Annotated in this window: 102 protein-coding genes and 1 tRNA gene (1 of these 103 running past the window's edge); 35 read left to right on the top strand and 68 right to left on the bottom strand. The window is 53.9% G+C overall.

What is annotated here, in order from left to right; genetic code table 11:
- The 6 genes from HW273_RS01650 to HW273_RS11755 all read left to right on the top strand — a co-directional run.
- On the top strand, positions 1 to 527 hold the 3' portion of the coding sequence (locus tag HW273_RS01650) for a DDE-type integrase/transposase/recombinase (RefSeq protein ID WP_179010109.1). 418 nt of this gene lie to the left of the window's left edge; only the last 527 of its 945 coding nucleotides appear in the window; its start codon lies off the left edge, out of view; the stop codon is at positions 525 to 527.
- A gap of 33 nt (positions 528 to 560) precedes the next feature.
- The gene (locus tag HW273_RS01645) at positions 561 to 1,088 is read left to right on the top strand and encodes a restriction endonuclease subunit S (RefSeq protein ID WP_207718919.1); all 528 of its coding nucleotides are present in this window, start codon (positions 561 to 563) and stop codon (positions 1,086 to 1,088) included.
- 20 nt (positions 1,089 to 1,108) lie between these two features.
- Positions 1,109 to 1,717: a type I restriction endonuclease gene (locus HW273_RS01640; RefSeq protein ID WP_330603875.1), complete on the top strand. Its 609-nt coding sequence runs from the start codon at positions 1,109 to 1,111 to the stop codon at positions 1,715 to 1,717.
- Positions 1,718 to 1,794: 77 nt separating this feature from the next.
- Positions 1,795 to 2,088 carry a transposase gene (locus HW273_RS01635; protein ID WP_021667285.1) on the top strand — a complete coding sequence of 98 codons (294 nt, stop codon included), beginning with the start codon at positions 1,795 to 1,797 and terminating at the stop codon, positions 2,086 to 2,088.
- 32 nt (positions 2,089 to 2,120) lie between these two features.
- Positions 2,121 to 2,849 (top strand): IS3 family transposase, encoded by a 729-nt coding sequence (locus tag HW273_RS01630; RefSeq protein ID WP_330603874.1) that lies wholly within the window; start codon positions 2,121 to 2,123, stop codon positions 2,847 to 2,849.
- Positions 2,846 to 3,007: an IS3 family transposase gene (locus HW273_RS11755; RefSeq protein WP_334298199.1), complete on the top strand. Its 162-nt coding sequence runs from the start codon at positions 2,846 to 2,848 to the stop codon at positions 3,005 to 3,007. Before HW273_RS01630 ends, HW273_RS11755 begins: the two co-directional genes overlap by 4 nt.
- 319 nt (positions 3,008 to 3,326) lie before the next feature.
- Here HW273_RS11755 and HW273_RS01625 read toward each other — a convergent pair whose 3' ends face one another.
- The 6 genes from HW273_RS01625 to HW273_RS01600 all read right to left on the bottom strand — a co-directional run bounded on the left by HW273_RS01625 (position 3,327) and on the right by HW273_RS01600 (position 10,205).
- Entirely contained in the window at positions 3,327 to 3,905 is a 579-nt protein-coding gene (locus tag HW273_RS01625; protein WP_179010107.1) for a helix-turn-helix domain-containing protein, read from the bottom strand.
- 90 nt (positions 3,906 to 3,995) lie between these two features.
- A complete protein-coding gene (locus HW273_RS01620) occupies positions 3,996 to 4,958 on the bottom strand; it encodes a carbohydrate kinase family protein (protein WP_179010105.1) in 963 nt (320 codons plus the stop codon).
- A gap of 98 nt (positions 4,959 to 5,056) precedes the next feature.
- Positions 5,057 to 6,532, bottom strand: coding sequence for a glycoside hydrolase family 32 protein (locus tag HW273_RS01615; protein WP_179010103.1), 1,476 nt, complete (start codon positions 6,530 to 6,532; stop codon positions 5,057 to 5,059).
- 26 nt (positions 6,533 to 6,558) lie between these two features.
- Complete coding sequence (locus HW273_RS01610; protein ID WP_179010101.1) at positions 6,559 to 7,548, bottom strand: ABC transporter permease; 990 nt, start codon at positions 7,546 to 7,548, stop codon at positions 6,559 to 6,561.
- The gene (locus HW273_RS01605) at positions 7,545 to 9,053 is read right to left on the bottom strand and encodes a sugar ABC transporter ATP-binding protein (protein WP_179010099.1); all 1,509 of its coding nucleotides are present in this window, start codon (positions 9,051 to 9,053) and stop codon (positions 7,545 to 7,547) included. Before HW273_RS01605 ends, HW273_RS01610 begins: the two co-directional genes overlap by 4 nt.
- A 126-nt stretch (positions 9,054 to 9,179) precedes the next feature.
- Positions 9,180 to 10,205 carry a sugar ABC transporter substrate-binding protein gene (locus HW273_RS01600; RefSeq protein WP_179010097.1) on the bottom strand — a complete coding sequence of 342 codons (1,026 nt, stop codon included), beginning with the start codon at positions 10,203 to 10,205 and terminating at the stop codon, positions 9,180 to 9,182.
- A 350-nt stretch (positions 10,206 to 10,555) separates the two neighbouring features.
- On the opposite strand from HW273_RS01600, the gene HW273_RS01595 reads away from it, so the two are divergent.
- Positions 10,556 to 12,538 (top strand): LacI family DNA-binding transcriptional regulator, encoded by a 1,983-nt coding sequence (locus tag HW273_RS01595; RefSeq protein WP_179010095.1) that lies wholly within the window; start codon positions 10,556 to 10,558, stop codon positions 12,536 to 12,538.
- A gap of 51 nt (positions 12,539 to 12,589) precedes the next feature.
- Here HW273_RS01595 and HW273_RS01590 read toward each other — a convergent pair.
- The 12 genes from HW273_RS01590 to HW273_RS01535 all read right to left on the bottom strand — a co-directional run bounded on the left by HW273_RS01590 (position 12,590) and on the right by HW273_RS01535 (position 27,492).
- Positions 12,590 to 14,010 (bottom strand): IS3 family transposase gene (locus HW273_RS01590; RefSeq protein ID WP_179010093.1). Its coding sequence is split into 2 segments (ribosomal slippage): positions 12,590 to 13,443 and positions 13,443 to 14,010, totalling 1,422 coding nucleotides; the frame shifts between segments, so codons are not numbered across the junction.
- A 116-nt stretch (positions 14,011 to 14,126) separates the two neighbouring features.
- Entirely contained in the window at positions 14,127 to 14,564 is a 438-nt protein-coding gene (locus HW273_RS01585; protein WP_179012372.1) for an Hsp20/alpha crystallin family protein, read from the bottom strand.
- Positions 14,565 to 14,782: 218 nt separating this feature from the next.
- On the bottom strand, positions 14,783 to 16,270 hold the full coding sequence (locus HW273_RS01580; RefSeq protein ID WP_179010091.1) for a C69 family dipeptidase: 1,488 nt from the start codon (positions 16,268 to 16,270) through the stop codon (positions 14,783 to 14,785).
- A gap of 55 nt (positions 16,271 to 16,325) precedes the next feature.
- Positions 16,326 to 18,869 (bottom strand): transglutaminase domain-containing protein, encoded by a 2,544-nt coding sequence (locus HW273_RS01575; protein ID WP_179010089.1) that lies wholly within the window; start codon positions 18,867 to 18,869, stop codon positions 16,326 to 16,328.
- Positions 18,866 to 19,684: a copper homeostasis protein CutC gene (locus HW273_RS01570; protein ID WP_330603871.1), complete on the bottom strand. Its 819-nt coding sequence runs from the start codon at positions 19,682 to 19,684 to the stop codon at positions 18,866 to 18,868. The genes HW273_RS01575 and HW273_RS01570 overlap by 4 nt, the downstream gene beginning before the upstream one ends.
- Before the next feature lie 18 nt (positions 19,685 to 19,702).
- Positions 19,703 to 20,476, bottom strand: a complete 774-nt coding sequence (locus HW273_RS01565) for a DeoR/GlpR family DNA-binding transcription regulator (RefSeq protein ID WP_179010087.1) — start codon at positions 20,474 to 20,476, stop codon at positions 19,703 to 19,705.
- Positions 20,463 to 21,830 carry an alpha-L-fucosidase gene (locus HW273_RS01560; RefSeq protein ID WP_179010085.1) on the bottom strand — a complete coding sequence of 456 codons (1,368 nt, stop codon included), beginning with the start codon at positions 21,828 to 21,830 and terminating at the stop codon, positions 20,463 to 20,465. The genes HW273_RS01565 and HW273_RS01560 overlap by 14 nt, the downstream gene beginning before the upstream one ends.
- Positions 21,817 to 22,821, bottom strand: coding sequence for an ABC transporter ATP-binding protein (locus HW273_RS01555; protein ID WP_179010083.1), 1,005 nt, complete (start codon positions 22,819 to 22,821; stop codon positions 21,817 to 21,819). The genes HW273_RS01560 and HW273_RS01555 overlap by 14 nt, the downstream gene beginning before the upstream one ends.
- Positions 22,818 to 23,840 carry an ABC transporter ATP-binding protein gene (locus HW273_RS01550; protein ID WP_179010081.1) on the bottom strand — a complete coding sequence of 341 codons (1,023 nt, stop codon included), beginning with the start codon at positions 23,838 to 23,840 and terminating at the stop codon, positions 22,818 to 22,820. Before HW273_RS01550 ends, HW273_RS01555 begins: the two co-directional genes overlap by 4 nt.
- Positions 23,841 to 23,849: 9 nt before the next feature.
- Complete coding sequence (locus HW273_RS01545; RefSeq protein ID WP_179010079.1) at positions 23,850 to 24,773, bottom strand: ABC transporter permease; 924 nt, start codon at positions 24,771 to 24,773, stop codon at positions 23,850 to 23,852.
- Positions 24,774 to 24,776: 3 nt separating this feature from the next.
- Positions 24,777 to 25,715, bottom strand: a complete 939-nt coding sequence (locus HW273_RS01540; protein WP_179010077.1) for an ABC transporter permease — start codon at positions 25,713 to 25,715, stop codon at positions 24,777 to 24,779.
- Between the two features lie 88 nt (positions 25,716 to 25,803).
- The gene (locus HW273_RS01535) at positions 25,804 to 27,492 is read right to left on the bottom strand and encodes a peptide ABC transporter substrate-binding protein (protein ID WP_179010075.1); all 1,689 of its coding nucleotides are present in this window, start codon (positions 27,490 to 27,492) and stop codon (positions 25,804 to 25,806) included.
- Positions 27,493 to 27,891: 399 nt separating this feature from the next.
- Here HW273_RS01535 and HW273_RS01530 point away from each other — a divergent pair, with 399 nt between their 5' ends.
- The 4 genes from HW273_RS01530 to yaaA all read left to right on the top strand — a co-directional run bounded on the left by HW273_RS01530 (position 27,892) and on the right by yaaA (position 30,030).
- Entirely contained in the window at positions 27,892 to 28,605 is a 714-nt protein-coding gene (locus tag HW273_RS01530) for a DUF134 domain-containing protein (protein WP_179010073.1), read from the top strand.
- 85 nt (positions 28,606 to 28,690) lie between these two features.
- A complete protein-coding gene (locus tag HW273_RS01525) occupies positions 28,691 to 29,293 on the top strand; it encodes a class I SAM-dependent methyltransferase (protein WP_179010071.1) in 603 nt (200 codons plus the stop codon).
- Positions 29,294 to 29,637: 344 nt separating this feature from the next.
- Positions 29,638 to 29,709, top strand: a tRNA-Arg gene (locus HW273_RS01520).
- A 120-nt stretch (positions 29,710 to 29,829) separates the two neighbouring features.
- Positions 29,830 to 30,030 (top strand): peroxide stress protein YaaA, encoded by a 201-nt coding sequence (gene yaaA / locus HW273_RS11750; protein ID WP_179012368.1) that lies wholly within the window; start codon positions 29,830 to 29,832, stop codon positions 30,028 to 30,030.
- On the opposite strand, the gene HW273_RS01510 is transcribed toward yaaA, so the two are convergent.
- From HW273_RS01510 to recD2, 3 genes are all read right to left on the bottom strand, one after another.
- Positions 30,005 to 31,936: a hypothetical protein gene (locus HW273_RS01510; RefSeq protein WP_179010069.1), complete on the bottom strand. Its 1,932-nt coding sequence runs from the start codon at positions 31,934 to 31,936 to the stop codon at positions 30,005 to 30,007. The genes yaaA and HW273_RS01510 overlap by 26 nt on opposite strands.
- Entirely contained in the window at positions 31,933 to 32,415 is a 483-nt protein-coding gene (locus HW273_RS01505) for a zinc ribbon domain-containing protein (RefSeq protein WP_179010067.1), read from the bottom strand. The genes HW273_RS01510 and HW273_RS01505 overlap by 4 nt, the downstream gene beginning before the upstream one ends.
- Before the next feature lie 208 nt (positions 32,416 to 32,623).
- A complete protein-coding gene (recD2, locus tag HW273_RS01500) occupies positions 32,624 to 34,840 on the bottom strand; it encodes an SF1B family DNA helicase RecD2 (RefSeq protein WP_179010065.1) in 2,217 nt (738 codons plus the stop codon).
- Positions 34,841 to 35,132: 292 nt separating this feature from the next.
- On the opposite strand from recD2, the gene HW273_RS01495 reads away from it, so the two are divergent.
- Together HW273_RS01495 and HW273_RS01490 are read left to right on the top strand one after the other, a co-directional pair.
- Positions 35,133 to 37,898, top strand: a complete 2,766-nt coding sequence (locus tag HW273_RS01495; protein WP_179010063.1) for a SpaA isopeptide-forming pilin-related protein — start codon at positions 35,133 to 35,135, stop codon at positions 37,896 to 37,898.
- 320 nt (positions 37,899 to 38,218) lie between these two features.
- Entirely contained in the window at positions 38,219 to 38,818 is a 600-nt protein-coding gene (locus HW273_RS01490; protein ID WP_179010061.1) for a hypothetical protein, read from the top strand.
- Positions 38,819 to 39,091: 273 nt separating this feature from the next.
- On the opposite strand, the gene HW273_RS01485 is transcribed toward HW273_RS01490, so the two are convergent.
- From HW273_RS01485 to HW273_RS01475, 3 genes are all read right to left on the bottom strand, one after another.
- Positions 39,092 to 39,373 (bottom strand): glutaredoxin family protein, encoded by a 282-nt coding sequence (locus tag HW273_RS01485; protein WP_179010059.1) that lies wholly within the window; start codon positions 39,371 to 39,373, stop codon positions 39,092 to 39,094.
- Between the two features lie 101 nt (positions 39,374 to 39,474).
- A complete protein-coding gene (gene hflX, locus HW273_RS01480; RefSeq protein WP_179010057.1) occupies positions 39,475 to 40,782 on the bottom strand; it encodes a GTPase HflX in 1,308 nt (435 codons plus the stop codon).
- Positions 40,779 to 41,480 carry a TIGR01906 family membrane protein gene (locus HW273_RS01475; RefSeq protein WP_179010055.1) on the bottom strand — a complete coding sequence of 234 codons (702 nt, stop codon included), beginning with the start codon at positions 41,478 to 41,480 and terminating at the stop codon, positions 40,779 to 40,781. The genes hflX and HW273_RS01475 overlap by 4 nt, the downstream gene beginning before the upstream one ends.
- Before the next feature lie 163 nt (positions 41,481 to 41,643).
- Between HW273_RS01475 and ybaK the strand changes: the two genes are divergently transcribed.
- Positions 41,644 to 42,189, top strand: coding sequence for a Cys-tRNA(Pro) deacylase (gene ybaK, locus HW273_RS01470; protein WP_179010053.1), 546 nt, complete (start codon positions 41,644 to 41,646; stop codon positions 42,187 to 42,189).
- On the top strand, positions 42,171 to 43,055 hold the full coding sequence (locus tag HW273_RS01465; RefSeq protein WP_179010051.1) for a LysR family transcriptional regulator: 885 nt from the start codon (positions 42,171 to 42,173) through the stop codon (positions 43,053 to 43,055). Before ybaK ends, HW273_RS01465 begins: the two co-directional genes overlap by 19 nt.
- 151 nt (positions 43,056 to 43,206) lie before the next feature.
- On the opposite strand, the gene HW273_RS01460 is transcribed toward HW273_RS01465, so the two are convergent.
- The 7 genes from HW273_RS01460 to HW273_RS01430 form a co-directional block, all read right to left on the bottom strand.
- Complete coding sequence (locus HW273_RS01460) at positions 43,207 to 44,844, bottom strand: ABC-F family ATP-binding cassette domain-containing protein (protein WP_179010049.1); 1,638 nt, start codon at positions 44,842 to 44,844, stop codon at positions 43,207 to 43,209.
- Between the two features lie 189 nt (positions 44,845 to 45,033).
- Positions 45,034 to 45,960 (bottom strand): ABC transporter permease, encoded by a 927-nt coding sequence (locus HW273_RS01455; protein ID WP_179010047.1) that lies wholly within the window; start codon positions 45,958 to 45,960, stop codon positions 45,034 to 45,036.
- Positions 45,957 to 47,024 (bottom strand): ABC transporter permease, encoded by a 1,068-nt coding sequence (locus HW273_RS01450; protein WP_179010045.1) that lies wholly within the window; start codon positions 47,022 to 47,024, stop codon positions 45,957 to 45,959. Before HW273_RS01450 ends, HW273_RS01455 begins: the two co-directional genes overlap by 4 nt.
- Positions 47,021 to 48,580 carry an ABC transporter ATP-binding protein gene (locus tag HW273_RS01445; protein WP_330603868.1) on the bottom strand — a complete coding sequence of 520 codons (1,560 nt, stop codon included), beginning with the start codon at positions 48,578 to 48,580 and terminating at the stop codon, positions 47,021 to 47,023. The genes HW273_RS01450 and HW273_RS01445 overlap by 4 nt, the downstream gene beginning before the upstream one ends.
- 109 nt (positions 48,581 to 48,689) lie before the next feature.
- Positions 48,690 to 49,559, bottom strand: coding sequence for a YjjW family glycine radical enzyme activase (locus tag HW273_RS01440; RefSeq protein ID WP_179010043.1), 870 nt, complete (start codon positions 49,557 to 49,559; stop codon positions 48,690 to 48,692).
- Positions 49,560 to 51,104, bottom strand: coding sequence for a YjjI family glycine radical enzyme (locus HW273_RS01435; RefSeq protein WP_179010041.1), 1,545 nt, complete (start codon positions 51,102 to 51,104; stop codon positions 49,560 to 49,562).
- Positions 51,105 to 51,378: 274 nt separating this feature from the next.
- Positions 51,379 to 52,494 carry a BMP family lipoprotein gene (locus HW273_RS01430; RefSeq protein WP_179010039.1) on the bottom strand — a complete coding sequence of 372 codons (1,116 nt, stop codon included), beginning with the start codon at positions 52,492 to 52,494 and terminating at the stop codon, positions 51,379 to 51,381.
- 426 nt (positions 52,495 to 52,920) lie between these two features.
- Between HW273_RS01430 and HW273_RS01425 the strand changes: the two genes are divergently transcribed.
- The 10 genes from HW273_RS01425 (at position 52,921) to HW273_RS01380 (ending at position 60,856) form a co-directional block, all read left to right on the top strand.
- Positions 52,921 to 53,988, top strand: a complete 1,068-nt coding sequence (locus tag HW273_RS01425; protein ID WP_179010036.1) for a pyridoxal phosphate-dependent aminotransferase — start codon at positions 52,921 to 52,923, stop codon at positions 53,986 to 53,988.
- 103 nt (positions 53,989 to 54,091) lie between these two features.
- A complete protein-coding gene (gene hisB, locus HW273_RS01420; RefSeq protein WP_179010034.1) occupies positions 54,092 to 54,691 on the top strand; it encodes an imidazoleglycerol-phosphate dehydratase HisB in 600 nt (199 codons plus the stop codon).
- A gap of 56 nt (positions 54,692 to 54,747) precedes the next feature.
- Positions 54,748 to 55,809, top strand: a complete 1,062-nt coding sequence (locus tag HW273_RS01415; protein ID WP_179010032.1) for an ATP phosphoribosyltransferase regulatory subunit — start codon at positions 54,748 to 54,750, stop codon at positions 55,807 to 55,809.
- Positions 55,806 to 56,438, top strand: a complete 633-nt coding sequence (gene hisG, locus HW273_RS01410) for an ATP phosphoribosyltransferase (protein ID WP_179010030.1) — start codon at positions 55,806 to 55,808, stop codon at positions 56,436 to 56,438. The genes HW273_RS01415 and hisG overlap by 4 nt, the downstream gene beginning before the upstream one ends.
- A 116-nt stretch (positions 56,439 to 56,554) precedes the next feature.
- Positions 56,555 to 57,832, top strand: a complete 1,278-nt coding sequence (hisD, locus tag HW273_RS01405; RefSeq protein WP_179010028.1) for a histidinol dehydrogenase — start codon at positions 56,555 to 56,557, stop codon at positions 57,830 to 57,832.
- Complete coding sequence (gene hisH / locus HW273_RS01400) at positions 57,829 to 58,458, top strand: imidazole glycerol phosphate synthase subunit HisH (protein WP_179010026.1); 630 nt, start codon at positions 57,829 to 57,831, stop codon at positions 58,456 to 58,458. The genes hisD and hisH overlap by 4 nt, the downstream gene beginning before the upstream one ends.
- Positions 58,455 to 59,204, top strand: coding sequence for a 1-(5-phosphoribosyl)-5-[(5-phosphoribosylamino)methylideneamino]imidazole-4-carboxamide isomerase (gene hisA, locus HW273_RS01395; protein ID WP_179010024.1), 750 nt, complete (start codon positions 58,455 to 58,457; stop codon positions 59,202 to 59,204). Before hisH ends, hisA begins: the two co-directional genes overlap by 4 nt.
- Positions 59,201 to 59,959, top strand: a complete 759-nt coding sequence (hisF, locus tag HW273_RS01390) for an imidazole glycerol phosphate synthase subunit HisF (RefSeq protein ID WP_179010022.1) — start codon at positions 59,201 to 59,203, stop codon at positions 59,957 to 59,959. The genes hisA and hisF overlap by 4 nt, the downstream gene beginning before the upstream one ends.
- On the top strand, positions 59,956 to 60,309 hold the full coding sequence (gene hisI / locus HW273_RS01385) for a phosphoribosyl-AMP cyclohydrolase (RefSeq protein ID WP_179010020.1): 354 nt from the start codon (positions 59,956 to 59,958) through the stop codon (positions 60,307 to 60,309). Before hisF ends, hisI begins: the two co-directional genes overlap by 4 nt.
- Before the next feature lie 4 nt (positions 60,310 to 60,313).
- Positions 60,314 to 60,856 (top strand): NUDIX domain-containing protein, encoded by a 543-nt coding sequence (locus HW273_RS01380; protein WP_179010018.1) that lies wholly within the window; start codon positions 60,314 to 60,316, stop codon positions 60,854 to 60,856.
- A 76-nt stretch (positions 60,857 to 60,932) separates the two neighbouring features.
- Here the strand turns inward: HW273_RS01380 and HW273_RS01375 are convergent, their stop codons facing one another.
- From HW273_RS01375 to HW273_RS01340, 8 genes are all read right to left on the bottom strand, one after another.
- On the bottom strand, positions 60,933 to 61,697 hold the full coding sequence (locus tag HW273_RS01375; RefSeq protein ID WP_179010016.1) for an amino acid ABC transporter ATP-binding protein: 765 nt from the start codon (positions 61,695 to 61,697) through the stop codon (positions 60,933 to 60,935).
- A 15-nt stretch (positions 61,698 to 61,712) separates the two neighbouring features.
- Complete coding sequence (locus HW273_RS01370; RefSeq protein WP_179010014.1) at positions 61,713 to 62,363, bottom strand: amino acid ABC transporter permease; 651 nt, start codon at positions 62,361 to 62,363, stop codon at positions 61,713 to 61,715.
- Positions 62,364 to 62,372: 9 nt separating this feature from the next.
- Positions 62,373 to 63,251 carry an amino acid ABC transporter substrate-binding protein gene (locus tag HW273_RS01365; protein ID WP_179010012.1) on the bottom strand — a complete coding sequence of 293 codons (879 nt, stop codon included), beginning with the start codon at positions 63,249 to 63,251 and terminating at the stop codon, positions 62,373 to 62,375.
- Between the two features lie 190 nt (positions 63,252 to 63,441).
- A complete protein-coding gene (locus HW273_RS01360) occupies positions 63,442 to 64,422 on the bottom strand; it encodes a hypothetical protein (RefSeq protein ID WP_179010010.1) in 981 nt (326 codons plus the stop codon).
- A 150-nt stretch (positions 64,423 to 64,572) separates the two neighbouring features.
- Entirely contained in the window at positions 64,573 to 65,766 is a 1,194-nt protein-coding gene (tig, locus tag HW273_RS01355; RefSeq protein ID WP_179010008.1) for a trigger factor, read from the bottom strand.
- A gap of 120 nt (positions 65,767 to 65,886) precedes the next feature.
- Positions 65,887 to 67,278, bottom strand: a complete 1,392-nt coding sequence (locus HW273_RS01350; protein WP_179010006.1) for an aminopeptidase — start codon at positions 67,276 to 67,278, stop codon at positions 65,887 to 65,889.
- 138 nt (positions 67,279 to 67,416) lie between these two features.
- Positions 67,417 to 68,157: a signal peptidase I gene (lepB, locus tag HW273_RS01345; protein ID WP_179010004.1), complete on the bottom strand. Its 741-nt coding sequence runs from the start codon at positions 68,155 to 68,157 to the stop codon at positions 67,417 to 67,419.
- Positions 68,154 to 68,489, bottom strand: a complete 336-nt coding sequence (locus HW273_RS01340; RefSeq protein WP_179010002.1) for a DUF3783 domain-containing protein — start codon at positions 68,487 to 68,489, stop codon at positions 68,154 to 68,156. Before HW273_RS01340 ends, lepB begins: the two co-directional genes overlap by 4 nt.
- 122 nt (positions 68,490 to 68,611) lie before the next feature.
- Here HW273_RS01340 and HW273_RS01335 point away from each other — a divergent pair, with 122 nt between their 5' ends.
- From HW273_RS01335 to HW273_RS01325, 3 genes are all read left to right on the top strand, one after another.
- On the top strand, positions 68,612 to 69,532 hold the full coding sequence (locus HW273_RS01335) for an HAD hydrolase family protein (RefSeq protein WP_179010000.1): 921 nt from the start codon (positions 68,612 to 68,614) through the stop codon (positions 69,530 to 69,532).
- Positions 69,533 to 69,621: 89 nt separating this feature from the next.
- Positions 69,622 to 70,179, top strand: a complete 558-nt coding sequence (locus HW273_RS01330; protein ID WP_179009998.1) for an HD domain-containing protein — start codon at positions 69,622 to 69,624, stop codon at positions 70,177 to 70,179.
- 71 nt (positions 70,180 to 70,250) lie between these two features.
- Positions 70,251 to 70,445 (top strand): hypothetical protein, encoded by a 195-nt coding sequence (locus HW273_RS01325; RefSeq protein ID WP_179009996.1) that lies wholly within the window; start codon positions 70,251 to 70,253, stop codon positions 70,443 to 70,445.
- 87 nt (positions 70,446 to 70,532) lie between these two features.
- Here HW273_RS01325 and HW273_RS01320 read toward each other — a convergent pair whose 3' ends face one another.
- The 16 genes from HW273_RS01320 to rsmA all read right to left on the bottom strand — a co-directional run bounded on the left by HW273_RS01320 (position 70,533) and on the right by rsmA (position 90,080).
- Positions 70,533 to 71,525, bottom strand: a complete 993-nt coding sequence (locus HW273_RS01320; RefSeq protein WP_179009994.1) for an MBL fold metallo-hydrolase — start codon at positions 71,523 to 71,525, stop codon at positions 70,533 to 70,535.
- 132 nt (positions 71,526 to 71,657) lie between these two features.
- Entirely contained in the window at positions 71,658 to 72,854 is a 1,197-nt protein-coding gene (locus HW273_RS01315) for an electron transfer flavoprotein subunit alpha (protein WP_179009992.1), read from the bottom strand.
- Positions 72,855 to 72,875: 21 nt separating this feature from the next.
- On the bottom strand, positions 72,876 to 73,661 hold the full coding sequence (etfB, locus tag HW273_RS01310; protein ID WP_179009990.1) for an electron transfer flavoprotein subunit beta: 786 nt from the start codon (positions 73,659 to 73,661) through the stop codon (positions 72,876 to 72,878).
- Between the two features lie 25 nt (positions 73,662 to 73,686).
- Positions 73,687 to 74,832, bottom strand: coding sequence for an acyl-CoA dehydrogenase family protein (locus tag HW273_RS01305; RefSeq protein WP_179009988.1), 1,146 nt, complete (start codon positions 74,830 to 74,832; stop codon positions 73,687 to 73,689).
- 102 nt (positions 74,833 to 74,934) lie between these two features.
- The gene (locus HW273_RS01300) at positions 74,935 to 76,539 is read right to left on the bottom strand and encodes a class I adenylate-forming enzyme family protein (RefSeq protein WP_179009986.1); all 1,605 of its coding nucleotides are present in this window, start codon (positions 76,537 to 76,539) and stop codon (positions 74,935 to 74,937) included.
- A 219-nt stretch (positions 76,540 to 76,758) separates the two neighbouring features.
- Positions 76,759 to 77,991, bottom strand: a complete 1,233-nt coding sequence (locus HW273_RS01295) for a CaiB/BaiF CoA transferase family protein (protein ID WP_179009984.1) — start codon at positions 77,989 to 77,991, stop codon at positions 76,759 to 76,761.
- A gap of 88 nt (positions 77,992 to 78,079) precedes the next feature.
- Positions 78,080 to 79,249 carry a YkvI family membrane protein gene (locus tag HW273_RS01290; RefSeq protein WP_179009982.1) on the bottom strand — a complete coding sequence of 390 codons (1,170 nt, stop codon included), beginning with the start codon at positions 79,247 to 79,249 and terminating at the stop codon, positions 78,080 to 78,082.
- 25 nt (positions 79,250 to 79,274) lie between these two features.
- The gene (locus HW273_RS01285) at positions 79,275 to 80,384 is read right to left on the bottom strand and encodes a 2-hydroxyacyl-CoA dehydratase subunit D (RefSeq protein WP_179009980.1); all 1,110 of its coding nucleotides are present in this window, start codon (positions 80,382 to 80,384) and stop codon (positions 79,275 to 79,277) included.
- Positions 80,381 to 81,622, bottom strand: coding sequence for a 2-hydroxyacyl-CoA dehydratase subunit D (locus tag HW273_RS01280; RefSeq protein WP_179009978.1), 1,242 nt, complete (start codon positions 81,620 to 81,622; stop codon positions 80,381 to 80,383). The genes HW273_RS01285 and HW273_RS01280 overlap by 4 nt, the downstream gene beginning before the upstream one ends.
- A 100-nt stretch (positions 81,623 to 81,722) precedes the next feature.
- Positions 81,723 to 82,505 (bottom strand): acyl-CoA dehydratase activase, encoded by a 783-nt coding sequence (locus tag HW273_RS01275; protein WP_179009976.1) that lies wholly within the window; start codon positions 82,503 to 82,505, stop codon positions 81,723 to 81,725.
- A 397-nt stretch (positions 82,506 to 82,902) separates the two neighbouring features.
- Positions 82,903 to 83,679, bottom strand: coding sequence for a GntR family transcriptional regulator (locus tag HW273_RS01270; RefSeq protein WP_179009974.1), 777 nt, complete (start codon positions 83,677 to 83,679; stop codon positions 82,903 to 82,905).
- A 278-nt stretch (positions 83,680 to 83,957) separates the two neighbouring features.
- A complete protein-coding gene (locus tag HW273_RS01265) occupies positions 83,958 to 85,568 on the bottom strand; it encodes a mannitol dehydrogenase family protein (RefSeq protein WP_179009972.1) in 1,611 nt (536 codons plus the stop codon).
- A gap of 19 nt (positions 85,569 to 85,587) precedes the next feature.
- Positions 85,588 to 86,661: a mannonate dehydratase gene (gene uxuA / locus HW273_RS01260; protein WP_179009970.1), complete on the bottom strand. Its 1,074-nt coding sequence runs from the start codon at positions 86,659 to 86,661 to the stop codon at positions 85,588 to 85,590.
- Between the two features lie 167 nt (positions 86,662 to 86,828).
- Positions 86,829 to 88,076: an L-cysteine desulfidase family protein gene (locus tag HW273_RS01255; protein ID WP_243206715.1), complete on the bottom strand. Its 1,248-nt coding sequence runs from the start codon at positions 88,074 to 88,076 to the stop codon at positions 86,829 to 86,831.
- A 224-nt stretch (positions 88,077 to 88,300) separates the two neighbouring features.
- Positions 88,301 to 88,948 carry a GntR family transcriptional regulator gene (locus HW273_RS01250; RefSeq protein WP_179009967.1) on the bottom strand — a complete coding sequence of 216 codons (648 nt, stop codon included), beginning with the start codon at positions 88,946 to 88,948 and terminating at the stop codon, positions 88,301 to 88,303.
- 274 nt (positions 88,949 to 89,222) lie between these two features.
- Complete coding sequence (rsmA, locus tag HW273_RS01245) at positions 89,223 to 90,080, bottom strand: 16S rRNA (adenine(1518)-N(6)/adenine(1519)-N(6))-dimethyltransferase RsmA (RefSeq protein WP_179009965.1); 858 nt, start codon at positions 90,078 to 90,080, stop codon at positions 89,223 to 89,225.
- Between the two features lie 49 nt (positions 90,081 to 90,129).
- On the opposite strand from rsmA, the gene HW273_RS01240 reads away from it, so the two are divergent.
- The gene (locus tag HW273_RS01240) at positions 90,130 to 90,786 is read left to right on the top strand and encodes a GntR family transcriptional regulator (protein ID WP_179009963.1); all 657 of its coding nucleotides are present in this window, start codon (positions 90,130 to 90,132) and stop codon (positions 90,784 to 90,786) included.
- A gap of 263 nt (positions 90,787 to 91,049) precedes the next feature.
- Here the strand turns inward: HW273_RS01240 and HW273_RS01235 are convergent, their stop codons facing one another.
- Genes HW273_RS01235 through HW273_RS01220 form a run of 4 tightly spaced genes read right to left on the bottom strand, consistent with a single transcriptional unit; the run spans position 91,050 to position 95,811 of the window.
- Positions 91,050 to 93,530 carry a hypothetical protein gene (locus HW273_RS01235; RefSeq protein ID WP_179009961.1) on the bottom strand — a complete coding sequence of 827 codons (2,481 nt, stop codon included), beginning with the start codon at positions 93,528 to 93,530 and terminating at the stop codon, positions 91,050 to 91,052.
- 15 nt (positions 93,531 to 93,545) lie between these two features.
- Complete coding sequence (locus tag HW273_RS01230) at positions 93,546 to 94,040, bottom strand: DUF4446 family protein (protein WP_179009959.1); 495 nt, start codon at positions 94,038 to 94,040, stop codon at positions 93,546 to 93,548.
- On the bottom strand, positions 94,037 to 95,044 hold the full coding sequence (locus HW273_RS01225) for a ParB/RepB/Spo0J family partition protein (RefSeq protein WP_179009957.1): 1,008 nt from the start codon (positions 95,042 to 95,044) through the stop codon (positions 94,037 to 94,039). Before HW273_RS01225 ends, HW273_RS01230 begins: the two co-directional genes overlap by 4 nt.
- Positions 95,044 to 95,811 carry a ParA family protein gene (locus tag HW273_RS01220; RefSeq protein ID WP_179009955.1) on the bottom strand — a complete coding sequence of 256 codons (768 nt, stop codon included), beginning with the start codon at positions 95,809 to 95,811 and terminating at the stop codon, positions 95,044 to 95,046. Before HW273_RS01220 ends, HW273_RS01225 begins: the two co-directional genes overlap by 1 nt.
- A gap of 613 nt (positions 95,812 to 96,424) precedes the next feature.
- Here HW273_RS01220 and HW273_RS01215 point away from each other — a divergent pair.
- A complete protein-coding gene (locus HW273_RS01215; protein ID WP_179009953.1) occupies positions 96,425 to 97,588 on the top strand; it encodes a GGDEF domain-containing protein in 1,164 nt (387 codons plus the stop codon).
- A 30-nt stretch (positions 97,589 to 97,618) separates the two neighbouring features.
- Here HW273_RS01215 and HW273_RS01210 read toward each other — a convergent pair whose 3' ends face one another.
- From HW273_RS01210 to rpmH, 9 genes are all read right to left on the bottom strand, one after another.
- On the bottom strand, positions 97,619 to 98,545 hold the full coding sequence (locus HW273_RS01210; protein WP_179009951.1) for a DMT family transporter: 927 nt from the start codon (positions 98,543 to 98,545) through the stop codon (positions 97,619 to 97,621).
- The gene (rsmG, locus tag HW273_RS01205) at positions 98,542 to 99,288 is read right to left on the bottom strand and encodes a 16S rRNA (guanine(527)-N(7))-methyltransferase RsmG (RefSeq protein WP_179009949.1); all 747 of its coding nucleotides are present in this window, start codon (positions 99,286 to 99,288) and stop codon (positions 98,542 to 98,544) included. Before rsmG ends, HW273_RS01210 begins: the two co-directional genes overlap by 4 nt.
- Complete coding sequence (gene mnmG / locus HW273_RS01200) at positions 99,285 to 101,210, bottom strand: tRNA uridine-5-carboxymethylaminomethyl(34) synthesis enzyme MnmG (RefSeq protein ID WP_179009947.1); 1,926 nt, start codon at positions 101,208 to 101,210, stop codon at positions 99,285 to 99,287. Before mnmG ends, rsmG begins: the two co-directional genes overlap by 4 nt.
- A 12-nt stretch (positions 101,211 to 101,222) precedes the next feature.
- The gene (gene mnmE / locus HW273_RS01195; protein ID WP_179012364.1) at positions 101,223 to 102,596 is read right to left on the bottom strand and encodes a tRNA uridine-5-carboxymethylaminomethyl(34) synthesis GTPase MnmE; all 1,374 of its coding nucleotides are present in this window, start codon (positions 102,594 to 102,596) and stop codon (positions 101,223 to 101,225) included.
- A 150-nt stretch (positions 102,597 to 102,746) separates the two neighbouring features.
- The gene (gene jag / locus HW273_RS01190) at positions 102,747 to 103,880 is read right to left on the bottom strand and encodes an RNA-binding cell elongation regulator Jag/EloR (protein WP_179009945.1); all 1,134 of its coding nucleotides are present in this window, start codon (positions 103,878 to 103,880) and stop codon (positions 102,747 to 102,749) included.
- A 34-nt stretch (positions 103,881 to 103,914) separates the two neighbouring features.
- Entirely contained in the window at positions 103,915 to 105,231 is a 1,317-nt protein-coding gene (locus tag HW273_RS01185; RefSeq protein WP_243206714.1) for a YidC/Oxa1 family membrane protein insertase, read from the bottom strand.
- Positions 105,232 to 105,247: 16 nt separating this feature from the next.
- Positions 105,248 to 105,463 (bottom strand): membrane protein insertion efficiency factor YidD, encoded by a 216-nt coding sequence (gene yidD, locus HW273_RS01180; protein ID WP_179009941.1) that lies wholly within the window; start codon positions 105,461 to 105,463, stop codon positions 105,248 to 105,250.
- Between the two features lie 345 nt (positions 105,464 to 105,808).
- Positions 105,809 to 106,150 carry a ribonuclease P protein component gene (gene rnpA / locus HW273_RS01175; RefSeq protein WP_179009939.1) on the bottom strand — a complete coding sequence of 114 codons (342 nt, stop codon included), beginning with the start codon at positions 106,148 to 106,150 and terminating at the stop codon, positions 105,809 to 105,811.
- A gap of 135 nt (positions 106,151 to 106,285) precedes the next feature.
- A complete protein-coding gene (gene rpmH, locus HW273_RS01170) occupies positions 106,286 to 106,429 on the bottom strand; it encodes a 50S ribosomal protein L34 (RefSeq protein ID WP_179009937.1) in 144 nt (47 codons plus the stop codon).
- A gap of 419 nt (positions 106,430 to 106,848) precedes the next feature.
- Here rpmH and dnaA point away from each other — a divergent pair, with 419 nt between their 5' ends.
- The 5 genes from dnaA to gyrA all read left to right on the top strand — a co-directional run bounded on the left by dnaA (position 106,849) and on the right by gyrA (position 115,307).
- The gene (dnaA, locus tag HW273_RS01165; protein ID WP_179009935.1) at positions 106,849 to 108,213 is read left to right on the top strand and encodes a chromosomal replication initiator protein DnaA; all 1,365 of its coding nucleotides are present in this window, start codon (positions 106,849 to 106,851) and stop codon (positions 108,211 to 108,213) included.
- Between the two features lie 152 nt (positions 108,214 to 108,365).
- Positions 108,366 to 109,487, top strand: coding sequence for a DNA polymerase III subunit beta (gene dnaN, locus HW273_RS01160; RefSeq protein ID WP_179009933.1), 1,122 nt, complete (start codon positions 108,366 to 108,368; stop codon positions 109,485 to 109,487).
- Positions 109,488 to 109,490: 3 nt separating this feature from the next.
- Positions 109,491 to 110,615 (top strand): DNA replication/repair protein RecF, encoded by a 1,125-nt coding sequence (gene recF / locus HW273_RS01155; RefSeq protein ID WP_179009931.1) that lies wholly within the window; start codon positions 109,491 to 109,493, stop codon positions 110,613 to 110,615.
- A gap of 135 nt (positions 110,616 to 110,750) precedes the next feature.
- The gene (gene gyrB, locus HW273_RS01150) at positions 110,751 to 112,670 is read left to right on the top strand and encodes a DNA topoisomerase (ATP-hydrolyzing) subunit B (protein WP_179012363.1); all 1,920 of its coding nucleotides are present in this window, start codon (positions 110,751 to 110,753) and stop codon (positions 112,668 to 112,670) included.
- A 123-nt stretch (positions 112,671 to 112,793) separates the two neighbouring features.
- A complete protein-coding gene (gene gyrA / locus HW273_RS01145) occupies positions 112,794 to 115,307 on the top strand; it encodes a DNA gyrase subunit A (RefSeq protein ID WP_179009929.1) in 2,514 nt (837 codons plus the stop codon).
- Positions 115,308 to 115,343 lie beyond the last annotated feature (36 nt).

Genomic DNA, 115,343 nt, shown 5'->3' with positions numbered 1-115,343 from the left:
TTGATGTAAAATACGTTCCGGCAGTCTGTCTGGTTAACAAAGCCAAAGGGCAGAAATTCTACCAGTACACGGCGATCGATGAATACTCCCGCTGGCGTTTTGTGGAGTCCTTTGATGAGCATAATACCTACACATCCGCTGCTTTTCTGGAGCATCTGCTGAAGGCCTTTCCGCTGCCGATTGAATGCGTCCAGACGGACAACGGACCGGAATTCACAAAGCGCTTCATAGCCAATTCCTCTTCAAACCTGACTCTATTCCCAAAACGTCTGGCCGAGCATGGGATCCGGCACAAGCAGATCCGACCGTTTACCCCAAGGCATAACGGAAAGGTCGAGAGAAGTCACCGAAAAGACAACGAGCGTTTCTATGCCACGCACACCTTCTACTCCTTTGAGGACTTCTCCAGGCAGCTCAAACTGTATAACCGGAGGGATTACAACAACTTTCCGATGCGTCCCCTTGGCTGGAAATCCCCCGCCGTCGTCCTAAGAGAGTTTATTCAGTGGGGTGTAACATATGTTTGACAAACCTACATTTTTGGTTATGTCACTGTTACTTTGAATGCAATTTCGGAAAACCATGACAGCAGGAGAAAGCCTGTTACAAGCGGAAACCGTGAAGCTGGTGAATACCCTTATTATGGCGCTTCCGGCATTGTGGACTATGTGAGCAGTTATATCTTCGATGGAGACTACTTGCTTATATCAGAGGATGGCAACAACCTTGTAGCGAGAAGCACACCGATTGCGTTCTCTATTTCGGGGAAAAACTGGGTAAACAACCATGCCCATGTGTTGAAGTTTGACTGTTACGCAACAAGAAGGTATGTCGAGTTCTATCTGAACTCTATCGACCTTTCTCCATATATTTCGGGTGGAGCGCAGCCAAAGCTGAATCAGAAGAATCTGAACAGTATTCCCATTCCTCTCCCGTCTATCAGCGAACAAGAAAGGATTGTGGGATTTCTTGACCGCTTTGACGCTCTTTGCAACGATCTGACTTCTGGCTTGCCCGCCGAGATTGAAGCACGAACAAAGCAATACGAATTTTACCGAGATAAACTGCTGACCTTTCAGCAAAAATAAAGAAACGAGGAGGATGCTGCATGAGCGCTTATAACATCATTGCCGCAAGCAATGAGAGCACCGTAGTTGCTGAATATACGCCGGAAAACTCACGCTCTGACAGCTTTCAGAGTGAAGCGGCTCTTGAAAAAGAGTTCATCCGGCTGCTGACTACGCAAGGGTACGAGTACCTTACCATCCATGATGAGAACAGTCTGATTGCTAACCTCAGGCGGCAGTTGGAGCGTTTAAACGATTACACCTTTACTGACAGCGAGTGGAAGCGTTTCCTTACGGAGACCCTTGCCAATGCCAACGAGGGAATCATTGAGAAAAGCCGTACCATCCAGACCGACCATGTAAAGGTACTCCGCAGGGATGATGGAACTTCTAAGAACATTCAGCTTATAGATAAAAAGAATATTCACAACAACCGCTTGCAGGTTATCAACCAGTATGAAGAATCTGAGGGGAAGCACGATACTCGCTACGATATGACAATTTTAGTCAACGGTCTGCCCCTCGTCCATGTGGAGCTGAAACGCCGGGGCGTTGCCATCCGGGAAGCCTTTAACCAGATCAAACGCTATCAGCGAGACAGCTTCTGGGCGGCGAGCGGTTTGTACGAGTATGTGCAGATTTGGAGCTAGCATATAAATAGTACAAAATAAGAATGACCTTTTCCTGATAAATCATGTACCATGAAAGAACAGGAGGGAAAAGAGTCATGGCAAAAGGAACGGTATATACCCAACAATTCAAGGAGGATGCAGTTCGCTACAAAAAGGAGCATCCGGAACTATCTTACCAGGCAGCAGCCAGTAATCTCAATGTCAGTATTTCTGCGTTAAAGTCCTGGATCAAGAAGGCAAAGGAGAACGATGGTGAGGTCCCAACCCGCGGAGCCGGCAATTATTCCAGCGACGAGGCAAAGGAAATCGCCAGGCTTCAGCGAGAATTACGAGATACAAAGGACGCACTTGAAGTATTAAAAAAAGCCATCGGTATCCTGGGAAACTGACACTGGCCATATATACAGCAACTGCTGAATACGTGGAGGAAGTTCATCAATTTCCGGTGAAACACCGGGTCTCTGTCAGCGGGATACTGAAATATCTGGGTGTTTCACGATCCGGTTATGCTTCCTGGAAGAAGCGTGTCCCTTCCGACACAGAGAAGCGTCGAGAAGCGATGAAACAAAAAATCCAGAGAATATATGATAAATCCCATCAAAACTACGGGGCACCCAAAATCACGGTGCAGCTTCATAAAGATGGTGAATCCATTTCCGAGCGGACTGTGGGCACCTACATGCATCAGATGGGTATCAAGGCTCAATGGATAAAACCATATACCCGGACAACCATAGATTCTGACTTCAGTACAAAATTAAAAAATATACTGCAGCAGCAATTTAATCCGGCAGAGCCAAATGCTGTATGGGTTTCCGATATCACTTATATTGTTACTGTGATTGGTTTTGTGTACCTGACTAGTATTATGGATCTGTTTTCACGGAAAATCATCGCCTGGGTCCTCAGCACGACCCTGGAAGCGCAGCATGTTGTCGACTGTGTCAATCTGGCAAAGCAAAAGCGTCATGTTGACAAACCGCTTGTATTTCACAATGATCGCGGATCACAGTATGTTTCGGATGCTTTCAAAGATGCAACTGCAAGCTTTATTAATAGTTATTCCCCAAAGGGATATCCTTGGGATAACGCATGCATCGAATCGTTCCATGCACTCATTAAGAGAGAGAATGGATCAATCGATTTGTGATACTTGATTATCAACATGCTTATCGTCTTGTATTTGAGTATATTGAAACTTTCTATAATACAGTGAGGCTCCATAGTCATTGTGATTACTGCTCACCGGGTCAGTATGAGGAGCAATACCTGGAGAAACTGGAGGAGTCTCTCAAGCTCGTAAGCTGAGAGATAATCCGGTGTGTAAGTCACTGATACAGAGCATTTGAAACTGTTAATGCTGTTTAGCGGGAATTATTGTACTCATACACCAACCGGAATGACAGTCTGATCTGTGACTGTCATGAAGGGCGGTAGGATAAACAGCGGAGTATCAGCGAAAAAGGTTATTTTTAACTTGTACTTTTTCTTGACATAGGACCATTATTCTGCTCACGAATCTCCAGTATCTTATTTTCAAGCTCCTGATCTGGATTTTCACGATCAAATCGTTTCTGCCAATACATGTAGGTTGCCTTTGGCATCTCGGTGTATGAGAGAAGGTCTTTCAGTTTGAACTGTCTTCGGAGACTGAAGATGATCCGTGCGCATCTCTCATTTTTGCTTTGTCCACTAAACGCAGCCTCCTCAGTTCTTTTAAAAAAGCATTCTCAATACGGAGCTTAAGAAGTTCATCCTCTAGTTCCCGGACGTGCTCTGCACTGGTATCAACCTTAGCTTCCTGGATTTCCTGAGCTCGCTTACTGTCTTTTGATTTACTCAATGTTTTCTTTCGGCCTTTCTTGTGCGTTCTCAAAGCATCAGGCCCGGCAGCTTTAAACTCATTGACCCATCGATTAACCAACGCAGGATTATTAATCCCAACTTGTAGAGCCAGCTCCTGATATGAGAGTTCACTTGTTAAATAAGACTCTACTATAGAAAACTTCTCTTCGAAAGAGTAAATCTTTTGATTGCGTGATCTTTTTAAACCATCATCACCAAACTTTTTATAGGCAGCTACCCATTTTTGTAATTGAGCCTGGTTGGATATACCGTGCTTATTCGATAGACAGAGATATGAACCATCGCCTTTCAAGTATTCTAGAACAATCTGTTTCTTAAATTCATAGCTATATTTAGCCATAAAAATACCGACCTCCAATCGTTAGATTATCGTCTAACAATTGGGGGTCGGTACATTCATTTAGTGCGACAGCCCCTTCTTAATTTTATTCTATTTTCCCAGCCTCTCTTTAATCTCCTCCATCTCCGGAATAGCCGAGATTCCGCTGCGGTGTTCCACGCACAAGCTTGCCACCGCATTTCCCACACGGCCAAATTCTATCATCTGTCCGCGGGTCAGGTGTTCCGGTTCTGTTTCTGCCTGAAGGAAAGATGCAGTGAAACCGCCCCAGAAGGAATCTCCGGCACCGGTTGTATCCACCACCTGAGATGAAAAACCTTCTGCTTTTACAATTCCATTTGCATTTCCAATCAATGCACCATCCCGGCCAAGGGTAACTGCTGCCAATCGAACCCCCTGACGAATCAGGTATCGAAGTGCTTCTTCCGGATCCTCATAAGGAGTCAGAAGCGCCGTCTCTTCATCTGATATCTTCATGATATCCACATAGGAGATCACCGACTGCATCCGAAGCTGGGCTGTCTCTGCATCGCTCCACAACGCTGCCCGGTAATTTGGATCATAGGAGATAAGGGCACCGCTGCTCTTGGCCAGATTGAGTGCTTCATAGGTTGCCGTCCGGGATGGATCATCGGTCAGAGACAGGGAACCAACATGAAAAACTCTTGTATTTTCCAAAATACTCTTATCAACTTCTTTCATGCAAAGCTGTGTATCTGCTCCCGGTTTACGGGAAAATGAAAACTCCCGCTCTCCGTTTTCTTTCAGACTGACAAAGGCCAATGTAGTAAAATACCTGTCATCCTGTATGAGATTTTCTGTATTGATCCCGGCTTTCACAAGGGTTTCCCTCAGAAAATCACCATGCATATCCCGGCCCACTTTTCCGATAAACGCTGTTTTTAATCCAAACTTAGCAGCGGCTGCCAGCATGTTGGCCGGTGCACCTCCCGGATTCTGCTCAAACAGACGCATTCCCTGTTGTGAAACGCCTGCTGGAGTAAAATCAATCAGAAGCTCTCCCAGCGCTGTGATATCCGCTTTTATTCTCATACGAATCATTCTCCGTATTACAAGTTATATGTACAATGGATGTGCCAGCCAGCCCTCTTCCAGGCAGCCAGCCACATCCATTTGTCTCTCACAAAATTCTACTTCCGAATCGCTATATTTGCAAATTCTACTTTCGCATCCTGTGCCAGCAGACCGATTTCATACTCCGGTTTCCGGAAAATACGATAGGTAAATGCCACCTGCTCGTCCACGAACACTTCTACCATGTCATGGTCCACCGAAATCTTAACGTCAATCGCCGCACCATTTTCGATGGCAAAGGTTTTCTCTGCCACGCGCACGCCATCCGGTCCCGGTTCGGTTGCCTTCGGAACTGCCTGACAGGACTGCTCCCAGAACGGATCCACTCCCATCGGCAGGGACAGAAGCGATACACGCTGCATGGCCACATCAAACTCCAGGAACAGGCATCCGCTTGCCTCCCGATCTGATTTTAACAAAATGCCAAAGGAATCATTTGCCTCTTTGGGAATAACCGTACCTGTAAACAGAAACTTTTCTTCCGGCTGTTCCAGAAAACCATATGAAGTTGTTCCACAGCCATCCAGTTCAACGGTTGTATCTCCATAGAGCTTATATTCTCCCATAACCGGAAGATATTTCCAATCAACCTTTTCCCTAAAGCAGGCTACATATTCTTCCGGAAGCTTCACATCCAGCTGACCATCTTCCGTTGCAACTACCTCATGAGGAATACAGAAGGTTCCGCCCCAGTACCACTCACCGCGGTCACTGTTTTCCGCCCGATCGTGTGCCCAGGCGAAATAGAAACGGCGTCCATTATCATCCTGCATGGATTTTGCTGCATAGAAACGGCGTCCTCCGATGCCATCCTTCTTTGTCTTTTTCCACGGTCCAAATGGAGACTTGGATGTACGATAGATGGTATTCACGAATTCGGAAAAACGGGAGTAGGAAAGATACCAGGTATCACCTATTTTATACATCTCACTGCACTCCGGACAATTGGTGTTGCCTGCCGAATATAACGAACCATAGTACTCCCAATTTACCAGATCCTTCGAACGATACAGCACGATACAGCCTCTTCTTGTAACCGGCATATCCAGTCTTCTGGCTGAAATCAGGATCCAGTAACATTTATCTTCCTCGTTATAAAATACATAGGGGTCGCGCCAGTCAAGCTTTTCATATAACTCTATCATCGGCGTGATAACCGGGTTTGCCGCATCCTTCGTCCAGGTAATACCGTCCTCGCTCGTCGCATGGCAAATCGTCTGCTGATACTCAGCGGTCAGGCAATATCCAGTATAAAATGCATGATACTTTCCTTCGCCGTAGATAACAGAACCCGTCCATACACCGGAAGCATCCGGCTCATCGCCCTCACCCGGATACAGTGCCGTCGGCAGCTCCTCCCAGTGCACCAGATCCTCTGAAACGGAGTGGCTCCAGGTAGTACGCAATCTCGCCGGATATACCGTGGTTCCTGGCGGGGATGTCAGTGAAAAAATATGATATTTGCCTTCATGATAAAACGGAATCGCATCACCGGTGGAATCCGCAAATGACATTTTTCTGAAAAAGTCCATATCTGCTCTCCTTCTCTATCAAAAAACTATTTCTTCTTTCTTAAAAGTGCCAGATTTCCTTTCTGGGAATCCAGAACAACTGCGCAGGCAATAATCAGGCCTTTTACAATGAGCTGCCAATAGGAGCTGACACCAATCAGGTTCAGACCATTGGAAATAATACCAATTACCATTGCTCCAAAAACAGTGCCGCTGATGCGTCCGCGGCCGCCTGCCATGGATGTTCCACCCAGTACGCAGGCTGCAATCGCATCCATCTCATAGCCGCTTCCGACTGAAGGCTGTCCGGAATACATTCTGGACGCTAACACCAGACCGGCAAAGGCAGCCAATGCTCCTGAAAGTGTAAATACGATAATCTCTACTTTTTTAATCGGAACACCCGAAAGACGTGCTGCCTCTCTATTTCCACCAATCGCATATACGTAAGTACCAAATTTTGTCTTTGAAAGCAGAAAGCTGAAGACTGCAATTAAAATAATCATATATACTACCGGAAGAGGAATGATGTTAAACAGATATCCTGTACCGATTGCAATAAAGAATTTATCTGTAATACGGGTAGACTGTCCGCCTGAATAGACATAGGCAATACCATTGCAGACATTCATCATTGCCATGGTAATAATGAATGCCGGAACCCGGAATTTCGATACAACTACACCATCAATCAGACCAGCCAGGATTCCGATTGCAATTCCGGCTGCAATTGCCACGCCAATCGGCATTCCCTGGTTTACAACGAAACCAACGGTTAAGGTACCGCTCATCGCCACGATCGCTCCTACTGCCAGATCGATATGTCCAAGAATAATAATTAATGTCATTCCCAATGCAATGTATGTGTTGATTGAAATCTGTCTGAGTACGGAAATAATATTGCCAGGTGTCAGGAATTTATCCGTTGCCAGAGCAACAATCACACACAAAATCACAAGTACTCCAATAATTCCCGTATTTCCTGTAAACACAGACAATATAGAATTGCCTGCTGTCGATTTCTTTTCGTTCATCATTCTTCGCCTCCCGCTGCAAACTGCATAATTCTTTCCTGATCCAGCTCATCTTTTCCAAGCATTCCTGGCATCTTACCGGCCTTAATAATACATACGTTGTCGCACATATTGATGATTTCCGGTAATTCACTGGATACCATAATGATTGCTATTCCTTCTTTTGCCAGTTCATTGATAACCGAATATATCTCAAATTTAGCATTTACATCTACGCCTCTGGTCGGTTCATCCAGAATAAGCACATCCGGTTTAATTGCCAGCCATTTTCCGAGAACAATCTTCTGCTGATTTCCACCGGAAAGGCTTCCTGCTTCCACCAGTTCCACCCGGTTTGCCACTGCCCTGATACGAAGTTTCTCTTTATAATAATCAATCACTTCCTGACATTTCCGATCGCTGATCGCCACTCCATTGATATAGGAATCAATAGAAGCTAATGTCAGGTTGAATCCAACCGTATTTCCCAGTACCAGACCCTGTTTTTTCCGGTCCTCCGGTACCAGACCGACTCCTGCTTTGATTGCCTGAATCGGAGTTGAAAAATGAACTTCTTTCCCCTTTAAAAGGACGCTGCCACTCTGATATTTTCTGGCTCCAAAGATACATTCCATGATCTCGCTTCGTCCGGCTCCCACCAGACCTGCAAATCCAAGGATTTCTCCTTTTCTAACCCGGAAACTAATATCCGAAAATACACCTTCACAGGTCAGATTCTTTACCTCCAGTGCAGTTTCTGCCTGTTCCAAATCATTGTAATCTCTTGCATAAAAACTTTGAAGCTCGCGTCCTACCATCATCGCAACCAATTCATTGGCATTGGTTTCCGATGTTTTCTTTGTTCCCACATAAGCGCCATCCCGGATGATGGTAACCCGATCCGAAATCCGGAATAATTCCTCCATACGATGGGAAATATATATAATACTTACCTGTTTCTCTTTTAATCTCTCAATAATGCCAAATAACTGCTCCACCTCATCGTTGGAAAGTGACGAAGTCGGTTCATCCATTACGATAATTCTTCCATCAAAGGAAACTGCTTTTACAATTTCCACCATCTGCTGCTGGGCAATGGTCAATGTCTCTACCAGTGTATCCGGCTGAATATTCACACCCAGATTCGCCAGCATCTCTCCGGCTCTGCGGTTTGTTTCTTTCATATCCACAGTGCCAAACTTTGTCTTTATTTCTCTTCCCAGAAAAATATTCTGTGCAACTGTCAGATACGGCACCAACACAATCTCCTGATGAATGATTCCGATTCCTTTTTCCTGTGCATCGGAAACACCATTTATCTCCACATCCTGACCATTGATTCTGATTTTTCCACTGTCCGGCTTATAAATTCCTCCAAGGACCTTGATAAGCGTCGATTTTCCCGCTCCGTTCTCTCCTAAAAGCGCATGAACCTCGCCCATTTCCAGGGAAAAATTGATCCCTGATAATGCATAGATCCCGGAAAAACTTTTCTTTATGTCTATCATTTCCAGAATTGTTTTTCCCACAAAACCCTCCGTATTTCTTTATAGAAATGCGGCAATGAAACCATCGCCGCATTTGTCTGTTTTATCGTTTTTTTACGATCCGTTTCTGCCGTTCCCGGCCAGAACGCCTGCAGAAACATCCGGATATTACTGCCAATCGCTCAGAGTCTTCTCAGCCTCTTCCTTCTCTACCAGATGAGAATCCAGATATACTTTCTTTTCACCCAGCTCAGTATCGCCGCCTACATATTTCTCAGCTGCATCAAATGCATATTCTGCAATCTGAAGCGGAACCTGGCATGCAACTGCTGTAAATTCGCCATCCAGAAGTGCCTGTTTTCCATCCGGAGATGCATCGATGCTATATACACCAATTTCTCCTGTTTTGTTTGCTGCTTTAATGGCTGCTGCTGCACCCAGTGCAGACGGGTCATTGATACAGAAGAATGCTTCCAGATCCGGATTTGCTGTGATAATATCCTCAGCCAGTCCCATGGACTGATCCAGTGCAGCACCGCCATCCTGCTGTGCTACGATGTCAAATTTGTCTTTCTGATCACCTAAGCCCTCAAGGAAGCCATTTACACGGTCTACGCAGCTTTCATTGGACGGGAAATCCAGAACTGCAATTTTAGCTCCATCCGGATAATCCTTCGTCATCTGCTCGCCAACCAGCTGACCTGCCATATATGCATTGGTTCCAGCAAACTGTGTTACAAACTGGTCAATATCATCATCAATAACAGCTGTATCTACATTGAAAATTGGAATGCCTGCTTCTGAAATCTCTGCTAATCCGGAAGTAATACCTGCAGAATCAACCGGGATAACAAATACTGCATCATATCCGCTGTTTGCACAGTCAGATAACTGGCTCAGCTGCTTATTCAGATCGTAATCCGGATCCAGACAGGTATAGGCAATTCCATTCTCCTTGCACAGCTCGCTAAGTTTTGCATCAATGGAGCTCTGGAATGTATTGTTCAGTGTATTGGTACAGAATGCAAAAGATAAATCGCCCTTTTTAGCTTCTCCATCTTTTACTTCTGTTTCTGCTGCGGAATCTGCTGCCGCTTCAGTTGTCGCACTGCTAGAAGAACCGCATCCTGCTAACATAGCTGCCATCATACATACGGAAAGACCTGCTGCTGTGAATCTAAGACTTTTTTTCATGAATTTAATCCTCCTGTTTTTCTATCACTCTGATAATAAATGTTTTCGTTCCATTTTTAATTTTACGTAAAATTTTCTTCTTCTGAAGGAGTTCTCCTGTCTGATAGCTAAATATTACTCCTTTCAAGCAACTTCCGTCAATAGTTTTCTGGTAAAGTGCACTAATTTCAGCGATATAACCATCTTGTTTTATGTGAATTTATGAATTTCTACACTCGGTTTTTATTTTTTACGTAAATTTTTATTTTGAATATCGTTTCATTTTTCATTTTGTGCTATACTAGTTACTAGAAAATCGATCGTATTTCAAAATGACTGTAAATCACACGCAAACTATCAGGGGGAATTTTATGACAATTAAAGAAATTGCTGCCAGGGCCGGTGTCTCCATCGCTACAGTCTCACATGTTATCAACCATACCCGCTATGTCAGCCCGGAACTAGTGGATAAAATCGAAGCTATCATTGAAGAAAGTGGATATTCGGAAAAAATCAAAAAGAAAGTACAAAAAATACGAAGCGGACGCAGTTCCCAGATTGTTGCCGTTCTTCCAAACATAAAAAGCGCTCTCTACTGCGATCTCTGCAACCAGCTGCAGGCTTACGCAACCAGCCAGAGGTACCAGTTTTACACAGCTGTCAGCAACGACAATCTGGAGGAAGAACAAAGTATACTGAAAAGCCTGATTTCCAGTGCCAAAACAATCGGTATTTTTTTCTCGCCCACCAGCAGCAATCCTTCTGACTATTCGTTTCTTTATGAATCAGGGATCCCCTTTATCTGTGTTGAGCGTTATATTTATGATGATACCACTCCCAGAATCTTATTTGATTATCATGCCGCCTTTCAATCTGCTACCTCATATTTTTTTGAAAGCGGCCACGAAAATGTACTGTTTCTTGTGGAAAAAGCAGACAGTCTTGCCAAACAGGAAAAAATTGCCGGATATGAAAAAGCCTTGCTGTGTGCCAACCGGACTCTGAGCAGCTCCTGCATCGCTGAGATAAGTCTGTATCAGTCCTACGATCTCATCAGCCTGAACATCCAAAAAAGCATCAGCCGATATCTTCCTACCGCCATTATCACCGGCGGCAACCGACTGACCATGTTCCTGCTCAAGGCACTTCGGGAACTGGGAAAAGATTGTCCTCGTGACATTTCCATCATCGGATTTGATGATATGCTCTGGTGTGAATTGACTGCGCCGCCGCTATCCTGTATTCACAGAGATATCCGCCAGATGGCAGAACTGGCATCACAGGCACTATTCGACCGTATCAACCATCTCCCCGCATCCCCTCTTGCCCGGTATGCCGATATTCATCTGGTTCTGCGTGACTCCACCCGTATAATCGATAACGGTCCCCTGGGCGAGCAGGCAGTTTCACCGGACAGCATTTCTCTCTCCACAGAAGAAAAAGCACTTTTGAAAAAGGGCCATTACCAGGTTGCCGTCTCATTTCACTATACGGGAACCGCATGGGCAGCCCTTCACCAGAAAGGCATCCGGGATGAATTGGAACAATATGGCATAGACATTATTTCTACCATGGATGCCCATTTCGATCCGGCACTCCAGAACATGCAGCTTGAAAGCATCAAAATGCAGCATCCGGATGCGGTAATCGCTATTCCCAGTGATGATGTAGAAACCGGCCCCGCCTTTCAGGAGCTGTCCAGGATGACACGGTTGGTTTTTCTGAGCAACGTTCCGCAAAATTTCAACCGCAACGATTATGTCTCCTGTATCTCCGTCAACGAACGGGAAAACGGCACTAACACAGGGCGCATGATCGGTGAATATCTGAAGGATAAAACTCATGCTAAAGTCGGTTTTATCATCCACGGTGCCATGTTTTACGGCACTACTGAGCGTGATAACTATGCCGAAAAAATATTGCGGGAGTCCTATCCCAACATTGAAATCACTGCCAGAAAGGGATTTATTCAAATTGAAAATGCCTACAAAGTATGTCTGGAAATGGTCACAGAACATCCGGATATTCAGGCACTTTACGTCAGCTGGGACAGGCCGGCCCTTCTTGCCATCAAGGCCTTAAAAACTTTGAACCGGACGGATATCGCTGTCTTTACCACGGATCTGGATTTCGAGATTGCGCAAGAAATGAATCAAGGATTTGTAAAAGGGCTCAGCACCCAGAGACCATATGACCAGGGAAAAGCTGTTGCTCTTGCAGTCGCTAAATCCCTGGTCAGTGATAACGTTCCAAAATATATTGGAGTACAGCCTTATATAGTTCATGAAAAACAGTTGAAACGCGCCTGGAAGGATATTTTCTTTGAGGCACTGCCGGAAGAGTTGGGGGTTTAGTTTTTATACCCAAGAGGGGCTGCCGCACAATTTGTGCGACAGCCCCTCTTTTTATGCAGCCAGAAGGGAGAGTCTGTATTGAACAGGACTCTTCCAACCTAGTTTCTCTTTAATTCTTCGTTCGTTGTAGTACTTAATGTAGCGTTCTATTTCAGATTTCAGTTCCTCGTAACTGTAGTAGACAACACCATAGTAGATTTCTTGTTTCAATAAGCCGAAGAAGTTTTCCATGACAGAGTTATCATGGCAGTTACCTTTTCGGGACATACTCTGGAAGATCTTTTCCTGTTTAAGATTGTTTACATATGCCTTCATCTGATAAGCCCATCCTTGATCCGAGTGGAATGTTCTGCGGTACTGACAATCAGAAGTCATTCTGATTGCTTCAACCTGTGCATCTAATATATTCCTGGCTGATGGCCGATTATCTATGCCAAAGCTTATGATTTCACCATTGAACATATCCATGAAGGGGTCGAGATATAACTTATGCATTGTCATGCGACCCTTGCCATCTATCTCATAGTACTTAAACTCTGTTGTATCTGTTGTGATCTTCTGATGAGGTATGCAAGTATTAAAACGTCTACGTATTCTGTTAGGTGCAACAGTTCCAACCTTACCCTTGTACGAACTGTATTTACGACTTTTATGTCTGAAGGATGTGACCTGTAAGTTTAGTTTCTGCACGATGCGCTGAACTTTTTTCTTGTTAACAGTATAACCTTGGTTCTTAAGTTCACCGGTCATTCTTCGATAGCCATAGTCCTTATTCTGCTCACGAATCTCCAGTATCTTATTTTCAAGCTCCTGATCTGGATTTTCACAATCAAATCGTTTCTGCCAATACATGTAGGTTGCCTTTGGCATCTCGGTGTATGAGAGAAGGTCTTTCAGTTTGAACTGTCTTCGGAGACTGAAGATGATCCGTGCGCATCTCTCATTTTTGCTTTGTCCACTAAACGCAGCCTCCTCAGTTCTTTTAAAAAAGCATTCTCAATACGGAGCTTAAGAAGTTCATCCTCTAGTTCCCGGACGTGCTCTGCACTGGTATCAACCTTAGCTTCCTGGATTTCCTGAGCTCGCTTACTGTCTTTTGATTTACTCAATGTTTTCTTTCGGCCTTTCTTGTGCGTTCTCAAAGCATCAGGCCCGGCAGCTTTAAACTCATTGACCCATCGATTAACCAACGCAGGATTATTAATCCCAACTTGTAGAGCCAGCTCCTGATATGAGAGTTCACTTGTTAAATAAGACTCTACTATAGAAAACTTCTCTTCGAAAGAGTAAATCTTTTGATTGCGTGATCTTTTTAAACCATCATCACCAAACTTTTTATAGGCAGCTACCCATTTTTGTAATTGAGCCTGGTTGGATATACCGTGCTTATTCGATAGACAGAGATATGAACCATCGCCTTTCAAGTATTCTAGAACAATCTGTTTCTTAAATTCATAGCTATATTTAGCCATAAAAATACCGACCTCCAATCGTTAGATTATCGTCTAACAATTGGGGGTCGGTACACTTCACAGCCCCTTTTCTTATGCTCAAATAGACTGATTATGTTTGTTCAACTTTGGCTGACTCAGCCGATCTCAATGTATCTGTGCTCCGGAAGCGCCTTGACCTCCTTCTTCGGGATATCCAGCTTCAGAACGCCGTCCTCAAACTTCGCCCTGATGTCCTCCTCCCGGACACCGTCTCCCACAAAGAAGCCTCTCTGTACGGAACCGGAATACCGTTCCTGACGGATCATCTTTCCATTCTCGTCCTTCTTCTCAGACTCTGTATGCTTCTCGGCAGAGATGCTGAGATAGCCGTCCTTCAGCTCGAGCTTCAGATCCTCCTTTTTATATCCGGGCAGATCTATCATGAGCTCGTAGCCCTGTTCTGTCTCGCGAATGTCGGTCTTCATCAGGTTCTTCGCCCGCTTCCCATACAACGGCTTCGCCGCGAAGCTGCCGTCCAGATCGCGAAAGAAATCATCGAATAAGCTCTCTCCAAAAATGCTAGGCATGTACATCATATGAAAACCTCCTTTATCTTATTGTTGTACGATTACTGCTGTACTGCTTCTGTAAGAGAAATCCTTTTCTTTTCCTTACGCTGTCTGTTATAGCACAGGCTGCTAGCACTGTCAATAGACGAGTGCTAATAGAATTGTGAACTTTTTGTGTCTCCATCAGCCGCCTGCATTCTCTCCCTGCAGAAGCTGCGGAGCGGCTGACGGATCTATACGTTTTATGCGTCGGAGCGGGAGAAGCCGTTCTTCATCTGGCAGCTCGCCTCATAGAGTACCTTATCCAGCGTATCGTCCGTTTTCTCCTGAACCATGACGGCGATCCGCTCATTGGCTTCCTCAAGCAGCTTCACCGCATCCCCGCCGCGGACGTCTCCGGCGCCGATTCTCTCGTCATATTCATGAAGAATGCGGTAGCCCTCTATGGGCACCGCCGCCTGATAGCGCTCGATATGCGATTTGCAGAGGCTGAACTGTGCGTCCGCCAATGCGCCGAGCAGACGGTTCGCCCAATAGAAGTTCTCTGTCGTGACCCTCTCCCCCGTGTTCGCCATATAGTCCGGCGTCCTGTTCACATTGGCATAGAATGGCACAAAGGCATTGAACACATTGGAACCGAACGCGACCCATTCGATCGCGCAAAGCTCCGGGAGCAGAGACGGGCGGAGCTGCACCAGACTCAGGAAATTGTTTCGGTTAATGCCGATCGGGCGGAAGCAGCCGCGCTTCGCCGGATCTCCATATTTGGCGTAGGGATCATATGGCGTGCCCTGAAAATGCGCGGACAATACATACTTCACATCCTCTACCGTGAGCTTCCGCTCCGGCACGAAGCTCCACGGAATATCGTCCGATTCCGGGCGGAAATCGGCATTCTCCCCATCCCAGCGAAAGCTGTGCGGATTCAGATATCTCGCAATGAACCAGGCGCGCGGCGTATTGTAGATATGATCCGCATCGGAATGGCTTCCGAAGGCCTCCCGCGGGTTTAATGTCCCGTCGAAGGAAAGCGAGAGATGATTCTCTTCAATAAAGCGCGGGAGATCCGCCGAGCACATATGCGCCTTTTTCTCTCCCAGCGCATCCGCGAGGTCGAAGCTGTCGATACCGAGCTGATTCGGCATGATCACATAGGCGTCGTCCGGCACACGCTTCGCGATCCAATGATGCCCGCCGATCGTCTCCAGCCACCAGACCTCCTCCATATCCTGAAAGGCGATGCCGTTCATCTCATAAGTGCCGTACTTCTCCAGCAGCATTCCGAGCCGCTCTACGCCCTCCCGCGCGCTCCGGATATAGGGCAGGGTAATGCTGACGATATCCTCCTCTCCGATGCCGCCCGCCTGCTCCTCCTGTCCGTCCTTTTCCGGCAGGTAGCGAACCAGCGGATCCGCGCCGAGCACCCGTTCATTCGAGGTGATGGTCTCTGTCGCCGTCATGGAAACATTCACCTCATTCACGCCTGCCGCAGCCCAGATCCCCTCCTTTTCCGTCGCATTCGGCATGGCAGTATAGCGCATCGGGTGCTCCGGCAGCTCGATCTCCACATGCGAAAGCACGGATCTGTACTTGCCGGGCTGCTCCGACGGAGAGACCACGATAAATTTCTTCGGCATAAAAGAGCCGGAGCCCGAATCCTCGTTGCGCGCAGCAAAAGTAGACCCGTCATAGGTCGCTTTTTTCCCCGCGAGAATGGTTGTGCATGACATAAGCAAATTCCTCCCTGGATTACTGTATAAGTCCCCTGTCCGGCAGTATAGGCGGTCAGCGTTTCTCATATCCGAAAGCCTGCTGTCCCTCCTCCATAATGCGAAGCAGCAGGTCGCCGCTGCCGACATTGTAGCCGGACACGGCATAGATCCCGATCAGCGGCTCATCCGTAACGAGAATCAGAGGCAGGCTGTCCGGCTCCACGTACATCCTGCGGGAGATCCTCTCCGCCTGCTCCCGTACGCGATCATACCATATCCGTGCCCCCGGAAGCAACTCTCTCACTCTGAGCAGCAGCGCATCCTCCAATGCCCCCGGATCCTGCAGGATCAAATGCAGTCGCGCGGAAAAGCGTGAAAGCCGCGCTGTCCGCTCCACAAGCTCGTTCAGGATATGCTCTGTCGGCTCCGCGCCGGGCTCCAGCCAGAGAAATGCCTGCTTTCCCTCTGCCATAAGTATCGAAGCCCGCTCCTCTCTGCTATCCTCCGTCTCCAGCACAAATTCCGGCAGACGGATGTGCTCCAGCATCTCTCCGAGCTCTGCATCCCTGTATTGAAGCTGCACAGGCTTCCGCTGTCTGGCATCGAGCCGAAACAACAGCTCCATCGCATGGATATTGCCATTCGGCAGGCGGTTTTCCGTCACGATGCGATAGCTTCCGGGGACTGCCGGAAGCTCCAGCGTATCCCCCTTCCAGACTCTATCCTCCAGACGGAGCGTGCGATAGCCGCCTCCCATCTCTCTCGCCACGGTCCAATGCTGCGCATACTGCAGCTTCTCTCCCGGCTTTTTTCGGAACAGAAGCCAGCTCTCTGTCCGCTCCTCTCTCCGGATCGGGCAGAAGTCCTCTGCCTCCCGATCCCAGCATTCCATCGCACCGTCTGAGGGACGGAGCCGCGCCGGGATCCCCAGACTTCTTGCCGCCGCGACGAAGAGAATCTGCTTCGATCGTTCGCTGCCTGTCCTGCTGCGCCAGCAGGCGGCGGGCGGCGTCACCACACTCAGGCGCTCCCGCTCCGGGAAGGAACGAATCTCCGTATCGATCCGCGCCCAGAGCTGCTCCGGCTCTCTCCGGAAAAGCGCACGCTCTGCTTCCGAGAAGGCATGGAAAAGCACACGACGATGCGGACGCAGGATCTCATCCTCGACTCGCGGATTCAGCACATAGCGGATGAAAGCTTCACGCTCCAGACCCTCCCGATAGGGCTGCGCCTCTGTGAAGCACTCCTCCAGAACCTCTGCCTCTATATCCGTGAGATCCTTTTCAGAGAGGCAGGAAAGGATCTCCTGCCTCTCTTCAGGGCACGGCTTCCTCAAAAATTCCATTAACGCAGGATTCCGGTAATTTCCCTTTTCCAAGGCAAGCTTCTCCCGACAGCGCTGCAGCCGTCGTTTTCCCTCGACGCGCTGTGCCTCCGTTTCTCCCCCCGTGTTTACCTCCGCATCCTGCGGTGCAAAGAAATCCAGCGCCCTCCACGCCTCCTCACGGCTCTCTTCCCCGAACCGAAGTGTCAGCGTATCCTCTGTCCGCACATCGAGAAGCGCAGACCTTTCCTCTCCTCCGAAACGCGCCCGCACGAGAAGCGAACCACGCCCCGTCGTGAAGCAGGCTTCGCCGTTTTCTCCCGTCACGAGCTCCGCGATGGGCGCATACTCCGCCGCGTTCAGGAGCTCCAGAGACAGCATCGCCCCGGGAAGCGGACATCCCGCCCGGTCCAGTACGCGGAGCCGGATCTGCCTCGTCAGCGCATAGCGGGGAAGCTGGTTCAGCATCGTGGCGATTCCCTCTTTGCCGATGCACTCCTCTCCCGGAAGAACTTCTCTGCCATCCTTTCCCTCTCCGCTCTCCCAGGGAAGTCCCGCCGCGAAATAGCGTGAATGCACCAGCATGGCGCGGGAGGCGGCTTCATTGAACCAGCCCCGATCTAAGATTTCCAGCGGCTCGCAGGCTCCCGTGAAATGCCATTTTCCACCCGCATAGATTTCGATCCACGCATGGTTGTCCTCGCAATGCGACCAGCGGGGAACATATACCTGCCGTGCCGGGATGCCGTAGGCGCGCATCGCATTTACCGCAAATACAGATTCCTCCCCACACCTCCCATAGCCTCTCCGATAGAAGCTGAGCGCCGCCAGCGTCCGCGCATCGCCGCTCCGGTAGCACCCCTGCTCCGCGCACCAATAATTGATTTCCTTCACTGCTAACTCCTGCTCCGCCTCCGGAACGCCGCGCTCCCGGAGCCGCTTCTCCAGCGCCTCTCCGAACAGCCTGCGGCAGGGCAGGATCTCCTCTTCATTGACCCGATGCTGCAGCACATAGGGAAAGAACAGCTCCTCCGGAAGTGCCCGCACCGCCTGCTTGCTCTCGCGGAGCCGCACGCCCCAGCGGGCATAGTCCAGAAAGGTCTCGAAGGGATAGCTCGCAGCATCAGACAGCGGCATCGACGCGTACAAATACCGCATCGCTGCCGCCGTATTCCGATCCGACTCCGAAAGCCTTTCCCTTACCGCCGAAAACAGCGCCGGAAACCTCCTGCATTGCTCCGAAAAGCTCCGGTCTATTCTTCTCAGGCTTTCCTCCGAAAAAATCTCTCTCATAGCCCCGACCATCCTTTCCTTCCCTCGCAGAAACCGCTCCAGCCCGCACCGGAGATCCTGTTGAGCGCCCGGCGCGCCTCCTTCACCTCTAACTCGTCCGTCTCCGGGATCTCATACTCCCCGATGGATGGAATCCCCATACTTACGCCCTCCTTCCGATAGCACATCGGACTGTTCCGGAGAATCTTCCCCGACATATGGTATGCCGTAATCCCGGTTGCGCCGCAGATCCTCTCAATGTTTCCCGCATTCACACCGGCTCCCGCCTGTATCAGGAGCCGCCCTGCCGCCCTCTCCCGCAGCGCCCGAAGCATTTCCGTCGCATCCTCCGCCCTCTCCCGCTGGCCGGAGGTGAGGAGGATATCCACCCCCAGCTCTGCTGCCTGCTCCAGCGTCGAGAAGGGATCCCGGCAGAGATCGAAGCAGCGGTGCAGCGTGATTTTCCCGCCCGCACCGAGGCGGATCATCTCCCGCATCCTTTCCGTATCCAGCGTTCCGTCCGGCCGCAGTGCGCCGCACACGATGCCATCCGCACCCAGGCTCCGGAAGACTCTGATATTCTCACACATGATCCGGAACTCCTCCTCCGTATAGCAAAAGTCCCCGTATCTCGGCCGAATCATGACATGAATGGGAATTCGCAGCCGTTCCCGAAGAATACGGAAAAGCTCCGGATCCGGTGTTGTCCCGCCGATCACGAGATTGCCGCAGAGCTCGATCCGGTCCGCACCGCCCCTCTCCGCCGCCTCCGCCGACTCGACTCTGTCCACGCAGATTTCCAGCTGCATCGCCCTCTTTTCCCCTTCTCCGGTCACACCGCCTCCCCCTCCCGTTTATTCCGTCCCAGAATACAGCTCGACCTCATTCGCGGTCAGAAGCTCCCTTAATTCCCGATCCGGAAGCGCATCGGTAATGATGCCGCTGACATCGTCCAGATGCGCATATCTGTAATTCTCATTAAAATAGAATTTCTCCCGTTCCATCACAACATACTTATGCCGGCTGCATTCTATCGCCGCCCTTTTGCAGAGTCCGTCCTCCGCACCCAGCGTTGTGAATGCACGATCCGTGAAATCGATGCCGCAGCAGCCGAGAAACGCCTTTTCGAAGCTGTACTGCCGGATCTGCCGAATCGACTCCGCACCGAGGAAGCCGTTCACGCCGGCGTAGAACGCACCGCCGGTTCCAATCACCGTGAGCTTGGGGTTCTCCGAAAGGATCTGCAGGATGTCTACCATGTTGCTGACCACCGTGAGCCGGAGCGTAGATGCGGCGATCAGCCCCGCCAGCTCCATATTGGTCGTCGAGACATCCAGAAAGATGGTTTCTCCGCTCTGCAGGAAAGCAAATGCTCTCCGCGCTGCCCGTCTTTTCTGTTCAATGTGGAAATTCCTCCGATTTACCACATCCCTCTCCAGCGGATAGTCCCGGGAGAGAACCGCGCCGCCATAGATCCGTTTCAGGCTGCCGTTGTTTTCCAGCGCCTTCAGATCCTTCCGGATACAGTCCTCCGTCACGGAAAACCGTTCTGCCAGCTCCTTCACGAGGACTCTCCCCTCCGCGCGGAGCTGCGCCTCAATCTCTGCCCTCCGCTCATTGAGAAACATGGTCGTCCTCTCCTCCCTGCTCCTCCGGAGCGGCATCCGCAGAGCCTGTATCCCGGAGCCGCACGGCAATCACCGTATCGTCCGGATCCGGAAGAAGCCCGTCCGTCCCTGTATCCGCGAATACGATATCCGGATAATCGCTGTGTACCCAGCTTCGGGAGATCGGGAGCTCCGCGCCGGAATAGAGCCATCGGATCGACTCCACCGTATCCCGCTTCACCCCGGGCAGCGGCAGAGGACCTGCGGTGTCCTCGAGGATGTGATAGTACAGCGTATTTCCCTTTCTCGTATATCTGCCGTATTCCGGTTTCGGATATCCCGCATCGCCGCAGCCATAGATACTCTCCGCATTTTCCCGCATCCAGTCGCCGATTCGGAGCAGTCTCTGCCGCGCCTCCTCCGGGATCCGCCCCCGGGCATCCGGTCCGACATTCAGGATCAGATTTCCACCCTTGGAAACGCATTCGGCCAGCTTCCGGATCAGCATGCCCGCCGGCTTATAACTCCGGTCCTGCTCCGTATAGCCCCAGCTCCGGTTCATGGTGATGCAGGCCTCCCATGGGATCCCCCTCCCATGAATGTCCCGGATCCCCTCCGGCGGGATCATCTGCTCCGGCGTGACGAAATCTCCGTGATAGGCGCTCGGCTTCCCCGCCTGCAGCGAGCCGTAGCCCTCGCCGCTGACCTCCAGCCGGTTATTGACGATGACCTCCGGCTGCAGGGTACGAACCATATCCATCAGCTCCGCCGCCTTCCACCTGTCGCCGCGCATTTCCTCATAGGAGAAGTCAAACCAGAGCAGGTCGAGCCTGCCGTAATTGCTGCAAAGCTCCCGTACCTGCCCGTGCAGATATTCGAGATAGGCGTTGAAATCGCGCCCCTCATTGCCGCAGCCCGCACAGTGGCGAAGCGGATGAAATTTATCCCCGTAATGCGGGTAGTCGGGATGATGCCAGTCCAGCAGCGAATAATACAGTCCGACCCGGATTCCCTCTTCCCGCATCGCTTCGGTAAATTCCCGGACGAAATCCCGCCCGCAGGGGGTCTTCGTGGACTTGAATTCCGTGAGCGCACTGTCATAGAGGCAGAAGCCGTCATGATGCTTCGCCGTTATAACGGCATAGCACATCCCCGCCCGCTTCGCAAGGCGCGCCCATTCCCGCATATCAAGCCGATCCGGCTGAAACTCCGAAAAATACCTAAGATACTCGCGCTCCTCCGTTTCCTCCTCACTCCGAACCCATTCTCCCCGCGCGGGGATCGCATAAAGCCCGAAATGAATAAACATCCCGAAGCGCGCCTCCTCATACCAGCGCATCCGCTTCCGGTATGCTGCTTCCTCAAACCGATACATCCCTCTCTCCTTCCGCGCTTCTCCCATATTTTACACACGCCACGAAATGCCCGGGGGATACCTCCCTGAGCCCCGGCATCCTCTCCCGGCATTCTTCACAGCGTTCCGCGCAGCGGGAACAGAACTTGCACTGCTCCGGAAGCCCGATCGGACTGGGGAGACTCCCCTCCAGCATGATCCGCGACCTCGTCTTCTCCAGCGTCGGATCCGGAAACGGAATCGCGGACAGCAGCGCCTTCGTATAGGGATGCAGCGGATTCTCGAAGAGCTCCTCGCTCTCCGCAAGCTCCACCAGCGAGCCGAGGTACATCACGCCGATCCGCCGGCTGATGTGCTTCACCATGGAGAGATCATGCGCAACGAAGAGATAGGTCAGCCCCCTTTCCCTCTGCAGCTCCTCCAGAAGGTTCACGACCTGCGCCTGAATGGAAACATCCAGCGCGGAAATCGGCTCATCGCAGACGATAAACTCCGGATCTACGGCGAGTGCCCTCGCGATCCCGACCCGCTGCCGCTGTCCGCCGGAAAATTCATGTGGAAAGCGGTCTGCATGCTCCGGCTGCAGTCCGACTCTCCGGAGCAGCTCCAGAACCCTCTCCGTCCTCTCCGCTCTGCCGGAGGCGAGCTGATGTGCGTCGATCCCTTCTGCGACGATGTCGAGGATTTTCCGTCTCGGGTTCAGAGAGGCATAGGGATCCTGAAAGATCATCTGCATTCGCCTGCTCAGCGCATGCCGCTTCTCCGCAGGGAGCGTGCCTTCGATCCGCAGTCCGTCATAGCATACGCTTCCTCCCGTCGGCTCATAGAGGTGAATGAGCGTCCTTCCGAAGGTAGATTTGCCGCAGCCGGATTCCCCAACCAGCCCCAGCGTCTCCCCTCTGTATATCATAAGGGAAATGTCGTCCACCGCCTTCAGCATGCGGCGGCGCCCGACATTGAAATACTTTTTCAGATGGCTGACCTCGATCAGCGCCTCCTCCTGCTTCTTCATCCTGTAGTCCTCCGGCTCCCGTCCTCCTGCTCCGCGTCCATAGCCCCGTCCGCACGCGGATCCAGCGCCCAGCACAGCGCTTCATGCCCCTCCCCGCAGGGATAGGCATCCGGCATATACCGCTCGCAGACCAGCATTGTCCTCGTACATCTCGCGGCGAAGGGGCAGCCCTCCGGCGGCGCCATCAGGTCCGGGGGCGTACCGGGAATCGAGCACAGTGCACCCGTCTGCTTCGGCTTCGGAATGGATTGCAGCAGCGCCTTCGTATATTCATGGCAGGGCCGGCGGAACAGCGCGTCAACCTCTGCCGTCTCCACGATTTTCCCTCCGTACATGACCGCGACCCGATCCGCGATATTGGCAACGACGCCCAGATTGTGGGTAATGAGGATAATGGAGGTTTTGATCTTTTTCTGCAGCTCCCGCATGAGATCGAGGATCTGCGCCTGAATCGTGACATCCAGCGCAGTCGTCGGCTCATCCGCGATCAGCACCTTGGGTTCGCAGGCGAGCGCGATCGCGATCACGACCCTCTGCCGCATCCCGCCCGAAAGCTGGTGCGGATACTGGCGGTATCTGGTCTCCGGATTGGAGATCCCGACGAGAGAAAGCAGGGAAAGCGCCCGCTCTCTCCGTGCCGATCCGTTCATTTCCTTCCGATGCTTCCGAAGCATCTCCTCGATCTGCCTTCCGATCCGCATCGTCGGATTCAGAGAGCTCATCGGATCCTGGAAAATCATGGAGATCTCCCCGCCGCGAACCCTCTGCATTTCCCGCTCGGAAAGCTGCGTCAGCTCCCTGCCGTTGAACAGAATAGAGCCCTCCGTCACTCTGCCGCTCTGCGGCAGCAGCCCCATTACCCCCTTCATCGTCATGGATTTTCCGCAGCCGGACTCCCCGACCAGCGCCAGCGTCTCCTGCTCGCCCAGCGTAAGCGTCACGCCGCGGACGGCATGGACGGTTCCCTTCTGCGTCTTGATGTCGATTGTGAGATTCCTGATTTGCAGTATGTCCTTCATAGCCCCTTCCTATCTCCTCATCTGCGGATCCAGCGCGTCCCTGAGTCCGTCTCCGAGAATGCTGAAGCAGACCATAATGAGGACGATGACCAGCGCCGGGGCGATCATCACGTGCGGATAGTTCCGAAGCACCTGATAGCCGTTGTTGATCAGAACCCCGAGCGAGGCCTGCGGCTCCGCCAGCCCGATTCCGATAAAGGACAGGAACGCCTCCGTGAAGATCGCACCTGGGATCGTGAACATGACGTTAATGACGATAACGCTCACCGCATTCGGAATCAGATCATGCAGTATGATATAGGAGTCGCTGCTCCCCAGTACCCGGGAAGCAAGGACATAGTCCTGATTTTTCAGCTTCAGGATCTCCGCTCTGACCAGACGCGCCATATTCACCCAGCCCGTAATGGAGAGCGCCGCAATGATCGTGCCCACCCCCGCCGGGAAGGTCATGAGGAAGAGGATCACGATGATCAGATGGGGAATCCCCACCAGAATTTCAATGAAGCGCTGCATGACAGCATCCACCCTGCCGCCGAGCAGCGCGGAAACTGCGCCGTAGCCCACGCCGACAAGAAGATCCAGAAGTGCCGCCACCGTCGCAATCATCAGGGAGATCCGGCAGCCCATCCAGGTTCTGACGAAGAGATCCCGTCCGAACTGATCCGTCCCGAAGAAATGAGCCGGCGACATGGGCGCGTAAATGTCATCGTAGTTCGTCTCCTTGAAGCTGTACGGACTGAAAACCGGTGCCAGCAGGGCGAAAAGAAGGATCAGAATCAGAATCAAAAGGGAAAGCACTGCCGCCCGATTCTTCCGCAGGCGGCACCACGCATCCATCAGTACGCCGGATGCCGGCGCGGCGATATGCTCCCGCTCTGCCGCATCCACGCGGGCTCTGACAAAGAGCGCACGATCAAGCATTCTATCTTCCATCTCTCACTCCTCCATATCTCTGGACAGCCGTATCCGCGGATCGATCACAGAATACAGGAGATCGACGATCAGGATGACAAACATATAAAAGGCGGCGTAGAAAATCGTGATCCCCATGATCACCGGGTAATCGTTTCCCTTTATGCAGTCCACGAAGAGGCTGCCGATTCCCGGAATGCTGTATACATTCTCTACCGCAAGAGAGCCGGTCAGGAGGTTAATGACGATCGGCCCGAGTATGGTCACCACGGGAAGAATAGAGTTCCGGATCGCGTGCCGGATCAGAATCTCCCACTGGTTCAGCCCCTTCGCCCTCGCCGTGATGATATAATCCTGATTCAGTACATCCAGCATTTCCGTCCTCATGAAGCGGGCAACCTGCGCAACCGCGCTGAATGAGAGCGCGATGGTCGGAAGCACCGAGCAGCGCCAGTCCGTCCAGAAGCCGACCGGAAGGATCCCCCATTTCAGCCCGATGAAATATTGCAGCAGCGCCGCCGCGACGAAGTTCGGGACGGAAACGCCCAGCACCGCGAGAAGCATCGTGAAATAGTCGATCATGCTGTTGTGCCGCCAGGCCGCGAGGATCCCGAGCACCAGACCGACCGCGAGCCCCAGAAGCACCGCCTGCGCGCCGATCAGAAAGGAGGGTCCGAGACGTCCCGCAATGACTGCTCCCGCATTCTGATTCACATAGGTGAAGGAGGTTCCGAGATCCCCATGCAGGATATTGCCGAGATATTTCAGATACTGCACCGGCAGGGGATCGTTCAGACCGTAGAGCTTCAGGATCTGCTCCTGCTGCACCGGAGACATGATGGCGAAGCGCTCCGCGTCAAAGGGCGTTCCCGGAAGATTCTTCATCAGGAAAAACGTACAGGTGATGATGATCCACAGCGTAATGAAGATATAGAGCACACGTTTTGATATGTATTTCAGCATGGAACTCCTCTGACGTCATTCTGTGTCTGTGCCGCAGTACAGGTGCATGACGTGCCGCGGCGCAGATCCTCGCTATCGCATTCTTTTCTCACTCAAAATACGCGTACTTGAACTCCATGGGTACGCCGATCGGATGCGTAATCAGCCCCTTCACATCCGGCTTCGTCAGCGTCGCGCTGCCTCTATGGAAGATCGGCGCTACCACCGCGTCCGCAGCGCAGAGCTTCTTTTCCGCATCCAGCATATCCTGAAGACGTACCGCGTCATCCGTCTGCGCCTTCGCATCCGCAATGATTGCATTGTACTCCGCATCCTTATAATTTCCGCGGTACGGCGTACCGTTGGTCCAGAGATCCAGATAGGTCATTGCATCGTCATAATCTGCGCCCCATGCGGTAATGCCCATCTGGTAATTGTTGGCATCCATCTGCTCGCCTCTGCCCTGCATGGTCTTGGTATCGATCTCGACCCTCAGCCCGAGATTCTTCTCCAGCTCGCTCTGCACAAAGGTTGCGACCGTCTTCAGCACAGAATCGTCTCCGATCAGCACGGTCAGAGACTCCGGCGCCTTGCCGAGCTCCTCTACTGCCTTCTCATAATATTTCTTCGCTTCCTCCGGATTATAGGGAGAAACCTCTCCGTTCAGCTCCCGGAAGGTCTTCTTGCCGTCTCCCATCATACCATCCGCGATCAGTCCCGTTCCTGCTGCGGAGCCGTCTGCCAGAATGCTGCGCACGAGCGTCTGCCGGTCGATCGCAAGAGACACTGCCTTCCGCATATTCGTATTGCCGAGCACCGGATCCGTCAGATTGAACTGCAGATAGCTGGTACGGAAATCCACTGTCTTGGAAAATTCCGGACTGCTCTCATTTGCCGCAACATCAGAGGAGGTCAGCTTCACCTGCGAAAGCTCGCCTGCCTGATAGGCATTCAGCGCTGCGGAAGCATCCTTCATGACGCGGACTCTCGCATTTTCCACCTTTACATTACCGGCATCCCAATACTTCTCGTTTTTCACATAGCTCACGCCGACCGCAGGGTCGTATTCCGTGATCCGATAGGGGCCGCAGAAGAGCATATTCTCCGGACTCAGGTCAAACTTCGCGCCCTGCTGCTCGAAAAATGCTTCATTAACCGGGAAGAACATAATCATGGTGGTCAGATTCAGGAAATACGGCGTCGGATTCTTCAGCTTCACCTCCAGCGTCTTCTCATCAAGCGCACGGACGCCGACCTCCTCCGCTTTCGCCTTGCCTTCATTGTACTCGTTCCCGTTCACGATATAGTCCGTCATAATGAAGCTGTAGCCGTTCGTCGCATCCGAGCTCATCTGCTTCAGCCACGCGAAGACAAAGTCCGATGCTGTAACAGCCTCTCCGTTGCTCCACTGGATTCCATCCCGCAGATGGAAGGTATAGCTCAGCTTATCATCGGAAAGCTCATAGCTCTCGCAGAGCGCCGGCTGCGGAATATTATTCTCATCCATCCGGAACAGTCCCTCCTGCGCCTGATTCACGACGAGGAACGCCTGATTCTCCGAAGCCGCCCACGGCACCAGCGTCTTGACCTCCGCGTCTACCGCGACGCTCAGGATCTTCTCCGCAGCCGGGCTCGCTTTCTCCGTCCCCTCTTCCGCGGCGCTCCCTGTCTCAGCGCTGCCGGAGGCCGCCGGTGTACTGCCTGTCGAAGCCGTACTGCCGGTGAAGCCGCAGCCCGCGAGCGCCGATACCGTCAGCAGCGCGGAAACAGCCAATGCCAACGCTTGTTTCTTTTTCATGATACCCTCCTTGCAAATATGATTTTTGTGTATTATGTCCCAAATCAGAGGATTGCTCCTCTTATTTATAGTTATAGTGTAGGTGTTTTGATTCTTGTTGTCAATTTATTTCTATTGTTTTCTATTGTTTTGAATCGTTTTTGTACTATCTTTTGAAAAAAGCAAGCACGCATCCTATGTGCCGCTTTGTTTTCTCACATCCTGCAGCAGTTCAGGTAAGCCATTCGTAATTTGCCGAAACAGAAACGATTGCTGTAAACTTTGCAATAGAATTTCAGCGAATGGCGAATAAAGGCATCTGCCAAATAGATCTTTATGCTTGAATTATTCTCACATTATTGACATAAGTCAGAATCGGCGTTATGATGTTTTTGACATAAGTAAAATTGGAGGGAGCGTATGCCAAGACCACAGAAATGCAGGCGGATCCGCGGCTATCCGGACTTCTGGAGCTTCTCGCCGGATGACGGCGCAAACGAGGTTGTCATCCTGAGCCTGGATGAGTATGAGACGATCCGTCTTGTCGATTGGGCAGGGAAGACGCAGGAGGAGGCAGCTGCGCAGATGCAGGTCGCTCGGACGACAGTTACCGCCATTTATGACGCTGCCAGAAGGAAGCTCGCAGACGCGCTCGTGAATGGAAAGGAAATCCGTTTTTCCGGCGGCAATTACCGCTTCGACGATGCGGACGCAGCAACAGGGATATCCCCGAAAGGAAGGAATCAGATGAGAGTAGCAGTAACATATGAAAACGGAACGATATTTCAGCACTTCGGTCATACAGAGGTGTTCAAGCTCTATGACATCGAGAACGGCGCGGTGCAGAAAGAGCAGATCGTCAGCACCGAGGGGCAAGGCCACGGCGCGCTTGCCGGTTTCCTTAGGCAGGTCTCGGCGGATGTTCTGATCTGCGGCGGCATCGGCGGCGGTGCGCAGATGGCGATGCAGGAAGCGGGCATCCGGCTGTATGCCGGAATCAGCGGGAATGCGGACGAAGCGGTACGCCGGCTTCTCTCCGGCACGCTCCCCGAGAATGCTGAAGCGAACTGCTCCCATCACAGTGAAGCGCATCACTGCGGAGAACACGGCTGCGGAGAGCATAAGGGAGTTTGATGTTTCTGTTCCAGCGAATTGCTCATGGCTTACCGGAACTGTTACTTTTTTTGAGAAGGCAGTGAAAAGCGAGGAAGCATAGAGAATGTTTTGGAATAACGTGGCAGGCGTATATGACATATTCGTCAATGTCATCAACAGGAAAACGCATAGGGCACTGAAAAAAATCATAAGCGATCTGATTGAGCCAGAAGACCATGTGCTGGAATGCGCCTGCGGAACAGGGCTGCTAAGCACTGTGATTGCAGGAAAGTGCGCGTCACTTATCGCGACAGATTTTGCGCCGAGAATGCTGAAGCGTGCCGGGAAAAATTGCGCCGCTTTCAAAAATATAAGGTTTCAGCAGGCAAATATTCTGTCGCTGGATTTCCCGGACAACACCTTCGACAAGGTGGTCGCAGGGAATGTGCTCCATTTGTTGGATGAACCCCTGAAAGCACTTCACGAGCTGAACCGAGTTTGCAAGCCTGACGGAATGCTGATCCTCCCCACCTACCTGAATCGGGATCAGAAGGGTAGAGCCAGCCGCTTTTCCCGGGCCGCAGGAAAAGCAGGTGCCGCATTCAAGCGGCAGTTTGACCAGGACAGCTACCGGCAATTCTTCCTGAATGCCGGATATCCAGATGTGAAAATGCAGCTTGCTTCGGGGCGCATCCCCTGTGCCGTGGCTTTCATGACGAAGAAATAGAAATTGCAATAAATGAGACGGCACAATCCACATTTCATACGCCTGTCTCCCGCAATGATTTTTCCACACTTTACCTTGCTTTCCCGCATCGCCTGTGCTAGTATTAACGATGTTGCAGAGCGCTGCGTTTCCATACACAGCAGGATAGCGGGGCCGTCTCCCAGGGTTAAGCCACGGCTGAACCCGACGTAGGTTAAGAAGTGATAGCCTTAAAGTTCGATTCCTTCCGGAAAAGAACAAAAACGTCAGAGTAAAAAGGAATGGAATTTCATCACCAAGTGATTTGATTCATAGATATGGCAACCGTAGCCAAAGGGCCGAAAAAGCCCGGAAATACAGCATTTGTTCCCTTAGTTAAATGGATATAACAAGCGCCTCCTAAGCACTAGTTGTGGGTTCGATTCCCGCAGGGAACATCCATTTCCAGCGGTAATGACAACAAAATCATTACCGCTTTTTCATATAAATTAGGGGGAATCTCCTGTCGGAGAGAAATTCTTTCCAGCAGAGAAAGCGTCTTTTATGCGCTGATAATTATGTCTGCCATAAGCTTTCTCTCTGACTTTTACGGTGTTGTGAAACCGATGGGTGGCGTGGTGCCATATCGTTTGGAAATACAGGCCAAGGCTGCAGTCACCGGCTGTAGAAATCTGTATGAATTCCGAGGTGATGAGCGGTATCTCGAAGTGCCGGATAAAAGCAGGATCATCATTAACCTCCTTCTCTTTTCATGGTGATCTGCACTGTGATCGGTACGCCCATTACGACCTCCCCCTCTGCCAGCGAGCCGGAGGCGGAAGCAAAGGACGGGTCAAATTTTATTTTGGTCGGGAACATGTTCCAGAATGACGTCGTAGGTATGGATATGCCCGTCTGCTCGTCCGTATGCATTTCTATTTTTTTATCTCCCATCCCGATGAAGGTATTGGACGCCTGATCAAAGGTTCCCTTCAGGCACTCTTCCGGACCGGTATGTTCCATGTCAAGCGACATGCTGAAATCATCACCGATGGTCGTCATATGCTGCGCAAAACGCAGTTCCATACTTCCATCCGCATAGAGAACCACCCTCGCAGGAAACGTATCCGTTGTGCCATAGCAGTCAACCGTCGTCATGCTGTAGCTGCCTCCGACCTCATCCGTCTGCGGTGCCGCCGTCTGTCCTGCCTTTTCATCCGGCTGCGATGCCTTTGACTGCCCTTCCGCCTCTTCGGATGCTTCCTTTGGCAAAAATCCTCCCTGCGTATCTGTTTCTCCGAAATCCTGCGCATCGTCATCTGGTGTGCTGCTGTCCGCTGCCTTCTTCTCGGGGACTCTTCCGTATGTTTCATAGCCCGGGAGGAATTCGCCATCCTTCATGATCTGCACTCCATCCTTGAAAGCATTGCCTTCTCCATCCGAAGTGTAGACCCCCTCCGGCGTCGTGAAGCTTCCGCTGCCATCCGGTCTGCTGACAATCTCTATCCCCTCTTTCGAATCCGTGATAGTCGTGAGGCTTCCGCCGCCATCCGGTCTCACAGCGATCTCCAGTCCCTCCTCCGAATCCGTGAAGTCAGCGGCTATGATGTCCCCGTCCTCATTGTAGGATGCGTTCCACCGAACGGTATCCGTTTTCAGCTCTACGAGCCGGCCTTTCCCATCCGTAACCATAGTCTCGCCTGTCGTGGGATTTCTGAACGCCATAGCCTGGCTGTTTCCGTCAAACCAGAGGGTCGATCCATCTGCACTGTTCCACTGCTGTACATTCTTCTCAATTGCTGTGGGGTTCTCCTCTTTATCGCGGACAATGCTCCATTCCTGCTCATATTTGTCTCCATCCGGAGTGGCCGTGTATCCGTAAACGCTCTCTCTTGTTCCGGCAGGCATCCTGTCAGCTCCGAGGCGAGTGGTCGTTTTTCGTTCAAAGACGCTATGTGTTCCATCCGGATCCTTCATTTCTAAAGTTTCCTGCTGCCCGTCCTTGCTGTTCGGAGAGCCGGAGATGGTATAATCCAATATTCGCCCGCTCGGGGCGACTGCGACCATATGGCTCTCTTCCGCACTGTATGTAAGTGACGCGCCGTTCGGCCCCTTTATCGCGCCCTCCTCGAAATCTCCGTCCTCGTCCGCAGGGATTCTCTCATTGCTTCCGACAAAGCCTATACCGGTTCTTTCCCCTTCGGCGTCGTATTCGATCACGATGCCGTAATTCTCGTAGGTTTCAGAAGCACTCCCATCCGTATTGATACAGGTTGTGATCCCGTTCTTATCCGTATAGGAACGCCTGCCATCCTTATACTCTGTCGCAGACTCGCCGCTCGTAGTCCGCACGGTGTGATTTCCTTCGCTGTCCTTGAAATGCCGGTTTCCCCTGTAATCTACACCCTCTGCACTGCCGTCGCGGTATTCTGTCACTACACTGCCGTTGTCAAATACGGTCGTTACCTGACCATCCGGTCCCTTAAACTCCGTATACGCACCGTCCCATATATCATCCGGCACCGGAGATTCCTCCCCCTCTGCCGGCACCTCCGAATCGTCAGACAACAGCAGCGCGGATTCCTCCCTCTCCCCATCGGTCGTGGGAGCTTCTGCATGGACAGGCTGCACCGTCAAAGCCATGGCAAGCAGAACACTCCAGAACACGGTAACTGTTTTTCTCATTTCCCCTCACCTCCTGTCCGGGAGCCAAATATTTTGTCCAGCTTTTCCAGCTCCTCCTGCGCCTGCATAGGAGGGATCTTCTCCTTCTCTTTTTCTATCAGATCTGCACCGATACCCTTCGGAAGCAGAGAATAGACCGCTTCCGCCGCCTGGTAGTTGCCTGCTTTCTCCAGCCTTCTCGCATAATCCAGTATCGTGCCCGCTTGTTCTGCATCATAGACCTGCTCCGTTTTTCCCTTAAACGCTTCCGCTCGGAAAAAGGCAAAATACAATGCTGCACCGCTTCCCGAGACCAGCAAAACAAGCAGCAGCGCAATCATGCTGATCGTTTTCTTTCCGTTTTTTTCTTTCCGGACAGGAGCCGTCTGAACGTCACCTGACTTTGCCGCCTGTACCTCGGTAATTTGTTTTCCGCATTTGCTACAGAACTTCGCTTTCGGCGTCAATGGTGCGCCGCAGTACCTACAGAATTTTGCCATTCCGCTCCTCCCTTCCATAGATCAAGACAAAGATCCGGACAATCCTTTTCCAGGGCTCCGGGCCGCCCCGTTGTATCGTGCAGCCTCCCTTTCATTTTTATTTTAACAGGATCGCTTCTGCCAATAAATCAGGCATTCCCAAATGGCCGTGCCAAATTTATGGCACAGCCAATTTTACTGTGGCCGCAGCAGGATGCCGTGCCATTTTTCAAGGTAGCCTCTGCAGCCGCTCCTTCAGCATGGTATTCCGTTTGCTGACGGTCACATTCCGCACGGCATAGCCGAGCGCCTTCTTTGTTCCGAGCAGCACGAGCACCTTCTTCGCTCTCGTAATCCCGGTATAAATGAGGTTCCGCTGCAGCATGACGTAGTGGTTCATGAGAATCGGGATTACGACGATAGGATATTCCGAGCCCTGAGATTTATGGATCGTGGCAGCATATGCAAGCACAAGCTCATCCAGCTCTGTCACGTCATAGGTTACGGAACGATCATCAAAACGAACCGTCAGTTCCCGTTTCTCCAGATCCACGGACTCGATGACGCCGATATCCCCATTGAAGACTTCTTTATCATAATTGTTGCGAATCTGCATCACCTTATCTCGGGCTTTAAAGAGATATCCGCCGCGCTTTAAGCCTTGATCGCCGGGGTTCAGTGCCTGCTGCAATGCCTGATTCAGATTTGCTGCACCGACCACGCCGCGCTGCATGGGAGTCAGAACCTGAATCTCTGCGGAGGGGGTTCGGTAATAGCCGGAGAGCTTGGCAGCTACAAGCTCGGAAATGGTCTGTGCCGCTTCTTCTGCCAAAACGGCACTGTCCTCCGGATCCAGTCCCTTCTTCTGCGCCCGGGTTTCCATATCCATGAAAAAGAAATCGCTCTTCACGCCGTTGCTGATGTCGGGCATCCTGCCGCTGTTGATGCGGTGGGCATTCATGATAATCCGGCTGGTCTGCGCCTGCCGAAAGATCCGGGTGAGACGGGAAACCGGGAAGCTTCCGGAGTCGATGATGTCCCGCAGCACGTTTCCCGCGCCGACGCTGGGAAGCTGATCGGTATCACCGACCAGAATCACCGTCATTGTATCCGGAATCGCTTTCAGGAGATTGTACATCAGTATGATATCGATCATAGAGCACTCGTCCACGATCAGCACATCGCCTTCCAACGGGTTCTCTTCATTTTTCTGATACCCCTCCGACGGCTTCACCTCCAACAGCCGATGTATTGTCTTTGCTTCCATTCCGGTCACCTCGGACAAGCGCTTCGCTGCCCGGCCGGTCGGTGCAGCCAGCAGAATCTTCGCGCCGGCTTCCCGGAAGGCCGTGATGATTCCAAGCGTCGTAGTGGTCTTTCCGGTGCCCGGTCCGCCCGTCAGCACCAGAACCTTGCTCTGAACTGCCGTCAGGATCGCCTGCATCTGGATCTCATCGTATTGCATGCCTGTGCGGCGGCTGATGCGCTCGGCAAGGCCTGCAGGATTCACATGAATGCCTTCCGCATTTCCATAGATCGCGCCCAGGCGTTTTGCCGTACCGATCTCCGAGAAATAGAAGGGAGGAAGATAGATGGCCTTCTCCGGTGCGGCACCCGGCGCTGCATCTTTCGGAAGCGGAATCGGCTCCGTAATGACGTCCTCTGCACGAATCATCTCCTCCAGCGTTACGGAGAGCACATTGTCCTCCACAGCCAGAAGCTCCGCACCGGTCTTCAAGAGCATTTCCCGTGTGGCATAGCAGTGACCGTCATCCGAGAGCTTATTCAGAGTGTACAGGATGCCGCTGCGGAGACGGACGTATTTCTCATGGTCAAAGCCCATCTTTTCCGCGATGCTATCCGCCGTCTTGAAGCCGACACCCCAGATGTCATCCGCCAGGCGGTAAGGATTCTCCTGCACCACCTTGATACTGTTGTTGCCGTAGGTTTTATAAATCTTGGCGGCATGAGATGTGGAGACGTCATGGCTCTGCAAAAACAGCATGATGTTCTTGATTTCCTTCTGCTCCTGCCAGCTTTTCTTAATGCGCTCTACCCGAAGCCTGCCGATACCGGTAACTTCAAGAAGCCGGTCCGGGGCCTCTTCGATGACCTTGAGGGTATCCGCACCGAACTGCTTCACAATGCGGCCAGCGAACTTCGGTCCCACACCCCTCACCAGACCACTGCCCAGATATTTTTCGATGCCGTAGACGGTCGCCGGGAGCGTTTCCTCGAAGGTCTCCATGGAAAACTGTCTGCCGTACTTCGCGTCGATCCGCCAGCTTCCGCCGAGATACAGAACGCTCCCCACATGCACATCCGGCATGGCGCCAACCACCGTCACCAGATCCTGATATCCTTTCGCCCGGCATTTGATGACAGAGTAGCCGTTTTCTGCATTCTGATACGTGATGCGCTCCACAACGCAGCGCAGATGATTCATATGCTCTGCTGCCTCCTTCCGCAGAACTTCTTCTGTTATCGCATAATGCTCCGATTCCGTAGCAATTCAGAGGTGCCCTTCGCAATTCGCTGAAACAGAAACGATTGCTATGAAAAAATAAAAAGTATCAATTTTATTTATATTATATCATACTGTTTCTGGACTTTTTGACAGATAAAATATAGAATAAAGCAAAGAGATTCCATTTCACAGGCTTCGGTGAAAAGAGCCTGTATTTTCAATTTTTAGACTGTACCGTAGAGGCTTGCGGACAGAGTATAAGGAGGTTTCCTTGAAGAGACAGAAGAGGCGAAACAGGTTTTTTGCCTGGCTGATGACGGTTACACTTGCGGCAGGACTTATGCTGCAGAGCACGACGGCCGCGATCGCGGATGAGAAAGCGGAGGTGGTGCAGGCTGCGGCGAGGGAGCAGGCCTCTCAGCCGAAGGAGTCGGCTGCAGCGGAGCAGGGCACAGCAGCTGAAAAACAAAGCGGGGACGGGCAGGCGCAAACCACTCTTGTGCAATATACAGAGCAGACGGAACAGTCAAAAAGTACAGAATCGGAGCAGCCGACCTGTGAAAATGAGGAGAATTCCGAAAAGAAGCAGGACAGTACGGAGCAGGAGACAGCTGCAGCGGCTTTGATTGCAGAGGGCTCCGCACTTCCGGAGGCAACCCCGCTACAAACTGCGGCGGATGCTTCCACACAGGGCAATGCAGTGCCGCAGAATACAGAGCCGATCACCGGAGAAAAGACAGAGGAAGGTGTGACGCTTTCCCTTATGGCACCGGAGGGAAGCTTCCCGGAGGGGACGAGCCCGCGGATTGCTGCGCTGAACCGCACAGAAAAGGAGACGCTTTCAGAGCAGCTCTCCGAGAGGGCGGGACTTTCCGAGGCAGAGCTTTTGGGCTTTGATATCAGCTTCACTGACGCAAACGGAGAAAATGTCCAGCCGGAAAAGGATGTCAGGCTCACATTTACGCTTGCTGCCGGCTCCGCATTTCTTGCGAGAGCAAGGGAAGCGGGAGCGCTGACGCTGTATCATTTCGGCGACGCACCCGAGGAGGTCGAGACGATTCCGGTAGAGGAGGACGCGGAAAGTCTCACGCTGACAGCTTATGTATCCGCATTCTCTCCCTATGCGCTGACGGTGCCGAAGAGGCTGCCGCTGGGCGCGCCCAGGAGCGTAAATGCCGTGATCACGAAATTTGAGCTTCGGGACTGGGAGAATAAGGATCCTGTAACGGAGCTGACGATCGGAGCCGGGTTCAGCCTGAACATAGACTGGGAGGTGCCGGAGACGGTTCATACGGGGGATTTCTTCGATGTGGAGATCCCCAGGGAGGTGAATCTGACCAATGGCGCAACCATCGGAGATTTCGACCTTCTGGATAAGGATGGGCATGCCATCGCACGAGCAAGTGTGACTCGGAATAATCTATCTGCGACATCCGGCGGCGGGAATATCCATGTGGTTTTTCTTGAGGATGCGAATAATAAATATGACCTTAAGGGTAATATGCATCTGAAAGCCTACTTTAACCAGCAGGCAATCAAGGTAAATGAAACCCACAAGATTGAGCTTAAGGTGAACGGCGGCATTGTGCCGGCGGATCCTTCAACGGTGCCCTCTGTTATCGTCAAGCCGAATCCTCCGGTAAAGGATATTCTGGCGAAATGGGGAGAGAATCTGAAGGGGAATCCCGGAGTCGTGAAATGGGTCATGCGGATCAACCAGGAGGGGAAGAACCTTAAAAATGTCGTAATCAAAGATGCGCTGCAGACAAACAACGGACACTACCTCCCCCCCTCCTCCCTCCCGGAAGTGCAAACGACGGAGCAGTTCAAGCTGCAGAAGGTCGTGTACAGGGAGGATGCCTCTATAGCGAGCTGGGGAGAGGTTGTCGATATTTCCGATAAGCTTGTGCTCTCTCCGGATGGAAAATCGTTCACGCTTACGCTGGGGGATATCGGGACGCAAAGCTATATACTTATGTATCGGACGACGCTGGAGAACGGCCGGGTGCAGCAGAATAATGCTGTGCTGACAGCGGATAATGATATAGAGGTTAAAAAAAGTGCAAAGTTCAAAGCTGCAGATGCAGGCGGAAACGCGGATGGAAGTCTCGCCAGCAGGATCAAGCTGACAAAGGTCGATGCGGAGGAGCACAGTATTCCTCTCGAGGGTGCTGTATTTACCGTAACCAGGCCGGACGGGACGAGCTTCGAGCTGACCACCGGTGCAGACGGTACCGTAACCTCGGATGTGCTGCCGCAGGGAAACTATAAGGTAAAGGAGAAAACCCCTCCCTCAGGATATCATCTGAATGAGGAGGAGTTTACCCTGACGGTTTCCTCGGACGGCGGAGCGCTGCAAACCATCACCGATGAGCCGATCAAGGTTTCTGTCAAGGTGAAAAAGAGCTGGGTCGGCGCGGCATTGGATCTCGTGAGAGTGTATCTCCTTCGGAATGAGGAGCCCACCGGAGACAGCATTGAACTGAATGCCGCCGGCGGCTGGAGCGGAAGCTTCGGAAATCTGCGGAAGTATACCGCGAGCGGGAGTGAGATTCGTTATACAGTGCGGGAGGAGCCGGCAGCCGGCTATATCGGAGCTGTAACAGGAAGCATGGAGGATGGCTTCACCATCACCAATACGAAGCAGCCGGATCCGCCGAAGCCCCCGGTTCCGTCTGACCCGCCGACCCCGTCGAATATTCCGACCCCGTCGAATATCCCGACCCCGTCCGATATCCCGACCCCGTCCGATATCCCGTCAGATCATCATTCAGGCGGTGGCGGTGGCGGCGGATCGCATAAGGGAGCAAATCGCCCTGTTCCTCCGTCTGTACTGAAGCAGGAGCTTCTCGGTGCAGACAGACCGCAGGAGACAGCGGGGCCGTCGATTTCTCCTGACGTCAGGGGTGCAAGCAGGAAGATGCATACCTCGGATGCTTCACATATCCCCGCAGATTTCTTCGTCATGCTGCTGTCCGCTGTATTCCTTGCAGTGAGCCTGCTTTGGAAAAAACGATACCGTACGGACAAGGGATAGGACTTTGTATTCTGGATCTATAAAAGATATGGTATAATTCAGTACTGATCTGTTCATTTCATCCCGCCGAGCTTCCGGCGGGATTTTTCTTTTTAACATTTCACTTTACTGCTGAGCCTGAGATAAGCTAAAAAACAAACCTATCCAAAAATGCGATAGCTTCCCTGTCCGCAATGCGAAAGCCGCGAAGCAGCTACAGCCTCTATCGAAACGGGTGGATTCCATTGTCATATCATGGTATTGTATAAGTAAGCTGCATGAGGAAAGCTTCTGTGACATCAAGCAGCCTGCGCGTCATTTCCGGTAAGAGGAGAAGTGAGATGAACAGATACTTAAAATGGAAAAGCATATTGATAGCAGGCGCAGTGGTCATGAGCTTTTCAGGCTTATCCGGCTGCGCGCAAAAATCAGAGAATAAGGAGAAGCACGCTCCGGCGGATTATTCCGCCGGGCAGGCTGCCGATAATAAAAAAGTGCTCCGGGATCGGTTTGAAAAAAAACGCACAGAATATGAAACTGCCGGATCTTCTGCGGCAGAGGATGCAGAATACGCTACGCTGGCCGATCCGGAAGCAGCCGACGAAGTCCTTTTGAAGGATGAGCCTGAGGAGGGAGATCTCATCAGGAATGAGACCTTTTACGCATGGGTCCCGAAAAACAGATATGGCGGATCCTGCAAAGAGGGAGATTACGCGAGTGGGCAGTTCCTCCTCTGGCTGAATCGGGTAGAGCTTTCCGAATCCGGAGAGCTTGCAGCGAGAAGCAGCATTGCCGTCCCCTATATTATAAGTAAGGACGGCAATGCGGAAAATCTGAGCATGCTCTCCGGAGGCTGTGACGGAAACAGCCCCTACGACGATGAGATATGGGAAATTACGACGGATAAAAACGGAGAAATCATAGATGCTATACCCTATTAAGAGACTCTCCCGTCATCATCCGCTGCATTGCAGAGACGAAGGGGGTTCAGCAGAATCAATCTATAAAATCCCCCTCCGGGACAGCATCCCGCAGACCTTGCCCAAAACGTATGATACGGAATATTGGGCCGGACAGCTTGCGATGAGAAAGGAGCAGGAGAAGACAATTGCTTCTGCCGGAGGAGAGCTTTTCCTTTGCAGGGGGAAGGCGCTTTCTGCGGACGAAAATCGCTCGCTCCCCTTCGGGCACGAGCGACGGTATATCACGGAAAATTATGCCTCCAACGCTCTGTCCAGCACCTCTCTGACATGCTGCTTCGCCTCATCGTACTTCTCTCCGAAGTGGCTCTCATAGAGCTTCTCCTTGTCGATAAACATGGATGGGGTCGCCCAGTAGTCATACTGCTCTGCGATCTCCGGATTGGCATGCTCTTCAATCTCGTCAAATTCTACTCCCGCGTACACCGGGTTCTCCGCGATCAGCTCCGCTCTCGCCTTGCGCGCCTGCGCGCAGTACGGACAGCCGTCGATATAAAAAAAGGTCACCTTCTTCATCTTCTTTTCCTCCTGTCTTGAAGTCCTGCTTTCCTATATCCCTTTGGCATACTATTTGTAGGGAACCGTTCAGCTAAGCCACTTGAACTGTTGTCATTGTATCATGCCCCCTGCACAATTCCAATCAGAAATTCCTTACAGCGCTGCAGCAGCTCCTGATTCAGCTCCGCAACGATATGGATGCCGTCCTCCTCGTACTTCGTGCTACGAACCCGCCCCTTCTCCCGCAGCAAATTCTCCGCGCTGCCTCTGTCATAGGGGATTCGGAGCTCCACCGTGAACCAGCCCTCCGAAAGCTTCCTTTCGATCTCCTGCAGCAGCTCCTCCATTCCGATTCCATGCTTCGAAGAAACGTAGATCCTGTCGCCGCGCAGCAGCGGAAGCTCCGCTTCCGAGAATTTCACATCCGACTTGTTCATCACATAGAGCCGCGGGATGTGTCCTGCGCCCAGCTCCCGGAGCGTCCGCTCCGTAACCTCCATGTGCATCCGGTAATTCGGATCGGAATAGTCGATCACCTGCAGGAGCAGATCCGAATACAGCGCCTCCTCCAGCGTGGAGCGAAAGGCATCCACCAGATCATGCGGCAGCCTGTTAATGAAGCCCACGGTATCCGACAGCAGGAAGTCCCGCTGCCCCTTCGGCGAGATCCGCCGCACAGTCGTATCCAGCGTCGCGAAAAGCATATTCTCTGCCAGCACCTGCTTCTCCTCCTCCACGGAGAAACAGCGCAGCAGCCGGTTCATCAGAGTGGACTTGCCGGCATTGGTATAGCCCACCAGCGCTACCAACGGAAGATCCGACTGCCGGCGCTTCTTTCGCTGCGTTTCCCGATTCCGGGCGATCTCGCGAAGCCCTCTCCGAAGCTCTGCCATCTGCTTCTCGATATGTCGGCGATCCAGCTCGATCTGCGTCTCCCCGGAGCCCCTGTTCGACATGGATCCGCCGGTGCCGCCCTGTCTGGACAGATTCTGTCTGAGCCCCACGAGACGCGGCAGCATATATTTCAGCTTCGCATAGTCAACCTGCATCCTCGCCTCCTTCGAACGCGCCCGCTCTGCGAAGATATTCAGGATCAGATTCGTTCGGTCGATCACCTCCACCTCCAGATCATGGGCGAGATTCGCGAGCTGGGAGGGACTCAGGGTATTGTTCACCACCACGAGATCCCCCTCGCAGAGGAACAGCGCCTGCCGGAGCTCTGCGACCTTGCCGGAGCCGATATAGTATGCGCTGTCCTCCCTGGGAAGATTTTGCGTGAGCTCCATGACCGGCTCTATATCACACGCTTCACAGAGCCCCCGCAGCTCCTCCATATCGACTGCAAGTCCCTCCTCTCCGGCAATGCCGGCTCCTACCAGTACTGCTCTATGCCGCTTCGTTTGACTGCACTCCAGCATTTTTCTCATTTCCTCCTCGATGCAATAAATCCGACAAAACCGAAAAGCGCCGTGCTTGCCAGAAAAACCAGCAGGATGCGAAGCGCCGTATCCGAGAAAAATCCCTCCGGCAGCATATTGATCATGCGGCTCTGTCTCGGATCGAAAAGCCAATTCCCCTGTCGGAAAAGGATCTCGTGAAAGATCGTGAAGTACCTCGTGAAGTCGTTCGCCGTCGCCGCCCCCAGCAGCAACGCAAGCAAGAGAAGCACGGCACCGGTTCGGAGGAAGCCTCCCCCGAGGATCGTGAGAGCTCTATGGTGCTCCAGAATGATCAGAAATGCGAGAATCGCCAAACAGTTCAGACAGGCAAGCGCGCGGAGCGTGATGCTTCGCAGGAAGAGCAGGCGCACATCCGCCATATGTCCCTTCTCGTTCTCATTGTAGAATTCCTGCTCCCTGCCGTTGATCTCGACCGGAACGATCAGATTCTCCCGCTCCCCTCTGAGGTAGCGCATCGTCTGTCGGATAACCTCGTCCAGCGACTCATAGGAAATCTTCTCCCCTGTCCATGCCGCCATCTCCTCCGCCACCTGATATTTTCGGAATTCCTGCTCGTAATATCCCGGCATCCAATAGCACACCGCCTCGAAGGAGCTGATCAGGAGAATGAAGAGAAGCTGAAGAGAAAACAAAACGCTCAATATTGAATAAAATATTTTTTTCATTTTTGTGCCATTCATAAATTTTAGTAGTATAATCAGTGTATCAGTCCCCTGTCAGGCGACGGAATAGACGCCGTGTTTACACGAGCGGATATTCCGGCATCTGACAGGACAACAGGGATGAAAAAAGCATATCCCCTGGACAGTATAGCTTAAAGGAGACGTCATGGCAAAGCAAAAAGAAGTCAAGACCAATGTGATGCGCCTTCTGGACAAGGCGAAAATTCCATATACGCACCGGACGTACCCTGTGGATGAATCGGATCTCAGCGGCAGCCATGCCGCGGATCGTCTGGGAGTTCCCCACGAGCTGCTCTTCAAGACGCTCGTCCTCCACGGTGATCGGAGCGGCTATCTCGTCGCGGTGATCCCGGTGGATGCGGAGATTGATCTGAAAAAGCTCGCAAAAATATCCGGCAATAAAAAGGTAGAAATGCTTCCCCTGAAGGAGCTCCTGCCGCTCACCGGCTATATCCGCGGCGGCTGCTCCCCGATCGGAATGAAGAAGAGCTTTCCGAGCTATCTGCACTGCTCGGCAGAGTCTCTTCCGCAAATCGGAGTCAGCGCAGGGCAGCGGGGAGAACAGATTTTCCTCTCTCCGCAGGATCTTTCAGATTATATTCACGGCAGCTTCGCGGATCTCATCATCGATACGCCCTGTGCCTGCTCGGAAGGCAGCGGAAAGGAAAAAACATGGAAATCAGACAGTTGAATTCATTTATCAAGATCGTCGAGCTGCAGAGCTTTTCGAAGGCGGCGGAGGCGCTCGGCTATACACAGGCCGCCGTGACGATACAGATCCGGCAGCTCGAGCAGGAGTTCAATACCCGGCTCTTCGACCGGGTCGGACGCCATGTGGAGCTGACACCGCCGGGACAGGAATTCCTGCAATATGCCAATGAGATCCTCCGAAAGGTAGACGACGTCCACATCGCGCTCGGAAATCCGATGCAGCAGGAACGGAAGCTCCGGATCGGTACGCTGGAATCTCTCCTCAGCTTTAAATTTCCTCCGATCATCAAATTTTTCTATGAAAATCACAAGGAGATCTCTCTGGAGCTTCACACCGGCTCTCCGAGAGAGCTCACAGAAATGATGGAGCATAACCAGATCGATCTCGCTTACTTTCTGGATCGGCAGATCTATGGGCAGAGCTGGGTCAAGCTGCTCGAGGAGCGGGAGCCGGTGGTCTTCGTCGCCTCTCCGGAGGCAGAGATCGCCAGACATGGTACCCTCACCCTTTCCGAGCTGGTTCGGCAGCCCTTCTTCCTGACAGAGAAGGACTCCAACTATCGTTATGCCCTCGAGCAGCGGCTCGCCGCGCAGAATATGAGCATCCGCCCCTTCTTCGAAACCGAGGACACCGAGGTCATCATCCGTCTGATCCGGGAAAACAAGGTGCTCTCTTTCCTGCCGTACTTCGCGGTCGAGGAGCCGCTCCGGAGAGGTGAGCTCGTAGAGCTTACGGTCGAGGGCTTCGATATGACGATGTACCGACAGCTCTTCTACCACAAGGACAAATGGGTCACCCGGGAAATGCAGCTGTTCATCAATTTGAAGGAGCAGGGGATGCTGTGAAGGACGCTGATAAAGATCCCACCTTCCGCACCACATTCACCCATTGTTAAACATAGATCAGTACAGGCACCTCTTGCAGCGCAGGTGGTTTGGGGAATTTGAATCCAAAAAGACACCGGCACGTTTCGTGCCGATGCCGAAAGGGAAAGCGTCAGTTATCCGACGCGTCCTCATCGAATACCGTAAAGGTAAACCGCTTCTTGATCTCCTCGTCCGAAGCGAGGTACTCGTCATAAGTCGTCAGCTTGTCGATCAGCTTCCCGTCGATGATCTCCATGATCCGGTTCGCCGTCGTCTCCACAACCTGATGATCGCGCGAAGCAAAGATAATGACGCCCGGGAAGTTCCGCAATCCGTCATTCAGTGCGGAGATCGCCTCCATATCGAGGTGGTCGGTCGGCTCGTCCAGAATGATGACATTCGCTCCGCTGATCATCAGCTTCGAGAGCATGCAGCGCACCTTCTCTCCGCCGGAGAGGACATTGACCTTCTTCACGCCGTCGTCTCCCTTGAAGAGCATCCGTCCGAGGTAGCCGCGGACATACTGGGTATCCTTGTCCGGGCTGTACTGCGTCAGCCACTCTACGATCGTATCCTCTGAGCTGAACTCCTTCGTATTGTCCTTCGGGAAGTAGGACTGGCTCGTCGTCTGACCCCACTTGTAATCGCCGGAATCCGGCTCCATTTCTCCGGAGAGGATCTGCATCAGCACCGTCTTCGCGAGCTCGTTCGGTCCAACAAGCGCGACCTTGTCCTCCCGGTTCAGGATGAAGCTGATATTGTCCAGCACCTTCACGCCGTTGATGCTCTTCGTGAGATTTCTGACCTCCAGCACATCGTTTCCGATCTCCCGGAAGGGCTTGAACTGGATGTACGGATACTGCCGGGAGGAGGGCTTGATGTCCTCCAGCTCAATCTTCTCCAGCGCCCGCTTACGGGAGGTTGCCTGCTTCGACTTCGAGGCATTGGCAGAGAAACGCTGGATAAACTCCTGCAGCTCCTTGATCTTCTCCTCCTTCTTTCGATTCGCCTCCTTCTGCTGCCGGACGATCAGCTGAGAGGATTCGAACCAGAAGTCATAGTTTCCGGCAAAGAGGGAAATCTTGCCGTAATCGATGTCTGCGATATTTGTACATACCTTGTTCAGGAAGTAGCGGTCATGGGATACGACAATGACGGTATTTTCGAAGTTAATCAGGAAGTCCTCCAGCCACTCGATCGAATTCAGATCCAGATGGTTGGTCGGCTCGTCCAGGAGGAGGATATCCGGGTTTCCGAACAGCGCCTTCGCGAGAAGCACCTTAACCTTCTCCGCGCCCTTCAGCTCGCTCATCTCTTTATGATGCAGCTCTGTCGCGATCCCCAGCCCGTTCAGCATGGTTTCTGCATCTGCCTCGGCGTTCCAGCCGTCCATCTGCGCGAACTCCGCCTCGAGATCTGCCGCGCGGATCCCGTCCTCATCCGAGAAATCCGGCTTCGCGTAGAGCGCATCCTTCTCCTTCATGATCTCATAGAGCCGTTGATTCCCCATGATTACCGTATCGATGACGCTGTAGCGGTCATACTTGAACTGATCCTGCTCCAGCACAGAAAGCCGCTGCCCCGGCGTCTTCACGATTTCACCGGAGCTCGGCTCCAGCGCACCGGAGAGAATCTTCAGGAAGGTAGACTTTCCTGCACCGTTCGCGCCGATCACGCCATAGCAGTTTCCCTCGGTAAACTTAATGTTTACTTCCTCGAAAAGCGCCTTCTTCCCCACTCTGTAGGTAACATTACTTGCTGCAATCATCCCAATCTTCCTTTCCCTGAAAATACGCGCTCCCTCACCCCGCGGAGAAGCTGCTCCATACGAACGAGAGAGGCAGCAGCCGCTGCCTCTCTCGCTGTCTCAGCCTCGCACATTATAGCGGAAAACCTCGGGAATTGCAAGGCTATTCCCTCCCGCCGGAGCCGGGAAGCCCTGACTATGCCGCACCGCTTACTTGGATCTCACAAAAACCTTCCCGTTCGCCGCCGGAACATGCCCTGCGCCGACGAAGAAGATCAGCGTGAGCAGCGTCACGATATAGGGGATCATGGAAAGCAAATCCGGGGAGATGGCATTGGAGCCGCCGAGCAGCGCCTTCAGCCCGTTGCATAGCCCGAAGATCAGACAGCCCACCAGTGTCCCCTGCGGCGTAAACTTTCCGAAGATCACCGCCGCGATGGCGATAAAGCCCTGCCCGACAATGACCGCCGGACGAAACTGAGATACCGTCGCGAGTGTCACGAACGCGCCGCCCAGCCCGGAGAGAAAGCCGGAGAGGATGACGCAGGCATAACGCACACGATACACATTGATTCCCAGCGTCTCACACGCCTCCGGATGCTCCCCCGCAGCACGCAGCCGCATACCGAAGCGAGTCCTGAAGAATACAAACCAGAGCAGCGCCACCACCGCGAAGCTCAGATACGCCACCGGATAGGTGGAAATGACATTGTAGCCAAAGGAGCCCGCCGGAAACCTGCCGACGAACATCTTCGGAAGCTTCGACGCGGTATCCAGCGCCGGCGTATCAGAGGAGTTCGCGAAGATCGCCTTGCAGAGGAAAATCGCGAAGCCCGGTCCGATGAAGTTGATCGCGGTTCCGGCTATAGTCTGATCCGCATGGAGGCTGATGCAGACCACGGCGTGGATCACGCCGAGCAGCGCGCCGGCGAGTCCGCCGGCGAGAAAGCCGATCCAGCCGTTCCCCGTAAAGTAAGCGACCGCCGCGCCCACGAAGGCGCCCAGCGTCATCATTCCCTCGATGCCGATATTGATGACGCCCGAGCGCTCCGAGAAGCAGGAGCCGAGTCCCGCGAGGAGGAGCGGCGGCGTCGCGATCAGCATCGCATTGATCAGCAATCCGAGATATATCATCATTTTTTCCCTCCATTCTTCGCAAAAGCCCTAAGCAGCAGCATCTTGAATACCGGCGCGATGGCGATGAAAATGACGATCGTCCCCATGATGATATTCACGACCTCGGTCGGTACGTTTACGACGGTCAGCTTATTGCCGCCGTACTTCATCGCGCCGTAAAAGAGTCCCGAGAAAATACAGCCGATCGGATTGGTCGAGCCAATCAGCGCGACCGTGATTCCCTGAAAGCCATAGCCCTCCTGCGCCGCGTACTGCGCGACACGGTTGGACATCCCAAGGATCTGTACCGCCCCGCCGAGCGCCGCGAGCACGCCGGAGAGCGACATGGACAGCATGAAAACCCGGTTGGAACTGATGCCCGCATACTCCGCCGCCGTTCTGGAGAAGCCCACCGCACGGAGCTGATAGCCGAAGGTGGTCTTCGTCATCACGAACCACATCACGACCGCAGCGAGGAGCGCCAGCACGACGCCCCAGTGGAGATCTGTGCAGCCGGTCAGCTTCACAGCAGCTGCCGGCATACGGATCACGGCTGACTCGAGGATATTCTTCGACGCCTCTGCGCCCTGCTCGGTGTGGATCGCCTTCCGGTTCACGATATAGTTCGACAGATAGAAAGCAAGCCAGTTGAACATGATATAGGAGAGCACCTCATTGATCCCCTTCTTCACCTTCAGAAATCCGACCACTGCGCCCCAGAGCGCTCCTGCGGCAGCCGCCGCAAGGAGACAGACCAGCGCATGCAGAACCGGCGGCATCGGAAAGAGCAGTCCCACTACCGCAGCGGTAATCGCCCCCATGACGTACTGCCCCTCCGCGCCGATGTTGAAGACGCCTGTCCGGAAGGAGAAGGCGACGGAGAGCCCCGTGAAAATCAGCGGGGCCGCATAGACGACGCTGTAAACCATGAACTTCGGCTTGCTGAACACGCCGCTCAGCAGCTTTCCGTACGCCACCGCCGGACTGACGCCAATCACGCTGAGCAGCAGCGCGCCGATGAGGAAGCCGATCACGATGGAGATCAAAGTATACAGCATCGAGCTGTTCAAAATCTTCTGTTTCATTCTGTCCTACCCTCCTGCCGATTCTTTTTTCCGCCTGCCATCATCAGACCGAGCTGATACTCGTCCGCCTCCCTGCCGGAAAGCTCGCCGACGATCTGCCCGCCGAAAATAACGCCGATCCGATCGGAAAGCCCCATAATCTCGTCGAGCTCGAAGGAAACGAGCAGAATCGCCCTCCCCTTATTTCTCTGCTCCACCAGATACTTGTGTACAAATTCGATTGCACCGACATCAAGTCCTCTGGTCGGGTTGAAGGCGATCAGCAGCTCCTTGTCATTCGTGACCTCCCGGGCAATGATGACCTTCTGCTGATTTCCGCCGGAAAGCTGCCCCGCGAGGCGCTCCTCGCAGCCGGTCGGGCGGATATCGAACTTCTCGATCAGCTCCGTCGCATGCTCCCGCATTTTCCGCTTGTTCAGGATACCGTGCCGGGAATACGGCTCCTGTCCGAAGTTCTGCAGGATCAGATTCTCAGAGACCGAGAAGTCCAGCACCAGTCCATGCTTCTGCCGATCCTCCGGAATGCTGGAGATCCCCCGCTCGAAGATATAGCGCGGCGTTCGGTTTACCACGTCCTCTCCGCCCATTTTCACGCTTCCCTCGGTCGCTTTGCCGAGTCCGGTCAGAATCTCGACGAGCTGGGACTGCCCGTTTCCGTCAATGCCGGCAAGTCCCAGAATCTCCCCCGCATGCACCTCCAGATTCAGCCCCTTCAGTACCTCCACGCCACGGTAGTCTCGTGCGCGGAGATCCCGTACCTCAAGCACCAGCTCTCCCGCCTCCTGCTGCTTCTTCTCGACACGGGAATTGACCTGCCGCCCTACCATCATTGCTGCCAGCTCGTCCTCAGAGCAGTCCTCCACCCGCACGGTGTCGATATACCTGCCTCTCCGGATGATCGTGCAGTGATCCGAGCAGGTCTTGATTTCCCGAAGCTTATGGGTAATGATAAGGATCGATTTGCCCGCCGCTGTCAGATTGCGGATGATCTCCATCAGCTCATCGATCTCCTGCGGCGTCAGCGACGCCGTCGGCTCGTCCAGAATCAGGATATCCGCGCCGCGGTAGAGCACCTTCAGAATCTCTACCCTCTGCTGCATCCCGACGCTGATATCCTCGACCCGCGCATCCGGATCAACCCGCAGGTTATACTTATCCGACAGCTCCAGGATCCTCTGCCGCGCCGTCCCGAGATCAACCCGCAGGCCCTTCATCGGCTCTGCACCGAGTACGATATTCTCCGTCACAGTGAAGGGCTGCACGAGCATGAAGTGCTGATGCACCATCCCGATTCCGAGCTCGATCGCCTTCTCCGGATTGTCGATGCTGACCGGCTGCCCGTTCACGAGGATCTGTCCCTCCGTCGGACGGTACATCCCGTAGAGCACATTCATCAGTGTGGACTTTCCCGCACCGTTCTCCCCAAGGATCGCGAGCACCTCCCCCTTGTGCAGCTTCAGGTTGATGTGATCGTTCGCGACGAAATCGCCGAACTTCTTCACGATTTCGCGCATCTCGATGACGATCTGCCCTTCGTCCATATTGCTTTGTTTCATGGCTTTCCTCCATTAAACCCCATGCCAAAAACCTCGGCACCACCAATCGCATACTGTATATCCTAAAAGACACTCCGGATTCCGCCCTGCCCTAAGTGTCTTCGATATTTCAAATCAGCACGATATCCTCCATGCCCTCCTGCCGCGCAATGCCGGCGAGTCTCTGCAGCGTCTCCGCGTCCGGACTCCGATAAACCCTGTATTCCTCCCGGACGCCCATCGGACGGTATGCGATGATCTTGTAGCGGATCGGCTGCTTCGCAAGATACGGCAGGAGCGCCCGCGCTGTCTCCCGTACCGTCTCCTCCGCATCGAAAAGCCCCGGAACCACTACGGTACGCACCTCTGTGAGCTTCCCCTGCCCCGCGAGATACCGCATATTTTTCTTCACCGCCTCATTCCCCACATAGGCAGCCCGGAAATGATCCCCCCCTGACCATGCCTTGACATCCAGCATGACGCCGTCGATATACGGAAGCAGCCCCGCCGAATCCTCCGAAAAATCATAGCTCCCATTGGAATCCAGCAGATACGAAAGCCCATCGGAGAGGCAGAGTCTGCCAAGCTCACGAAGAAACACCGGATAGAGGGTGCATTCTCCGCCGGAGACCGTGACCCCGCGAATAAACGGGACATTTTTTTGCACCTCGGCATAAACCTCTGCCGGCTCCATCCAGCGGATACGGGGACTCGCATTGTGTCGGCAGACCCTGATGCAGTGATCGCAGCCGATACAGCGCGAGAGCTCGAAGCGCACCCGATTCTTCCGTCCGCCGTTCTCCCCCGAAGCTGGCGCGAAGGAGAGCGCGCCGCTCGGGCAGCCCGCCACACACTCCCCGCAGTTCTGGCAGAGCGCCCGCGTCTCCGGATTATGGCAGTAGCGGCAGTTAAAATTACAGCCCTGCAAAAATACAGAGGTCCGGTTGCCCGGACCATCCACAGAGCTGAATGGAATCAATTTATTGACAGGCGCCTTCAATTACCGCACCTTTCTTTCCAGAATATGTCCATTGTGCTTCGCCCCCATACCAAGCGCGGTCGTATCGTGCTTCACATTCTCTCCGCGCTCGAGCTTCTCAATCTCGGATTTCTTCACGAGATAGCCGGTGATACGGATCACGTCGGAATCACTGGAATAAAAGGACAGGTAGCGGAGCTTCTTCCGGAAGGAGCCCTTCACGATATCCAGCACATACTCCGGATTCCGATGCACCGTCATATCGATTGGGAAGATATCACCGGTTCCGGACGGGAAATAACGGTGGAAATGACTTAGTATATTCAGCTGATCCACCAGATTCTCCGGCTCCTCACCGATCGGAATGCGGGAGCCCGGCGTCACCGAGATATCGCTCGCGATCCCGACCTGCGCATGGAGCAGGAAATGTCCCCCCGTCGCCTCACAGTATCTGTTATAGTGCTCCTTATTAAACGCATCGATGCAGTCCATGATCCGGATCCCCAGCTCCGTCGCGATCTCATCGTGCCCGAAGCGGCCCTGCTTCCCCTCTTTTTCGAGGAGGAGGTTCACCGCGTCCGCCAGTCCTACTAGCCCGAACATGCCGGAGAATCGGTCTCTGTGAATGAAGCCCTCCTTCGCGAGGAAGCTGTTCTCGAAGAAGCCGGACTCCTCTACAAGAAAGCGGATGCGCTCATCCATATATCTCGCCTGAATGTCCATAACGTAGGGGAGCTGATTTTGCAGGAAATCCTCGCTGTCCTTCGCACGCTTCGCAATATTGCCGAGGATCAGACGGCAAAGCGTGTACGCACCGCCGCCGAGCTTCAGCCCATTATAGCAGGAGGCGATCACATAGTCCTCTCCGAACTCCGAACGGAACAGTGCATGGTTCGCGAAGCTCGGCTTCGCGCTGGCAAGTCCCGCACGGACGCAGAGCAGACCGAACTCGTCCGCTGTCTCCTCCGGAGAATACTTCATCGTCATATTCGGAACGGCATCCTTCGTGTCAGCGATCACACGGAGGATGATCCTGCCCGCCTTCGTGTCTCTCGGTCCGATATTGCCGTGGGAAAAGGAATCCAGAATCGTCCGATCCATCTGGATAAAGAACAGGCGAATCAGCTTGTAGGCGAGCGTCTCGTCGATATTCTGCACGAAGGGTTCCAGCAGCTCGTCGAGCTGTCCAACATAAACCGGAAAATTCGTGACCGAGGGCACATGCCGATAGAAAATCTCCAGTGCGTTGATCGCTTCGAAGAGATCCTTCGGCGGCTCCAGATGCAGGAATCGCGAGCCCTCTTGCATCAGCTTCGCATAGTCCGGGATGATGTACCGCGGACGCAGCGGCGCATTTCCCTCGAAGAGGTCGCAGATGCACTGTGTCTCGATCGGCTGATCCTTGAGCTCTGCAAGTCCCTCCGGGAGGGTAAGCGGCAAAAGCAGCGCATCCGCCTTGTTCGCCATCGTCGCGACCTTCTGCTCATGCGTAAGTGTCGCGGACTTCACCGTCTCCAGCATCTCCTCCCGGATTCGCTCTACATATTCCATAGAAAGCTCTTTCATTATGTCTTCCTCTCTGATCTGCCTCTGTCTTACTACCCTGTTTTTACATCTCGGCATGAAGCAAAAATTCGAATTACTCCATTGCCTTACAATTTCCCCCATCTTCACTGCTATCACGTTCAGTTATATACTATATCACAAAAAGCTCCTGTTCTCTATGAAACAGGAGCTGAAATTCAGATATTTTCTATAAATTCGAGTAAGCTTTCAGGCAAACCGCCTCGCAATCTGCCGAAGCAGAGAGGCTTTCTGCAAATCCCGGCAACACAGCGGATCAGTCGAGCTCGTAAACGTCACCGTACTTCGCCTCGAACTCCGCCTTGGTCTTCGGAACACTGATCTCACCGGAAACGATCTTTGCCTTGACCTCCTGTACCTCCTTGAGGACAGCCGGATCAATATTGTCGGTCGTCGGCGCCAGATCCACGCCCTCGTCCGCGAGAGAATAGGTCTTCACGCCTGCTGTCAGGCTGCCGTCGGCGGTAGCCTTCGCCACGTCATAAACGGCATTGTCCACTCTCTTCATCGCAGAGGTCAGGATGGTCTCCGGTGCGATGGAGCTCTGATCGGAGTCTACGCCGATCGCCCAGATCCCCGCCTCCTTCGCCGCATCGATTACGCCGAGTCCGGTGCCGCCTGCCGCATGGAAGATCACGTCCGCGCCCTGTGCGACCATGTTGTTGGCTGCGGTCTTTCCTACTGCGGTATCCGAGAAGGAATTCGCATTGTTCTGCAGCACCTTCGCATCCGGATTGGCATCCAGCACGCCCGCCGTATAGCCGTAGCCGAACTGGTTCATCAGATCCGTGCTCATGCCGAGAACGATGCCGACGGTGTTGGACTTCGTGGTCTTGCCTGCTACATAGCCTACGAGATAGGATGCCTGCGCCTGCTCGAACATCAGAGAGGTTACGTTCGCCTCATCTGCGAGAGAGGAATCGTCCACGATCGCGAACCTCTTATCCGGATTCGCCTCCGCCTCCTCCTTCAGCGCATCCGCGAGCGCATAGCCGATGCAGATGATCATGTCATAATCCTCATCCACATAGTTCTCGATATTCGGCTTGTAGTCCGCATCCGTATGGGACTCGAGATAGCTCACCTGCACCCCGAAATCCTTCTCCGCCCTCTGCAGTCCCTGCCATGCAGAGCTGTTGAAGGAACCGTCGTTTACGCCGCCGGTATCGGTGATGATGCCGATCTTGATATCTGAGGCGTCCTTGTTTGCACCTGCTCCGGCTGTACTCGTCTCTTCCTTAGCCGTCTCAGCAGTGCTCTCCGCCTGCGAAGCCGCCGCGCTCGTGCTGTTCGTCGCATTCGAAGAACCGCATGCCGCCAGAGACGCTGTCATTGCAGCCGCCATAACAGCTGCCAGAATTCTCTTCTTCATGATACTTTTCCTCCTAAAATGCCGTATCCGTCCGTATATACACGGCGGCTCCATGCCGCCTGACGGGGACTCATGCATCAATATTATAAAGAAAACTCTCCCGCAAAGCAAGCCGGAAAAGAATTTTCATGCCATTTTGTCCCTCCAACTCGTGCCTGTCACTGCCTCAGCAGCGGATTTGTGCAGAAAATGTGGACAAGCCGCCTCTCTTTCTCCGCATATTTTCGGGCTCGGCAGGAATTGTCCACATAGTTTTGCACTTTTGCACATTGCGGAATCCACAGAAGCTTTCGATTGACAAGCCATGAAAAATACGTTATGCTGTTCACTATAACACATTATCAAATTAAAGTGATATCGAGTTGTCTCGCAAAACTTATGTGCCCTGTAAAGAAGAGGCATGTGTTTGATTGCAAGGAGGGAAAGATGTCAGTCTTCCTCAATTCCCGCTACCGCTCTCTCTGCCCCTATGTCCCCGGAGAGCAGCCGAAGGATAGAAAATATCTAAAGCTGAATACGAATGAATCTCCCTTTCCGCCCGGTCCCGAGGTGCAGACGGCGCTGTCCTGCGCTGCGGCCGCAGATCTCCGTCTCTACGAGGATCCGGACAACGCTGTACTGAAAGCCGCACTGGCACAGCACTTCAAAGAGCTCGGGCTCTCCGCGGACTGCTTCTGTCCAACCGCCGGCTCCGATGAGGCGCTGGATCTCTGCTTCATGGCATTTGCCGAGGACAGCATCCAGTTTCCGGATGTGAGCTATGGCTTCTATGCCGTTCTCTCGGAGCTGCATCGGCTCGATGCCCGCGTGACGCCGGTACGGGAGGACTTCCGCATCGATCCCTCGGATTATCAGAGGAATGACCGCTGTATCGTCCTCGCCAATCCAAACGCCCCCACCGGGCTCGCCCTCGGGGAGACAGAAATCCGCGCGCTGCTCTCCCGGAATCCGGATCATGTCGTCATCATAGACGAGGCATACGTTGACTTCGGCGGGCAATCCGCGCTGCCGCTGATCCGGGAATATGAGAATCTCGTCGTCTGTCGGACCTTCTCGAAAAGCCGCTCTCTTGCGGGCGCGCGAATCGGCTTCGCCGCCGGCTCCCCTCCGCTGATACAGGATCTGGAGCGGCTCCGGAATTCCAGAAATCCCTACAATATCAGCACGCTGTCCCAGCTCATAGGGGAAGCCGCGCTGCGGGAGCCGGAATACTACACGGAAAACTGCCGGAAAATCATCGGAATTCGTGAATGGACGCTGCGAGAGCTTCGGAAGCTCGGCTTCACCGCAGCAGACAGCCTCGGCAATTTCGTTTTCGCCCGCTCCGGACAGCTTGGCGGCAGGGCACTCGCACTCGCGCTGCGGGAGAGAGGAATCCTCGTCCGGCACTTTCCGGCAGAGCGCACCCGGGACTATAACCGCATCACCATCGGGACGCAGGCAGAAATGGAGCGGCTGGTCGAGACGCTCGCACAGCTCCTCGAAGACTGCTAGGGAAACACTGATTTATTCATGACGCACGTGCCATGGGCGTGTGCCTCAAAAGGCACTCTCGTGGGACTCGGCAGCCTGAAGACAGATAAAAAGGAGGTCTCCTATGAAGACAGCACGGACGGCGGAGAAGCGCCGCAGCACGAGGGAAACCGATGTCCGGCTCTTTCTCGATCTGGACGGTGATGCAGAGAGCTCGCAAATTGAAAGCGGCATCGGCTTCCTCGATCACATGCTGGCGCTCTTCTCCTGTCACAGCGGCATCGAGCTGCGGCTAAGCTGTGACGGAGACACCGAGGTCGACGACCATCACTCCGTCGAGGATATCGGCATTGCCCTCGGACAGGCTGTACGGGAAGCACTCGGCGACAAGCGGGGCATACAGCGCTATGGAAGCTGCCTGCTCCCGATGGACGAGAGTCTGGTGCTCTGTGCACTCGACCTCTCCGGACGAGGCGGACTCCACTACGCGCTCGACCTCCCTACAGAGAAAATCGGCCGTTTTGACAGCGAGCTTATCGAGGAATTTATGAACGCCTTCGCCATGAATGCCGAAATCACCCTGCATCTCCGGCAGCTCGCGGGAAGAAATTCTCACCATATCGCGGAGGCAGGCTTCAAGGCGCTCGGCAGGGCGCTGCGGCTCGCGGTCTCTATGGACAGCCGTTTCCGGGATCGGATCCCTTCCAGCAAAGGAACGCTGTAGGAAAGCCCGGGTACGCTTCCCTCTCCGACAGCGCCGCGGCGCAGAAAGGAAACGGTATGCTTCTGGAAGAAAAACTGAATGCGCTCTTCGAAAGCTGGGGCTATCGTCGTTTCCGCCTCTCCAAGTTCGAGGCGTATGACTTCTATGCAGAGAACAGGGACTTCCTGAAGAGCTCCCAGCTTATCACCTTCACGGATCTCGACGGCACCCTCCTCGCGCTGAAGCCAGATATCACGCTGTCCATCCTGAAAAACAACGACGGCTTCGATAAGCTCTATTACCATGAGAATGTCTACCGCCCGAAGGACGGGCATTACCGGGAGATCCCGCAGGCAGGTGTCGAGTGCATCGGGACGATCTCTCTCTACGAGGAGGCAGAAATGCTGGCGCTTGCCGCCCGTACGCTCGCCCTGCTCTCGCCGGACTATATCCTCCGGATCTCCGACCTCGGGCTCCTCGACGCGCTGCTCGTGCAGGCTGCACTTTCCTCGAGGCTGCGGCGGGAGCTGCTGCGGGACATCTCTGAGAAAAACAGCAGCGCGATCGAACAGAAGCAGGCGGCGGGACTGCTGCCCGAGTGCTTTGCAACACGGCTCCGGGCGCTGATCGGCCTCTACTGCCCGCTGTCCGAGGCGCTTCCTGAGGCACTGCTCCGTGACTGTGCCCCGGAGCGCATTCCTGCGCTCCGGGCGCTCCAGCGTCTGCTGTCCGTCTTCGGCATCGCGGAGCGGGTCTATCTCGACTTCTCTCTGATCAATTCGATGGACTACTATAACGGCATCCTCTTTCAGGGCGCAGTTCCCCGAATTCCCTTCCCTGTCCTGTCCGGCGGGCGCTACGACCGTCTGTCGCGGAAAATGGGCAAGGACACCGGTGCCATAGGCTTCGCTGTCTACATGGATCTCGCCCTGAACTATCTTCCGGCAGAGAGGAAGCAGGAGGAAACGCTGCTGCTCTCCTACACGGAGGAGGATGCAGCCGAACGGCTCGCAGCAGCCGCCGGAGCATTGCGGGCACGCGGCTTCTCTGTCCGTACCGTCCCGCATGCCTCGCTCTCAGCGGCACGGCGCTTCCCCGCGTGTCGGGTTCTCAGTATAGCGGAGGCAGAAAATCTATGATAAATGTCGCGCTCCCGAAGGGTCGTCTGGGAAATCAGGTCTACGCCCTTCTCGAAAAGGCGGGCTACGAATGCCCGAAAATTCTGGAAAAGAATACACGCAGGCTGGTATTTGAAAACACAGCGCGCGGCGTGCGCTACTTCTCCGTGAAGCCGAGCGATGTGCCGATCTATGTCGAGCGCGGCGCGGCGGATGTCGGCATCGCCGGGAAGGACATCCTGCTCGAGTATCGTCCGGAGGTCTACGAGCTCCTGGATCTAAAGCTCGGGAAATGCCGGATGTGCATCTGCGGTCCGGAGGACTTCTATGATGAGCATCTCCGCACGCTCCGCGTGGCGACGAAGTTTCCGCATATCACGCGGAGCTACTACGAAGAGCGAGGGCGGGAGATCGATATTATCGAGCTCCACGGCTCAATCGAGCTCGCGCCGCTGCTCGGACTCTCCGACGTGATCTGCGACCTCGTAGAGACCGGCTCCACGCTCCGGGATAACGATCTGACAGTTCTCTCAGAGGTCGTCCCTGTCAGCGCCCGCTTCATCGCGAATAAAGTCAGCTGGCAGTTTCACCGGGAGGAGATCCTTTGCATGCGGGAAGCACTCCGAGGGGGCGCTATGGAACAGAAGTGAAGAAGCACAGACTGCCCCCGCATGTCGAAAGAACCGAAAGCTTCGATACCAGACTTTGAAGCTCCTGCAGCATGGAAATCACAGACGAACGCCACACACCGCACAAGGAGGATGCTATGATACAGATTATGAAAATGGGGAAGCTCCCCGAGGAGGAGATCCTTCGACGAGAAACGGACACAGAGGATGTCTCCGCCGCCGTGCGGGAAATCCTCTCCGAGGTACGCTCTCGCGGCGATCAGGCGCTCCGCGACTATTCCTCCCGCTTCGACGGAATCTCTCCCGCCTCCTTCCGGGTCGCTGCGGAGGAGCTCGCCGCAGCGATGCAGACAGCCGATCCGGCATTCCTCTCGGTGCTCCGCGAGGCAGCCGAAAATATCAGAGCGTACCACCGCAATCAGTGCCGGAGCAACTATCTCACGGAAGCACGGGAGGGCGTGCTCCTCGGCCAGCGCGTGCTGCCGCTCAAGACTGTCGGCATCTATGTGCCGGGCGGCACCGCCGCCTATCCCTCCACCGTGCTGATGGACGCGATACCTGCGCAGATCGCAGGCGTTTCCCGCATCGTCATGGTGACGCCGCCTGCGGGAGACGGCAGCGTTAATCCGAATATCCTCGCCGCCGCGCATATTGCGGGCGTAACGGAAATCTACAAGCTCGGCGGCGCGCAGGCAGTCGCCGCCCTCGCCTACGGCACCGAATCCGTCCCGTCGGTGGATAAGATCGTCGGCCCGGGCAACGCCTACGTCGCCGAGGCGAAGCGGCAGGTCTTCGGGCAGGTCGGCATCGATATGGTCGCCGGCCCCTCCGAGGTGCTGGTCATCGCAGATCAGCACTCCGATCCCGCATGGGTCGCTGCAGATCTCCTCTCGCAGGCGGAGCATGACCGGATGGCAAGCGCCGTACTGATCACGGACACCCCTTCGCTCGCAGCGGCGGTACAGGCGGAGCTGGAACGGCAGCTCCCGCTGCTCCGGCGAGAGGAAATCGCCCGTGCCTCCATTGACCGAAACGGCAGAATCCTCCTCGTCTCCGAGCTTCGGGAGGGAATTGCGCTCGCGAACCGCCTCGCGCCGGAGCACCTCGAGCTCTGCGTGGAGAATCCCTTCGACTATCTGCCGAAGATACGGAACGCAGGCTCGGTCTTTCTCGGCAGGTACAGCCCGGAGCCGGTGGGCGACTACTTCGCCGGTCCGAACCATACTCTCCCGACCAGCGGAACCGCGCGCTTCGCCTCTCCGCTCTCAGTGGATGACTTCGTGAAGAAAATGCAGTTCAGCTACTATACCGAGGATGCGCTCCGGCGGGAGCACCGGAAGGTCAGCCTCTTTGCAAGGCAGGAGGGACTCACAGCGCATGGGAGGGCGGTGGATATCCGTTTCGAAAAGCTATGATCGCGATTCTCGATTACGGCGTGGGAAATCTCTTCTCCCTCCGCTCCTCTCTGTCCGCCATCGGCGCGGACAGCATCGTCACCCGGAAGCCTGCAGAGATCGCCGCCGCGGAGCGTCTGATCCTGCCGGGGGTCGGCGCCTTCGGCGACGCGGCGGCGAAGCTCCGGGGAAGCGGGCTCTTCTCGCTCATCAGAGAACAGGCGGCAGGCGGCAAGCCACTGCTCGGGATCTGTGTCGGAATGCAGCTTCTCTTCGAGCGTGGGCTTGAGTTCGGAGAGCATGAGGGGCTTGCCCTGCTTCATGGCTCCGTCGAATCGATTCCGAGCCGCTGGCAGTCGGACACCCGGCTCGCGCTCCCGCACATGGGCTGGAATGTGCTTCATTTTCTCCCGGAAATCCCGCCGTCTCCGCTCTTCCGGGGAATCCCGGACGGCGCCCGGGTCTACTTCGTCCACTCCTATGCAGCGTTTGACTGCGCAGACAGTGTGATCGCGGAGACAGACTACGGCATCCCGCTCACTGCCGCGGTACAGCGGGGGAATCTCTATGCGACCCAGTTCCACCCGGAGAAGAGCGGGGAGCTCGGTCTCCGGATTCTTAGAAATTTCACGGAGGTACAGCCATGATCCTGCTGCCCGCAATCGATCTCTATGAGGGAAAGGCAGTCCGCCTCTACAAGGGGGACTATGAGAAGATGACAATCTGCTCCGACGCGCCCGCGGAAAAAGCGGCGAAGCTTGCGGCAGCGGGCGCGGAATGGATCCACCTCGTCGATCTGGAGGGTGCGCGGGACGGTACGACGCCGAATCTTCCCATCATCCTCTCCATCCTCGAGCGCACGAGGCTCAAGGTCGAGGTCGGCGGCGGCATCCGCAGCATGGAAACGATAAGCCGCTACCTTGCCGCCGGTGTTTCCCGGGTCATCCTCGGGACCAGAGCCGTTGAGGAGCCTGCCTTTCTCCGGCAGGCAGTTTCCCGCTACGGGGCACAGATCGCCGTCGGTGCGGATGCAAGAAACGGCAGGCTCGCGACGCATGGCTGGAAGCAGGACAGCACAGTCGAAATCACGGACTACATCCGGGAGCTCCGCGCTCTCGGCGTCCGTACCGTCATTGCCACCGATATCACACGGGACGGCGCGATGCAGGGCGCGAATCTCACCCTCTACCGGACGCTGTCCGAGATCAGAGGGATCGACATCATTGCCAGCGGCGGCGTCTCCTCTCTCGCAGATCTCCGCGCACTGCGGGAGCTCGGTCTCTGTGGTGCGATCCTCGGAAAAGCGATGTACCTCGGCGCAGTCGACCTCCGGGAGGCGATCGCGCTCACAAAGGAAGAGGAGCCTTCCCGCTCCGGTCAGGATATGCTATGATCAGCAAAAGAATCATTCCCTGTCTCGATATCCGGGACGGAAGAGTCGTAAAGGGCATTAACTTCGAAGGAATTCGCGACGTAGAGGATCCTGTGACACTCGCGGAATACTATTCCGCCTCCGGTGCCGATGAGCTCGTTTTCTATGACATCACCGCGTCCAGCGAGGGGAGAGATCTCCTTCCCGACGTACTCCGCGCAGTCGCCTCGCGCGTCTTCATTCCCCTCACCGTCGGCGGCGGCATCCGAAGCCTCGCAGACTTCGACCGTGTACTGAAATGCGGGGCGGACAAGGTCAGCGTAAACTCCGGCGCGATGCAGAACCCGGATCTCATTTCGGACGCGGCAAGAAAGTACGGCAGGCAGTGCGTCGTACTCTCCGTCGATGTCCGACGCGTCGGCGGCGCGTTCCATGTTTTTCGATATGGCGGCCGGATCGACACCGGCATCGAGGCGCTCTCCTGGATCCGAGCCGGCGTACAGCAGGGCGCAGGGGAGCTGGTCATCAACTCCATCGATACGGACGGCGTCCGGCAGGGCTTCGATCTGGAGCTCCTCCGTGCAGTACAGGCACAGGTCGATGTCCCCGTCATCGCGAGCGGCGGCGCGGGAAGCGCCACGGACTTCGTCACGCTCTTCCGGGAGCTTCCGGAGATCAGCGCCGGGCTCGCCGCCTCCATCTTCCATTTCCGGGAGGTAGAGATTCAGACGTTGAAAATGCAGCTTCGGCAGGAAGGGATATCGGTGAGATTATGATTCGTGCTGAGGACATCCGATGGGATGCACAGGGGCTATGCCCCTGTATCGTACAGGATTATGATACCGGACGGGTGCTGACGCTCGCCTACATGAATCGAGAGAGCTTCGAGCGCTCCAAATTGCACGGGCTGTGCTGCTTTTTCAGCCGGAGCCGACAGAAGCTATGGCTGAAGGGGGAGCAAAGCGGCAATTACCAGCATATCGTCACCATGGAGGCGGACTGCGATGCGGATGCGATCCTGCTCCGCGTACGAAAGGACGGCCCTGCCTGTCATCTGGGAACAGACAGCTGCTTCGATACAACACTCCGGATCGACTTTCCTAAGCCCGATGCGAAAGGAGAATAAACCGATGGCAGAGCTTATGGACGTATATGACGAAAACCGCCACCTGACCGGACTCCGGCTGGAGCGTGCGGCATTTCTCCGCGAGGGGCAGTTCCTGCTCTATGTACTCGCCATCCTTGAGAACCCCGAGGGCAGGCTCCTGATTACCCGCCGCGCGCCGAATAAACGCTGGGCGGCGGGCTCCTGGGAGATCCCGGGCGGCGGCGCGCAGGCAGGCGAGAGCTCGTTTCAGGCGGTCTGCCGCGAGGTACGGGAGGAAACCGGACTCGATATCCCTCGCCTCGCCGGAGCAGAGCGCTTCGCCCCCATTGACTCCTATCGGAATGTCGACCTCGCACGCGGCGACAACTACTTCGTCGATATCTATCACTTCCGCCTGCCCTTCTCGGAAAGAGACATCCGGATCGATCTCCGGGAGAGCACCGACCGAAAATGCGTGACGCTCCGCGAGCTCGCGGAGATCGAAGCAAGAGACGGCTTTCTGCACTACCGGAGGATTACAGAGGCGCTGAAAAAGGAAGCCGGAGCGATCTCCGGCATTGTATAGGTGAAATCTTGAACGCGCCGCCTTGATAATGAATTTTTCTCTCTTCACATCTCCTGTTTTTGAATAAAATGTATGTTCACAGCATCCCCTGATACCGTCCGAGGAAGCTTCGCATCCGCTCGTTTTCCGAGCTGAAAACCTCCGCCGGACTGCCCTCGCAGACGATCACGCCGTCGGACATGAAGATCACTCTGTCGGAGATATCCCGCGCGAAGGTCATCTCGTGAGTGACGATCCCCATCGCGATATGAAGCTCCTTCAGCGAACGGATCACATTCAGCACCTCTCCGGTGAGCTCCGGATCCAGCGCCGAGGTCGGCTCGTCGAAGAAGAGCACCTTCGGATTCAGCGCCAGCGCCCGCGCGATCGCGACGCGCTGCTGCTGCCCGCCGGAGAGCTGGCAGGGGTAGGCACCCGCCTTTTCCGCGAGCCCCATCCTGCGAAGCAGCTCCATCCCGCGCGCCTCCGCCTCTGTTCTTTCGACGCGTTTCACATGGATCAGGGCATCTGTCACATTGCGAAGCACCGTCCAATGCGGGAAGAGATGAAAATTCTGGAAAACCAGCCCGTAAATCGAGCGTACCTGCCCGAACGTTTTTTTGTCCCGGTATATCGCATTCCCTGCCGCATCATTCTCACAGACCACAGTATCCTCATAGCGGAGACTCCCGCCGTCCATCCGCTCCAGCAGCGTCGCGCAGCGGAGCAGGGTCGACTTCCCCGATCCGGAGGGGCCGATGATCGAGACGATCTCTCCCTCGCCGACGGACAGGCTGATATCCCGAAGCACCTCCAGCTCCCCAAAGGTCTTCCTCACATTTTTCATCGTCAGCAGCTTCATGCCTCTCCGTTCCTCCTAGCTATAGTAATCCAGCCGCTTCTCCGCACGCTCCATCGCGTATGCCACGATGAAATTGAAGATGTAATAGAAAACGCCCGCGGCGATCAGCGGCGTCATCGAGGTCTGGCTGGAGGCGAGCGCCTTCGCCGTCGTAAACATTTCCATCACGGAGATCGAGAACGCCAGCGAGGTATCCTTCACAAGGGTAATGACCTCATTGGTGACAGACGGCAGGATGCGCTTCCAGACCTGCGGCAGGATAATGCGGAGGAAGCTCGATGCACGGCTGTAGCCGAGGATCTCCGCCGCCTCGTACTGTCCGGCGGGCATGGACTGGATGCCCGAGCGATAGATCTCCGCGAAATACGCCGCATAGTTGATGACGAAGCCGATATAGACCGCACTGTTCCGGTACTCCGGACTCAATCGGATCTTCAGGAGATAATACGGTCCGTAATAGACGACAAAAAGCTGCAGCATAAGCGGCGTGCCTCTCATAATCGAGATGTACAGCTTCGTTATGCTGCGTAAAATGCGGTTTTTGCTCATCCGCCCGAACGAGATCAGCAGTCCGAGCGGAAGAGAAAAGAGCAGTGTAATGAAGAAGATCTGCAGGCTGACCCGCATTCCTCCGAGGAGGCTCCACAGGATCTGAGAAAGTGTCATGGCCGTTCCTTATTTCAGTGTGAATACCGCAGCATCTCCGAACCATTCCTTGGAGATATCCTCCACGATGCCGTCCGCCTTCATTTCGAGAAGCGCCTCCTTCACCGCGGCGGCAAGGGCATCCTCCCCCTTCTTGAAGCCGATGCCGTACTCCTCGGCAGAGAGCTTCTCGTCGAGAATCCGCATATTCTTTCCGGAGGAGGTGATCTGATAGCCCGCTACGACAGAGTCCATGCATACCGCGTCCGCCGCGCCCGACTCGAGATCCATCAGCGCGGTATTGTAGTCCGCGACCTCCGTCAGCGTCCCGAAGCTTCCCCTGAGTGCTGCATTCGCTTCCTCGTTCAATGCAGCGAGCCCAGAGGAATCCTTCTGTACCTCGACCGCCTTCCCTGCAAGGTCTGCGAGCGTCTTGATCTCCGCGTCCGCATTGACCACGAAGACCTGATTGTTCGCCATATACGGGCCAACCCAGCTGTAGGCATCCTCTCTGCCCTGCATCGTGAAGCCGTTCCAGATGCAGTCAATGTTGCCGGACTCCAGCTCCATATCCTTCGCATCCCAGTTGATCGGCTGTGCGACGAACTCCAGCCCGAGCCGCTTCGCGACCTCTGATGCCAACGCAAGGTCGTATCCGGTGTACTGTCCGTCTGCTCCCACGAAGCCCATCGGCGGAAACTCCTGGTCGAAGCCTACGGTGAACTTCCCGGACGCGGTCTGCACCGCGCTCCCGGAAGCCTCCTTTTCCGTTTCCGCTGCACTGCCGCTCTCCGCCCCGCCCGCCGTCTCCGCAGAGGCTTCGGTACCCGCGGCGCCGGAGGTGCCGCACGCCGTCAGCGCCAGTGTCATCAGCATCGTTCCCATGAAGATAAGTCCGCTCTTTTTCATAATTCCTCCTCTGCTTCCCGTTTTCCTTCATTGTTTGCTTTTATGATTTATCACTTTATCATAGTAAAGTCACGCTGTCAAGAAGAAAAATCAAAATCAGCGGCAGGAAAACCTGCCGCTCTGAGATTCTGCGCCATCCGGTAAACACAGTTCACTGTTGCCGCTCTTCTATTATCGTTCCTGAATACGATCAGTCCGGAGCCCCCAGTTCAATCTTCGGATTCTTCTCACCGATCCGCCGCATAATTTCATGCAGATTGTCGAGAGTCGCCTCGCTCTTCTTTTTGGAGAAGGTCGTAAACTTCTCTCGCGCACAATTGATCTGCTTTCCATCCGTGAGGCGGATAATCAGATTCGCGCCATCCTTCATTCCATTTGTATAGTGCTTCACGACAAATACCCGACTGATTTCCGAATAGCTCACCGCCTTGAAGCCGTCCTCCATATGGATGAGATGATTCGGCGTAAGATACATCTTTTCCGTCGGATAGTAAGCCGTCGCCGGATCGTCCATCTCCTTCTGATACTGCTGCCGCTCTACATCTCCCAAAGCGTCATAGCTTCCCGCTCTTCTCCGCCCCGTCACGAAGAGATACAGCCCTCCGAGCAGCATGATCGCTCCGGCGCCGAAGACATACTTGTAAGGCGCCTTCCCGAGAAAGCCCGTAAGCCCGGCAGAACGCGTATCAAGCACAACTGCTCCGAAATACTGCTGGAAGTTATCATAGTCCAGCTCCAGCTCACTGTCATTTTCTTCAAAAACCTCTATCGTATACCGGATAACCTCTCCCGGGATCTCCTCGGTGAAGCCCTCCAGACGAACCTTCTGCCCATTGTCCAGCTGCTGCTCGATCTGATCCAGATGCTTATCCCGTACTACCGCGAGGAACATATACTTGTCCTCGGTCGTGAATACCACATAGTCCGAGTGCTTGCTCGACGCAGTCACGCCATAATAGTCCGTAACATCGATCGCGCTGTATATTCCTGCCGCTTCTCCCACGCCGGTGGAGAAGCCGTCCTCCAGATCCGCCGGCGCCCTCATCGTCTTCATCCCGGTATATCCAAAAAACGCCAGCGCTGCAATCCCTGCAATACACAGCAGAGCACCCAGAATACTCCTTCGCTTTCCCGCCCTGTACTGTGAATCAAATCCCACTTTCTTTGCCATACTTCCCCCATCTTTTCCTTTTTCTCATTACTGCATAACTGCCCATCTATTTTACGCCCTGCGCCAAAGAACAAAAACAAAAAGTTTTTAATACTCCTATAAAAATCGGGCAGAACCGTTCTGCTGCTCTGCCCGAAGCCATGCCTTCTCTCAGCCTGCCGCGCTTTCCGCTGCGCTGCTCTCCGGCGCCTTCTCCTCGATCTTTACCCTGACATTAGACTCGATATAGTCCATGACTGCGCCGTTGACCGCCTCATTCTCCACGGCCTCCTGTCCGAACTGATCGATCAGCTCCTGCTTATTGTAGCTTCTGCCGCTCATTCTGGAGATATCCGAGAGCAGGTCGTCCATCAGTGCGTCGTTCAGACTGATGCTCTGCTCCGCAGCGAGCTTGTGCAGAACGAAGTACTGCTTCGCATACTCTGCGCCCTCCGACTCCATCTCTTCCTTGAAGCTCTCCACCGTCATGCCGTACATATTGATCATGGAGGCGAGGTCGAAGCCGTAGCCCTTCATCTGCTGGATCTGTGCATTCAGGACATAGGCAGTTCCGTACTCCTTCATAGCATCGGAAAGCTCGATCGAAGCCGCGTCCACGATCTTCATCAGAGCGTCCTGCTGGATACCGGAATGATAGCTGTAGGAATGGTTATAAGCGAGCTGCTCCCGGGTTTTCTGCCGAAGCTCTTCCACCGTCTCCGCGTCGATTTCCGCATTGTCCTTCACCCACTCGTCCGTAAGCGCCGGCACACGCTTGACCGCGTTCACGGTAACCTCGAACTCCGCCGGCTTTCCGGCGAGCTCCGCCTTTCCATAGTCCTCCGGGAAGGTCACCTTAACGGTCACCTTATCGCCCTTTCTCCTCCCGAAAAGCTGCCCCTCGAAGCCGTCGATGAAGCTGCCGGAGCCGAGCTTCAGATCATAACCGCTCGCCGTCCCGCCGTCGAAGGCAACGCCGTCTATCGTCCCCACATAGTCGATATTGACGGTATCTCCCTCCACGCTGTCCCCCGGAACCTCCACGAGCTTCGCGGAAAGCAGCGCCTGTATCTGATTGTCGACCTCCTCGTCTGTCACTTCCTCCTCCGGGCTGCTGATCACCTCGATACTGCTAAGCTCTGGAAGCGTGATCGTCCCCATTTCAGAGAGCGCCGGTGCCGCAGGCACCGTCATTTCCTCCAGTGCCTTCAGCTCCGGATCGTCCGCGGAAACCTGCCCCGCCGACTGTGCTTCGCTGCTCTCCTGTGCGCTGCTCGTCTCCGTATTGCTCTTCTTCCCGCAGGCGCCTGCCAGCATTACGACAGTAAGTCCCGCAAAAAGCAGCAGTAAGCTTCTTTTCTTCATCCTCTTCTCCTTATTTCTATTTCTTTCTGTGCTTTCATTTTCACAGAAACGAACGGAGCTCGCCGCCCGTCCGCCGCGAAAATGAGAAAAAGGGAGTGGAAAGCCCGCTCCCTCCGTTCCTCAACGATTGAATGCCTTGAAGGCAAGGTAGGTATGATATACGTCGAGCTTCGCAGTGATCTCCAGCGGCGCATGCATCGCCAGCACCGGTACGCCCAGATCGACGGTATCGACATTGAGATTCCCCATGAACTGCGCGATCGTCCCGCCGCCGCCCTCATCGACCTTGCCGAGCTCGCCGATCTGCCACATCACATTCGCCTCATCCATATACGCGATCACTCTCTGCATGGTTTCCGCACTGGCATCATTGGAGCCGGACTTGCCGCGGGCGCCGGTATACTTCGTAAGCACCGGGCCATGGTTTAAGTAAGAAGCATTCTGCGGCTCGAAAACATCCGGGAAGGTCGGATCGAACGCCGCATTGACATCGGCGGAGAGGCAGAGAGAATGCCGCAGCACATCGCGCACCCGCTCCCCCTCGCACTCTATGAGATCCTCCAGATAGTGCAGCAGCGCGTCACCCGCCATGCCGGTATTGCCGACGGAGCCGATCTCCTCCTTATCCGTGAGCAGGGTAACGGTCGTAAACTCCGGCTCCCTGCACTCGAGCTCTGCCATCACCGCCGTATAGGCGCAGACCTTATCATCCTGCCCATACGCACCGATCAGCGAACGATCCAGCCCGATATCCACCGCCTTCTGCGCGGGAACCATCGTCAGCTCCGCACGGAGGAAGTCCTTCTCGGTCATACCGTAACGCTCATGGAGAAGAGAAAGCACCTTGAGCTTGAACGCCGCCTTAAGCTCCGGGTCAGCGATTGGAGTCGAGCCGAGAAGGATATTCAGCTCCTCCCCCTTCAGCCCTTCCTTCAGCGGCCGCTCATTCTGCTTCGCGGAGAGATGCGGCAGCAGATCGGAGACGACAAAAACCGGATCTCCCTCCTGCTCCCCGAGCGTAAGGTCCATGAAGGAGCCGTCCGCGAGCATCACTCTTCCATGCAGTGCGAGCGGCGTGACACCCCACTGGTACTTACGGATGCCGCCGTAGTAGTGCGTCTTCAGGTAGGAAAGCTCCTCCTTCTCATAGAGGGGGTTCGGCTTGATATCCAGTCTCGGGGAATCGATATGCGCGATATTGAAGTGTACTCCCTCGGAGAAGCCCTTTCGTCCGATCGTCGTGAGGATGATATTCTTGCCGCGGTTTACGGCATAGACCTTCTCTCCCGTCCGGTACTTTTTCCCTCTCTCAAACGGCACATAGCCCGCCTTCTTCGCCAGCTCCTCCGTATAGCGCACGCACTCGCGCTCGATCTTCGAATGATTCAGGAAGGTCTTGTAGCCCTCCGCGAAGACCTGCGCCTTCTCGAGCTCCTCCGGCCTCTCCATGCCGATATGCTTCATCTTATAGCAGAGCTGCTCTTCCAGCTTCTGCCCTTCTGTTTTTGCCATATACTTAGCTCCTTTCCCGCCGAAGCCCGCAGCCGGGACTCACAGCTTCTCTGATTCTAGCATCGTTCTGTGTTCTTTCTGTGAAGATACGCCGGCGCGCTGTCATTCCCTCTGTCATTCCGGAACAACTCCGCTGCGTCATTTCACCGGCCCGATCTCCCGCAGCGGCCAGTATTTAAAATACACCTTCGCCAGCATTTTGTCACGCTTCACAAAGTTATTCTCCCCCCAGTAGCGGGCATCCATGGAATTGTTCCGGTTGTCGCCGAGCATGTAGTAGCAGTCCTCCGGCACCGTGAGATCCACCTCCGGGAACTGCGCGCCATCTACGAGCATCGGCTCCGGCAGATACAGCTCCTCCTGCTCCTCTCCATTGACATAGAGCTTCCCCACCGGAACCATCCCGCTTTCGGAGCGCACCGGCAGCTTCGAGATCTCCTCTGCGGGAACCTCTCCGGTTCTCCGGATCTCGATATGGTCTCCCGGCATCCCGATCACCCGCTTCACATAGTAGATGACCTGATTCCTCCTATCCGCCCTGCCGCAGTCCGGACAGACCCCTTCCTCCGTCTCCCGGTAGACCCTGCCGTCATTCCGGCACTTATATCCATAGATGAAGATCGCAACATCGCCCCGCTGCACCTCTCCGAAGGTATAATGCAGTCTCGATCCGATGACGCGGCTCCCCGCCATGATTGTATTCTCCATGGAACCGGTCGGAATGTTGGAATTCGCGATCAGGAAATGATTGATGAGAAATGCCGCCACCGCCGCAAAGACGATAATCTTCCCCCATTCCAGAAGCTCCGAAACCAGACCGCCCTTTTTCGGCTTCCCCTCTGCCGCCGTTCTTTTCTTCTTTCCTTCCTCCACTCTCATTGCCCTGCCTTTCCATGCCGATGCATTTCCTCATGCTCCGCCCGGAGCTCCTCATAGAGCTGTCGGAGCGTCCAGCACGCATTCCTCTCCGTCTCGACGCACTTATAATCGATACGGACGCCCGCCCGCCTGAGCGCAGAGAGGAAGGCGCCGACCTCATCCCTGCCGAAGCCGCGCAGCTTCAGAAGCTCCGCATCCTCCGGGAGCGTGCCCAGCTCCTCCTCTGTCACCGTTTCCAGCTTCACGCCGTGCATGACTGCGCACGCCGCGAGCTTTCGCATCTTGTCTTTTTCCGCTTCTTTCTTATTTATATAGAGCAGTCTTCGTTCCAATCCGACTCCTTTCCACCGCTTTTCCGCCGTATTCCCCGCAGGGATGCTGCAGGCTGCGATACTCTGCATTCTAGCATTGATGCAGGGTTGACGCAATCCTCTCTTTCCGATACACTCTGCCTATGATTAAGATAATATTCTTCGACATTGACGGAACCCTGCGCCCCTTCGAGACCGGTGTGATCCCGGAGAAAAGCCGGCAGGCGATCCGCGCCGCACGGGAATCCGGCATCCTCACCTGTATCGCGACCGGCAGGCACTGGCTGGAGCTTCATACGGAAAATCTGATCGACCATCTGCCCTTCGACGCCTTCGTTACGCTGGACGGAAACTACTGCTATATTCTTCCGGAGGGAAGCAGCACACGGCAGCACAGCAGGATCTTCGGCTCTGCCTCCGCAGCGCTTCCTGCGGATGACTGCTACTTCGACCCGCAGTACGGCACTGTCCTGCACAAAAGCCCGATCCCGCAGCATACGATCCGGACGCTTGCCGACTTCCTCTCGGAGCATTCCTTTCCGGTGATCTTCGAGGAGGAGCGGCGCATCTATGTGAATTATGTCAATGACGACCTCCGTCGGAGCTTCGACGCAATCCACTCTCCGATCCCGGAGCTCGGTCTGATCGAGGACGCACTGGAAAATCCGATCTACATGCTGATCCCGATCCTTCCCTACGCGGACTCCCTGCATCTTTCGGCGCGTCTTCCGGAATGCCAGATCGTTCGCTGGTCGGACGGGCTCTCCTTCGATCTGACACCGAGAGGCATCGACAAGGTCTATGGGGTAGACAGGGTTTTACAGCACTACGGCATCGACCGATCCGAGACTGCCGCCATCGGAGACGGGCTGAACGACATCGATATGCTCCGGCACGTCGGACTGGGGATCGCGATGGGCAACGCCAAGGATGAATGCAAGCAGGCCGCGGATTATGTCGCCCCGCACATCCTTTCGGACGGACTGAGTCACGCGGTAGAGCTGATCCTGGAAAGGAATCGGAGGGAAGGCAGATACGCGCCCGGCACCGGCGCTGTTTTCTGAACTTTTTCAAAAGAAACTTGCAATGCCGTCGGAAATGCAGTATAGTGGCACTGTTTTAAAGTTCAGGCTGCATACAGAAAGGCTGTGCTATGACGCTATCCGATGATGCCGTAAGGTTCGCCGCTTCCTACACCGAGATTACGAGAAATCCAAGTTATTTGCAGCTGCTTACCGTACCTCGGCATGGCAGCACCAATACCTATGATCACAGCGTCCGCGTCGCGCAGCTGGCACACAGGCTCGCGCCAAAGCTGGGGATCGACCCGGACAGTGCCGCCCGCGTCGGGCTGCTGCACGATTTCTGTCTCGTAGATTACCATAAAAACGACAAGGACAGCGGGCATGACGGACGCTGGTACTGCTTCTACCATCCGGAGGATGCCGTAAAGAATTCCCTCGCAGCGGGCTTCCCGCTCTCCCGAAAGGAGCAGCAGGCGATCCGGAGCCACATGTTTCCGCTCGCAAGCTCCGTCCCGAGCTCCCGTCTCGGCTGTCTGCTCACCCTCTGTGACAAGGCGATTGCAGCGCAGGAGTCCTTCGCAGGTGCGGCAGAGAGCTATGTCCGCTTCAAGCTTCTGCTGAGCCTCGGAAGTGCGAGAGCGGTGCGCGTGGTTCGCCGGAATACCTACGATCGCTTCTTCGGCTGATCGAGGATAGGCGAGGAAACCGGAGCCTTATACAGTAAATGACAAATGAAATTCCAGGAGGAAAACGATTTATGAGTAAGCCAACAATGACTGTAATCATTACCCTGATTTTCGCAGCGGTTCTCGCAGGACAGCTCGCTATGATAAAAATAGCGAAAGCCAAGGGCTGGACGATTCGAATCCGTCCGTTCTACCTTCTGGCCTGTGCGGTTGTAGTTGTTCTGGGGATTTATTCTATCATCACAGGCAATTATATATTAGGCTGATTTTTCCCTCTTGACGCTCCCGATCGGGAGCGTTTTTTTTCCCTTGTCCTTCCCATGGAGCAATTATCGCGTGCCTCCGATCCGATCCTATATCTCGTAGTGCATTCTCCCTTCTTCCATTTTCCGGCTGACTGCGCCTCTAAGGCGAAGATAATCCAGATGGGCTATCGTTTCCCCCACCGCGAACCATTTCTGGCTTTTGGGCGCATCCTCCCAGCTCTTACCCTGCATGCGCCACTGTGCTCCTGATGCGATCTGATATGCCGTCATTCCCGGCTTCTGCCGGATTTCCGCGAGCATCTGCTCCAGCCGGATGCAGTGGTGCCGTTTCAGCTCTGCGATTCTTTCACGAAGCCCCCTTCCTGCTCCCCTGTGGCCCGGGAGCGGTATACTGACCGAAAGCGCAGATATCCTGTCCAGACTGTTCAGATAGTCTCCCAGAGAATCCTCTACCCCTATCCAGTTGGTGATATTCGGGGAAATATCGAAAAGGACATGGTCCCCCAGGATCAGGATCTCCTTCTCCGGCAGATACAAACTCATATGCCCCGGAGAATGTCCTCTGGTATCCATAAATACCCACTCCCATGCCCCGATCCTGCAGCGCTCCCCATCCTTCACGAAGCCGGCGGGAAACATACGCTTCGGCATATAAATCCGGGAGGGATTGACCTGCCGCACCTGCTCCAGCTCCGCCATGGGGAAGCCCTCCGACAGAAACCGCCTCTCCCCCTGCTCCCAATAGTCCCCCTCCAGATGCCCGGCACACATCCGATACTCTGTCTCCGACAGCAAAACCTGATTTTCCGGCCGCATAATGTCCGGAACAGAGCCCATATGATCTGTATGGCAGTGCGTGATGAAAATCCGCATCCGCCCCCTATCCACATTGAGTATCCGAAGCACCTCCTCCATGGCACAGATGCATATCGGATGCCGAAAGCCGGTATCCACCAGCAGGCTTTCTCCCTGCGATCGGATCAAGTAGGCATTCAGGCTTCGGAGAGGACTGTCCGGCAAAGGAATTGGCAGGCAATATACCTCCGGCTCGCGGCAAATGATCCGGATTTTTTCCGTCATACGTTTTCTCCTTCCCTCTGCTTCACGAATATGCCTGCCGCCCCGTCTCTTTCCGTACCGAAGCATGGCATTGATAAATGCCGCCGGCGAGCCTCCCCGCCGACGGCATTTCTGTCTGCTGCTTGCAGCTGCCTATTTCTTTTCCTCATACTGCTCCAGCTCGGACAGAATCGCCGGAATGACCTTGTAGAGATCCCCTACGATGCCAATGTCGGCGATGTCAAAGATCGGTGCGCTCTCATTTTGGTTGATCGCGACGATCAGCTTCGAATCCTTCATTCCTGCCGCGTGCTGGATCGCTCCGCTGATTCCGCAGGCGAAATAGATGTCCGGACGGACTGTCGTCCCCGTCTGCCCCACCTGATAGGCGTGGTCGATCCATCCGGCATCCACCGCAGCTCTCGATGCCCCGACAGTTCCTCCCATGCGGTCTGCCAGTTTCCGAAGCAGGTCAAAGCCCTCCTTTCCACCCAGTCCCATACCGCCGGAAACGATCACCTTGGCATCGCTCAAGGATACCGTTTCCTTCGCGCTCTTGACGATCTCCAGAATCCTGGTGCGGATCTCTCCTTCTTTGAACTCTGCAGAAAGCCGGATCGTCTCTCCGGTTCTTCCCGCATCCCTTACCGGCTTTTCCATCACGCCGGGACGTACCGTAGACATCTGCGGACGATGCTTCGGGCACTGAATCGTCGCCATCAGATTGCCGCCGAAGGCCGGTCTCGTCTGGAGGATGCCCTTGGTTTCCGGATCGATCTCCAGCCTGGTGCAATCCGCAGTCAGTCCTGTCCCGCAGCGGACTGCCAGACACGGCCCCAGATCCCTGCCGATATGCGTCGCGCCCAGCAGTACGATCTCCGGACGATAACGCTGAATGGCCTCGTATATCACCTTCGTATAGGCGTCCGTCCGATAGGTTCTGAGCTCCGGACTATCCGCGTAGTAGACCTTTTCCGCGCCATATGCATAGAGCTCCGGAATCAGCGCCTCCACCTGCTCGCCGCAGAGCACAGCACAGAGCTCGCAGCCCACCTGATCTGCCAGCTTTCTCCCCTCTCCCAGCAGCTCCAGCGCCACGCTCATCAGCTTTCCGTCTCTCTGCTCCGCGAATACCCAGACCCCATGGTATGCGCTCAGATCGATCTCGCTCTTTTCCTCCTCGGTCTGGAATATGGCATCAAAGGGGCAGGCTGCGATACACTGCTTGCAGCTGGTGCAGGACATCCCGATCTCCGCCTTTCTGTCTACCATGGTGATGGCGTCGAAGGGGCAGACCTTCACACATTTTGTACATCCTCTGCATTTTTCTTTATTTACAATAACTGCCATGTGATTTTCCCTCCTGTTCCATCAGACCAGATGCTTTTCCGCCAGCTTTTCCACCAGCTTCCCTGCCATTTCCTCCACCGTTCCGGAGAGCATTTCTCCCTTCCCCTTCTGCGGAGGCGTAAAGGAGCGGAAGACCTGCGTCGGCGAAGCATTCAGACCGCAGTCCCTGGGATCCAGTTCCACATCCTCATGATTCCATACCGTGATCTCCTTTTGGTATGCATCCACAATGGAGCCGACCGACATATATCTCGGAGTATTCAGCTCCTTCACGCAGGTGAGCAGACAGGGCATCTGTACCTCCAGAACCTCATAGCCGTCCTCCAGCTGCCGCTGTACCTCTACTGCATTTCCCTTCACCTCATAATGCTGTACATAGGACACCTCGGGAAGCCCCAGTCTCTGCGCCACCTGCGGACCTACCTGTGCCGTATCTCCGTCTATGGCCTGCCGACCCGCGAAGATCAAATCCACATCGCCCACCTTTTTGATGCCTGCCGCGATCGTCGTCGAGGTCGCACAGGTATCTGCGCCGCCGAAGGCACGGTCGGAAAGCAGATAGGCATGATCCGCCCCCATTGCCAGGCATTCCCGCAGCATATATCCCGCCTGCGGCGGCCCCATGGTAATCACGTCCACTACGATCTCCGGGTCCCTGTCCTTCATCTGCAGCGCCGCCTCCAGAGCATTGGCGTCATCCGGATTCAGAATACTGGGAACCCCCTCCCGGATCAGCGTTCCCTTTACCGGATCGATCTTCACTTCATTGGTATCCGGAACCTGTTTCACACAAACCAGAATCTTCATCTTTCTATGACCTCCTGACCTTGGGTTATTTTTTAAGCAATGTCCTGCCGATTACCATCTGCTGCACCTGGCTGGTTCCCTCATAAATCGTAAAGATCCGGCAGTCACGGAAATACCGTTCGATCTTGTAGTCCTTGATGTAGCCGTAGCCTCCATGGATCTGCAGCGCCTTCTGCGCGATTTCATTGCAGACCTCCGAGGCATAGTACTTCGCCATAGAAGCGTTCATCGTCGCATTCTGTCTGGTATCCATCATGTATGCTGCCTTATACACCAGCTGCTTCGCCGCCTCCAGCTTGGTCGCCATCTCCGCAAGCATGAACTGAATTGCCTGAAACTGTCCGATAGGCCTTCCGAACTGCTTTCTGTCCTTGGCATAGCTTACCGCCTCGTCCAGACAGGCCTGCGCCACGCCGATCGACTGCGCCGCAACACCCAAACGACCGGTATTCAGCGTATTCATGGCAATCTTCATGCCGTCCCCTTCCTCGCCCAGACGGTCGCACTCCGGCACCACCGCATTTTCCATGATAATATCGGAGGTCGCACAGCCGATGATTCCCATTTTATTTTCGCCCTTGCCGCAGGAGACACCCGGCGCATGCATATCCAGCACGAAGGCGGAAAGCCCTCTGGGACCAGCCTCTCCCGTTCTGGCGAAGATCACCGCATAATCCGACAGCGGAGCCATGGTAATGAAGCACTTCCGTCCATTCAGAATGTAATGCTCACCCTCTTTTCTTGCCGTCGTCTGCACGCCTCCCGCATCGGAGCCGGCTCCCGGCTCTGTCAGAGCAAATGCCAGCTTCTTCTCGCCGGTCACCACCGGCCTCAGATATTTTTCCTTCTGCGCATCGTTCCCCGCCAGAAGCAGCGGCCCTCCGGAAAGAGAATTCGGGCTGGACACATAGATGCTTGCCACGGCGGACACTCTGGAGATTTCCTCCATCACCAGCACGTATGCCCGGGCATCCGCTCCCTGCCCGCCCCACTCCTTCGGCGTTTTCACGCCGAAGAAACCGGCCTTTGCCATCTTCTGTAGAACCTCCTCGGGAAATTCACCTGACGCCTCTACCTGATCCAGAAGTTCATCCGTAAACTCCCGTTCCGCGAAGTCTCGGGTCAGTTTTCTGATCAGCTCATGCTGCTCCGTGAAAAAAGCCTCTGCCATTTTCCTTTTACCTCCTGTCAAACGCTTTTCCTGCGGAAACCCCGCCGGAATATTCACCAAACTTATCCTTTTTCGTATCGTATCGCCGTATTGCTAAATCGTTTACATATAACACGCTCTGGCTGTGCGGATCGCCTCCTCCGCCATTTCCCGGATCGCCTTGATATCCGGCTTCCCGCTGGCCGTCTCCGGGAAGCAATCCAGCTGGATGATATATGTCGGCATCTTGTAGGCCGAGAGCCTTGGCGCGAGGAACGCCTGCACCGCATCCGGATCCAGCGTTATTCCCTCCTGCATCTTCATGCAGGCAACCACCTCCTCCTGACGGACGGAGGCCTTGACACCCACGACCTTTACCCTCTGTACGCCCGGAAACTGATCCAGCTCCTCCTCAATTTCCGCAGGAGAGATATTCTCCCCGGAACGGATAATGATGTCCTTCATCCGACCGGAAATATGCAGCGCAGCTCTCTGATCCAGATAGCCCAGATCCCCGGTATGCAGCCACCCGTCCTCCGTAAACGCTCTCGCGGTTTCCTCCGGGCTGTCGAAATAGCCCTGCATCAGGTTGTAGCCCTTCACCTGCACCTCCCCGCTCTCGCCGCAGGCACACTCCCTGCCGCTCCGGATGATCCGGACGCGAACCCCGGGGATCGGGAGGCCGCAGCTCCCCTCCAGAATCTCCTTTTCCGATCCCGGCCTGACGATGGTGACACAGGGGGAGGTTTCCGTCATGCCATAGCTGGGCCGCAGATCCATCCTGCTGAACTTCCCTTTGATTTCCTGATACTCCTCCGCAGAAAAGGCGGAACCCGCTATAATTCCCGAACGAACAGAGCTGCCGTCCCGTCCTCTGTAGCCCTCCTTTCTGACCATAGCCAGAAACATACTGGGCACCCCGTTCAGGATAGTACAGTGCTTCTCCTCGACAGCGTTCCACACCGCCTCCGTCCGGTAGTAGGGCAGAATCTCCATGCTTGCCCCTGACAGAATACATGCCAGAATACCGGCAGTGATGCCGAAGGTATGAAACAGCGGAACCGCAAGGCACATCCTGTCCGCCTCTCCCCAGCCCATGGCATCCCGCATTGCCTCCGCATTTCGAAGCAGACTCTGATGGCACAGCATGACGCCCTTGGGGGCAGCAGTGCTTCCCGAGGTGAACAGCACGCAGGCAGTATCCTCCGGACGAACCGCCTCTTCTCTGGAAAGAAGTCCGCGCCGCAGTGCCTCCCCGGAATACGACGCAGGAAAGTCCGCCTCCGAAAGGGAAGCCTCTCCCTCTCGGTCGATCGGAAGCATCCGCTCCGAGCGCTTCCCCCTTTTGCAGAGGGAGGACAGAATGTCCTTGTATACAAGATCGTGATGCCCCTTCCCATAGAACAGGGTATTCAGAGAGGAACGATTCAGGATTTCCTCCAGCTCTCTCTCGCAGGAGCAGGTATTCAGCAGGAAAGGAACCACCCCGATCTTGACCGCCGCGAGAAAGGTAAAAACCCAGTTCGGACTGTTCACGCCGAGTATGCCGATTCTGTCCCCCTTCTCCAAGCCTCTCTGCATAAGATCGATGGCCAGCAGCTCCGTGATTTCCTCGAAGCGCCGGTAGCTGCAGCTCCATTCCCCCGCGCGCATGGCGGAATGCTCCGGCATTTTATCTGCCCGTTCCCTAAGGCACTCTCCGATTGTCCCTCCTGTTAAAGAATCCATGTGCCTTCCCTTTCATGTATACAAGATGAGTGCGAAGAAAAGTCATGGAAGCCATGACCTTTCTCAAGGGGAAACGCTGACGCATTCCTATTCTTCCTGCCAATCACGCATCCCAACGCCTGCGTGATCCGGCAGGCCGAGCTCTGTCCGGAAGACATCGCACGATTTCGCTGCGCGAAACAACAGGTTTCGTCGGTGTCATCAGCGTTTCCCTATACATTACTTCTGTTCCCGAATATACAATGCCTGGCTGGCGAGCATTGCATCTACCTGCTCGTCCGTATACCCGATCTCCTTCAGAACTTCTCTTCCATGCTCTCCCACATCCGGTCCGCGGTGATATTCCGGTGTCCCCATGTTTTCGAACTTTACCGGAAGTCTGACCAGTCTTCTGGTGTTTCCGCTGCGGAAGGTCATGTCATAGAAGCAGTCGTTGGCCTCCGCCTGCTTATCCTGCAGAATCTCATTCCAGCTCTGCGCGAGTCCAAAGGCAATGTCGTTCTCTGTCAGTCTCCGTTCCATCTCCGCGGCATCATACTTGGCAAACTCCGCCATGACGATATCGTAGACCTCCTGCGTTTTTCCATTCTGCTGGCAGGTCAGGATGGGGAAGTAGACCTCATTCCCGATCAGGTCCTCTCTGCCGATGGCACGCATTACCCTCTCATAGTACATATTGTAATCCGGCGTACAGAGCTGGATGTACCTTCCGTCCTTGGTTTTGAAGCAGTTGTTGGTCGGTGTGGGCGCATTTCTGGCATCGATGGGATAGTTCCTTGCCGCACCGTCATAATTGGAGGCCTGCACCATCATTCCCATGTTGTAAATGGCGGTCTCAAAGAGCGAGGTTTCTACCTTTTCTCCCTCTCCCGTCAGCTTCGCATGATACAGTGCTGCCAGGATACCGGCTGCCAGATTCATTCCCACATTATGATCTCCCAGTCCGGGAACGACATTCTGCGGTCTGTCAGAAGCCTGATGAAGAGAATGGAGATATCCGCCGCGGGCAAAGAAGGCAGTGAAATCGAAGCCCGGAAGATCCCTGTCCGGTCCCTTCTCGCCGTAGCCTGTACAGATCGCGTAAACCAGCTTAGGATACCTTTCCTTCAGGCTTTCATAGTCCAGGTTGAGCTTCTGCAGCGCCTGCACTCTCCAGTTGGTGATCAGCACGTCCGCAGAGGCCAGAAGCTTATGGAATGCCTCCATTCCCTCCGGTGTCTTCATATTCAGAGAAGCACATCTCTTATTGGCATTTTCCAGCTCCCAGGTGGTATTCTCCAGCCAGTCCAGAGGTCTTCCCTCAGAAGGGGCGGTATAGCGGAGCGGATCGCCCTTCGGCGCCTCAATCTTGATTACATCCGCGCCCAGATCTGCCATGAAACGTCCTGCAGATGCAGCGGCAATGAAATTGGCCAGCTCGATGACCTTAACTCCCTCCAACGGTTTACTCATTTTTCCTGTCTCCTTTCCTGCTGGCGCCGCTTCGTTCGAGAGCGAAGCGGCGCGTGGAATGTATATGTGTGATAATCTGCGGGCACGCTTACTCGTCAACCCCCGGAGCCTCGACATGATGCTCCTTCAGGTAACCCTTGCTGATCTTTCTTCTTCCGATGATAATCGCGGTCAGAATGAAGATCGGCAGATTGATATAGCCCAGAATTCTGTAGCCGGTTGACACCAGCTTCAGGATGCCGAAGATTGATGCGAAGCAGCACATCAAGAGCAGTGCGCCGATGAAAATCATATTCTTCATGGTGCTCTTCGTCCCGGTCTTGTTGTAAATCTTGCTGAAGCGGGACAGTCCGCCGAAGCTGAAGCCGACTGCCGTACTCAATACCGCCACAAACACGGTAGCCACATACAAAACGGTCAGCCACTGGAAATGCATTCTGTCCAGAATCGCATAGATCGGCAGCGCCTCCTTGATGATGGAACCGCTCTCAAAGCCGGAAACATTGGTGTAGGAGAACAGCAAAAGCGACAGTACCACCAGCATGATCGCATTGCCGGCGATGCCGGTAATGGCTGCCTTTTTGGACTCGGATCTCTTCGTCAGACCGTCCGCCACAGAGGAGATATTTCCCACTACCGTAGCCTGGAAGGAAGCGTAGAGGACCGCGTTCCATACCGCCGTCAGAAGGCTTCCGGAATTCGGCAGATTCGCAGCGGCGTTTGCGACTGAGCCGCTGAAGTCCGCCTCGCCGAACAGCAGAACAATGATGACGATCAGCGCCAGAATCCCCAGTACCACGAACATCATGTAGGAGGAGGAGCGTCTCACCAGCTCCGAGCCGAAGGCGCAGAGCAGCATGGTGCAGATCACGACTGCAAGCACGCCTACCCAGTAGTTGAGTCCCAGCAGCTTGGAGAACAGACTTCCCACTGCGTTCAGCGAGCCGCCGAGTGCGGTGAAGATCGTGACAATGAAGGAAATGTCATAGAGCACGCCGATCCACTGAATGCCTGTCAGCGTAGAGCCCCATGCCTTGTAGTCGTAGGTCTTGTAGAGTCTGGAAAACTCCATGGAGCAGTACAGCGCATAGCCCAGAAGGCACATCGCCAGAATCGAACACCCTACGCCGAACAGTCCATACTGCGTGTAAAAGGAATTCACCTGTGTTCCGCTGGCGACACCGGGGCCGAAATGCGTCCCCATCCATACGCACGCTACCCCGACAAATACGGGCAAGCCTTTCTTTTTGTTATCCATAGTAACCCCCTTCTTTATATGTGATTTAAAACATTTCCTGAAATGCCTCCAGCATGGTGGCTGCCTGCTCGAAATTCACCATCTGCCTGTCCACCTCTATATTGACATGATGCAGTCCCGCCGCATCACAGGCTCTCTTCAGCGGTACATAGTCGAATTCCTCCGGATCGCAGAACTTCGTCATCAGCACGACCACGCCCTCCGCGCCATGCCGCTTCGCCTGCTCCACGATATAGTCTACGCGCTTCTTTTCCGGATCATAGAGCAGTGTGTCATAATCCATATCTGCGAATTTCTGCGCTATGGCGTCCACAGGATTCCCCTCCTCGGAGGTATCTACTCTGTACTGTCTGGACTCATCCGCCACATCATCAAACACGATCTTGATCTGATTCCGGTCGAAAATCTTCAGGAGCTCCGGCGCATCTGCCAGAATTCCTGTAGTCAGAACCCGAACCCTCTTCGTGTCCTTCGCGCCCTTGCCCAGCTCCTCATTCAGCTGCCGCACCAGCGCCGTATGCTCCTCCGGCTCCATAAACCATGCGCTCTTGAACACATCGCTTCTCTCCTGTGCGGAAAGCTCCGCCTCCGCCGCAGTCTCCGCAAAGGCTCTCATAACACGGTTATGCTCATTGTAGATGCGAATCGACTCCCTAAGAGAAAGCTCGGAGAATCTGGCACCGGTCGCCGCCTCCAGATCCGCAATCACTCTCTCATAACCTGCCTTGGTGAATTTCCTTCCATACTCCGGCTTCCTGTTCTGCGGATAGCTCATAGGAATAAAGGGAATGCCCGGAACCGCATACTTCCAATTCTGCCCCAGCGTCTTCAGCGAGTCGCAGAGCGACGGGATCACAACAGCAGAAACGCCCTCATATTCCCCCTTGATTCCCAGCTCCAGTACGGTCTGCATCACAGAGCAGATAAATGCCGGGAAATATTTCTTGGCTTCATTGACCTGCAAATCCCCGCCCCAGACTCCCATCGGGACGAAGCCCATGGAATGAATGATTTCCTGCGGTGTATAGTACGTCACCGCTACAACCTTTTTTCCCTCCGCGAGATATTTATGCAGCTGCTCCTTCGGAGAAAACGCCGCCCTATGCAGCTCATTCAGAATTTCTCTTGCCGTCATGCCCGTGCCTCCTCCTTCTTTTCCTCCATGATTTCCGTCAGTCCCTGTACCCGCGTATCATACTGCGCTTCCGAGAAGTTTCTCGGATCCGCCTGATCGCCGTCAAAGGACGTTACCGGGATGCCGCAGCGCTCACCTACCTGTCTGGACATCTCCGGCATGAATCCGGACCAGAGCTTGCAGGAACGGTTCGTATGCACCAGAAGTCCCTCTACATGATTGTCCTGACAGAGCTTGATCCGCTTGTCTCTGGCGTGCTCCAGATTCATGCAGTTCGGCACCTCCGCGTAGGCACGGCACATATCCCGGAAGTCCTTATATATGAAGCCGAAGGCATCCGCATAGATGGTCGTCACCATATTGATTCCCCGATCCTTCAGTCCGGAGGAGGTCACACGGAGCCATGGCCAGCAGGCGATTCCCTCAAACATGATCCTGTGCTTCTCTTCTCCGCGGAAGGTGGAATTCCCCGTCTGGTGATTTTCCTCATACTCGCGGTACAGCGTCTCCATTGCCTCCGCCGCTTCCTCCTTGCCCCGTGCCGTCACCATAACCGCCATGTGGTTCAGAAGGTCGAAGCCGTTGAACGGAGACGGAACATACTTGGCGCAGGCCGTCGCATTCAGCCACGCACGGCTGGAGCGTCCGGAGATCTCCATTACCTTTTTAAACTTCTCGTCGCTCCACTTCTTGCCGGTGATCTTTTCCAGCTGATGGATAGCATCCCACATCTGCGCTTCTATGTAGTCGATCTGCGCCTCCGATACCTCATAGTCCGGATTGAAGGGAATGTCGATCATAATCATCGGGATATTCAGCTCATGTGCAATGTTCTCATACCACTTGATCATGCAGTTGCAGATATTATTGCAGCAGAGTACGAAATCCGGCTGCGGCATATCCTGCTCCGGGCAGGACTTCAGCTTCATGTATGCAAGGGAAATTCTGGCATAGGCGCAGATGTCATTGCTGTAGCCGTCTCCCTCTGCCTCCGAACACATTCTCTCCCCGGCACCTCTCGCCGCGATGCCTGCCGCCTGGTTCTCCGGATAACAGACATTGAGCCCCAGTGTCTCCGGGATCTCTACCGGAAAGTTACTGGCTACCCAGCCCACCGGCTCTCCCCGCTTCTTCGCCTCAATCGCGTCTGTGTATGCATCCGCCGCGATCTTCCTGAGTCTCATCTTCGCCGAATTCGGATCCGGTGCCGGCTTGTTTCCCCTGAACTCTTCTGCCATAGTCATTACCTCCTTGTGAGTTCCTTTATCGCTGTATTTTCAGCGGCTCCCTGCCTCCTGACAGTCTCGCCGCCAAACACCTTCCCTCAGCGGGTGCACTCTATCCGCTCTTTCCCGCCTTGTTCGCCGCATAAATGGCCGCACCGAGCGCCCCCATCAGCTGCGCTCTCTCGTCATAGCAGATCTCGACACCCAGCTCCTCTTGCATGGCGTTTCTCACGCCGCCGTTTCTCGCCACGCCGCCGCTCATGCAGACCTTCTCCCGAATGCCGACCCGCTTCGCGAGCGATGCCACCCGTACCGCCACAGACTGGCAGATCCCTGCCACGAGATCCGGAATCGCCACCCCGTTGGCAAGCTGCGAAATCACCTCGGACTCGGCGAATACCGTACAGGTACTGGATATATTGACGATCCGCTCCGCCTTTGCCGCCTCAAGCTCCAGCCGGGATATATCCAGATTCAGAATCGTCGCCATAACATCCAGAAAGCGGCCGGTACCGGCGGCACACTTATCGTTCATCACGAAGTTCTCCATCCTGCCCATCTCATTCAGTGAAATCACCTTGGCATCCTGTCCGCCGATGTCTATCACCGTCCGTACCTCCGGGAAAATGTGGTTCACTCCCAGCGCATGACAGGAAAGCTCACTGATCTGATAGTCCGCCTTTTCATAGGTCTGCCTGCCGTAACCGGTCGCTACCGTGCAGGCAATCTCGCTCTCACGCAGTCCGGACGTAAGAAAAACATTCTCGATCGCCCGGGAAACCCCGTTTGTCCCCACCGTGGCGACAACCAGAGAGGTGGCAAGGATATCCTTTCCGTCCTTCAAAATCACCGCCTTCGAGGTGGTCGAGCCAATATCGATTCCCAATGTCAGCATCTTCTTCTCCATCTTGTATACAAGTTGTCTCAAATATAGAGGGCTTATCTTATATACATGCTTCATTTAAAAATGATCCAGACCACGTCTGGATTGATGCCCCGTTTAAGATGTTATTATTTTATCAATATGTCATTGTGCTGTAAATATGCTCCTGCATTTTTTCAGAAAATCGTCTTTTTCCATAAAATAATAAATAAAATTTTAGCGAAAACACAATAATAACAGTTCTCATTTCTTATTATGTATTCAAAACCCTCTCTCAGGAAGCACGAAGCAGAAACAAAAAGGATCCTTCTCTGCCCGAAAATAACCGGGCGGAAAAGAATCGCTTTCTCGCTGTCGTACTATGAAAACACCGATTTATGCAGGCACGCCACAGTCAGCGTCTCTATGGCTAGGAAAACTCGGTATCCGTAAAATAAAGCGGATAGCTGTGAATTGCCCGCTTCGCAATCTTTGTGATGGTTTCCAGATGCGCCGCTATGGAGTGCTCCGCATACTCCGAGGTATCGCGCTTCAGATCCTCCAAAATCCGCCGATGCTCGTCGATCAGCTCCGGCACACGCTGGTCGAAGACCACGTCGAAATTTCGCCATCTCGCGATGTGGAGCATATTCTGATCCAACAGCTGCATCAGGCTTTCCCGTCCGACGCTCTGAATCATGAGATAATGAAACTCCTGATCCAGCGCCTGGTACGCCTTCAGGTAGCCGCTGGAATTTCGGAATTTTTCCTGCTTTTCCAGATTCTCCTCCAGCCGTTCAATCAGCTCCTGCCGTTTCTTCTGATCCAGCTTCTGATAAAGCTCGCTGATGATCTCCTTTTCCACTGCGGTTCTCAGCATCAGGAGATCCGCAATATAATGCAGATTCATCCGCGACACATAGGTGCCCTTCTTGGCATATACCTCCACGAAGCCCGCCTCCTCCAGTCTGGCAAAGGCAGAGCGGATCACCGTCCGGGAGACGCCGTACTCCTTCGCCATCTGGTTTTCACTGATCATCTCTCCCGGCGCATATTGCAGCTTGATGATCTTTTCCAGAATATCACTGTACACGCTCTCACTGCTTGGTCTGACTGCATCTGAGGCACCTTCCCGTCCCGCCGCATCCGAGATGCCCTCCTCTGTCTCCGCTTCCTCTCTCAATCTGTTAAAATAATTCGTTTTCATTCTTCGCTCCCTGCTTTCAAGCCGTACGCAAAGAAAACGCCTCTTCCACGCGCTCCTCGCAGTTCCCTTTTCGCTTCCTGTCAAACAGTATAAATCATTATATACCGGTCATTCCCATAAAGCCATTAAAAAGCGGAGGAAAAACGACCGGCACGCTTTACGTTACCGGTCGTTAAAATCCTGCTGTATAAGTCCCCCTGCCAGGCGATGCGGGGACGCCATGCCTGCATGAACGGATACTCCGACATTGCACAGGCAGCGAATATATCGGGTATAACTTACCCCAGATACTTCCGGAGCGTCGCACGGACTGCGCCTGCCCCGGCGAGCTCCATACGGAACATTTCCTCAATCTTCTCCCCGAGTCCTGCCTCATAGAGATCGATTCCGAAGATATTCCGGTTAGAGAGGATCGGATGAAGCCTACCGGCTGCCGTCTCCGGCTTCCCCAGCTCGATACCGAAAAGCCGGGCGCTGAGCTCTGTGAGCATCGGATCCGCGGAGCGCTCGAAGCGCTGTCCCTGATCGTCCACGCCCAACAGATAACGGAGCCAGCCGGCGATCGCCAGCGGAATCGCCTCGAGCCTCTCTGCGCTTCCGTACTTCTCGACATAGGACTTAATCGTCTCCCCGTAGCGGATGCCGACCTTCTGAGAGGTGTCGGTCGCGATCCGCTGCGGCGTATCCGGCATAAACGGGTTCGGAATACGGACATCGATAACTTCGGCTACGAAATCCTTTGGCGAAAGGATGCCCGGGTCGGTCACGACCGGCATTCCCTCCACAGGTCCGATCCGCTGTACCAGCTCGCGGAGCTCGGGATCCTTCATTTCATCCGCAATCAGCTCATAGCCCAGCACACAGCCGTATACGGCAAGCGCGGTATGGAGCGGATTCAGACAGGTCGTCACCTTCATTCTCTCCACCTTATTGACGGTATCCCGATCCGTCATGTAAACGCCAGCCCTCTCAAGCGCCGGACGTCCGTTCGGGAACTGATCCTCGATCACCAGATACTGCGGTCCCTCCGCATTGACAAAGGGGGCGATATAGGTATGCTTCGAGGTGATCACCGGCGCCATATTCTCGATACCGAGCTTCTCCAGCTCCTGCTGTACGGACTCTGCCGGTCTCGGCGTAATCTTGTCGATCATAGACCAGGGGAAGCCTACCTGCTTCTCATCCCGAAGGTACTCGAGGAAGGCCTCTGGAACGAAGCCCCTCTTCTCCCACTCCTCCGCCATTGTTACGACTGCATTTTTCAGCTTCTCCCCATTGTGAGAGCAGTTGTCCATGGAAACTACCGCCACCGGGAGCCTGCCCGCATTGAAGCGGGTGAAGAGCAGAGCAGCCAGAATCGCCATGGCGCTGCCTGCCTTCTCGGGACCGTTTTCGATATCCGCCTCTATGAACGGGAAGAAGCTTCCGTCCGCTGCCCGCAGCGCATAGCCCTTCTCTGTAATCGTGAAGGATACCATCTGGAGCACCGGATTCACGAAGATCTCCTTCAGTCGGTTCCAGCTCTCCGGAACCGCAGACTGCGCCTTGATCGCCTCTGTCAGCGAGCCGATCACCCTCTTATCCATGCCGCCGTCCGTCCGCAGCGTCACGCCCAGCACGAGATTGTCGTAGGGCGCATAAATCCTGTCCACCACATCGAAGTCAAAGCTCTCGACACAGGTGATGCCCTTCTCCATTTCCCCCTCTGCGAGGAGGGTATCCGCGATCCCGCCGATGAAGATACGGAAAATGTTGCCGATGCCGAAATGCACCCAGACCGGCGCCTTCCGCGTCGCCTCCGCCACCTTCCCTATGTCATAGGAGGGAAGCTGCACGCCGGCAGCCTCCCATGCTGCCCTGTCCCTGAGTCCTTCTACTGTGAGCTTCATATTTTCCCCTCTCTTTCTCTCACTTACAAAGCTTGCAGATCGCTTCCCAGAGCCCGTTCAGATAGGTGGCGCCGAGGGCGCGGTCATAGAGGCCGTAGCCCGGTCTGCCGGCCTCGTCCCAGATCATCCTGCCGTGATCCGGACGGATATAGGTATCCGGACAGGTATCATAGATTGCCTTCATAATCTCGAACATATCGAGGTCGCCGTCCGAGGACAGGTGGCTTGCCTCACGGAACTTATGATAGCCCAGATACTTGACATTTCGGACATGCATCGCGTTAATGCGGTTCCTCTCTCCGAAATGCCGGATGATCGCAGGGATGTCATTGTCCGGATTGGAACCGAGAGAGCCGGTGCAGAGGCAGAGCCCGTTCGCCGGAGAATCGTAGAGCGCACAGATCTTGTCATAGTCCTCCTGACTGTGCGCGATCCGCGGAAGCCCGAAAATCGGCCATGCCGGATCATCCGGATGGCATGCCAGCTTCACGCCGGCCTCCTCGCAGACCGGGATGACCTGCTCGAGGAAATACTTGTAGTTTCTGCGAAGATCATCCTCCGTGATCCCCTCGTACAGCTTCAATGTCTTCTCCAGCTCTGCGAGCCGCTCCGGCTCCCAGCCCGGCAGCGTAAAGCCCTTACTGTCCTCCGCCGTCTTCCGCACGAGGTCGAGCGGTGTCATCTCCCCGAGCTCCTTCTCATCGAAGTAGAGGCTGTTCGAGCCGTCCTCCGGGATCTCTCTGGCGAGATCTGTGCGCAGCCAGTCGAAAACAGGCATGAAGTTATAGATGATGACCTTGACGCCGTACTTCGCGAGATTCCGGATCGTCTGCTTATAGTTCTCGATATACTTCTCTCTCGAGGGCAGCCCCATCTTGATATCCTCATGGACATTGACACTCTCGATGACCTCGCACTCGAGTCCCGCTGCACGGATATGCTCCACATAGCTCCGGATCTCCTCCTCGGTCCAGAGCACGCCCGCCGCCTTGTCCAGCAGTCCCATGACTCCGCTCATCCCCGGAATCTGCTTGATCTGTCGGAGGGAAATCGGATCATTGCCCTCGCCGTACCAACGGAATGTCATCTTCATTGTCTGCTCCTTCCCTGCGGCTCCGCCGCCTTTCCCGACGCTCTGTAAGCGTTTACATTTGCAGGCAAACTTCTCTGCCCCGCATCTTGATCTTTAAGCAGATACTAACATGTTAGATCAGGGCTGTCAAGCCCTGCTCCGGTCATACCTTATTGAAAAGCAGGAAATCACAGACACGCATCTACATTGACTGCATCTGTCATGACATTCAGAATTTCATGGTCCGTCGGCTTCATGCCCACCTTTCCGATATAGCCTATATTTTTGATGGTTTCTTCCACATCTGCCTCTACAATTCCTTCACCGGCCTTGAATGACTTGTCATTCATGCTCATGTAGTGCGCCAGTATTGCCGCATGCAGAGATGAGGCAATTTTAGCAGCACAGCTTGGCTTCGCTCCATCGCAAACGATGCCGCCAACATTTGCCAGCGTATTGGTAATCGTTCTGGCAATATGCTGATAGTCTCCGCCGCTCATATAGGTAATGGCTGCACCGGCACCGCAGGAGGCACTGACTGCACCGCAGAATGCAGAAAGCGCGCCGATATAATGCTTGATATAAATAGAAACCAGGTTGGAAATAATCAATGCACGGTATCGTTTGGTTTCGGAAATATGAAGCTCTCTGGCATACACCAGCACCGGCATAGTAACTGTAATGCCCTGATTTCCAGATCCGGAATTTATAACCACCGGCATTGCACAGCCAGACATTCTGGCATCAGAGCCGGCTGCCGCTGCCGCACAGGCAAGGGTCCTTACATCCGAGCCCCAAGACTCCAGAATTGTTTTCCCTACGCAAGCTCCCCAAGGGCTATCGAGCCCCTCCTGTGCAATCCGAGAGTTCATCTCTATTGCCCTGTCAAGCAAATCCTGTACTTCTGAAATATCTACCTGATCTGCATAGCTGAGGAGCCCCTGTAATGACATTTTTGTGATATCACTGTTGATAAGCACATTTTTCAATACATCCCGAGAGACCTTTTCCCCCGCTGTGAGAAGCACCTCTCCGTCTCTTGTAATGCTTTCCAGATGGGTATGCTGATTGGCAATAACCGCCTCTGCCGTATGCTTCCTTCCCCGTATATCTGCCCGAATATAGAGATTTGGCACTTCCTCCACATACTTATAGTCGCAGAATCCGGTACGAACCAGTTCCCGGGTTCTCTCCCGGTCTTCATCCGTGACATTTGCAATAACCTGAAGCTGCCGATCTGCGTCACCTCCGACCGCGCCCAAGGTTGCCGCCACTGCAATTCCTTTCTGGCTGCCGGAATTGGGAACCACCACGCCCTTGACATTTTTAATAATATTTCCGGAGCAGTATATCGTCAGGTGCTCCGGTTCTTCTGCCAGCACTCTTGCAGCAACTGCCGCACAATACGCAATTGCGATAGGCTCTGTACACCCCATGGAGGGGATCATCTCCCTTTTGAGAATGGCTGTATAATTATCCAGTTCCTCTTTTTTAAATAGCATTTTCCTCATAAAATCCCTCATGCTCGATTGCATTTACATGCTCATCCTCCAGATAATGATGCCAGAACCCGACCGGAACCCTCTCAGCCGGTTCGTTGCGAAGCACCTTGAACACCAGTTCCTTTTTTATTTTCCATTTCTGCCTCCTTTAAAATTTTTTACATCTCGTGCATTTTTATAATATCCTGCTTTGGCTTTCTAATATCCAAAGCAAGCTTTTTACATGCTGTGTCGAAATCGCCTGTCCGGACTGCCCCCAGAATCTCTTTATGAAGCGCGTCTGTAATCGGTCTTTTTTCTCCCCAGGCAGCAAGATAATACTGGGATATATACAACGATGATTTGTGGATTAAGCTATCAACTATAGCATACCCACATTCATTTCTGTTTAAAGCATACAGTCCTCTGTGGAAGGAATAGTTATTTGCCCAGTCGCCCGAAATATCCTTTGCATTTCTCTCCTCTGAAAAAGTAAAAGCGCTATTCCATAAGGTATCAAAGGCCTTCCTCTGTTCATCTGACATTCCTGCTTCCAGGCGCCGGAGTCCGCTTACTTCAAGGTCCACTCTTGTCTCTATGATATCCGCAATTTCCTTCAAGCTGATTGTCCTCACCTGATATCCCAGTCTCGGAAGACTCTGTAGAATGCCCTCGCGGCACAGCTGTCCAAGCGCTTCTCTTACCGGAGCCTTGCTGACAGAGAATCTGGAACCCAAATCATTCTCCGTTATGATCTCTCCTTGTGAAATCAATCCATCTGTTATATCCCGGTAAAGGTTCTGATAAACTTTGTCTCTTAATGTCATCTCTGCTCTTATCTTTCTCTGAATATGTTCAATGATATGTTTAATAATTTTTTATAGATATTTTCAGTCATTTCTATTGTTTTGTCAATCTTTTCTTTTTAAAATAATTTTATGGAAGTTTTTTCGTTTTATGCATTTCCCTATCCGCATTGCGGTATGATTTTCTGCCCCCTATTCAAAAAATCCAGCCCGAAGGCTGGATCCCAAAAAGCTGCACCTGGTACATATACAAGTGTGAATATGATTTCTATCTGAACAAAAACAGTTCCACTTCTCACGGTCTCCTGAGCAGCTCCGCCAATGCGGCGAACTGCGGCAGCGACAATGCCTCTCCGCGGATGTTCTCCGGAAGTGAAAGCGCCGAAAGGGCAGCGAGCGTCTTCTCCTTCGGCAGCTTCATTCCGCCGTAGAGCGCATTCGTAAGCGTCTTCCGGCGTTGTCCGAAGGCTGCGTGAATCACACGGAAGAGGAAGTCCTCATCCTCCGTCTCAACCGGCGGCACGATATGGCGAAGGAGACGGATCACCGCCGAGCCCACATTCGGCCGCGGAATGAAGCAGTGCGGGGGGACGAGCTGCACGATCTTCGGCTCGGAATAATACTGCACAGCGAGTGAGAGCGCACCGTAGTCCTTCGTCCCCGGGCCTGCCTGCATCCGATCCGCGACCTCCTTCTGCACCATGACCGTAACGGATTGGAGCGGCGCATGGCTCTCGAAGAGTCCCATGATGATCGGCGTGGTGATATAGTACGGCAAATTGGCGACCACCTTCACCGGCTTGCCGTCATTCTGCTCCCCGATCAGCTTCGGGAGATCCAGCTTCAGCACATCGTCATTCAGGATCGTGACATTGTCATAATCCGCGAGCGTTTCCCTGAGAATCGGGATCAGGCTGCCGTCAATCTCCACCGTGACGACATGTCCCGCCGCGTCACAGAGCGCCTGCGTCATCGTCCCGATTCCCGGACCGATCTCCAGCACGCAGTCCTCCTTCGTGATCTCAGAGCTCACGATGATATTTCGAAGCACGTTTTCGTCGATCAGAAAGTTCTGACCAAATCGCTTCTGGAAATGAAAGTTGTTTTTTTGTATAATTCGGATTGTCTCCTGTGGATTTATCAGCTTATTCATGGGGTTCGTTTCCATTTCATTTAAAAAAGATTGCGTTGAGGAGTGACTGATGGAAGCAAGCTTGAACGAAAATACCTACGCTGCTCTGAAGCAGGATATCATGGGGCTTCGTCTGAAGCCGGGGGATGCCATCTCTGCGGCGAAGGTCGCGGAAATGTATCATGTCAGCCGCACACCGGCGCGGGAGGCAATTGTGAAGCTGGAGCGGGAAGGACTGCTTCGCATTTTTCCGCAGTCCAAAACGCTTGTCTCAAAGATCGACCTCGGGCGCGCAATGCAGGAATGGTTCGTCCGTTCCACCTTAGAGGTCGAAATGGTTCCGCTTTTCCTCTCGCACTGCGACGAGCTCGTACTGCGGCGTCTCTCTGAAAACCTTGAAAAGCAAAAGAGTGCAGACACCGACGATCCTTATAATTATTTTCGTCTCGACAATGCGTTTCACGGTATCATCTATGAGAGCTCGGGCGAGCTGCTGGCAAAGGAAATCATCGATACAAATATGACGCACTACAATCGCATCCGCTATCTCTCTGATCTTTCCCGCCCCGTTCACGAAAAAACACTGGCGGAGCACGGACAAATCATCGAGGCTGCACGGGAACGCGACGCGGAGTGGATGCAGGCAATCGTGAAGAAGCACATCCGCCGTATCCACAGCGATCGAAATGAGGTTCTGCGACGCTACCCTGAATACTTCAGTGTATAAGTCCCCTGTCAGGCGCCGAAGCAGCCGCCGTGTTTACACGGACGGATGCTTCGGCATCTGACAGGACAACAGTGATGAGCAAAAAAGCTGCGCAAACGAAGTGTGCGCTGCGATTTGCGAATCACTGGAAGCGATGCGGGAGCTGCCTTCGGCTGCGACGCAGCGCGGGAGGACTTATACACGCACTCCACTATATGAAGCTACATCACAACAGTGATGAGCAAAAAAGCTGCGCAAACGAAGTGTGCGCTGCGATTTGCGAATCACTGGGTTTCCACCATAACCGCGAAGCGGTTTTCCGCCGCGCCGAAATGCTGCGCTGCCTCCTCCCTGCCGAGCACCCGCACACTGCCGTCCGCAGGATTAAGCAAGGTCACATTAAAGGAGCTGTAGCCCGTAATCAGCTCGAGCGTACCGTCCGCGGTATAGGCGGCCGCCGGCAGCCCCTTCCCCACATAGTAGAGCACGCTGTTTAAATCCATCCCATAGGCGTTCAGCAGATAGCCGTCCGTAAGCTCACTTCGGATCTGCAGCGTCGAGAGCTCCTCGAGAAGCTCCCCTGCCCGATCCAGCGGATTTCGAATGCTGATGAAGGTCTCCTTGTCCGTTCGATTCCAAAGCGTATCGCCCTTTTCGTCCTTAACATAGCCGAAGTCCTCATAAACCGCTCTGTACGCCTCCTCCAGTGTCCGGTAGCGTCCCCTGAAGTCCCCCAGAGCATAAGCATAGAAGCAGGTGCTTTCCTCCCTGCTGCCCCGGATGATCTCAATAGAGGCGGTTTTTTCAGTCGAAAATTTCCCCGGCTTCTCCGCCTCGGGACGATTCTGCCCTACGTCCCTGATTTCCAGATACCAGCATTTCTGCAGCTCGCTGTCCTGATAGCTTTTCAGTCCCTTCTGTCGGCTGTTCTCATTCTCCCGATTTGAGATAATGCTGTCGTCCCCGGCGCTTTGGTAGGACTCGCCGTCATAGCGGTACTCGTCGAAATGTACCCGGCTTTCTGTCACCTCTGCATTTCCGAAGTAAATCCCCTCCTTCTGATAGTCGCTCTTCAGCTGCTGCGCTGTATCCACGATACGGATTCCCGTCATAGGCTCCTCCATCCGAAGCGTCAGCGTCTCCGGCAGCCCCTTAGCACGGACACCGTACACGAGATCCTCTCCGATAAAGCCCAGTGTGCGAAGGTACTTCCCCTCTTCCCGAAGCTCTGTGCTTCTGTCCTCGAAAAGATCCATGAAGCTCAGCTTCTCGGAATGGTAGCTGTCTGTACTGTCTCTGTCCTGAAACGCGATATAACGGCAGTCCTCAGAGCTGGCAAGCTCCCAGTCCGAAAGCCCCTCCGCCACCGTTACGACCTCGAAGCTGTTCGAATCCACGCCATAGATACTTCCATTGTAATAGAAATAAAACAGCCCGTTTCCGCTGCTGTAGGACAACCGCTCCACATCCTCCGCGAGCTGATCTGCATTGTCCGGGATCGGCAGGAAGAAGTTTTCTGTGACAGTATCCTCGGAATTATCATAGGTATAATGCGCGATCCCGCTGTAGCCCTCATGCTGTCCGCGGCTCATATAGCCATAGACGATGAAATCCACATCGCCGTTATTTTTCGCCGAGAGCAATCGTATCCGATAATCAGCACGGCTCACGACGCTCGTCTCTGCCTCTGTCTCCGAAGCGAAAGAGAAGAGCGTGAGCAGCTTCCCATGGATTGTATTCTCATAGCGATACAGGCTCTTTGCCGCCTGAAATGCCGTAAACTGACCGGAATCAGAGGACATCGTTTCCAGCCGCTCCATATCCTGTACCCCCAGCAGCAGCTTCTCCCCCTCAAAGGGATGATATCCCGGATGCAGCGTCTCCTCCGTCCTCCGGTCGAAGCTCATAATGAAGATTCGCTGCGGATCATAGCGGAAGACATAGTTATCCTCATTCCAGAACTGACGCGGATTGCCCGCCGAATCGGTGCAGCTGCTGAGATAGCGGATCTGCACCTCCCCCATTACTCCTTCGAGCTCCTTCAGTCTGATATAGAAGCCGCTCGCCGGCTGCATTCCGGTATCTCCGAAGGTAATCTGCTGGAAGCTGGACTTCAGCGTCACATGAGACAGACTGCTGTTGTCTGCGGTATCCGTCGTTTCCAGATAGCTGCTGAGACTCCGCGCCTCCGACTTCGAGAAGCTCCTTTTCGTGAAGTCCTCCGCAAGGGAGAGCATCTGTTCGGAGAAATCATTCTGCTGCCAGACGATCCGCGTATAGTAGTAGACACTGTGCTCGCCGATATCTACTGTCAGCCTCAGGAGATACTGCTGTCCTCGCCGGATCAGGTTCTGGATCGGAAGCTGGAAACGCACTCCCTCTGCGGAACGATCCAGTCCGGAGACCGTCCCCGTCTCAATCAGCTGTTGGAGATCCAGGCTCCGGATCTCGTAGCGGATTGAGGCGACGCTGCTCTGCCGCTCGGAGATCCGAAGCTGCAATGCCCGATTCTCCGGAAGCACGGTCAGAAGCTCCTGCTCCGCCGACATTCCCATATCCTGCAAATATCCGTACATCAGATTCAGCTCACGCCCATCCTTCTCCACATAAACCAGCGGAAGCCGTGCCTCACTCAGAGCGGCGTAAACGGTATTGGACTTCTCCATGGAACGATAGGACTGCATGATATAGAAGAGCATGGCAAGCAGGAAAATGCCGCCCATAATCAGGTATTTCTGTAATTGCCTTTTTGTCTTTATTTTCACGAGGCTTCCCCTCTGCTATCCCTTCCGGGCATCCAGCGCCGCTTCCAATGCGAGCCTCTCCTCTGCGCCAAGCTCTGTATCCGTTGTTCCCTCCTCTATATCCTTAATGTAGAGGAAGCTTCCTTCTCTGGCGTGTACCGCATTGATGACGAATCCGCTGTTCGTATAGTCGAGCATCGCAAGCGCGAAGGACATATTGCCGCCTATGCCGCCGAAGGCATTGTAGCGGATGATGCCGCACTTCTGGAAGGAGGATCGGATATTCCGGTTCAGAATCCGAAGCATATCCTTGTTATTTTCGTCCTCCTCCTCCAATCGCTCCACGTGCCTCTGCAGCTCTGCAAAATAGTCCTCCAGCGTCTCCGCGTCCTTCCCCCGCATGAAATAGTCATACTGGCGGTACAGGCTCCGGTAACGAAGATTGGCGTGCAGCGAGAGTGCCAGCGCAATGCCGGTAAGCAGGAGGCTGATAAACAGCCCGAGCAGAAGCATTTTTTCTGTACTTGTCATCTCTCTCCCCTGTTCTCCTGCTCTCCCGAAACATCCTCTCCAAATGGGCGGTTCAGGAGGTGAAGCAGACGATCCAGCTCCTCCTGCGAGTAATACTCGATCTCCAGCTTCCCTCTCTTCTCGTTTTTGGGAACGATGGAGACCTTCGTGCCGAGTCTCTGCTTCATTTTTTTCTCGAGCTCCTTATAGATAACACGCAGCCTTCCGAGCTCGTCATTCTCCGACTTCCTCTCCCGCTCCTGCTGCGGCTTCTCCTCGGACTTCACTAACCGCTCCAGCTCCCGCACACTGAGCCCCTCCGCGATGCAGCGCTCCGCCGCTCTCCTCCTCTTTTCTCCCTCCGAAAAGGCGAGCAATGCTCTGGCATGCCCCTGGCTGAGACTGCCATTCCGCACGAGCTCCAGGAGCTCCGGCTCCAGCTTCAGGATACGGAGACTGTTTGTAATCGTAGAGCGCTTCTTCGCGACTCTTTCCGAGAGCTCCTCCTGTGTCATGCCATACTCCGAAAGAAGACTCTGGTACGCCAACGCCTCCTCCACTGCGTTCAGATCAGCGCGCTGTATATTCTCAATGATGGCGACCTCTCTGGATTTCCGTTCGTCCATATCGGCAAGGATCACCGGCACCTCCCTGAGCCCTGCCAGCTTTGCCGCTCTCCAGCGGCGCTCTCCGGCAATAATTTCATACAGTGCGCCCTGCTTCTTCACCAGGATCGGCTGAATAATGCCGTAGGTTCGGACAGATGCCGCAAGCTCCTCCAGCGCCTCCTCCGCGAAATCCTTTCTGGGCTGATGCAGATTCGGCTGGATCAGATTGATCCTGACGAGCATCGGTTTTCCCTCGGCACTCCTCTCCTCCGGCTGCGACGCGCTATGCTCCCGCCCCGTCTCCGCTTTCTTCCCCGTCGCGGCTTCGTCCCATGCCTCTCGGCTTTCCTCTCTCAGCGCGCCTGTCCCGAAAATACTGTTTAACCCCTTTCCGAGGCGGTTATGCTTCTCTGCCATCAGCTCATCTCCTTGCTCATCAGCTCTGCCGCCAGCCTCCGGTAGCTGTCTGCTCCGGAGGAAGCACTGTCATATACTGTGATCGGCTGCCCGAAGCTCGGCGCCTCTGCCAGCCTTACGTTACGCGGAATTACGGTATCGAAGATACTTCCGTGGAAATTCTCCCGCACCGTTTCCACCACTTCCTGCGAAAGCTTATTTCTGCCGTCGTACATCGTGAAAACGATTCCTTCTATGTAAATTCTGGTATTCAGCTTCTGCTTCACCAGCTCTATGGAATTCATCACCTGCCCCAGTCCCTCCAACGCATAGTATTCGCACTGAATCGGAATCAGGACGGAGTCCGAGGCTGTCAGTGCATTGACCGTGATCGTTCCGAGACTGGGCGGACAGTCAATCAGCACATAATCGTAATGATCCCTCACCCGCTTCAGCATATTCCGGAGTACCATATTCTTGTTTTCCAAATCCACAAACTCAGACTCAATCGCCGCGAGATTCATATTGGACGGAATCAGATCCAGATTCTCTATCATCTCACACAGTATTGCATCCTCCAGCTCGCAATTTCCGCTCATTGCGTCGTAAATACTGTTCCCAATCTCCTCCTCGCTGACGCCGTAACCGCTCGTCGCGTTGCCCTGCGGGTCGAAATCCAGCAGCATCACTCTCTGTCTCGCCTCTGCCAGCGACGCTGCCAGATTGACCGCGGTCGTCGTCTTCCCTACGCCGCCCTTCTGATTTGTAACCGCAATAATCTTGCCCATATTGTCCTCTGCTTTTAAATGTTTCACGTGAAACAATCTGCCGAATAATAAATCAAAGTGCTTACTTGAACATTTACAGACATTTTACTCTATACGGAATTTCGTGTCAAATATCCCCGTGTCACCTTCTGCCTTCATACAAGGCCCCGTGACTGCTCTGCCAAGCGACGCACGAATTGCTTCACCGCTTATAAATTATCATCGCGATGTCCCAAAGGAACTCGGAAGACCACGCTCCATCCGGAAGACTTCGCATAATTTTGCTGCCTGAAACACAGGCTTTGCCTGTCGTCGAACATTCCGTACTCCTTCCGACATATCGGTACAAATCAATTGTTTCACGTGAAACATGGAGAGAGAGTCGTTTTGCAGCCAAATCGATTCGCCGTTCTGCACCGTATGATACGATATGGCTGCATCGTTATAAATACAAAATACACTATAAATTCTTATTTTTTTCATTGAAATAATTTTTGCTTATAGTATAATTTATAAAATTGATTTCTTGCGTAAATTTAAAGAAATTCTGAGAATGCCCTGATCGGACATCAATAGATGCCTCACTTCTGCCATCAGCATTCCCTTGAATTTTTTTCTATAAGGGATGGCATCTATGAACAGCATATTTTATTACGTCGAAGCAAGCGTCTTCTGTATGATCCTGCTTTCGATCTTCTTCTACAAAACAGTCACATCCATATATCTCGAACAGCGGCAGATCTTCTTCGCGCATGCGGTATTTTATTTGATTCTGTACATCACTGTCGATATCTTCTGGGCTCTGCATTACAAAGGAGTCCTGCTTCTGCCCTTTCTCTTTTGCTTCCTTCTGAATCTGCTGCAGTGGTTCCTGGCAAGCGTCTGCGGTTATTTCTGGTTCATCTTTATGGAATCCATGCGCGGTGCGCGCTATGTGGAGAAAAGCAGAAACCGGAAGCTGATCTTCCTTCCGGTCTGGATCGCCTCCCTCGCTCTGCTCAGCAGCTATTTCTTTCATTTCCCGATGAAGGTGGGGAGAGATGGCTGTATCGACAATATGGCTTACTACAGCTATATGATGCTGCTCCCATTTTTTTATGTCACGACGACCGGACTTCGTTCGCTCAGGCAGTATCTTCGGGAGGAACAGAAGTCGCAGGAGCGCCAGCTTCTCCTTCCTGCGCTCTATCCGGTCATCATCATCTTCGCAGGTTTTCTGCAGGCGCTGCTGCTGGACATCCCCCTGCTCTGCTATGCCTATGTTCTCGTGATCCTGATCTATTATGTCACGATGCAGGACGCGCACATTTCTCAGGATATGCTGACGCAGCTCAATAATCGGAACAGTCTGAAGCGCGTCCTGCGGAACCGCTTTCGAGAGCCTGGAATCCATCAGGGTTTCTACTTCTTCATGATTGATATTGACTATTTTAAGAGCATTAATGATAATTACGGACATCTGGAGGGAGATCGCGCGCTGAAGCTGCTGGCAGATACCCTCCGTACCGTCAGCAGGCGACTGCCGCGACGCGGCTGCTTCCTTGCCCGTTATGGCGGAGATGAATTCATCCTGCTCTGTGACTGCGCGGATGACAAGGCGGCATTTCGCATTGTACAGCAGATTCAGCAGGAAGCGGCGAGTCGAAGCCGAAATGCCGGCGCCCCCTACACCATAGAGGTTTCTGTCGGCTATGTCCGCCGCGACCACACGATCCGATCCGCGGCGGAGCTGATCCGGAAGGCGGATGAAAAGCTCTACCAATACAAGCATGTAAAACAGACGGCAAACAGAGCTTGATCTGGCACGGACTGTATCCGTGCCAGATCGTTACACGGTTTCCTGATGACGAGCCTTCACGCTCTCGGAGTGCTGTGCCAGCAGCACCGCGAAGAAAACCAGCGCACAACCGAAGCTTTCCCTTCCGCTCATTTTCTGTCCCAGAATCAGCCAGCCCGCAAGCGCCGAAAAGATAGACTCCATACTCATTAAGAGAGAGGCAAGCGCCGGTTCGGTGTACCGCTGCCCGACGATCTGCAGCGTATATCCGATCGCACCCGAAAAAATTCCCGCATAGAGGATCGGAACCGCCGCTGCACGCAGCGCTCCGAGATCCGGCCTCTCGAAGAGCAGCATCCCGATCCCCCCGACTGCCGCCGCTCCCAGAAACTGTACATTGGAAAGCAGCACAGGATTTACCCTCGGCGAATAACGGTCGATACAGAGGATCTGCGCGGTATACAAAAAGGAGGAAAGCAGCATCAGCACATCTCCTGCTGCAATAGAGAGACCGGCTCCCGTCTGCATTGCAATGAAGTAAAAGCCGCAGACCGCGATCAATGCCGAGATCCATACCATCTTCCCCGGCCTCTGCTTCAGAAACAGTCCCGCGATCGGGACGAAAATGATATACAGCGCCGTTATGAAGCCTGCCTTTCCCACGCTCGTAGATACGATCCCAAACTGCTGCAGAACACTGGCGATCCCCAGAAATATACCGCTGGAAAGCCCACCGATAAGCAGAAGGCATCCATTCTCTCCGGATCTTTCCGAGTCTGCACGGGAGCTCCTGTAGGGCTTCTCACTGATTTTGCTCACCGGCAGAAGGAACAGTCCCGCAATAGAAAAACGCCAGAAAACGAATGCCCACGGGCCGATCCGATCCATGGCGACGCTCTGTGCAACGAAGGCGATTCCCCAGATCAGCGCCGTGAGGAGGAGCAGCACATTGCTGATTCTTCTCAGACGCTTCCTCATAACGGATTTCTCCCCGGCGTTCCCGCCTTTCTCGGATACGATGCCGGACATGCCTTTTTCTTCCGGATCAGGAGCAGACTCCTCTCAATATCCGTGTCAGGCAGCGTATACTCCACAATCTGCTCCAGCTCTCCCCCCAGCGTCCGGATCGCTTTTTCTGCCTGCTCTGCCTCCTCCCGGATGTTTCCCGCCTTCATCGCGAGGAAGATTCCGCCCTGCTTCACGAATGGGAGATCGTATTCAGAAAGCGTAGATAGATTTGCCACAGCGCGGGAAACCGCGAAATCGAAGTGTTCCCTGAAACGACGCTCATGCGCGAGATCCTCCGCCCTTCCGTGCACCGTCTCCACACCCTGAAGCCCAAGCTCCTGAATCAGCTCATCTAAAAAAAACAGTCGCTTTTTCAAAGAATCACTGAGCAAAACCTGTAGAGCCGGAAATACGATCTTCAGCACCAGCCCCGGGAACCCGGCGCCGGTCCCGATATCAATCAGGTGTCTTCCCGCCAGCGCTTCCACCGTGAATGTTTCACGGGAAACATTTGCCCTTACGATCGCCATACTGTCGATAAAATGCTTGGTGACAACCTCCCCCTCCTCGGTGATCGCTGTCAGATTCATCATCCGGTTTTTTTCCGTCAGGCGCTCATAGTACAGGAACAGCTGCTCCTGCTGCACAGCAGTAAGGCGAAGCCCCAGAAGCTCCGCCTGTCTGTTCAGTTTTTTCCTAAATGTTTCTGTCATTTCTTCTTTGCTTCCCCCTCCACCGTCCGCTGTCTCTGCTCCAGATAAACCAGCAGCACGCTGATGTCCGCCGGGCTCACTCCGCTGATCCGAGATGCCATCCCGATGCTCTCCGGACGGATCCGGCTGAGCTTCTGCCTCGCCTCCAGCCGAAGGTTCCGAATTTCCGCATAGTCTGTCCCCTCCGGAATCCGCTTCCTTTCCAGCTTCCGGAATGTCTCCACCTGCTGGCGCTGTCTGCGGATATAGCCCTCGTACTTGATCTCGATTCCGACCTCCTCGCGGATGCCGTATGACAGTGCCGGGCGTTCCGGATCCAGTTCCGAGAGCGTTTCATAGCTCAGCTCCGGACGCTTGCAGAGCTCCGCCAGAGAGACACTCATCCCTGCCGAAAGCTCCGAGGAACCCTGTCGGCGGAGAAAAGCATTGGTCTCCGCATTGACGCTCACATAGCTTCTGCGGAGACGTTCAATTTCTGATAGGATCGCAGCCTGCTTCTCTACTGTTCTTTGGTATTCCTCGTCGCTGATCAATCCGATCTCGTGCCCAATCTCCCTGAGACGAAGATCTGCATTGTCCTGCCGAAGCAGGAGGCGATACTCTGCGCGGCTGGTCATCATGCGGTAGGGCTCCTGATTTTCCTTCGTTACGAGGTCATCGATCAATACGCCGATATATGCCTGTGAGCGATCCAGCACGAACGCCTCCCGTCCGAGACAGCGCATGGCAGCGTTGACTCCCGCCATGAAGCCCTGCACCGCCGCCTCCTCGTAGCCGCTGGAGCCATTGAACTGCCCCGCCGCAAACAGCCCTGAGATATTCATAAACTCAAGGCTCGCCCTGAGCTGCAGCGCATCGATGCAATCGTATTCAATTGCGTAGGCATCTCTGACGATCTTCACATTTTCAAAACCCGGAAGGCTCCGATACATCCGAAACTGCACATCCTCCGGCATGGAGGACGACATTCCCGAGAGATACATCTCATTGGTATAGAGTCCCTCCGGCTCAACGAAGATCTGATGCCGGTTCTTCTCCGGAAACTTCATGACCTTATCCTCGATCGAGGGGCAGTAGCGCGGTCCCGTTCCCCGGATGCTCCCATTGTACATCGGCGATCGATCGATGTTCTCTCGGATGATCTCGTGCGTCCTTTCATTGGTATAGACCAGATAGCAGTCGGTCTGCTCCTTCTGCACCGAATGAAAATCCGTGGAAAAAGAAAAGGGGATCACCGGCACATCCCCCTTCTGCACCTCCATCTTTGAGAAATCCAGCGAGCGCCGATCCACCCTCGCCGGCGTACCGGTTTTAAACCGGAACATGTGTACTCCGTTTTTTTGGAGAGAATCCGTAAGCCGCGTCGCAGCTCTGAGCCCGTTCGGACCGGTGTACTCCGATACCTCTCCGCAGATGCAGCGGGCATTCAGATATACGCCGGTACAGAGCACCACTGAGATGGCATGATAGACCGCACCGCTTGTCATCCGGACACCGATGATCTGCTTCCTGTCACCCGGTAACACCTCTGTCAGGAGCTCGGCGACTTCACCCTGCCGTATCGTCAGGTGCTCCTGATTCTCCAGCGTTCGCCGCATCTCTCTGGTATATGCCTGCTTATCCGCCTGTGCGCGCAGGGAATGCACCGCCGGTCCCTTCGACTGGTTCAGCATCCTCGACTGAATGAAGGTTTTGTCGATATTTTTCCCCATCTCTCCGCCAAGCGCATCCAATTCCCGCACGAGATGCCCCTTCGAACTGCCTCCGATATTCGGATTGCACGGCATCAGGGCAATGCTGTCCACGCTCACTGTGAAGACAATCGTCTCCAGCCCCAGCCGGCTCGCGGCAAGCGCCGCCTCACAGCCCGCGTGCCCCGCTCCGACGACAATGACGTCGTATTCCTCTTCCACAAAAGCCATTTCCCTCACTCCTCACTTTCCCATGCAGAACTTCGAAAAGATTTCATTGACCAGATCCTCGGAAACCTCTTCCCCCAGAATATAGCCCAGCTCCGCATAGGCGCGCATCAGGTCAATCGTATAGAAGTCCTCGGGCAGTCCCAGCTCGATCGAATGCAGAACCTCCCGGAGCGCGTCCCGCGCGTTCATAAGAAGCTGCTTATGCCGGACGTTCGTAATGACCAGCCCGGAGCGGAAGCGGAGCTCCCCATGATAAAACATTTTCCGTATCTGCTCCGAAAGCGCGTCTATCCCGATGCCCTGCTTGGCGGAAATTGAGAGAATCGGGGCGCTCGTTCTCTGCCTTAGCAAATCCTCCCGGATGCACTGCACGAGATCCGATTTGTTAAGCAGCACGAGCGCGCGTCTGTCCCGGATGAAGTCGAGAATCCGCTCATCAGACTCCTCCAGCTCCCGTGAGCCGTCTGCGACATAGATCAGCAGATCCGCGCTCTCAGCGGTCTTCAGAGCGCGTTCCACGCCGATCCGCTCTACCCTGTCCTCCGTTTCCCGTATCCCCGCCGTATCGATGATCCGAAGACTGATCCCCTTCAGCGTAATCTGCTCCTCCAGCGTATCTCTCGTTGTCCCTGCGACATCCGTAACAATCGCCCTTTCCTCTCCGAGGAGCATATTCAGAAGAGAGGATTTGCCTGCATTCGGCTTCCCCAGAATTACCGTCTTGACCCCCTCCCGGATATACCTTCCGTCCTCCGCGCTGTCGAGCAGCGCGGATAGCTCCCGCAGCAGCTCCCGGACATGGTCGGAAAGTGCATCCGAAAAGCCCTCCATGGAGATATGCTCCGGATCGTCCAGTGCAGCTTCAATGAAGGCATCGTCCTCCAGAATCCGCGCACGCAGCTCCCGGATCTTCCCGGAAACCGACCCCCTCAGCTGCTCCGCCGACAGCCGCAGCGCCTCCGAATTCGACGCAGAGATCAGATCCGAAACCGCTTCCGCCTCTGAGAGATCTATTCGTCCGTTAAGAAACGCCCTCTTCGTGAACTCACCGGGCTCCGCCGGTCTCGCTCCGTGCCTGACGGCAAGCTCCAGCACACGCTGCGTCAGCAGTACGCCGCCATGACAGTCAATCTCGACGGTATCCTCTCCGGTAAAGGAACGCGGTGCCCGCATTGTCATGACCAGCACCTCGTCTACCGCCCGTCCCTCGTCATATACGAAGCCGTATTTGATTCTGTGGCTCTCCGCAATCGAAAGCACAGCGCCGTTTTTCTTCCGCAAAAAGCGGGAAGCGATCTCTACCGCATCTTCTCCGCTGATGCGAATGATTCCGATTCCGGACGGCGCGGCGGCGGTTGCAAGTGCGCAAATGGTATCTGAAAGCATAAGCCGCTCCTTTCCCAGCATTGCAGCAGTTCTCCTCATTCTACTCGGAAACAGACATTCCCGCAAGTGCGGCATCTACTATGTATCTGCCTGGAGCGAATGAAAAGAGGCGCGGCTCCATTGGAACCACGCCCCGGCTCAGCTCTTGGCTTATGCCTCCGTATGCTCTGCGTTCTCGGTCTTTTCCTCCGATGTGCTTCCCTCTGTCTGTCTCTCTGCCCATTCCCGATTGCCGTAATCCCGACTGTAGCCCCGGTTTCGGGAAGCTCCGCTGCGACCGCCGTAGGCAGGACGGGAGCCGGCATAACGTCCGCCTCTCTCTGCATTGCTCTTCGCGAAAATCACCACATGGCGGAATGGCTCCTCTCCCTCTGATCTCGTCGTCGCGAAGCGGTCACCCTGCAGCGCAGCATGGATAATCCTTCTCTCGTACGGATTCATCGGCTCCAGAGAAACAGGTTTATGGGATCGCTTCACCTTATAAGCAATATTCTTCGCAAGGTTGCGAAGCGTCTGCTCCCTTCTCTTCCGATAGTCCTCCGTATCGAGCTTGATCCGGATGTACTCCTCCTTATGCTCCCTGTTTACGGCAAGAGAGCAGAGATACTGGAGCGAATCCAGCGTCTGTCCTCTCTTGCCGATCAGGATCCCCATATCCGGTCCCTCAAGGTTAACCAGAAGCTCATTGCTCTCATGGCGGAAGCTGCAGCGCACGCTGACCTCCATTTTCATACCGGCGAGCACAGACCGCAGAAACTGCACTGCTTTCTCAGAAATCTGCTGTGCCTCCTCCTCGGAAACTGGTCGAAGCTCCCGCGCTGTCCTCTCCGCTGTCCGAAACGGCACCGCAGGCTCGATCGGATCATAACCGCCCCTGCTGAACCTTTTCTCCTTCGGGACTCTCTCTCTGTCGAAGCGGCGCTCCCGCTCCGGACAGCGGGGTCTTTCCTCGCGTTCTTTTCTCGGGCTCTCCTCCGATCTGTGAAGAGCAGCTCTCGTCGCAGGCTCCCGCTTCTCCTCTTCCGCCTCGTTAAGCTTCGCCGTCTCTTTTCTTCTCTCCGAACCGGACACGATCTTTTCCGTCTTCTCCGGTTCGATCAGCTTCTCTTCCTCCTCGCGGACAGAGGCTTCCAGAATCCAAGGCTTCGCACCGATGCCGAAAAGTCCATTGCTTCCCTGCACCAGCACATGATAGGAAAGGCGGTCAGATGTGGTATGCAGCTGAATCAACGCCTTGGTAATGGCTTCATCCTTTGTTTTTGCGGAAACTCTGATTTTATCCATTTCATACTCCTTCTTCTTTCACACAAAAGGATTCTCAGTTCTTCTTTTCATTCTTCTCATTATACTTCTGTACCATTCCTGCTTTGCTGGCGAGACTGCCCGGCTTAGCATCCCTGTTATAATATTCCGTAGATTCCTTCGTCTTCGTAGCTTGCTTCGCGATCAGATCCATGCGTTTCTTCTCCTCTGTATCCAGACGATCCTGCATAGAACGAAGCCGATTCTCTACTCCCTTTTCATCCAGCGGTGCAAGCCCTTTCTTCTCCCGCTTCGCATTGGCTCTCGCCATCGCTTCCTGCAGGATCTCCTCATCGCTCTTCTTTCCGAAATACCAGTTCATCAGGAGCTGCTGAAGAATCATAAATACCGCAGAGGCGATCCAATACAGTCCGATACCGGAAGCGAAGGAAAAACAGAACCATACCGACATCAGCGGCATCATGATATTCATGCTCTGCATCATCTGTGCAGACTGCTCGCCGCCCTGTGACATCGCACTGTTCTGCTTCTGCATCAGCACGGTGGAGAGCCATTGAGTCAGTCCCGCCAGAATCGGAATCAGCCAATAGCGATTCGGTACGAAGCCATATGCGGACGGCGCGGTTGAAAGGTTCCAGCCAAGGAAATTGTTGATTTTCGCGGACTCCATTGCCGCAGTCTGAATCACCTGAGAAGCATCCGGAAATACCTCGGAGAGCTTCGTCCACTGCACCGGATTCAGTTTGTAAAGAAAGTCAATAATAAAATTGCCCTGCGCCGACAGATCATAGTCCTCTACCCCGAGGTTGTGAAGCTGCTTCAGCACGGTACTAAGTCCATTCTCCCCGCCGAACTGGATCAACCGGTTCAGAACATCATCGGATACCCCGATGTGGTTTACGACATTCTCATAGACCGTCTTTACCGAAGGAACATACGCCGGGATATTCATAATGATCCGATACAGCGCGAAAATAATCGGCATCTGCAGGAGCAGGGGAAGACAGCCCGCAGTCATAGAGGTTCCGTATTTCTCATACAGCGCTTTCATTTCCGCCTGCTGTGCCATCATAGACGCATTGTCGGTTTTATTCTTGTATTTTTCCTGAATCGCTTTCAGCTCCGGCTGCATCAGCTGCATCATTCTGGATGACTTCTGCTGCCGGATCGAGGTCGGAAAAATGATGATTCGCGTAACCAGAGTGAATAAAATGATTGCCAGTCCGATATTTGGAATGCCTACCTTATCCAGGAGAAGGTAAATCGCATTCATGACATAGCCCAAAAAGCTTACGATAAGATTCCAAATCGGTCCGAACACCGGAATGTTGGATGTGTTCTTCGTAAGCACGACAAAAGATAAATAATTCAAGTTCTGCCCTCCGTCCTTAGGGAACAGGATCATATCCGCCTTTGGAGAATGGATTGCAGCGAAGCAGCCTCCATCCTGCCAGCAATGTTCCTTTTACACAGCCGTACTTTTTGATTGCCTCAATGGCGTATTGAGAACAGGTCGGCGTGTATTTACAGTGTGCGAAGCCCTTCATCGGAGACAAAAATCTCTGGTATAGCCGGATAAAAACAATCAATGCCTTCGATACCATAGCCCCTCCGATTCTGCCCTTCGGGCAGGATTCCACGCTAGGTTCACTTCGGTCTTGTAGCCCTCAGCGAATCCGGCTCCGCCGGACACGGACTTTGTCCGTGCCATATCACTCCGGACTCAGCCTCGTCCGGAAGACTTCGGCTGACCTCCCTTTTAGGCGGCAATCGCATGCAATTGCTTTAAACCGCTCTAAGCTCTTCGCCAGAGGGGCAGCACAGTCCTTCGAACTGCGCTCAACCGCGCGGCTCCCCCGATCTCCGGTCGGGGGCTGTTTCGGGAGGCACTTCTCTTCGAGAAGTGGTCATGTCCGCTCCGAGTCTGCCATCAGGCAAACTCGAAGCTCTCAATTCAATAATATGATATGATGCCTGCCGCATAGCTCGAGATACGCTTTCTCGAGATCCTGATAGCTTGCCGTCTCCGCGTTCCTGCGGACGACGACGATGATGTCTGCCCCTGTCGCCAGCCTTTCTCTGTTCAAGCGGAATATTTCCCGGAGTCTTCGTGTTACCGTATGCCGCACGACCGAATTTCCGATCTTCTTCGAACACGAAACCCCGATACGGCTTCCCTCTCCGTCCCGTTTCTTCACATACATCACGAGCAGCCGGTTCGCATAAGATCTCGCCTCGTGATAAATATTCTGAAATTCTCTGTTCTTCTTAATAGAGGGGAACCTTCTCATCTCAATCTTCTCTCTGCCTCAGGCAGTCCGCTTCTCTGCGCAGCACAGCTGTACTGCGCCTTCTTCCCGAAAAAGTCCGGATGTAAACAAAAGACCGCTTTTAAAGCGGCCTCGTCTCTCGTATATTTACTGAACTTATACGGCAAGCTTCGCTCTGCCCTTCGCTCTTCTGGCAGCGAGAACCTTTCTTCCGCCTGCTGTAGCCATCCTGGCTCTGAAGCCATGAACCTTCGCTCTCTGTCTGGTCTTAGGCTGGAACGTCATTTTTCCCTTATGCATGAACCGACACCTCCCTTTCCTCGAATTATGTTTTTTCAGGACTCTATTCGATATCCTATCTTTTCATAGAAATCCCGAACGCGACCTAATTTTGGGTAAACATCGGAACATATTATATATAAGGATATCAGAAACGTCAATCCATTTTTATACACAAGTTTCTCCACATATCCACAGTATAAATTTCTGTCCACATTTTGTGGATTGATTGTGGATAAGTGAATAATTTAATCTTATTGATCCACGTTTTTCTGCCATTTGTCTCTTTTTCTGTGGAGAACTATCCACAGGCTGCTGTCTTCATATTGCTATTTTATCCACAATCATGTAAAATACCCTACAAGGCGTAAAGGCTTTCTTTTCATTTAAAGGGCTTTTACCGCATAATCCGACAGGACTATCTATCTTGGAGTACCCCTATGACAGAATTTGAAATCATAAACAGCAAATGGACCGAGATTCTGAGTCATATGAAGGAAGAAAACAGCATCATGGACGTTTCCTTCAATACCTGGCTCCTTCCCATGGAGCCCTTCGATCTGATCGACCATGAGCTGATCATTGTGATCCCGGAAACCGGCTATATCAAGCTAATCGAAAAGAAATATATGATCTTCCTGATGGCAAGCATAGAGGAGGTTACCGGCATTCCCGTGAAAATTCGCTTCCTATTAGAAGAGGATGCCCAAAAGCTTCACGAGAAGCAGCTTAAGAAGAAGCCCTCCGGCAATGACTTCCTGCAGGCGCTGCTGGATGCAAATCTGAATCCCCGCTATACCTTCGATACCTTCGTTGTCGGCTCCTCCAATAATCTCGCCCATGCGGCGAGCCTTGCTGTCGCGGAATCTCCGGGAGACATCTACAATCCGCTCTATATTTACGGCGGCGCCGGACTCGGCAAGACGCATCTGATGCATTCGATCGCACAGTTCATCCTGAAAAATAACCCGGCAGCGAAGATCCGTTACGTGACTTCAGAAACCTTCATCAATGAATTTGTCGATTCCATTCGAAATAAAAACAACCTTTCCCCTGCGGAATTCCGGCGGAAGTATCGGGAGCTGGATGTGCTCCTGATCGACGATATCCAGTTCATCATCGGTAAGGAAGGAACACAGGAGGAGTTCTTCCATACCTTTAATACGCTCTATGAGAGCAAAAAACAGATCATCATCGCCTCTGATAAGCCGCCGCGGGATATCGACAATCTGGAGGACAGGCTTCGTTCCCGCTTCGAGGTCGGACTCACCGTTGATATACAGATGCCGGACTATGAGACCAGAAAGGCAATTCTCCGCAAAAAAGAGGAGCTGGAAAACTACAATATCGATGATGAGGTCATCACCTATATCGCAACCAATATTAAATCCAATGTCCGGGAGCTTGAGGGCGCGCTGACCAAGATCGTCGCCATGTCCCGTCTGGAAAAGAAGAACATTACGCTGGATCTCGCAGAGAAGCTGCTCCGCGACCACATCACGCCGGACGGGCCAAAAGAGGTCACGCCGCAGCTCATCATAGAAACTGTCGCCGAGCATTTCAGCCTGACTACCATTGAACTCGCTTCGCAGCGAAAAAATAAGGAAATCGTATTTCCCCGACAGATCGCAATGTTTCTCTGCCGTGAGCTGACAGATGCTCCGCTGAAAACGGTCGGCGACCTGCTGGGTGGAAGAGATCATACTACGATCATGCACGGACACGATAAGATATCCACAGAGTTGTCCACAAATACACAGTTGCAATCCACAGTTGAGACTTTAAAGAAAAAAATATCTCCCTGAATGGATCTTATCCACACACAGAGGGAGATGTTTTCTACAGACTTATCCCTGTGGATAACCTCTGCTATTCTGCGGCTTTTTGCCGCTTTTTCACTTATCCACAGCCCCTATTACTATTACTGAAAGATAATAAAAAAGAAGAAAGGCAAGCCATGAAACTGAAATTCCAGAAAAATGACCTCGTATCCGCTATCAATATCGTAATGAAGGCAGTTCCTGCAAAATCAACCATGCCTGTCATGGAATGTATCCTGCTGGACGCTTCACGGGAGCAGATCCGTCTGGTGGGAAATGACACGGAATTCGGAATCGAAACGATATGCAAGGGAGAGATTCTCGAAGCGGGCAAGGTCGCGCTGGATGCGAAGCTTTTTTCCGAAATTGTCCGCAGACTTCCGCAGAGTGAGGAGCTGTCCCTTGATATAGAGACGGATGAGAGGAATGTGACAGTAATCCGCTGCGAAAACTCTGTTTTCAAAATCTCCGGCAAGGACGGTAATGAATTTACCATGCTGCCGAATATTGATCGAAATCAATCGGTTTCCCTGTCACAGTTTACGCTGAAAACTATCATTAACCAGACAATATTCTCGATCGCCGCGAATGATTCGAATAAGAAAATGACCGGAGAGCTCTTCGAGGTTTCAGAGGATACCCTGATTGTGACCTCTCTGGACGGACATCGGATCTCCATCCGGAGGACGAAGCTGAATGATCACTATGAGAAGCAGAAGGCGATTGTCCCCGGAAAGGCGCTGAATGAGATTTCGAAGATCCTGACCGGCGGTGTCTATGACGAAGTTGTGCTGTATTTTTCCCGAAATCATATCCTTTTTGCATTCAATGATACCGTTGTGGTTTCCCGTTTAATTGACGGAGAATATTTCCATGTGGCGCAGATGCTTTCTGAGGACTATGAAACGAAGGTGCAGGTAAATCGAAAGCAGCTCATGGATTCCATCGAGCGTTCGACCATTTTTGTCCGTGATAACGATAAGCAGCCTCTGGTTTTCAAGATCGAGGATGGTGTGCTCGGTCTTAGGATCAGTACAGATCTCGGACGGATGGATGCGGAGCTTCCGATCCGGAAAACCGGAAAAGATCTGATGATAGGCTTCAATCCGAGATTTCTCGTGGATGCGCTCCGAAATATAGAGGAGGAGGAGGTTTCCCTTTATATGTCTATTCCACGCTCGCCGTTGTTTATTCGGGACGATAAGGGAAGCTATAATTATATGATCCTGCCGGTCAATTTCAATGCGGACGCGATCTGATCCATGATTATCGAGGCCATTGAACTACAGGACTACCGCAATTATGACTCGCTTTCTCTCCGCCTGAATCCCGGTACGAATATTTTCTACGGGGACAATGCGCAGGGAAAGACGAATCTGCTGGAAGCGGTTTTCATGGCATCGACCTCGAAATCCTATCGGATGAGCCGGGATCGGGACCTGATCCGCTTCGGTGCGGAAGAAGCGCATATCAAGATGACAGTCCGAAAACGCGGCGTACCGTATCGTATCGATCTGCATCTCAAGAAAAATAAGACGAAGGGCATCGCTATTGATGAGGTTCCGATCAGGAAAGCGTCCGAGCTCTTCGGCATCGCCAATGTGGTCTGCTTTTCTCCGGAGGATCTGAGTCTTATCAAGGATGGGCCGGCGATGCGGCGGCGTTTTCTGGATCTGGAGCTTTGTCAGCTGGACAGACTCTACCTTCATGATCTGACATGCTACAATCGGGTTCTGAATCAGAGAAACAGGCTGCTTCGGGATATCCTGTACAAGCCTTCTCTTCAGGATACGCTGTCAGCATGGGACAAGGAGCTGACAGATTACGGAGGCAGGATTATCGAAGCGCGGGCGCGTTTTATCGAGCGGCTCGGACGGAGGACGGCGGAGCTTCATTCCAGCCTGAGCGGCGGACGGGAGCGTCTGATCCTGTCCTATGAACAGAGCGTTTCCGCTGCGGAGTTCGGGGAAAAGCTCACGGCGATCCGCGCTGCGGAGCTCAGACAGCATATTTCCCTGCTCGGTCCCCACCGGGACGACATTCGCTTCATGATCAATGAGAGGGATATCCGGAAGTTCGGCTCGCAGGGACAGCAAAGAACGGCGGCGCTGTCTCTGAAGCTCTCGGAGATCGAGCTGGTCAGGGAGCTTCTGGATGACAGTCCGATTTTGCTTCTGGATGATGTACTTTCGGAGCTTGACAGTAAGCGGCAGAACTATCTTCTGAAAACCCTGCGGGATACCCAAAATATCATCACCTGTACCGGTCTGGACGACTTCATAGAGAATCGTTTTCATATTGACGCGCTGTTCCGGGTAGAGGAGGGCAGGGTAGAAATGGGAATGGAAACCATGCCGCAGAAAACGGGACAGAGCCGCAAAACTTGAACTCATTTTGAAAAAAAGTGTATAATAAACAACCAGACCGGATTACGGTGAAGGCAGCTGAACAGAGATCTAGGAGGAAACAGAGTGGCAATCGAAATGAACGAGAATGAGGATCTGCAGCGTGAAAGGGAGCTGATGAAGGGCTCTGAAAATTATGACGCAGATCAGATTCAGATATTGGAGGGACTGGAAGCAGTCCGGAAGAGACCTGGAATGTACATCGGTTCCACCTCCGTGAGAGGACTGCATCATCTGGTCTATGAGATCGTAGACAATTCCGTAGACGAAGCGCTGGCAGGCTTCTGCAGCTCCATTACCGTCAGCATCAATCCGGACAATTCCATCACAGTGGAGGATGACGGCAGAGGGATCCCTGTGGATATCCAGAAGAAGGCAGGGAAGCCGGCGCTGGAGGTTGTATTCACCGTGCTGCATGCCGGCGGTAAATTCGGCGGCTCGGGCTATAAGGTTTCCGGCGGGCTGCACGGCGTAGGCGCTTCTGTCGTGAATGCGCTCTCACAGTGGCTTCGGGTTTCTGTCTTCAAGAACGGCAAGGAGTACCGGATGGGCTTCGAGAAGGGGAAGGTCACCGAGCCGATGCAGATCATTGGGGATTGTGATCCGGAGAAGCATGGTACGAGGGTACAGTTCCTGCCGGATCCGGAGATCTTCGAGGAGACGGTCTATGATTTCGAAATCCTGCGCATCCGCCTGAGAGAGACGGCATTCCTGACGAAGGGGCTTCGGATTTTGCTGCGGGATACCCGGGAAGGGCAGGAGAAGGAAAAGACCTTTCACTATGAGGGCGGCATCAAGGAATTTGTCAGCTATTTAAACCGCGGCAAGGAGTCGCTGTATCCGGATGTGATCTACTGTGAGGGAGAGCGGGAGAAGATCTTCGTGGAGGTCGCCCTGCAGCATAATGATTCCTATACGGAGAATATCTATACTTTCGTGAACAATATCAATACCCCGGAGGGGGGAACGCACCTGACCGGCTTCAAGAACGCACTGACCAAGACCTTCAATGACTATGCGAGGCAGCATAAGCTGCTGAAGGATTCGGAGCCGAATCTCTCCGGAGAGGATATCCGGGAGGGACTGACCTGCATTATCTCGGTCAAGATCGAGGATCCGCAGTTTGAAGGGCAGACGAAGCAGAAGCTCGGTACCTCCGAGGCACTGACAGCAGTGAATGGCATTGTTTCCGAGCAGCTGACCTATTTTCTGGAGCAGAATCCGTCCATCGCGAAGGTCATGTGCGAGAAGTCGATTCTCGCGCAGCGTGCCCGTGCGGCGGCACGGCGTGCGAGGGATCTGACGAGGAGAAAGTCCGCGCTTGAGGGGGTCGGACTGCCGGGCAAGCTTGTGGACTGCAATAATCGTGATCCGGAGAAATGCGAGATCTTCATCGTAGAGGGAGATTCTGCGCTGGGGCCGGCGAAAACAGGCCGCAATGTCGATACGCAGGCGGTGCTGCCGCTTCGCGGAAAGGTTCTGAATGTGCAGAAGGCGCGTCTGGATCGAATTTATGCCAATGAGGAAATCAAAGGTATGATCACTGCCTTCGGTACGGGCATCAACGAGGACTTCGACATCTCGAAGCTGCGCTATCATAAGATTATCATTATGACTGATGCGGATGTAGACGGCGCGCATATTTCGACGCTGATGCTGACTTTTATCTATAATTTCATGCCGGAGCTGATCCGGCAGGGACATGTCTACCTCGCGCAGCCGCCGCTGTTCAATATCAAAAAGGGGAATAAGCATTTTTATGCTTATTCCGATGAGGAATATCAGAATATCCTCAGGGAGATCGGCACGGAGGGGGCGGACGTATCCCGCTTCAAGGGACTCGGGGAAATGGATGTGGAGGAGCTTTCTGAAACGACGATGGATCCGGAGACCCGGACACTGCTCCGCGTCAATATGACGGAGGACGATCGGACGGAGCTGGATCTGACGTTCACGACGCTGATGGGAGATCAAGTAGAGCCGCGGCGGGAATTTATCGAGCAGAACGCGAAATATGTGACAAATCTGGATGTTTGATTCTGCAAAAATACAGAGTCCTGTGAGATTGTCTTTTGAAATACATGCCAGTGGTGCGTAATTCATGAATAATTAGTGCTTCCTCAAAGCATGGGAAGCAGTGCAGCGACAGGAGGGGCAGCTTTGGAGCCGAATATTTTTGACAAGGTACAGGACGTTGATCTGAAAAAGACAATGGAAAACTCTTATATTGACTATGCCATGAGCGTAATCGTGTCGAGAGCGATTCCGGATGTCCGCGACGGACTGAAGCCGGTGCAGAGAAGGGTGCTGTATGCCCTCCAGTCTCTGGGGGTCACGCCGGATAAAAAGACGAAGAAGTGCGCGACGATTGTAGGGGAAACTATGGGTAAGTATCACCCGCACGGCGATTCCTCCATCTACGGCGCACTCGTCTATATGGGACAGCCGTGGTCTATGCGGCATGTCCTCATTGACAAGCAGGGAAATTTCGGCTCCGATGACGGAGACGGGCCGGCGGCGATGCGGTATACGGAGGCGAAGATGTCCCGGCTCGCAGCAGAGATGCTTTCCGGCATCAACAAGGATACCGTCGACTTTATTCCGAACTTTTCAAATGAGTATGACGAGCCGACCGTGCTGCCGGCGCGTTTTCCGAATCTGCTCGTGAACGGCGCGACCGGAATCGCCGTCGGCATGGCGACGAATATCCCGCCGCATAATCTCCGGGAGGTGGTCGCTGCGGTGGATCTGCTGATTGAGGATCGGATCGCGGGGAGGCAGACAGAGATCACGGAGCTGCTTCGGGTCGTAAAGGGACCGGATTTCCCGACGGGTGCGCAAATTCTCGGTAGGAAGGGTATAGAGGAGGCGTACCGGAGCGGCAGGGGCAAGATCAAGATGCGGGCGGTCTGCGAGATCGAGCCGATGAATAACGGTAAGCACCGCATTGTCGTGAAGGAGCTGCCGTACCTCGTTTGCCGCTCCCGTGTAATCGAGAAGATCGCGGATCTTGTCAAAGACAAAAAGATCGACGGCATTACCTACATCAATGACGCGGCAGGCAAGGGATCGGATGCGAAGATTAACATCGAGCTTCGGAAGGATGCCAATCCGAATGTGATCCTGAACCAGCTTTATAAGCATACCCAGCTGCAGGATACCTTCGGCGTCATCATGCTCTGTATCGTGAACGGAGAGCCGCGCATCCTGAATCTGCAGCAGATGCTGGAGGAATTTCTGAAGCATCAGGTCAATGTCGTCACGCGCCGAACCCGCTATGACCTGAACAAGTGTCAGGAGAGAGCGCATATTCTGGAGGGACTGCTGAAGGCACTGGATCATATCGATGAGATTGTCCGGATTATCCGTGCGGCGGAGAATGTCGAGAGCGCGAAGCAGAGCCTGATCGAGCGCTTCGGCTTCAGCGATGCGCAGGCGCAGGCGATCGTGGATATGCGTCTTCGTGCCCTGACCGGACTGGAAAGAGGCAGACTGCAGGCGGAGTATGAGGAGCTGGAGAGGCGAATCGCCTACTATCAGGAGATTTTGGGAGATTCAAACAAGCTGCTCGGCGTGATTCGGGAGGAGCTGGATACTGTCGCCGAGAAATACGGCAGCGATCGCATGACGCAGTTTGGCTATGATGATTCTCTCGATGACGAGGATCTGATCGCGGACGATGATATCGTGATTGCCGGGACGAGAAAGGGCTATATTAAGCGGATGTCACCGGAGAACTTCCGTGCACAGAACCGCGGCGGCAAGGGCATCAAGGGGATGCAGACGATAGAGGACGACTATATCGAGGATCTCTTCATGACGACAAATCATCATTACGTCATGTTCTTCACCAATATGGGACGCTGCTTCCGGATCAAGGGCTACGAGATTCCGGAGGCATCTCGGACGGCAAGAGGCACCGCGCTGGTAAATCTCCTGCAATTGCAGCCGGAGGAGAAGGTGAACGCCTCCTTCTGTCTCCGCGACTATGACAGTGAACAGTATCTCCTGTTGACCACACGGAGCGGTATGGTAAAGAAAACGCCGATTTCCCAGTACTCGAATGTCCGGAAGAACGGACTGATTGCGATTTCTCTGAAGGAGGGGGATCAGCTGATCGAGGCGAAGCTCGTGGATAAGGGAGAGGATATTATGCTGGTTACCCGCCGCGGCATGGCGATTCGTTTCAATGAGTCCGATATTCGTGTGACCGGGCGTTCCTCTATGGGCGTCGGCGGGATTCGTCTCTCCGAGGGAGATGAGGTTATCGGGATGCAGAAGCTCTCTCAGGGGCAGAATGCACTCGTCATCTCCGAGAGAGGCTATGGTAAGCTCACAAATGTCGAGGAATTTAAGCGGCAGAACCGAAACGGAAAGGGGCTGATCTGCTATCGGATCACAGAAAAGACAGGAGAGCTTGTCGGCTTCAAGCTCTGCGATCAGGATAGAGAAATCATGCTGATTACCACAGAGGGCGTTATTATTCGGATGCGTCTTTCTGATGTACGTCCGATCGGCAGAAATGCCTCCGGCGTGAAGTTCATGGATATCGACCGGGAGGGAGAAACCGTGATTGCTTCTATAGCGAAGGTGAGGGAGAGCTCTGTCGATACGGAAGAGGAAGAGACTGTGGAGAGTGAGTCTTCAGGGCTTTCACCGGTGGATGAGGGCTGAGAGAAGTTTTGAAAACGGCTTGACAATAATGGCGTA

This window comes from Oribacterium sp. oral taxon 102, from assembly GCF_013394775.1.
In the GTDB taxonomy this organism is placed as follows: Bacteria; Bacillota; Clostridia; order Lachnospirales; family Lachnospiraceae; genus Oribacterium.
This window is presented reverse-complemented; position numbering and strand designations above follow the sequence as displayed.

Excerpts from the sequence above, each read along its gene's own strand:
- HW273_RS01640 (WP_330603875.1), top strand. The coding sequence starts at position 1,109 with ATGAGCGCTTATAACATCATTGCCGCAAGCAATGAGAGCACCGTAGTT.
- HW273_RS01635 (WP_021667285.1), top strand. The coding sequence starts at position 1,795 with ATGGCAAAAGGAACGGTATATACCCAACAATTCAAGGAGGATGCAGTT.
- HW273_RS01625 (WP_179010107.1), bottom strand. The coding sequence starts at position 3,905 with ATGGCTAAATATAGCTATGAATTTAAGAAACAGATTGTTCTAGAATAC.
- HW273_RS01620 (WP_179010105.1), bottom strand. The coding sequence starts at position 4,958 with ATGAGAATAAAAGCGGATATCACAGCGCTGGGAGAGCTTCTGATTGAT.
- HW273_RS01615 (WP_179010103.1), bottom strand. The coding sequence starts at position 6,532 with ATGGACTTTTTCAGAAAAATGTCATTTGCGGATTCCACCGGTGATGCG.
- HW273_RS01610 (WP_179010101.1), bottom strand. The coding sequence starts at position 7,548 with ATGATGAACGAAAAGAAATCGACAGCAGGCAATTCTATATTGTCTGTG.
- HW273_RS01600 (WP_179010097.1), bottom strand. The coding sequence starts at position 10,205 with ATGAAAAAAAGTCTTAGATTCACAGCAGCAGGTCTTTCCGTATGTATG.
- HW273_RS01595 (WP_179010095.1), top strand. The coding sequence starts at position 10,556 with ATGACAATTAAAGAAATTGCTGCCAGGGCCGGTGTCTCCATCGCTACA.
- HW273_RS01585 (WP_179012372.1), bottom strand. The coding sequence starts at position 14,564 with ATGTACATGCCTAGCATTTTTGGAGAGAGCTTATTCGATGATTTCTTT.
- HW273_RS01580 (WP_179010091.1), bottom strand. The coding sequence starts at position 16,270 with ATGTCATGCACAACCATTCTCGCGGGGAAAAAAGCGACCTATGACGGG.
- HW273_RS01575 (WP_179010089.1), bottom strand. The coding sequence starts at position 18,869 with ATGAGAGAGATTTTTTCGGAGGAAAGCCTGAGAAGAATAGACCGGAGC.
- HW273_RS01565 (WP_179010087.1), bottom strand. The coding sequence starts at position 20,476 with ATGTTTCTCAATGAGCGGAGGGCAGAGATTGAGGCGCAGCTCCGCGCG.
- HW273_RS01560 (WP_179010085.1), bottom strand. The coding sequence starts at position 21,830 with ATGTATCGGTTTGAGGAAGCAGCATACCGGAAGCGGATGCGCTGGTAT.
- HW273_RS01555 (WP_179010083.1), bottom strand. The coding sequence starts at position 22,821 with ATGAAGAAGCAGGAGGAGGCGCTGATCGAGGTCAGCCATCTGAAAAAG.
- HW273_RS01550 (WP_179010081.1), bottom strand. The coding sequence starts at position 23,840 with ATGAAGGACATACTGCAAATCAGGAATCTCACAATCGACATCAAGACG.
- HW273_RS01545 (WP_179010079.1), bottom strand. The coding sequence starts at position 24,773 with ATGGAAGATAGAATGCTTGATCGTGCGCTCTTTGTCAGAGCCCGCGTG.
- HW273_RS01540 (WP_179010077.1), bottom strand. The coding sequence starts at position 25,715 with ATGCTGAAATACATATCAAAACGTGTGCTCTATATCTTCATTACGCTG.
- HW273_RS01535 (WP_179010075.1), bottom strand. The coding sequence starts at position 27,492 with ATGAAAAAGAAACAAGCGTTGGCATTGGCTGTTTCCGCGCTGCTGACG.
- HW273_RS01530 (WP_179010073.1), top strand. The coding sequence starts at position 27,892 with ATGCCAAGACCACAGAAATGCAGGCGGATCCGCGGCTATCCGGACTTC.
- HW273_RS01525 (WP_179010071.1), top strand. The coding sequence starts at position 28,691 with ATGTTTTGGAATAACGTGGCAGGCGTATATGACATATTCGTCAATGTC.
- yaaA (WP_179012368.1), top strand. The coding sequence starts at position 29,830 with ATGTCTGCCATAAGCTTTCTCTCTGACTTTTACGGTGTTGTGAAACCG.
- HW273_RS01510 (WP_179010069.1), bottom strand. The coding sequence starts at position 31,936 with ATGAGAAAAACAGTTACCGTGTTCTGGAGTGTTCTGCTTGCCATGGCT.
- HW273_RS01505 (WP_179010067.1), bottom strand. The coding sequence starts at position 32,415 with ATGGCAAAATTCTGTAGGTACTGCGGCGCACCATTGACGCCGAAAGCG.
- recD2 (WP_179010065.1), bottom strand. The coding sequence starts at position 34,840 with ATGAATCATCTGCGCTGCGTTGTGGAGCGCATCACGTATCAGAATGCA.
- HW273_RS01490 (WP_179010061.1), top strand. The coding sequence starts at position 38,219 with ATGAACAGATACTTAAAATGGAAAAGCATATTGATAGCAGGCGCAGTG.
- HW273_RS01485 (WP_179010059.1), bottom strand. The coding sequence starts at position 39,373 with ATGAAGAAGGTGACCTTTTTTTATATCGACGGCTGTCCGTACTGCGCG.
- hflX (WP_179010057.1), bottom strand. The coding sequence starts at position 40,782 with ATGAGAAAAATGCTGGAGTGCAGTCAAACGAAGCGGCATAGAGCAGTA.
- HW273_RS01475 (WP_179010055.1), bottom strand. The coding sequence starts at position 41,480 with ATGAAAAAAATATTTTATTCAATATTGAGCGTTTTGTTTTCTCTTCAG.
- ybaK (WP_179010053.1), top strand. The coding sequence starts at position 41,644 with ATGGCAAAGCAAAAAGAAGTCAAGACCAATGTGATGCGCCTTCTGGAC.
- HW273_RS01465 (WP_179010051.1), top strand. The coding sequence starts at position 42,171 with ATGGAAATCAGACAGTTGAATTCATTTATCAAGATCGTCGAGCTGCAG.
- HW273_RS01460 (WP_179010049.1), bottom strand. The coding sequence starts at position 44,844 with ATGATTGCAGCAAGTAATGTTACCTACAGAGTGGGGAAGAAGGCGCTT.
- HW273_RS01455 (WP_179010047.1), bottom strand. The coding sequence starts at position 45,960 with ATGATGATATATCTCGGATTGCTGATCAATGCGATGCTGATCGCGACG.
- HW273_RS01450 (WP_179010045.1), bottom strand. The coding sequence starts at position 47,024 with ATGAAACAGAAGATTTTGAACAGCTCGATGCTGTATACTTTGATCTCC.
- HW273_RS01445 (WP_330603868.1), bottom strand. The coding sequence starts at position 48,580 with ATGAAACAAAGCAATATGGACGAAGGGCAGATCGTCATCGAGATGCGC.
- HW273_RS01435 (WP_179010041.1), bottom strand. The coding sequence starts at position 51,104 with ATGAAAGAGCTTTCTATGGAATATGTAGAGCGAATCCGGGAGGAGATG.
- HW273_RS01430 (WP_179010039.1), bottom strand. The coding sequence starts at position 52,494 with ATGAAGAAGAGAATTCTGGCAGCTGTTATGGCGGCTGCAATGACAGCG.
- HW273_RS01425 (WP_179010036.1), top strand. The coding sequence starts at position 52,921 with ATGTCAGTCTTCCTCAATTCCCGCTACCGCTCTCTCTGCCCCTATGTC.
- hisB (WP_179010034.1), top strand. The coding sequence starts at position 54,092 with ATGAAGACAGCACGGACGGCGGAGAAGCGCCGCAGCACGAGGGAAACC.
- HW273_RS01415 (WP_179010032.1), top strand. The coding sequence starts at position 54,748 with ATGCTTCTGGAAGAAAAACTGAATGCGCTCTTCGAAAGCTGGGGCTAT.
- hisG (WP_179010030.1), top strand. The coding sequence starts at position 55,806 with ATGATAAATGTCGCGCTCCCGAAGGGTCGTCTGGGAAATCAGGTCTAC.
- hisD (WP_179010028.1), top strand. The coding sequence starts at position 56,555 with ATGATACAGATTATGAAAATGGGGAAGCTCCCCGAGGAGGAGATCCTT.
- hisH (WP_179010026.1), top strand. The coding sequence starts at position 57,829 with ATGATCGCGATTCTCGATTACGGCGTGGGAAATCTCTTCTCCCTCCGC.
- hisA (WP_179010024.1), top strand. The coding sequence starts at position 58,455 with ATGATCCTGCTGCCCGCAATCGATCTCTATGAGGGAAAGGCAGTCCGC.
- hisF (WP_179010022.1), top strand. The coding sequence starts at position 59,201 with ATGATCAGCAAAAGAATCATTCCCTGTCTCGATATCCGGGACGGAAGA.
- hisI (WP_179010020.1), top strand. The coding sequence starts at position 59,956 with ATGATTCGTGCTGAGGACATCCGATGGGATGCACAGGGGCTATGCCCC.
- HW273_RS01380 (WP_179010018.1), top strand. The coding sequence starts at position 60,314 with ATGGCAGAGCTTATGGACGTATATGACGAAAACCGCCACCTGACCGGA.
- HW273_RS01375 (WP_179010016.1), bottom strand. The coding sequence starts at position 61,697 with ATGAAGCTGCTGACGATGAAAAATGTGAGGAAGACCTTTGGGGAGCTG.
- HW273_RS01370 (WP_179010014.1), bottom strand. The coding sequence starts at position 62,363 with ATGACACTTTCTCAGATCCTGTGGAGCCTCCTCGGAGGAATGCGGGTC.
- HW273_RS01365 (WP_179010012.1), bottom strand. The coding sequence starts at position 63,251 with ATGAAAAAGAGCGGACTTATCTTCATGGGAACGATGCTGATGACACTG.
- HW273_RS01360 (WP_179010010.1), bottom strand. The coding sequence starts at position 64,422 with ATGGCAAAGAAAGTGGGATTTGATTCACAGTACAGGGCGGGAAAGCGA.
- tig (WP_179010008.1), bottom strand. The coding sequence starts at position 65,766 with ATGAAGAAAAGAAGCTTACTGCTGCTTTTTGCGGGACTTACTGTCGTA.
- HW273_RS01350 (WP_179010006.1), bottom strand. The coding sequence starts at position 67,278 with ATGGCAAAAACAGAAGGGCAGAAGCTGGAAGAGCAGCTCTGCTATAAG.
- lepB (WP_179010004.1), bottom strand. The coding sequence starts at position 68,157 with ATGAGAGTGGAGGAAGGAAAGAAGAAAAGAACGGCGGCAGAGGGGAAG.
- HW273_RS01335 (WP_179010000.1), top strand. The coding sequence starts at position 68,612 with ATGATTAAGATAATATTCTTCGACATTGACGGAACCCTGCGCCCCTTC.
- HW273_RS01330 (WP_179009998.1), top strand. The coding sequence starts at position 69,622 with ATGACGCTATCCGATGATGCCGTAAGGTTCGCCGCTTCCTACACCGAG.
- HW273_RS01325 (WP_179009996.1), top strand. The coding sequence starts at position 70,251 with ATGAGTAAGCCAACAATGACTGTAATCATTACCCTGATTTTCGCAGCG.
- HW273_RS01320 (WP_179009994.1), bottom strand. The coding sequence starts at position 71,525 with ATGACGGAAAAAATCCGGATCATTTGCCGCGAGCCGGAGGTATATTGC.
- HW273_RS01315 (WP_179009992.1), bottom strand. The coding sequence starts at position 72,854 with ATGGCAGTTATTGTAAATAAAGAAAAATGCAGAGGATGTACAAAATGT.
- etfB (WP_179009990.1), bottom strand. The coding sequence starts at position 73,661 with ATGAAGATTCTGGTTTGTGTGAAACAGGTTCCGGATACCAATGAAGTG.
- HW273_RS01305 (WP_179009988.1), bottom strand. The coding sequence starts at position 74,832 with ATGGCAGAGGCTTTTTTCACGGAGCAGCATGAGCTGATCAGAAAACTG.
- HW273_RS01300 (WP_179009986.1), bottom strand. The coding sequence starts at position 76,539 with ATGGATTCTTTAACAGGAGGGACAATCGGAGAGTGCCTTAGGGAACGG.
- HW273_RS01295 (WP_179009984.1), bottom strand. The coding sequence starts at position 77,991 with ATGAGTAAACCGTTGGAGGGAGTTAAGGTCATCGAGCTGGCCAATTTC.
- HW273_RS01290 (WP_179009982.1), bottom strand. The coding sequence starts at position 79,249 with ATGGATAACAAAAAGAAAGGCTTGCCCGTATTTGTCGGGGTAGCGTGC.
- HW273_RS01285 (WP_179009980.1), bottom strand. The coding sequence starts at position 80,384 with ATGACGGCAAGAGAAATTCTGAATGAGCTGCATAGGGCGGCGTTTTCT.
- HW273_RS01280 (WP_179009978.1), bottom strand. The coding sequence starts at position 81,622 with ATGGCAGAAGAGTTCAGGGGAAACAAGCCGGCACCGGATCCGAATTCG.
- HW273_RS01275 (WP_179009976.1), bottom strand. The coding sequence starts at position 82,505 with ATGCTGACATTGGGAATCGATATTGGCTCGACCACCTCGAAGGCGGTG.
- HW273_RS01270 (WP_179009974.1), bottom strand. The coding sequence starts at position 83,679 with ATGAAAACGAATTATTTTAACAGATTGAGAGAGGAAGCGGAGACAGAG.
- HW273_RS01265 (WP_179009972.1), bottom strand. The coding sequence starts at position 85,568 with ATGAAGCTCACAGTAGAAGGACTCAGGGACAGGGCAGCATGGGAGGCT.
- uxuA (WP_179009970.1), bottom strand. The coding sequence starts at position 86,661 with ATGAAGATGACATTCCGTTGGTACGGCGAGGGCAATGATCCGATTTCC.
- HW273_RS01255 (WP_243206715.1), bottom strand. The coding sequence starts at position 88,076 with ATGGGGTGTACAGAGCCTATCGCAATTGCGTATTGTGCGGCAGTTGCT.
- HW273_RS01250 (WP_179009967.1), bottom strand. The coding sequence starts at position 88,948 with ATGACATTAAGAGACAAAGTTTATCAGAACCTTTACCGGGATATAACA.
- rsmA (WP_179009965.1), bottom strand. The coding sequence starts at position 90,080 with ATGAATAAGCTGATAAATCCACAGGAGACAATCCGAATTATACAAAAA.
- HW273_RS01240 (WP_179009963.1), top strand. The coding sequence starts at position 90,130 with ATGGAAGCAAGCTTGAACGAAAATACCTACGCTGCTCTGAAGCAGGAT.
- HW273_RS01230 (WP_179009959.1), bottom strand. The coding sequence starts at position 94,040 with ATGACAAGTACAGAAAAAATGCTTCTGCTCGGGCTGTTTATCAGCCTC.
- HW273_RS01225 (WP_179009957.1), bottom strand. The coding sequence starts at position 95,044 with ATGGCAGAGAAGCATAACCGCCTCGGAAAGGGGTTAAACAGTATTTTC.
- HW273_RS01220 (WP_179009955.1), bottom strand. The coding sequence starts at position 95,811 with ATGGGCAAGATTATTGCGGTTACAAATCAGAAGGGCGGCGTAGGGAAG.
- HW273_RS01215 (WP_179009953.1), top strand. The coding sequence starts at position 96,425 with ATGAACAGCATATTTTATTACGTCGAAGCAAGCGTCTTCTGTATGATC.
- HW273_RS01210 (WP_179009951.1), bottom strand. The coding sequence starts at position 98,545 with ATGAGGAAGCGTCTGAGAAGAATCAGCAATGTGCTGCTCCTCCTCACG.
- rsmG (WP_179009949.1), bottom strand. The coding sequence starts at position 99,288 with ATGACAGAAACATTTAGGAAAAAACTGAACAGACAGGCGGAGCTTCTG.
- mnmG (WP_179009947.1), bottom strand. The coding sequence starts at position 101,210 with ATGGCTTTTGTGGAAGAGGAATACGACGTCATTGTCGTCGGAGCGGGG.
- mnmE (WP_179012364.1), bottom strand. The coding sequence starts at position 102,596 with ATGCTTTCAGATACCATTTGCGCACTTGCAACCGCCGCCGCGCCGTCC.
- jag (WP_179009945.1), bottom strand. The coding sequence starts at position 103,880 with ATGGATAAAATCAGAGTTTCCGCAAAAACAAAGGATGAAGCCATTACC.
- yidD (WP_179009941.1), bottom strand. The coding sequence starts at position 105,463 with ATGGTATCGAAGGCATTGATTGTTTTTATCCGGCTATACCAGAGATTT.
- rnpA (WP_179009939.1), bottom strand. The coding sequence starts at position 106,150 with ATGAGAAGGTTCCCCTCTATTAAGAAGAACAGAGAATTTCAGAATATT.
- rpmH (WP_179009937.1), bottom strand. The coding sequence starts at position 106,429 with ATGCATAAGGGAAAAATGACGTTCCAGCCTAAGACCAGACAGAGAGCG.
- dnaA (WP_179009935.1), top strand. The coding sequence starts at position 106,849 with ATGACAGAATTTGAAATCATAAACAGCAAATGGACCGAGATTCTGAGT.
- dnaN (WP_179009933.1), top strand. The coding sequence starts at position 108,366 with ATGAAACTGAAATTCCAGAAAAATGACCTCGTATCCGCTATCAATATC.
- recF (WP_179009931.1), top strand. The coding sequence starts at position 109,491 with ATGATTATCGAGGCCATTGAACTACAGGACTACCGCAATTATGACTCG.
- gyrB (WP_179012363.1), top strand. The coding sequence starts at position 110,751 with ATGAAGGGCTCTGAAAATTATGACGCAGATCAGATTCAGATATTGGAG.